We start from the raw sequence: 115343 nt of genomic DNA on the forward strand, positions 1-115343 counted from the left end.
GGCTGCTGACGGACCGTCCCAGCGGTGCGCCGGACCGGCACATCGAGGGGGGCGGGCGGATCCGGTACTTCGGGCACGCGTGTCTGGTGATGCAGACGCCCGAGGCGGCGATCGTGACGGACCCGTTCATCAGTGCGGACAGTTCCGCTGGTGACCGGTACACGCTGGATGATCTGCCTGATTTCATCGATCTGGTGCTGATCACGCACGGGCATCAGGACCACATCGTGCTGGAGACGCTGCTGCAGCTGCGCGGTCGGGTCGGTGCGATCGTGGTGCCGCGTTCTTCGCGCGGGAACCTGTCGGACCCGTCGATGGCCCTGATGCTGCGGCAGCAGGGTTTCCCGGTCGTCGAGGTCGATGATTTCGACGAGGTGGAGTTCCCGGGCGGGAAGGTCGCGGCGACGCCGTTCCTGGGTGAGCACTGTGATCTGGACATCCGGGCGAAGTCCACTTTCTGGGTGGAGCTCGCGGGTAAGAAGGTGTTCGTCGGGGCGGATTCCTCGGGTATCGACCCGATGCTGTACCGGCGGATCAAGGGTCATCTGGGGACGGCTGACATCGCGTTCCTGGGAATGGAGTGTGATGGTGCGCCGCTGACGTGGCTGTACCAGGCGCTGCTGACGATCCCGGTGTCGAAGAAGCTGAGCAATTCACGGAAGCTGTCGGGGTCGAACGCGGAACAGGCCGCGGCGATCATGACGGAACTCGGTGCGCACGAGGCGTATGTGTACGCGATGGGTGAAGAGCCCTGGCTGGGACACGTAATGGCGACGACTTACACCGAGGACACGTACCAGATCAAGCAGATCGAAGAATTCATGACCTGGTGCAAGGACCGGGACATCAAGGCCGGTCACCTCTACCGCCAGCAGGAATGGCGCTGGTAGTCCGGCCCAGGAAACCCGACAGGCCCCTGACCCCCTCTTCGTTCCCGTTCTCCAGGAGTTACCCATGGCTGTGCGAGACGTAGCGTATGTCGAGTTGTACACGAAGGATAAAATATCGACTGTCGATCATCTCGTATCGGCCATGGGCTTCACCCGGGTCGCCGACTCGGTCGAAGTGGACCGGAGTTCCGTGCTGCTTCGGCAGGGTGAGGTCCTCCTGGTCGTCACCTCCGGCTGGGGGACGTGGAAGTTCCTCGACGATCACGGAGACGGGATCGCCGACATCGCCGTGGCGTGCGAGGACGTGCCGACGACCCGAGACGCCGCGCTGAAGGCAGGCGCGAACGTGACGACGTCCCCGCAGGGGAACCCGGTCGTGCCCGCCTTCGGCGGGGTCCACCACACCCTGGTGCCGGTTCCCGCCCGAGCGGGCGACGCCCTGCCCGCGGGCCGCCGGTGGACCCCCACTCCCGGGGCGCCGGCCGTGCCGGGCGGGCGGGTGCGGCTGCTCGACCACATCGCGGTCCATCTCGCGCGGGACGGCTTCGCGGACTACGCCGCCTTCTGCCACGAGGTCTTCGGATTCTCACGATCCTCCCCCGAACGCCTCGGCCTCGGGGACCGGGTCATGGACTCGGTCATCGTCCGCGGTGCTTCCCGGAGCGCCGCCTTCGTACTGACGACGGTGGCCGACGGGCCCGGGTTCGGTGAACCGGACGTCTTCCTCGACAGGAACGACGGTCCCGGCGTCCAGCGCCTGGCGTTCCTCGTCGACGACGTCCTGTCCACCACCCGGGAGTTCGGGGAGCTGGGCGTGCGCTTCCTTCACGCCGGGAGCGCCGGGGATGCCCCCGCGGCCGGCCTGCCGGAGGATGAACTCGCCGCGCTGCGGGCCGCGGACGTGGCGGTCCACCACGACGGGCGGGGACTGCTCATGGAGTCCTTCAGCCGCTCACCCTTCGAGCGCGAGACGCTCTCCTTCCAACTCGTACAGCGCCTCGGCGCCCAGGGGTTCGGCGCGGCGGGTGTCCGGGCGCAGTACGATGCCCTGGACGAGGCGGTCAACCCCGCCCGCTGACCCCCATCGACCCCCGGTGACCTGCGCGCCTCCTGCCGCCTCAGCGGCCGGAGGCCACTGGTCCGCATCGCACGACGCATCTGTGAGTGGCGTGGCGGTGTGGTCCACAATATTGGACGTGATGAGTACGCAGGACGGTGGAGGGCTCTCGGCAGTGGGTCGTCGCGCGGACGCGGCGTTGCGCGCTGTCATCGTCGATGATCAGGCATTGGTGCGCACCGGGTTCCGCATGCTCTTGATGGCGGACGGGATCAAGGTGGTCGGCGAGGCGTCCACCGGCGGCGAAGCGGTCGCGGTGGTGCGTCGCACCCGGCCCAACGTGGTGCTGATGGACATCCGGATGCCGGAGATGGACGGCATTGAGGCGACCCGGCGGATCGTCGCCGACGCGGCGTGCGACACCCGCGTCATCATTCTGACCACCTACGACCTCGACGAGTACGTGTACGCCGCGCTGTCGGCCGGAGCGAGCGGCTTCCTGCTGAAGGACGTCACCCCCGAGCACCTGACGGCCGCGGTGCGTCTGGTCCAGGCGAGCGACGCCCTGCTGGCGCCGAACATCACGCGCCGCCTGATCGAGCGTTTCGCTCCGCGGACCTCGGTGAAGGTCGCGGTGCACCGGGACCTGTCCGAACTGACGCCGCGCGAACTGGAAGTGCTGCGCCTGCTGGCCACCGGCCTGAGCAACGCCGAGCTGGCGGACCACCTGACCCTCAGCGCCGCGACGGTGAAGACCCACGTCGCGCGGATCCTGTCCAAACTGGGGCTCCGTGACCGCGTCCAGGCGGTCGTGCTGGCCTACGAGACCGGCTTGATCTCCCCGGGTGAGCAGCCCGAACCCCGCTGACCGGGTCCGGGCCGGTCCGGCCTTCGAGGTCCCCCGCCCTTCCCGTCACCCCAGTTGAGGACACCGTATGATCCGCGTGCTGATCGCCGACGGCCAGAGGCTGGTCCGCCAGGGCTTCACGGTGCTGCTGAACTGCGAGCCAGACATCGAGGTCGTGGGCCAGGCGGTGGACGGCGACGACGCCGTCGCCAAGGTCGCCGAGCTGTCGCCCGACGTGGTGCTGATGGACATACGCATGCCCGGGATCAGCGCCATCGAGGCGACCCGGCGGATCACGGCGTCGCCCGAGGTCACCTCCAGGGTCCTCGTGCTGACGACCTTCGCCCTGGACGAGTACGTCTAAGAGGCTCCCCGGGCCGGCGCGTCCGGGTTCCTGCTCAAGGACGGCTCCGTCGAAGAACTCGCCCGTGGGGTACGGGTGGTGGCTGCGGGTGACACCCTGCTCGCGCCGGACGTCACCCGGCGTCTGATCACGGACTTCTCCCGCGTGACCGACGATCACCGCCCGATGGTGAAGGGCCGCTCCGGCAACCTGACGGAACGGGAGACCGAAGTACTGGGTCTCATCGCGCACGGTCTGACGAACACGGAGATCGCCGAACGTCTGGTGGTCGCGGAGCAGACCTTTCAAAACCCATGTGAGCAGGACCCTGGTCAAGCAGAACCTTCGCGACCGGACCCAGGCGGCGATCTACGCGTACGAAACGGGGCTGATGAGGCCGGGCGGCCGCTGAGGCTCCCCGGATCGTGCCCAGTGCGCCGGCTGTTGCCGTAGCTGTAGCGGTCGCCGGTGCTGTAGCGGGTTGCGGTTACGGCGGGCGGCCTCAGGCCCGGCCGAGAACGACGACCGCGTTGTGCCCGCCGAAGCCGAAGGAGTTGCTGACGGCGACCGGCACGGCCGCGTGCCGCGGAGCCGAGTGGACGATGTCGATGTCGGCGATGTCCGCGCCGGGCGCCCGGAAGTTGGCGGTGGGCGGGATCACCGAATCCCCGATCGACAGGGCGGTGAACGCGGCCTCGACCGCTCCAGCCGCCCCCAGCATGTGGCCGGTCACGCCCTTGGTGGAGGTGACCGCGGCGCCGCGGCCGAAGACCCGCTCGATCATGCGCGCCTCGACGGCGTCGCCCTGCGGGGTGCTCGTCGCGTGGGCGTTGACGAGGGACACGTCCGACGCGGCGACCCCAGCATCCTGGAGCGCCTGGCGCAGGGCCAGCTCCGCGTAACGGCCGTCGGGGTCGGGCGAGGTCAGGTGGTGGGCGTCCGAGGAGGCTCCGTAGCCGAGCAGTCCCGCATACGGGCGCCGACCCCGCGCTTCGGCGCTCTCCGCGCGCTCCAGGACCAGTACGGCCGCGCCTTCGCCCACGACGAAGCCGTCGCGGTGTTCGTCGAAGGGCCGGGAAGCGGCGGAGGGGTCCTCGCAGCGGCGCGACAGCGCCTTCAGCCGGTCGAAGGCCGTGGTCACCAGGGGGGTCACGGCGGCTTCGGTGCCACCGGCCAGCACTACGTCGCAGCGGCCCGACCGCAGCAGGTCCAGGGCGAAACCCAGGGCCGTGGTGCCCGCCGCGCACGCGGTGGAGAGGGTGAGGGAAGGCCCATGCAAGCCGAGGTCCATGGCCACCGAACCCGCCGCGATGTTGCTGATGGCCTTCGGGACGGTGAGCGGGTTCACGGTGCGCGGGCCCTTGTCCCGCAGCCGCTGTCCCTGCTTCTCCCACGTTCCCTGACCGCCGACCGCGGTGCCGAGGACGACACCGACCCTGGCCGGATCCCAGGAGCCGTCGGCCGGCGCCGCGTCGGCGACGGCAGCGCGGGCCGCGGCGACCGCGAACTGGGCGAAGGGGTCCATGCGGCGGGAGTCGCTGCCGAACACCTCCTGCGGATCGAAGCCGGTCACGGCGCTGCTGAACGTGACACCCAGGCCCGACAGGCGGGGATCGGCCGCGGCCGTGGGGCGCCCCGCGCGGGCGGTCTCCCAGGCCGTAGCGGTGTCCGCGCCCGCCGGGGTGACCATGCCGATGCCGCTGATCACGACATCGGGATGGCGGAATCCGTGACCCGTCATGCCGGGAGGACCGCCCCACTGGCCTCCAGCAACTCGGACAGTTCCCCCACGGTCGTATCGGCGCTCAGGTCCTCCTCGATGGTGACACCGAGTTCGTCCTCGAGCTGTGCGCTGAGTTCCGCCAGGGACAGCGAGTCCACCTCCAGTTCCTTGAAGGAACGGGTGGGCTGAATGTCACCGGACACTTTGTAAACGGCTCCGAGGACGTGTGAGAGGTAGTCGACGAACATAGCGGATTCCCTTCGTTCGGATCGCATGGACCTTTTGGATCCCATTGATCACGCTCCATTAAATTTCTGAACGCACGGCCGTCAGCTGCGGCCATGTCAATGCGACGGATCCCCAGGTCAATCCGCCGCCAAAAGCGGTGAGTACCGTCCGGGCCCCGGCCTGGAGCCGCCCGCCGGCCAGCGCGTCGGCCAGCGCGAGCGGAATGGAGGCGGCCGCCGTGTTGCCGGTGCGGGCCAGTTCGCACACCGCGGCGTGCGGCGGTACGCCGAGCCGGTCCGCGACCGCCTGGATGATGCGGGCGTTCGCCTGGTGCGGCACGAGAGCACCGACACTTTCCGGTGTCCAGGCACAGTCCTTCATGACCCGCAGCGCCGAATTCGTCATCTGCTCGACGGCCCGCAGGTACACTTTCCGGCCAGCCATGGTGAACCAGCGTTCCGCATCCGGCTGTTCGCGCGCTCCGGGTACGTGGATCAGGTCCTTGCCCGAGCCGTCGCTGCCGAGGTCGAACGCGAGCAGGGCGCCATGCTCCCGGGAAGAACCGCGGCGCAGCACTACTGCGCCCGCGCCGTCGCCGAAGATCACAGCCGTGTCCCGGTCCGTGGGATCGACGATACGGGAGTAGGTCTCGGCTGCGACCACCAGGACTCTGTCCGCGATACCGCTCGTGATCAGCCCCGCGGCGGTCGCCACGGAGTAGACGAAACCGCTGCACACGGCTGAGACGTCGAAGGCGGGGACCGTGTCGAGCCCCAGGCGGTGCGCGATCTCCGGGGCGGCGGCCGGCATCGGGCGGTCCGGTGTGGTGGTGGCCAGGATCAGGGCGTCCACCGTGTCCCGGCCGGCCGACCGCAGCGCGTTGGCCCCGGCCTCGCACGCGAGATCCCGTGTGGAGACGTCGGGTCCGACCCGGCGCCGTGCGGCGATGCCGGTGCGCGTAAGGATCCACTCGTCGCTGCTGTCGAGGTCCCGGGCCAGCGTGTCATTGTCGAATTCACCGGTCGGCAGACACGTGCCGAGACCTTCGACAACGGCAGCGGGGCGATTTTCCCATTTCTCCGGGGCCGCCGCTGTTAATTCTGATGTGTACATCGTTGACGGCCCCCTGAAGTTCTCATCATCCGCAGGCAACAGAACGCCCGTGTACTGTCACGGAGTTCGACGCGGAGTGACCTTACATGGGCCAGAAAGAACGGCACAATGAATGCGGGGCCAGGGGATTTCCCTGCGTTCAACTGCGGCACGGCCTCGGTTGGGCGCCACGCGCGTCATCCTCGCGAGGTAGCTACAAAGGATGGGTATCCCGGTCACCGGAGCCGATGTGCCCACCCGATACAGCGGTCACAATGTGCGGGTGAAGGCTGAAGCACGGGCGCCCGGGTGGCAGCAGTACGCGCGAGAATCGCTGCGCCCCGAGGCGAAGCCCGCTCCGTTGTCCCGGCGCGCGATCGTGGCCGACACGGTGCTCGCCGTCGTCCTGGCCGTCGTCGCGGTGCTCGCCAGCTGGAAGTTCCACGCCGGGGAGCAGTTCATCGGCATGCACCCGCCGACCACGGGCGGGCAGTCTTCCGTGCCGCTCTCCCCCGGCCCCTCCGAGGTGCTACAGGTACCGCGGGGCGGGCGGCCCCTGTACCCGCTCATCTTCCTGAATCCGCTGCCGCTCGCCTTCCGGCGCAGGTACCCCCTGTCGGCCTTCTGGGCAGTGCTGGTCACGGCACTGGTGCTGAGCGGCCAGGCGACGTGGATCACGATCGCCGTCTGCTGCGTGGCGGCGTACAGCGCGATCGCCCACAGCCGCCACCAGGTGCCAGCGGTGGCCGGTCTGGTCGTCGCCGCCACGGTGGCGGGCTTCGCCTTCCAGGATGCCGCCCCGGCACTGCCGGGCTGGTCGGCCGGGTTCGTGATACTGATGCTCGCCGCGATCGTCGGCGGCGCCGTACGGTACTGGCAGAACCAGCTCAAGACCAGCCAACTGCGCGTCGCGGCCCTGCAGCGGGAGCAGGAGGAGGCCACCCGCCGGGCGGTCGGGGAGGAACGGGCGCGCATCACCGCCGAGCTGCACGACGTCGTGACGCACAACGTGAGCGTGATGGTGATCCAGGCCGGTGCAGCCCGCAAGGTGATTGACGTGGCACCGGAGGAGTCCAAGCGGGCCCTGCTCGCGGTCGAGGCGGGCGGCCGGGCCGCCATGTCCGAACTGCGCGCCGTCATGAGCCTGTTGTCCCCGTCGGACGCCTCCGTGGACGGGCTCCAACCCCAGCCGGGACTCGCCCAGCTCGAGGCGCTGGTGGAGGGGGTGCGCGCGGCCGGAATGCCGGCAGACCTCACGGTGTCGCTGCCGGGGGCGCCGCTGCCCGCGGGCATGGAGCTGGCCGTCTACCGGGTGGTGCAGGAGGCGATGACCAACGCGCTCAAGCACGCCGCGGGCGCGAAGGCCTCGGTGCGCCTGCGACACGAGGGCGAGTGGCTGGAGATGGCGATCGACAACACGGGCGGTACGCCGAGTGCGCAGGCGGGCACCGGGAACGGCCGCGGCCTGCTCGGGCTCCGGGAACGGCTGGCCGTGTACGGCGGCTCCCTGGAGACGCACCACACGGCCGACGGCGGGTTCCAGGTGCGGGCCCTGATCCCGTGGCGGTCCGTCGAGTAGGGCCCATGACGGTCCGTCGAACAGGGCCGGAACCGTCCGGCACGCAGGGCCGTGGCGGCCCGTCACACGCGGCGGCAACGCCGCGTCCGGCCGGTCGCCCCTTCCCCGTTTGGCGCGTTCGTTCAACTGCGCCGACGCGCCACTTGAACGAACGGGACCGGCCGGGTGGTCAGCCGATCGGTATTGATCAGCGTTGTCCCACGGTGCCATCGTAAGGAGCGGCGGACCCGTGCGGTTCGAGGCAAGCCGGGCAGGGGTGGTGGCCTGGGCACACACCACGAAGTGAGCCGGCCGCATTCCAGGTCCCCGCAGAATTGAGGCTCACAGGTCATGCCCTTCGTGAAGAGCAACGGGATACAGCTGGCCTACCAGCGCTCCGGCAGCGGCGAACCGGTACTGATGATCATGGGCTCGGGGGCTTCGGGCCGGGCCTGGACCATGCACCAGACCCCGGCCCTGAACGCCGCCGGGTACGAGACGGTCACCTTCGAGAACCGGGGCATCGCGCCATCGGACGCCCCCGGGGGCAAGTACTCCCTCGACGACATGGTCGCCGACACCGTCGGGCTGATCGAGGCGCTGGACCTGGGCCCGTGCCGGATCGTGGGCACCTCCATGGGGGCGATGGTCGCGCAGGACCTGGCGCTCAACCGCCCGGACCTTGTGCGGTCCGCCGTGCTGCTGGCCACCCGGGCCCGGTCTGACGCCCTGCGCCGGGCGCAGTCGGCGGCGGACCGCGCGCTGCGCGAGAGCGGCGTGCGACTGCCCCCGTCGTACGAAGCGCTCAGGACCGTCCTCGAGATGATGTCCCCGGCGACCCTGAACGACGACGCCGCCGCTTCGGTCTGGCTGGAGATCTTCGAACTGTCCGGCGGCCGGGAGAACGCCGCCGAGGGCCAAGACTGGGTCACCGACACCGTCGCGGACCGCCGCGAGCCGCTCGGCGGGGTCACCGTGCCATGCCGGGCCATCGCCTTCACCGACGACCTCCTCTGCCCGCCGCACCTGGTCGCCGAGGTGGCGGACGCCATCCCGGACTGCGACCTCGTCGAGATCTCCGACTGCGGCCACCTCGGCTACCTGGAGCGGCCGCAAGAGGTCAACACGGCGATCATCGAGTTCCTCGACAAGAACTGATGCACCGTCAGAGTCGCGGGAAAGACACGAGAGCGAGGCAGGTTTCCTTGACCATGCTAGACGGCCCACCCCCACGCGGGATGGGGCTGCGGTTCGACGATGATTCGGTGACCAAGCAGAGGGTCAAGCCCGGCACGGTCCGGCGGATCATCCCGTACGCCCTGCGTTACCGCTGGCAGCTGGTCGTGCTCCTGCTGACCACGGTCGTCAACGCCCTCGTCACGGCCACCGGGCCGCTGATCCTCAAAATGATCATCGACGACGGCATCATGCCCAAGCGGATCGGCGTCGTGGTGGCGCTGTGTCTGACCGTGGCCGGGCTGGCCCTGGTTGACGCGCTCGCCATGTACGTACAGACCTGGTGTTCGGGCCGGATCGGCGAAGGCCTCGTCTTCGACCTGCGCACCAAGGTGTTCGCCCACGTGCAGCAGCAGCCGCTCGCGTTCTTCACGCGGGCTCAGACCGGCGCGCTGGTCAGCAGGCTCAACGCCGATGTCGTCGGGGCCCGGCAGGCGGTGACCACCCTGCTGTCGGATTCGGTAACCACCATCCTCACGCTGATCCTGATCCTCGGCGCGATGTTCTACCTCTCATGGCAGATCACCGTCGCGGCGCTGGTCATGATCCCGTTCTTCCTCCTCCCCGTCCGGCTCCTCGCTCGCAGGCTGCAGCGACTCACCCGGGAGACGATGCAGCTCGACGCGGAGATGAGCTCGATGATGAACGAGCGTTTCAACGTCTCCGGAGCCATGCTCGCCAAGCTCTACGGGCGTTCGGAGGATGAGGTGGGCGCTTTCTCCGCCCGCGCTGGACGGGTGCGCGACATAGCCGTCAGCGGCATGGTCTACGGGCGGCTGCTCTTCATCATCATCACCGTGCTCACCTCCCTCACCACGGCGTTGGTGTACGGACTCGGGGGCTACCTCACCATCGACGGCACGCTGGCGATCGGCACGCTGGTCGCCATGGTGACCTTGCTCCTGCGGCTGTACGGCCCGGTCAACCAGCTGTCGACCATGCAGGTCACAGCCATGACGGCCATCGTCAGTTTCGACCGCGTCTTCGAGGTCCTGGACCTCAAGCCACTCATCTCCGAGCGGCCCGACGCCCGGGTGCTCCCGGCCCCCGGACCGCAGGCCCCCGCACCGGACATCGAGTTCGACCGGGTGAGCTTCCGGTACCCCTCCGCCGACGAGGTCTCCCTCGCCTCGCTGGAGTCGATCGCGTTCCGCAAGCCCGAGCGGGGCGAGAACCCCCTGACCCTGCGGGAGTTGAGCTTCAGGGTGCCGTCGGGGAAGCTGACCGCCCTGGTCGGACCCTCGGGTGCCGGAAAGACCACGATCACCCACCTGGTGCCGCGGCTCTACGACCCCGTCTCGGGAGCCATCCGGATCGGTGGTCACGACGTGCGCGACCTGACCCTCCAGTCGCTGCGCGACACCGTCGGCGTGGTGACCCAGGACGCCCACATGTTCCACGACACCCTGCGGGCCAACCTGTCGTACGCCCGGCCCGGCGCCTGCGAGCAGGAGCTGATCGACGCGTGCGTGGCCGCGCGGGTGTGGGACACCATCAGCGCCCTGCCGGACGGCCTGGACACCGTGGTCGGCGATCGCGGCTATCGTCTCTCCGGCGGCGAGAAGCAGCGCATCTCGCTGGCCCGGCTGCTGCTCAAGGCCCCGCCGGTCGTCGTCCTGGACGAGGCGACCGCGCACCTGGACTCCGAGTCCGAGGCGGCGGTCCAGCGCGCGCTGAAGACCGCTCTGGCCTGCCGTACCTCACTGGTGATCGCGCACCGGCTGTCCACCATCCGTGAGGCCGATCAGATTCTGGTCGTCGAGGCCGGCAGCATCCGCGAGAGCGGTACGCACGAGGAGCTGCTGGCCGCCGACGGGCTGTACGCGACGCTGTACCACACCCAGTTCGCCCAGCAGGCCGAGAGCAGCGTGGACGTCGCTTCCGAACTCCACTGACCCGCCCCTCCCCCGGCTCCCCCCACACCAGCCGCCGGACGCCCCCAGCACCACGGGCGGCCGGCGGCCGCGTTGTCGGCTGCACGTCCCATCCCCCTACATCGCAAGGATGACCCCATGCTCGTATTACCTCCGTGGGCCGATGCCCCGACCCGCCCGCTCTTCATAGGTTCGTGCCATGACCAGTGAGAACAGCACAGGCCAGGTCGTCGTACGGCTGGACGGTGTGCGCAAGGAATACGGACAATCGGTCGCCCTGGACGGCGTGTCGTTGGAGATCCGGGCCGGTGAGGCCGTGGCGGTGATGGGGCCGTCCGGCTGCGGCAAGTCCACGCTGCTCAACATGATCGCCGGACTCGACCGGCCCACCTCCGGGACGATCAATGTGCACGGCGACGACGTGGGCAGTCTGGGCGAAACCGGCCTGGCGCTGTTCCGGCGTCACCGGATCGGCATGGTCTTCCAGTTCTTCAACCTGCTCGACGACCTGTCGGCGATCGACAACGTGGCGCTCGCCGCGCAGCTGACCGGCACCTCGGCCAGGGAGGCGCGCAAGCTCGCGCTGGAGCTCCTCGACAACCTCGGTGTCGCGGACCGGCGTAACAACTATCCGGCGACGCTGAGCGGCGGCCAGCGCCAGCGGGTCGCGGTGGCAAGGGCGTTGATGAACCGTCCGGCCCTGCTGCTGGCGGACGAGCCGACCGGCGCGCTCGACCGGCAGAGCGGTGAGCAGGTGATGAAGCTGCTGCTCGACCTCAACCAGATGGGCCAGACGCTGCTGATCGTCACCCACGACCCGCTCCTCGCCGAGCGGTGCGCCAGCCGTCTGATCGAGTTCGAAGACGGCCGGATCGCCCGTGAGAGCGCCATGGAGCGAGCCGTATGAGCGCCGTATGGCAGGCCGCTTGGGCGGCCGTGAAGCGGCGCAGACTCCAGACGGCCGTGATCAGCATCGTTGTCCTGCTGTCGACCGCCACGATGGTCATCGCGCTCGGGCTGCTGGACGCCGCCTCGAGTCCCTTCGAGCGCGCCTTCACCGAACAGCGCGGCGCGCACGCCGTCGCGGCGTTCGACACCGGCAAGGTCTCCGGAAGGCAGCTGGCCGACACCGCCCGGCAGCCGGGCGTGGAAGCCGCCGCCGGACCCTTCGGGCAGACCTCGGTGAGCCTGGCTCCGGGCAGCGTCTCCTTCCTGACGGGTCCGCTCACCGTGGTCGGCCGCGCCGACCCGGGCGGCCCGGTGGACAAGGTGAAGCTGTGGAGCGGCCACTGGGCCACCGCGCCCGGCGAGATCGTCGTGAACGCGACTCCCCCCTCGGTCGGCACCATGGCGCCGTTCCCCCTCGGCGAGAAGATCGTCACCCCTGACGGCACCCGGCTCTCCATCGTCGGCTACGCCTACACCCTGAGCCGGACCGCCGATGCCTGGGTCTCGCCCGCGCAGATGGAGGCCATGCATCCGACGGCCACCCAGATGCTGTACCGCTTCGCCTCCGCGGCGACGCAGGACGACGTCGACAGCAGCATGAGCGAGGTCACCGCCGGTCTGCCGAAGGACTCGCTGCTGGCCGCCCAGTCCTACCTCACGGTCAAGCAGGACATCGCCTCCGGTCCGGGGGTCTACGTTCCCTTCCTCATGGTGTTCGGCATCCTCGGCGTGCTCGTGGCCCTGCTGATCGTCGCCAACGTCATCAGCGGTGCGGTGGTCTCCGGGTTCCGGCACATCGGCGTCCTGAAGTCCCTGGGCTTCACTCCGCGCCAAGTGGTCTCCGTCTACCTGCTGATGGTGTCGCTGCCCACGGTGCTGGGCTGCGTCGTCGGCACCGTCGGCGGCGCACTGGCCACGAAGCCGCTGCTGACCAGCGCCTTCCAGGGCATGGGCATGGACCTGAACAGCGTGAGCCTCAACCTGTGGGTGTGCGCCGCCGCGATGGTCGCGATGACGGCCGTCGTCGTCCTCGCCGCGGCCGTTCCGGCGATGCGCGCCCATCGGCTCTCCGCCGCCGAGGCGATCAGCGCGGGCAGCGCCCCGCGTCCCGGGCGCGGACTGCGCATCCAGCGCCGGCTCAGCGGGAGCCGACTGCCCCGCTCGATCAGCCTCGGTCTGGGTCTGCCGTTCACCCGGCCCGGCCGCAGCGCGATGACGCTGGTGGCGGTCCTCCTCGGAGTGACCACGGCCACCTTCGCGACCGGCCTGGTCGGCACGGTCACCCAGTTCGGTAAGGCCACGACGCACGCGTCGGCCGCCCAGATCACCGTCCAGCCGGGCCAGCCGCAGTTCGGCGAGACCGCGCCGAAGCTCGACGACCCGCAGACCGAGGCGATGCTGCGCGGCATAGACGGCACGCGTCACGTGACCGTCGACGCGCACGTCCCGGTGTCCATCGTCGGCTCCGCGCAAGGGGTGGTCGCCGACTTCCTGCGGGGGGACTCCTCCACCCTGGGCTTCCAGGACCAGGTCGTCACCGGGCACTGGGTCGAGGGGCCCGGTGAGATCGCCGTGTCCTCCGCCTTCCTGCACAAGCGGGGGCTGGAGGTGGGCGACCGGCTCACCCTGGAGGTGGGCGGCAAGCAGATCCGGACCACGATCGTCGGCTCGCTCATGGGCCAGCAGGAGTCGCTCTACGCGGACTGGGGGACGCTGTCCCCCCTCGCTCTGGACGTCTCGCGCCTCAACTCCCGCTTTCAGTATCTCGTCCAGGTCGCCCCGGGTACCGACATCGGCCGCTTCAACTCCGCGGTGAGGTCGGCCGACGAGGGGCTCTACTCGCGCGGGAACGAGACCACAACCACCTTCACCGCCGCTGTCATCGGCCTGTCGTCGGTGCTCACCCTGATGCTCGCCGCGGTCGCGGCGATGGGGGTCTTCAACACCGTCGTCCTCAACACGCGCGAACGCCGTCGTGACCTGGGCATGCTCCAGTCGATCGGCATGACACCGCGGCAGGTGATCGCGATGACGGTGACCTCCATGGCGGCGATGGGAGCGATCGGCGGGCTGCTCGGCATCCCGGTGGGCGTCCTCGCCCACCGCGTGATCATGCCGATCGCGGGCAAGGCGGCCAACGTCGACCTCGCCCGGAGCACCATGGACGTGTGGCACGCTCCCGTCCTGATCCTGCTGGGCTTCGCGGGCATCGTGATCGCGGTCGTGGGAGCGTACATCCCGGCCCGTGCAACCACCCGCCTGACGATCGCGGAGGCACTGCACAACGAGTGACGCCCGGCCGGTCCACGACCGGCTGCCGTAACCTCCCGACGCGCGGACGCGACGACCTGATGGTCGTCGCGTCCGCGCGTTCACGCGTGCCGTCCAGACCTTCCGCGGCAAAAGCACGCGTGCCAGGATGACGAGATCTCTACCCCCGTCGAGGGGTTTACCGAAAGCCGTCGCTCCGGCATTTCCGCCGTTGCTCGAAAACGGCACACGGCATCGAATGCGTGGCACTCCACGGGGAATTCACGGCCGCCGCGGATTCACGTGGCCACGTACCCGCAGACAGCGGAACGAGCTGTCCGATCAGGAGGGAGACGGGCGCTGTGCGCGAGCCCGTAGGCAGCGTGGCTGCCACCGACACCAGGTCACCGAGGCTGGACCGCGGTGACATCGACGAAGCTGCGCGGTGGCTGACCGGCCGGGTGTGGAAGACCCCTGTCGTTCGCTCCGACCAGCTGGACGCGCTCTGCGGCGCGCGGCTGTGGCTCAAGACCGAGAACCTGCAGCGCGGCGGTTCCTTCAAGGTCCGGGGTGCCCTGCTGGCCGTAGAGCGGCTGGCCGCCTCGGGAAGCCGGGGCGTGATCGCGCAGAGCACCGGCAACCACGCCATCGCGGTCGCGCTCGCCGCCCGCGAGTACGCGCTGCCCACGGTCGTGGTGCTCCCCTCCGACGCCGCACCGGCCAAGATCCGCCGGATCCGGGAGGCCGGTGCCCATGTGGTGACGGCCGGGACGGTGCTCGCCGAGCGGGTCGCCGTGGTGGAGGAACTGCGCGAGCTGCACGGTTACGACGTCATCGATCCGTACGAGAACCCCCATGTGGTCGCGGGACAGGGAACCGCCACAGCCGAGCTGATCGGCCAGGTCACCGCGCAAGGCGGGAAGCTGGACGCCGTGATCGTGCCCATCGGCGGCGGCAGCGCCGTCGCCGGCGCCGCTCTGGCGGCCGCGGGGCAGGACGTCGCGGTGATCGGGGCGGAGCCGCGGGCCATACCCGCCTTCACCGAGGCCCTGCGCGCCGGTCGGCCGGTGACCGTGCCCGCCGGCCGGACCATCGCCGACGGGCTGCGCCCCGACCGGATCGGCGCTCTGCCCTTCGACCTCGCGCACCGGGCCGTCAGCGGCGTCGTGACAGTGTCGGAGACCGCCATCGCCGACGCGCTTCGCGCCTCGTTCCTGCACGCGCGGCTGGTCATCGAGCCGGCCGCGGCGACCGCGCTCGCCGCGGCCCTGGAGCACGCGTCCGGACACGGCACCGAGGTCGGGGTCCTGCTCACCGGCGGCAACGTCGAGCCGAGCCTGGTGACGTCACTGCTGGCCGACCACGAAGTCCCGGACCTGCACACCGCGGCGCGCTGAGGCCCGCGGCCCGTACACCAAGCGAACGAGGGCGGACCGAACGCCCCGACGAAATCCTCGTCGGGGCGTTCGGTCCGCCCTCGTTCGCTTGCCCGCAGGGCACGGCGACGCGGCGGGATCCGCCGAGCGGGTCCCGCCGCGTCGCCCCGGGCGGCTCACGCCGCCCGGGGAATCATCACCCTTCCACTCCCAGCCAGTCCGCCACGGCGGACCACACCTTGGCGAGGTTCTCCGGCTTGGCCATGTCGTAGTGCGTGCAGGAAATGCCGGCCTCGCGGATTTCCCCGCTGACATAAGGCTTCCACGCGTCGCCCGAGGTCGCGTCCTCCCGCTTTTCCCGCTCGGCCACGATCAGCAGGGCGTCACCGTCAAAGTCCCCGTGGGAGTGCCGTTTCTGGATCTCACGGTGATTCAGCAGGACCTTGGCGAGGCTCCTGAATTCCTCGTCCGTGGTGGCACCGAGCGCGTGGCCCGCCTGGACCCGCACGAACTCGGCCACGGCGTCCAGCTGGTCCTCCGGCACGGCGGCGAGGTCGCCGACGGGTCCGGCGTCCGGGTCCGGCGCCGCCGGGTTCTGGTCCATGAGGACGAGTGCCGCGACCTCCTCGCCCGCCGCCCGCAGTTGCACGGCGATCTCGTGGGCGGCGACCGCCCCGAAGGACCATCCCAGCAGGTGGTAGGGCCCGGAGGGCTGCACCCCGCGGATCAGCTCGACGTACTCCGCAGCCATCTCCCGTACGGAGCGGGCCGGTTCGGTGGTCCCGTCGAGTCCGCGGTCCTGGAGTCCGTACAACGGGATGTCGCCCGGCACGTACTGGGCGAGCGGCATGTAGCACCAGCTCAGGCCGCCGGCCGGGTGGATGCCGAAGAAGGGGGGCTTGCTGCCCCCGGTCCGGATCGGCAGGAGGCCGTCGAGCGCGTCGCGCACCGACGACAGGCTCATCCGCTTCATCAGCTCGCTGACGGTCGGGGCGGCGAACACGTCGCGGACCGCGACCGACACGCCCCGTTCCCGCAGCTGTTCGACCAGTCGGACCGCCATCAGGGAGTGGCCGCCCAGCGCGAAGAAGTCCTCGTCGACGCCGACCGTTTCCACACCGAGCACCTCGGCGAACGCCTCGCAGAGGCTCCCCTCGAAGGAGGTGACCGCCCGGTTGGCGGTACTGTCCGCGGCCGTGATCCCGGGGGCCGGGAGCGCCTTGCGGTCCAGCTTGCCGTTCGGCATCAGCGGCAGCCGGTCGATCGCCACCACCGCCGAGGGCACCATGTAGCCGGGCATGCGGTCCTGGGCGAGGGCGCGCACCGAGCGGCCCAGTTCCCCGTCGTCCTCCTGGCCGGTGGCCGCGGACGGCACCACGTAGGCCACGAGCCGCTTGTCCCCCGGGGTGTCCTCCCGCACCACGACCACGGCCTGGTCGACCTCGGCGTGGGTGGACAGGACGGCCTCGATCTCGCCGAGCTCGACCCGGAACCCGCGCACCTTGACCTGGTCGTCGGAGCGTCCGACGTACTGGAGGTCGCCGTCCGCCGTCCACCGGACGACGTCGCCGGTGCGGTACATCCGCTCACCGTCGGCGCCGAACGGGCAGGCCACGAAGCGCCCGGCCGTCAGTCCCGGCCGTCCCAGGTAGCCGCGGGCCATGCCCTTGCCGGCGATGTACAGCTCACCGGCCACGCCCGGAGCCACCGGGACGAGTCCCTCGTCGAGCACGTACACCTGGGTGTTGCCGATCGGCCCGCCGATGGACGAGACGTCGGCCGCGTCCGGCCGCAGCACCTTGGCCGTCGACCAGGTGGTGGTCTCCGTCGGCCCGTACAGGTTCGTCAGGGTCGGCGTCCGCTCCAGCAGGATGCGGGCCAGGTCGCTGGGCAGTGCCTCCGCACCGATCAGCGCGCGCACCCGCGTCCAGTCCACCGGGTCGTCGGCGTCGGCCACCAGGCCGCGCCACAGGCTCGGCGTGGCGTGCACCATCGTCGCGCCCGCGGAGCGGATCAGCTCCCGCAGCGCCCACGGGTCGAGCACCTGCTCCTGCGCGGCGAGCAGCAGCGTCGCGCCGCCCAGCAGCGGCAGGTAGAACTCGAAGCCCGCCATGTCACAGCCGTGCGTACTGACCGCCAGCAGCCGGTCCCGCGCGGTCAGCGGGAAGCTGGCCTGCATCGACTCCAGGAAGTTGACGATCGCCCGGTGTTCGACGAGCACGCCCTTGGGGCGTCCGGTGGATCCGGAGGTGTAGATCACCCACATCGGGTGGGCGGGCGACAGGGGGCGGGTGCGCTCGTCGTCGGTGAGCGGCCCGTCCGCGTAGCCGGTCAGCTCCTGGACCAGCGCGGGGTCGTCGAGCAGGACCACCGGGACTCCGGTGTCCGCCGCGGTGTGGACGTCGAACTCCTCCAGCCGGTCCCGCATGCCCTCGCCGGAGAGCACGCACACCGCGCCCGAGTCGGCGATCACGTAGGCGATGCGGTCGGCCGGGTAGTTCGGGTCGATCGGGAGGTAGGCGGCGCCCGCCTTGACCACGGCGAGCAGCGCCACGACCAGGTCGACGGTGCGCTCGAAGACGACCGCGACGACCGACTCGGGTCCCACTCCCTTCCCGGCCAGGTGGCGCGCGACCCGGTTGGCCCGCGCGTCCAGCTCGGCGTAGCTCAGTTCCACGTCGCCGAAGGTGAGGGCGGTGGCGTCGGGAGTACGCGCGACCTGGGCTTCGAACAGGGCGGCGACCGTCGTGTCCGGCACCTCGGCCGCGGTGTCGTTCCACTCGGTCAGCATGCGGCGGCGCTCATCCGCGTCCAGGACGTCCACGGCGCTGAGCCGGGAGTCCGGGGCGGCGGCCAGGGTGGCGAGGACGCGCGTCAGGCGCCGCGCGATCCGTACGACCGACTCGGGCTCGAACAGGTCCGTCGAGGCGATGACCGTACCGCGCAGGCCCGCGGGCGCTCCCTGGGCGTCGAGCGTTTCGACCATGCTCACGTCCAGGTCGAACTTGACCACGGACGTGCCGACGGTCGGTTCGGCCGGAGAACCGGGCGCGTCGGACGGCGCTTCGGACGGCGTACCGGAGTCGGTGCGCAGCCTGGGCATGTCCAGCACCGCCTCGGCGGTGTTCTCCAGCAGCAGCATCACCTGGAAGAGCGGGTGGCGGGACAGGGAACGGGCCGGGGCCAGTTCCTCCACGAGCCGCTCGAACGGAACGTCCGCGTGGGCGAACGCGCCGAGTCCGGACTCGCGTACCCGCCCCAGCACCTCACGGAAGGTCGGGTCCTGCGACAGGTCGGTGCGCAGCACGAAGGTGTTGACGAAGTACCCGACGAGGTCGTCCAGCGCCTCGTCGTTGCGTCCGGCGATGGCCGAGCCGATCGGGATGTCGGTGCCCGCTCCGAGCCGGGACAGCAGGACCGCCAGGGCCCCGTGCAGCACCATGAACATCGTCACGCCCTCGGCGCGGGCGATCTCCAGCAGTCGTGCGTGCACCTCGGCCGGGATCTCGACCGGGACGCGGTGGCCCTGGTGGCCGGCCACGGCCGGACGCCCCTTGTCGGTCGGCAGCGTCAGTTCCTCCGGGATACCGGCCAGCGCCTCGCGCCAGTAGGCGACCTGACGGGAGATCAGACTGTCGGGGTCCTCGCTGTCGCCGAGGACCTCGCGCTGCCAGAGCGCGTAGTCGGCGTACTGCACCGGCAGTTCGCGCCACTGCGGGGCGGCGCCGCCGGAGCGTGCGGCGTAGGCGACGGAGAGGTCGCGGGCCAGGGGCGCCCAGGACCAGCCGTCGGTGGCGATGTGGTGGATGACGACCACGAGCACGTGGTCGTGCGGGCCGGCGCTGAACAGCCACGCCTTCACCGGCACTTGGGCCGACAGGTCGAAGGTGTACCGCTGCGCGGCGGCGACCGCCTGCGGCAGGTCCTCCGGAGCGACCTCGGCCACGGTCAGTTCCCAGGCCAGGTCGGCCGCGTCCCACACCTGCTGGTACGGCTCGCCGTCGGCCACCGGGAAGACGGTGCGCAGCACCTCGTGGCGTTCGAGCACGTCCCGGAAGGCGGCGTTCAGTGCCTGCGCGTCCACCTCGCCGGACAGCCGGGCCGCGACGGGGATGTTGTAGGTGGCGCTGGGGCCCTCCAGCTTGTCGATGATCCACAGGCGGCGCTGCCCGTAGGACAGCGGCGGCCGCTCGGGCCGCGCCGCGGCTTCCAGCGGAGGCCGGGCCTCGCGCGCCCCGGCCAGGTGTTCGGCCAGGCCCGCGGCCGTGGGGGTGTCGAACAGGGCACGGATCTCGACCTCGACGCCGAGCGTGGTCCGGATCCGGCTGACCAGCCGGACCGCCAGCAGCGAGTGGCCGCCCAGCTCGAAGAAGTCGTCGTCCGGGCCGACCGCGGGCAGTCCGAGGACCTCCGCGAAGGCCATGCACAGGATCTCTTCCTGGAGGCTGGCCGCGCGGGTGCGGCCGCCGGTGAGCACGGAGCCGTAGTCCGGGGCGGGCAGGGCCCTGCGGTCCAGCTTCCCGTTGCCCGTCAGCGGCAGCCGGTCGAGGACCACGACGGCCGAGGGCACCATGTGCTCCGGCAGTCGCTGGCCGACGAACTTCCGTATGGCCGAGGACAGTTCGAGGTCGTCGGTGCTCTCCGGGTCATCGGTCACCACGTAGGCCACCAGGCGCTTGTCGCCCGCGGTGTCCTCCCGCGCGATGACCACCGACTGTTCGACCATCGGGTGCGTGGCCAGGACCGACTGGACCTCGCCCGGCTCGATCCGGAAGCCCCGGATCTTCACCTGCTCGTCGGCCCGCCCAGCGAACACCAGCAGGCCGTCCGCGGTCCAGCGCGCCAGGTCGCCGGTGCGGTACATCCGCTCGCCCGCCGCGCCGAAGGGGCCGGCGACGAACCGCTCGGCGGTCAGTCCGGGACGGCGCACGTAGCCGCGGGCCAGTCCCGCGCCGACGACGTATAGTTCGCCCGCCGCGCCGACCGGCACCGGCTGGAGCCGGTCGTCCAGGACGTAGAAGCGGGTGTTGGCGATGGGCGTGCCCATGGGCACCACGTCGCCGGTCACCGTGTCGGCGGACAGGGGCGTCGTGGCCACGCCGATGGTGGTCTCCGTCGGACCGTAGTGGTTGAAGACCCCGCGGCCCTCACCGGCCGCGAGCAGCTCGCCCACCCAGGCGGCGGAGGCCGCTTCGCCACCGAGGACCAGGGAGGTGGCCGGGATGACGGCGCCCAGGTCTCCGGCGGATCCGAGCGCGGCCAGGTGGGAGGGCACCGCCTTGAGGTAGTCGATGCGGTGTTCGGCGAGGTATCCGGCCACGGCGACCGGGTCGGTGACCGCCGTCTCGTCCAGGACGTGCAGTTCACCGCCGGTGGCCAGGCTCGCGAACACGACGGTGTTGCCGAGGTCGGTGGCCTGGGCCTGGAGCAGCGCGTACCGCCCGCCCGGGGTGCCGAATCCGACCCGGCCGGGCACCGAGGACACGTAGTTGGCCAGGGAACCGTGCGTGATCGCGACTCCCTTGGGCCGGCCCGTCGAACCCGAGGTGTAGATCACGTAGGCCAGGCCCTGCGGCGCCACCGGTACGCGCGGCGGCGTCGTGGGGGCGGCGGCGAGCTGCATCCGCGCCATGGCGCCGTCCAGCGCGACCAGGCGGGACTTGCCCGCCGGGAGTTCGTCCAGGATCTCCTCGGTGGTCAGCGCGAGCACGGCCCGGCTGTCGGTCAGGACGAAGGCGACCCGGTCCGTCGGCTGCTCGGGGTCGATCGGCAGGTACGCCGCACCGGCCTTCCACACGCCGAGGATCGCCGCGATCATCTCCACGCCGCGCCCGAGGCAGAGCCCCACGAGCGACTCCGCGCCGACGCCCTGCTCGATCAGGTAGTGCGCGAGCCGGTTGGCGCGGGCGTCGAGTTCCGCGTAGGTCAGCTCCTCGCCGTCGCAGACCACCGCGACCCCGTCCGGAGTGGACGCGACCTGCGCTTCGAAGAGTTCCGCCACCGAGCCCGCGGGGGTTTTTGCCGCCGTGTCGTTCCACTCCACCAGCACCTGCTGGAGTTCGTCCCGGCCTAGCACCTCGACCGTGTCCAGCGGCTGGTCCGGGCCTCCGGCCATGGCGGATTCCAGCGCGGCGACCAGGTTCTCCACCGCGGTACGCACCAGGCGTCCCACGGAGTCCGGGTCGTCCGGGGCGACCGAGTCCACGACGAGACCCATGCTGTCGGCGTTGTCGTCCACGGCGACGGTCAGCGGGTAGTTGTTGCGGGGGCGCATGAACAGCCTGCGGATTCCCTCGATGCCCTCGTCGCGCCCCGGCTCCGCGCCCTCGGCGGACGCCGCCGGGGTGTTGTGGCGGTAGTTGAGAAGGGAGGTGAACAGCGGTGTGTCGCTGGGCACTCCACTGGCGCGCTGTGCCACGGCCAGCGGCGCGTGCTCGTGTTCCAGCAGCGCCGCGAGCTGCGCGCGCATGGCGGCGACCGCGGTCATGACGCTGACTCCGCCCACCCGCACGCGGACCGGCAGGGTGTTCATGAACAGGCCCAGCGCCCGGTCGGAGCCCGCGCCGGAGTTCATCCGGCCGAAGAGCACGGTTCCGAAGACGACGTCGTCACGGCCGCTGACCGCGGCCAGCACCCGCGCCCACGCCACGTGCAGGAGCGTCGCGGGGCTGGTGCCGAGCTTGCGCGAGACCTCGCGCACCCGGGTGTCCAGCTGCTGCCCGAATCCCAGGTGCGCCTGGCTCAGGTCGGTGCCGTCACCGTGGACGTCCTTCATCCCGAACGGGGAGGTCGGCTCGGTGACGTCACCGAGCAGCTCGGCGAAGTGCGCTTCGTGGGCGGAGCGTTCGGCGCCGCCGCGCGTCTGCGCGACGAAGTCGCGGAACGGCAGCGGCTCGCGAAGTTCCGCGGCGCGTCCGCTGAGGAAGGCCTGCAGCTCGTCGAAGACGGCCGCCAGCGTGGTGTGGTCCTGGACCATGTGGTGCATGCGCAGCAGCGCCGCCCACCGGTCGCTGTTCGGAACGGCCGCCACGTGCAGGTCGACCAGCGGGGCGCGGCGCAGGTCCATGGACGTGCCGCCGATCGCCAGCAGCTGGTCCACGAGGTCCGCTCCGTGCGGATCCAGCGTGACCTCCTCGACCGGCAGTTCGGCGCGGCGCCACACGACCTGTACGGGTTCCCGCAGTCCTTCCCAGACCACAGCCGTGCGGTAGATGTCGTGCCGGTTCACGAGGTGCTGCATCGCGTTCACGAACGCGTCCAGCCGGGCCCGGGAGTCAAAGTCGAGCACGGTGGGGGCCGCGTAGGTGTCGCGTCCGCTGCCCGCCATCAGGTGGTGGAAGAGCAGGCCCTCCTGGAGCGGCGCGAGCGGGTAGACGTCGGCCACGTTGGCGGCGCCGCCCTCGACCGTCGCGACGATCCGCTCGATCTCACCGGCGTCCAGCTCCACGAGCGGCAGCATCTGCGGGGTGAGCGTGCGGGCGCCCTCGGGGATCAGGTTCGGCGGTACGGCCACCCGGTCAGCGGCGGCCGCCCTGGCGAGGCCCGCCACGGTCGGCGTCTCGAAGAGCGCCCGTACCGAGACGGAGACGCCGCGGACGCGCAGGCGTTCCACCAGCGACACGGCCAGCAGGGAGTGTCCGCCCAGCCGGAAGAAGTCGTCGTCGACGCCGACGCTCTCCAGGCCCAGGACCTCGGCGAACACCGCGCACAGGATCTCCTCCCGCGCGTTGGTCGGACCGCCGCCCGATCCCGCCGTGTACTCCGGCGCGGGCAGCGCCCGTCGGTCCAGCTTCCCGTTCACGGTCAGCGGCAGTTCGTCCAAGGTCACGACGGCGGCCGGCACCATGTGCGACGGCAGCTGCTCGGCGGCGTACGCGAGCAGGGACGCCGGCAGTCCGGCGGCCGTACCCGCGGCCGCGTCCTCGGCGGGCACGGCGTAGGCGACCAGGCGCTTGTCGCCGGGAGTGTCCTCGCGGACCACGACGGCCGCCTGGCGCACCGACGGGTGAGCGGACAGCAGGGCGGCGATCTCGCCCGGCTCGATGCGGAACCCGCGGATCTTCACCTGCTCGTCGGCGCGGCCCAGGTACTCCAGTTCGCCGTCCGCGCGCCACCGGGCGAGGTCCCCGCTGCGGTACAGGCGTTCGCCCGGCTCGAAGGGGGAGGCCACGAACCGCTCGGCGGTCACGCCCGGGCGGTTCACGTAGCCGCGGGCCAGTCCGGCACCGGCGATGTACAGCTCACCGGCGACGCCGGCCGGGGCGGGCGAGAGGCTCCCGTCGAGGACGTACAGGCGCGTGTTCGCGATCGGGCGCCCGATCGGCACCGATTCGCCGATCTCCTGGCCCGCCGTCACCTCGAAGACGCAGCATCCGACGACCGTTTCGGTCGGTCCGTACTCGTTGACCACGACCGACCGCGGCGCGTGCTCCAGCCAGGTGCGGACATCGGCGCCCGACAGTGCCTCGCCACCGACGATCCAGCGCCGGGCGGCGTTGCCCAGCTGTCCGTCGGACAGCTGGCGCGCGAGCAACGGCAGGTGTCCGGGCACGACCTTGACCAGGCCGAACTCCTCGGACCGCCGGACCACTTCGGCCAGTCCCTCGGCCCCGCCGTCCCGGCTGATCACGACCGGGGAACCGGACACCAGCGGCAGGAGCAGGCTGGTGACCGTCAGGTCGAAGGCAAGCGACGAGTGCAGCGGCGTGCCGCCCCCCTCGCCCATGCGGTAGGCCCGGGTCGCCCAGGTCACGTAGTTGGTCAGTCCGCCGTGGGTGACGGCGACGCCCTTGGGGCGGCCCGTCGACCCCGAGGTGTAGATCACGTACGCGGGGTGCGCGGACAGCACGGGGAGCACTCCGTCGGTCCCGGTCAGCGCGTCCGCGGCGAGGGCCGCGAGCCCGGCCGCCACCGCGGCGTCGTCCAGGACGACCACCGGAGCGCCGGAGCCGGCTTCGAATTCCGACAGCCGCTCGCGCGTCGCCCCGTCGGTGAGCACGCACGCCACCGTGGCGTCGTCCAGCATGAACGCGATCCGCTCCGCCGGGTACTCGGGGTCGACCGGCAGGTAGGCACCGCCGGCCTTCCAGACCGCCAGGACGGCCACGAGCACGTCCACGCCCCGCTCCAGGCACAGACCGACGACCGATTCGGGGCCGACGCCGAGGCCGGTCAGGTGGCGCGCCAGGCGGTTGGCCCGGGCGTCCAGCTCTCCGTACGTCAGCTCGACGGCGTCACCGACCACGGCGACCGCGTCGGGGGAGGCGCTCACCCGTGCCTGGAACAGCTCCACCACGGTCTGATCGGGGGTCTGCGCGGCGGTGTCGTTCCACTCACCGAGCACCCGGCGGCGCTCGGCCTCGTCCAGTACCTCGATGGCCCGCAGCGGCCGGTCCTGGCCGCCTTCCCGCACGTCCTCCAGCACCGCGACGAGGTTCTCCACGGCCGTGCGCAGCAGGGTGCCCACCGCCAGGGAGTCGATCGGTGCCACCGCGTCCACGGCCAGCCCGATGTCCTCGCCGTCGTCGTCGACGGAGACGGTCAGCGGATAGTTGTTGCGCTCCTGCGAGAAGACCGCCCTGATCCCGGCGGTCCCGGCGGTCCGGGTCTCGTCCGCGGCCTCCTCGGCCGGACGGACGGTGTTGTGGCGGTAGTTGAAGAGCGAGGTGAACAGCGGTGTGTCACCGGGTACGGCGCTGGCCTGATGGGCGAGCGCCAGCGGCGCGTGTTCGTGCGAGAGCAGCTCGGCGAGCTGACCGCGCATCGCGGCGACCGACGCCGCGGCATCGGACTCGGCGGTCTTCACGCGCACCGGCAGCGTGTTGATGTACGGGCCCAGGGTCCGGTCGGATCCGGTACCGGCGTTCATCCGCCCGAAGAGGACGGTGCCGAAGACCACGTCGTCGCGGCCGCTGACCGCGGCCAGCACCCGCGCCCACGCCACGTGCATCACGGTCGCCGGGCTCGCGCCGGACCGGCGCGAGACGTCGCGGATCCGCTGCGAGAGTTCGGGGGTGAACTGCACTCGGGTCCGCACGACCCCGGCTCCGTCGCCGTGCGCGTCCATCAGCCCGTACGGCGCGGTCGGCTCGGTCACGTCGCCCAGCAGTCCGGCGAAGTAGCGCTCGTGTTCCGCGCGCTCGACACCACCACGGGCCTGTGCGACGAAGTCGCGGAAGGGCAGCGGCTCGGGCAGCTCGTCACCGCGGCCGGCCAGGAACGCCTCGACCTCTTCGAGCAGCACCTCCAGGGCGGTGTGGTCCTGCACCATGTGGTGCACCCGCACCAGGGCCAGCCACGCGTCACCGCCCGGCTCCGCCGCCGCGTGTACGTGGATCAGCGGCGCGCGCCGCAGGTCCATGGACGTACCGGCCAGGGCCACCAGCTCGCTCACCGGGTCCGTACCGTCCGGGTCCAGCCGTACTTCCTCGACCGGCAGGACGGCGCGTCGCCACACCACCTGCACCGGCTCGCGCAGGCCCTCCCACACGATCGCGGTGCGCAGGATGTCGTGCCGGTCCGCCACCTGGCGCAGGGCCTCGGTGAACGCGTCCAGCCGCTCCCGCGCGTCGAACCTGACCACGGTCGGGAGGACGTAGGCGTCCTCGCCGCCGTCGGCGAACAGGTGGTGGAAGAGCAGACCCTCCTGGAGCGGGGCCAGCGGGTAGATGTCCGCGATGTTGGCGGCGCCGCCTTCGACGGTGGCGACGATCCGCGCCACCTCATCGGCGGTCAGGTCCACCAGCGGCAGCATCTCCGGGGTGATCTCCCGCGCACCCTCGGGGATGGCGTTCGGCGGTACGTCGACCTGCTCGGTCCCGGCCACCACGGCCAGGCCCGCCACGCTCGGGGTCTGGAACAGCGCCCGTACCGACACCGAGACCCCGCGCGTGCGCAGGACCTCCACCAGGCGCACCGCGAGCAGCGAGTGGCCGCCCAGCGCGAAGAAGTCGTCGTCGACGCCGACGCTCTCCAGGCCCAGGACCTCGGCGAACCCGGCGCACAGGATCTCCTCCCGCACGCTGGAGGGGCCACGGCCCGAACCCGTCACGTACTCGGGCGCGGGCAGGGCCTTGCGGTCCAGCTTGCCGTTGACCGACAGCGGCAGGGCCTCCAGCACCACCACCGCGGACGGGACCATGTACTGCGGCAGGCGCTCCGCCACCCGCGTGCGCACCGCCGTCGGCAGCTCCTCGTGGAGCACGCCCTCGGCGGGCACGACGTAGGCGACCAGGCGCTTGTCACCCGGGGTGTCCTCACGGGCGACCACGACGGCCTGGGCCACCGCGTCGTGTCCGGCGACGACCGACTGGACCTCGCCGAGCTCGATGCGGAAACCGCGCACCTTCACCTGCTCGTCGGCGCGGCCCAGGTACTCCACCTGGCCCCCGGTGTTCCAGCGCACCAGGTCACCAGTGCGGTAGAGGCGCTCGCCCGGGGCGCCGAAGGGGTCGGCCACGAACCGTTCGGCGGTCAGCCCGGGGCGGCGCAGGTAGCCGCGGGCCAGGCCCGCGCCCGCGATGTACAGCTCGCCCGCGACACCGGGGGCGACGGGCGCCATGCGTCCGTCCAGCACGTACACCCGGGCGTTCGAGATCGGCCGGCCGATGGGCACGGCCCCCTCGACGTCCTCGTCGGTGTACCAGGCCGTGGTGTACACGGTCGCCTCGGTCGGGCCGTAGATGTTCGCCAGCCGCACGCCCGGGAGCGCACGGCGGATGCTGCCCACCGCGTCGGCGGTGAGCGCCTCGCCCGCCAGGACCACGGTGCGCGGACGGGCGTCGGGGCCCGGTCCGCCCAGGATCTGGGCGAAGGCCGAGGGCACGCCGCTGACCAGGCTGACCTGCCAGGGGCCGCGTTCGCGGTCGGCGAGGGCGAGCAGGTCCGGTACGACCTCGACGGATCCGCCGGAAACCAGGGGGCCGAACAGCTCGAACACCGAGACGTCGAAGTTGAACGAGGTGGAGACCAGCACCCGGGCGAAGTCGGCGCCGCCGAACTCGGCGGCCGCCCACGTCAGCAGGGCCACCGCGGACCGGTGCTCGACCACCACGCCCTTGGGGCGTCCCGTGGAACCCGAGGTGTAGATCACGTAGGCCGGGTGGGCGGGCGTCAGCGGCGCCACGCGAGCGTGCTGCGTCGGCGCGTCCGACGGCAGGCCGGCCAGGACAGCCACGGTCTCGGGCGCGTCCAGCACCACGAGCGCCGGGCGTACGGGCGGCAGCGCGGCGGCAGTGGCCGTGGAGGCGAGCACGACCAGGGGCGCCGCGTCGTCCAGCATGTACGCGATGCGCTCGGCCGGGTACTCCGGGTCCACCGGCAGGTAGGCGCCGCCGGTCTTCAGCACCGCCATCAGCGCGGGCACGACGTCCGCGCCGCGCTGCAGGCACACCGCGACCATCGACTCGGGGCCGACTCCCCGGCCGATCAGGTGGTGGGCCAGCCGGTTGGCCCGCGCGTCCAGTTCGGCGTACGACAGCTCCAGGCCGTCGACCACCAGGGCGACGGCGTCGGGGGTACGGGCGACCTGCGCCTCGAAGAGGTCCGTGACCGTGTCCGACGGCAGCTCCAGGGCGGTGCTGTTCCAGTCGACGAGCACCTGGCGGCGCTCGCTCCCGGCCAGGACGTCGATCGTGTGCACCGGCGTCCGCGGCTCGGCGGCGACGGCCTCCAGGACGCGCGCGAGCCGCAGCGCCATGTGCTCGACCGATGCGAGTTCGAAGAGGTCCGCCGCCGCGATGATCTCACCGCGCAGCCCGGCGGGCCGCCCCTCGGCGTCGAACGCCTCGCCGACGCTGGTCTCGATGTCGAACTTGGCGGCGAGCCCGGCGGTCAGCGAGTCGGGCTGGGCACCCGGGGCGCCTCCGGCCCGCACACCCTGAAGGTCGAGTTCGGCCCCGGCGGTGTTCTGCATGGTGAGCATCACCTGGAACAGCGGGTGCCGGGACAGCGAACGCGCCGGGGCGAGCTCCTCGACCAGCCGCTCGAACGGCACGTCCTGGTGCGCGAAGGCGTTCCAGCCGGCCTCCCGCACCCGCGCGAGCACGTCGGCGAACGTCGGCTCGCCGGACAGGTCGGTGCGCATGACCAGGGTGTTGACGAAGAATCCGACCAGGTCGTCGAGGGCGACGTCGGTGCGGCCCGCGACCGTGGCGCCGATCGGGATGTCGGTGCCCGCGCCGAGCCGGGACAGCAGGACGGCCAGCGCGGCCTGCACCACCATGAACATGGTCACGTCGGACTCGCGCGCGACCTCCGTCAGGCGCGCGTGCACCTCCGCGGAGACGTTCAGCCCCACCGTGTGGCCCCGGTAACCGGCCACCGCGGGGCGGGCGTGGTCGAAGGGCAGTTCCAGTTCGTCGGGCACACCGGCCAGCGCCTCGCGCCAGTAGGAGATCTGCCGGGAGGCGACGCTGTTCGGGTCCTGGTCGTCGCCGAGCAGCTCGCGCTGCCACAGCGCGTAGTCCGCGTACTGCACGGGCAGCGGCTCCCACGCGGGGGCCTGCCCCTCGCACCGTGCCGCGTACGCCACGGACAGGTCCCGGGCCAGCGGCTTCGTGGACCAGCCGTCGGTGGCGATGTGGTGGACCGTCACGACGAGCACGTGCTCGTCCGCGCCGGCCGAGAACAGCCAGGCCCGGATCGGCACCTCGGCCGACAGGTCGAAGGCGTACGCCGAGGCCCGCGCCACCGCGCCTTCCAGCTCCCCCGGGCCCACCTCGGCCACGGACAGCTCCCAGGCCAGCTCCTCCAGCTTCAGGATGCGCTGGTACGGCTCGCCGTCGGCGACCGCGAAGACGGTGCGCAGCACTTCGTGGCGCCCGATCACGTCACGCAGCGCCGCTCCCAGCGCCTTCCCGTCCACCTCCCCGGACAGCCGCAGCACGATCGGGATGTTGTAGGTGGCGCTCGGCCCCTCCAACTGGTCGATAAACCACAACCGGCGCTGCGCGAATGACAACGGAATCATCAGGAATCCTCAATGGTTACGCATCGGCCGCAACGCCGGCCTAGCTGACTTTTGACTTCCAAGCTGTTGTGCAAGCACGGAGAAACGATGCTCAGCCAACACGAGAAGGTCCACGGCCGGACCGCCGTGGACCTCCAGCCGATTTATCGGACCAAATATTCGAGTATGACGAGAGAAACTACGCGCCGGGCAGCTCAGTTGGGAATGGTCTCCATCAGGCTCTTGGCCCGCATGTCAGTCCGGGAATGACGACGTTCGGCCGCCGGGCACGCAAAAAGGGGCCGGTCGGAACGGATTCCGGGCCCACCCACCGGATTCGCCGGCCCGAATACCAAGGCGGCCGTGCTCCGTTCAACCGATATCACAGGAAGAACGTCACCTCTCCGAGGCCGCTATGGCCCAGGATCCGGGCGGCGATCAAAGGTTCGTTCAACTGAGTCGTCGCGCCAGTTGAACGCGGGAAGCCGCGGCCAGGGGGGAACCGGCCGCGGCTTCGGGTGCTACAGGGCGATCCAGCGCCCCTCCGTCATCAGGAATCCTCGCGGGGACGCATCGGGCGCAGCGCGGGCCGGGCCGCCTGCTGCTTTCCGAGTTCCGCCGCGAGGCCGGCGACCGTCGGCGCGTTCAGCAGGACCTTCAGCGGGACCTCCACGCCCAGCCGCGCCCGGACCAGGCTGACCAGCCGGACCGCCAGCAGCGAGTGGCCGCCCAGCTCGAAGAAGTCGTCGTCCATGCCCACGGCGTCGACGCCCAGCACCTGCGCGAACAGCTCGCAGAGGGTCTCTTCCTGCGGGGTGGACGGCGCCCGCCCGGCGCCCGTCGCCCCGGCGTACTCCGGGGCGGGCAGCGCCTTGCGGTCCAGCTTGCCGTTCTGCGTCAGCGGCAGCCGCTCCAGCGTGACGACCGCCGCGGGAACCATGTGCTCGGGCAGCCGCTGGGCGACGAACTTCCGCAGGATTGCCGGGAGTTCGTGGTCGAACGGGCTGTCGCCCTCGGCGGGGACGACGTAGGCGACGAGACGGATATCACCGGGCGTGTCCTCGCGGGCCACGACCGCGGCCTGACCCACCGACGGGTGCACCGTGAAGGCGGCCTGGACCTCGCCCGGCTCGACCCGGAAGCCCCGGACCTTCACCTGCTCGTCGGACCTTCCCAGGTACTCCAGCTGTCCGTCAACGGTCCACCGGACCTGGTCACCGGTCCGGTACATCCGGCCGCCCTGCTCGAACGGGCAGGCCACGAAGCGCTCGCCCGTCAGCCCCGGCCGCCGGACGTAGCCCCGCGCGAGCTGGGCACCGGCGATGTACAGCTCGCCGATGACTCCGGGCGCCACTGGCTGCAGCGTCCCGTCCAGGACGTAGACCCGGGTGTTGGCGTTCGGCTTGCCGATCGGCACCGATTCGCCGATCTCCTGGCCCGCCGCGACCTCGAACACGGTGCATCCGACCACCGTCTCGGTCGGCCCGTACTCGTTGACCACCACCGAACGGGGCGCCCGCTCCAGCCACGAGCGGACCACGGCGCCGGTCAGCGCCTCACCACCGACGATCATCTTCCGCGCCGTAGTGGACACCTGCTCCGCCGTCAAGAGTTCGGTGAGCAGCGGCAGGTGGGCGGGGACCACCTTGGCCAGACCGAACCCGCCGCCCGCCGCCACCAGCGCCGCCAGTCCCTCGGCGCCGCCCTCCGGGCTCACCACGACCGCCGAGCCGGACACCAGGGGCACCAGCACGCTGGTCACCGTCAGGTCGAAGGCGAGGGACGAGTGCAGGGGCGCCCCTCCCCCGTCCTGCATGCCGTAGGCCCGGCTCGCCCAGACCACGTAGTTCGTCAGGCCGCCGTGGGTGACCGCGACGCCCTTCGGACGGCCGGTGGATCCCGACGTGTAGATCACGTAGGCCAGGCCCTCCGGCGCTGCGCCGACCCCGGGCGCGGTGTCCGGGCAGGCGCCGACCATGGCGACGACCATCGGCTCGTCCAGCGCCATGGCGCGCACCCGGCCGACGGGCAGCTCGTCGAGCACCTCCTCCTCGCTCAGCAGCAGCGCGACGCCGCCGTCCGACAGCATGAACGCGATGCGGTCCGCCGGGTACTCCGGGTCGATCGGCAGATACCCGGCCCCCGCCTTCCAGATGGCCAGGATCGCGACGGTCATCTCGACGCCCCGCCGCATGCACAGGGCCACGAGGGACTCCGGGCCCACGCCCTGGCCGACGAGGTGGTGGGCCAGCCGGTTGGCCCGCGCGTCCAGTTCCGCGTACGTCACCTCGACGCCGTCGCACACCACCGCGACCGCGTCCGGCGTACGGGCCACCTGAGCCTCGAACAGTTCCGGAACCGAAGCGTCCGGCATCTCGGTCTCGGTGTCGTTCCATTCGGTGAGCACCTCGTGCCGCTCGGCCTCGCCGAGCACCCGAAGGCCGCTCAGCGGCTGGTCCGAGCCACCGTCGAGCGCCCGCTCCAGCGCGTCCACCAGGTTCCCGGTGACCGAGCGCACGAGCCCGGCCACCATCCGCGGGTCGATCGGGGCGACCGCGTCGACGGCCAGTCCCAGCCGGTTGCCGTCGTCGTCGATGGCGACCGAGAGGGGGTAGTTGGTGCGGTCGACGACCTTCACCGTCCTGATCCCCTCCAGGCCCCGCGCCCCGGCCTCCTCCACGGCCCCGCCGGAGGCCTTGCCCGAACCCTGGGCGCCGTTGTGCCGGTAGTTGAACATGGAGGTGAACAGGGGTGTGTCTCCCTGCACGCCGCTGGCCCGCTGGGCCACCGCGAGGGGCGCGTGCTCGTGCTCCAGCAGGGCCGCGAGCTGACCGCGCATCGCGGTCACCGCCGCCAGCGCGCCGGTCGAGTCCAGCCGGGCCCGTACCGGAAGCATGTTCATGAACGGGCCGGCCACCCTGTCGGATCCGGCGCCCGCGTTCATCCGGCCGAAGAGGACGGTGCCGAAGACCACGTCGTCACGGCCGCTGACCGCGGCCAGCACCCGCGCCCACGCCACGTGCAGGACCGTCGCGGGGCTGGAACCGAGCCGCCGCGCGACCTCGCGCAGCCGGTCGTTCAGCTCCTCCGGGAACGCCATCCCGGCCCGCACCACGCCCGCGCCGTCGCCCCGCGCGTCAACGAGTCCGAACGGAGCGGTCGGCTCCGTCACGTCGCCCAGCAGCTCGGCGAAGAACGACTCGTGCTCCCCGCTGCCCAGCCCGGCACGGGCCTGGGCCACGAAGTTGCGGAACGGCAGCGGGTCGGGCAGCTCCGCACCGCGCCCGGCGAGGAACGCCTGGACCTCCTCCAGCAGCACCACCACAGCGGTGTGGTCTTGGACCATGTGGTGCGCCCGGAACAGCACCAGCCACCTGTCACTGCCCGGCTCCGCGGCCACGTGCAGCCCGACGAGCGGTGCCCGGCCCAGGTCCATGTGCGAACCGCCCAGGGCCACCAGCTCACCCACCGGGTCCGCGCCGTTCGGGTCCAGCTGTACTTCCTCGACCGGCAGGACGGCGTGTCGCCACACCGCCTGCACGGGCTCGCGCAGGCCTTCCCACACGATGCCGGTGCGCAGGACGTCGTGCCGGTTGACGACCTGCTGGAGTGCGTCGGTGAAGGCGTCCAGGCGGGCGCGGGAGTCGAACTCCATGACCGTCGGCATGACGTAGGCGTCCTCGCCGCCGTCGGCGAGGAGGTGGTGGAAGAGCAGGCCCTCCTGGAGCGGGGCCAGCGGGTAGATGTCCGCCACGTTCGCCGCTCCGCCTTCGACGGTGGCGACGATCCGCGCCACCTCATCGGCGGTCAGGTCCACCAGCGGCAGCATCTCCGGAGTGATCTCCAGCGCACCCGCCGGGATGGCGTTCGCCGGCACCACCATCTCCCCGGCCCCGGCCACCGCGGCCAGGCCCGCCACGCTCGGCGTCTGGAACAGCGCCCGTACGGACACGGACACGCCATGGCCGCGCAGGATCTCGACCAGCCGGATGGCCAGCAGGGAGTGACCGCCCAGCGCGAAGAAGTCGTCGTCGACGCCTACGTTCTCCAGGCCGAGGACTTCGGCGAAGGCGGCGCAGAGGATCTCCTCGCGGACGCTGGAGGGGCCACGGCCCGAACCCGTCGTGTACTCGGGGGCGGGCAGGGCCTTGCGGTCCAGCTTTCCGTTGACCGAAAGCGGCAGCGCCTCCAGCACCACCACCGCCGACGGCACCATGAACTCCGGCAGCCGCTGCCCGGCGAACCGGTGCAGATCCGCCGTGAACTCTGCTTCGTTGCACGGGAGTTCAGTGGTGACGACGTAGGCGACCAGGCGCTTGTCACCCGGAACGTCCTCACGGGCGACCACAGCGGCCTGCGCGACCAGCGGGTGTGTGGCCACGACGGCCTGGACCTCACCCGGCTCGATACGGAAACCACGGATCTTCACCTGCTCATCCGCACGGCCCAGGTACTCGACCTGGCCCTCGATGTCCCAGCGCGCAAGGTCACCGGTGCGGTACAGGCGCTCACCGGTCCCGAAGGGGGATGCGACGAAGCGCTCCGCCGTCAGACCCGCACGACCCGCATAGCCGCGGGCCAGCTGAACACCGGCGAGGTACAGCTCGCCACCGACACCCACCGGAACAGGGGAAAGGGAGCTGTCGAGAACGTACACCTGCGTGTTCGCGATCGGACCACCGATCGGAACCACAGTGACGTCCTCACCAGCCGGGCACTCCCAGGCGGTGACGTCGACCGACGCCTCCGTCGGCCCGTAGAGGTTGTGCAGCTCCACACCCGTGCCGAACACCTCGAAGAACCGGGCCACTGCGACCGGGGACAGCGCCTCGCCCGAGCAGATCACCCGGCGCAGACCCGTGCACTCGGCCGCAGCCGGATCCCGCAGGAACGCCTCCAGCATCGACGGCACGAAGTGCAGCGTCGACACACCCTCCTCACGGATCACCGACGCCACGTAAGCCGGGTCACGGTGACCACCAGGACGGGCAACGACCAGCGACGCACCCTCCAGCAACGGCCAGAAGAACTCCCACACCGACACGTCAAACCCGAACGGGGTCTTCTGCAACACCCGCTCACCCGCCACCAGACCATACCGGGACTGCATCCACCCGAGCCGGTTCACAATGCCCGCGTGGGACACCACCACACCCTTCGGGCGGCCCGTCGAACCCGACGTGAACAGGACATACGCCGGGTGCTGAGGCAGCACCTCACCCCGCTCCGCGTCCGAGAGCGCACCACCGGCAACTCCGGCCAGCGCTTTGGCGGTTGCCGGGCCATCGAGGACGATGGCAGCCGTGCCCTCAGGCAGTACACCCGCCAGCACACCCGACGTCACCACACAGTCCGCACCCGAGTCCGCGAGCATGAACCCCACGCGCTCCGACGGCAGATCAGGGTCAACCGGCACATACGCGCCACCCGCCTTCACCACCGCCAGCAGCGACGCCACCAGATCGACACTGCGCTCCAGGCACACCCCGACCACGGACTCCGCACCCACACCACGGCCGATCAGCACCCGGGCCAGACGGTTCGCACGCGCATCCAGCTCCGCATACGACACCTCCACACCCTCGAACACCACAGCAACCGCATCCGGAGTCCGGGCCACCTGAGCCTCGAACAGCCCACCCAGCGTCCCCACCGGCAGCTCGACCGCCGTGTCATTCCACCCCGACACCAGCTCGTGGCGCTCAGCGGCACTCAGCACGTCCACCGCACCCAGCCGGAGTTCCGGCTCCGCGGCCACCGCGCCGAGCACCCGCACCAGGCCCTCGATCAGACGCTCCACCGACGCCACGTCGAACAGATCCGCCGCCGCGACCACCGCGCCGTACAGTCCGGCCGGCACACCGCCGGGCCCGAAGGACTCCCCGACGCTGAATTCGAGGTCGAACTTGGCCACCGGCACGCCGGCCGATACTCCTCCCGCGTGGACCCCGGGCAGGTCCACGACCGCCTCGGCGTTGTTCTGCAGGGTGAGCATGACCTGGAACAGCGGGTGCCGGGACAGGGAGCGCGTCGGGGCGAGTTCCTCGACCAGCCGCTCGAACGGCACGTCCTGGTGCGCGAAGCCCGACAGACCGGCCTCCCGCACCCGCGACAGCAGTTCGCGGAACGTCGGGTCCCCCGACAGGTCCGCACGCAGCATCAGCGTGTTGATGAAGAAGCCGACGAGGTAGTCCAGTCCTTCGTCCGTACGTCCGGCGTTCGCCGACCCGATCGGGATGTCCGTTCCGGCACCGAACCGCGACAGCATGACCGCCAGCGCGGCCTGCAGCACCATGAAGACCGTCACGCCCTCGGCGCGCGCCAGCTCCACCAGCCGCGCGTGCACCTCCGCCGGGATCTCCAGGGAGACTCCGTGGCCACGGTGGCTGGCCGCCGACGGGCGCGCGTGGTCGAAGGGCAGGCCGAGTTCCTCGGGGATCCCGGCCAGCGCTTCGCGCCAGTAGGCCATCTGGCGGGAGACGAGGCTGTCCGGGTCCTGGTCGTCGCCGAGCAGTTCGCGCTGCCACATCGCGTAGTCGGCGTACTGGACCGGCAGCGGCTCCCACTCGGGCGCCCGCCCCTCCTGGCGCGCGGCGTACGCGGCGGAGACGTCCCGGCCCAGCGGTCCCGTGGACCAGGCGTCACCGGCGATGTGGTGCACGGTCACGACGAGCACGTGCTCGTCCGCGCCGGCCGAGAACAGCCAGGCCCGGATGGGCACTTCGGCCGAGAGGTCGAAGGCGTACCGCGCCGCCTCCGACACCGCGGTGTCCACGTCGGCCGCCGTGGTGGAGAGGTCCACGACGTCGAGCTTCCACGGCAGGTCCGCGAGGTCCAGCAACTGCTGGTACGGCTCACCGTCGGCCACCGCGAACACCGTGCGCAGCGCTTCGTGGCGGCCGATGACGTCCCGCAGGGCCGCGCCGAGCGCCTGGGCGTCGACCTGGCCCGCCAGGCGGAGCACCATCGGGATGTTGTAGGTCGCGCTCGGCCCCTCCAGCTGGCCGATGAACCACAGGCGGCGCTGCGCGAACGACAGCGGCACCCGCTCGGGGCGTTCCCGGGCGGCAAGCGCCAGGCGGGCCCGGTCGGCACCGTCGATCCGGGCCGCGAGCCGGGCCACCGTCGGCGCCTCGAACAGCGCACGGAGCGGCACTTCCACGTCGAGCACGGTCCGCACGCGGCTGACCAGGCGAACGGCGAGGAGGGAGTGGCCGCCGAGGGTGAAGAAGTCGTCGTCGACGCCGACGGTGTCCACGCCCAGCACCTGGGCGAAGACGCCGCTGAGGATCTCCTCGTGGAGCGTGGAGGGGGCCCGGCCCGGGCTCACCGCGTCGCCGTAGTCGGGCGCGGGCAGGGCCTTGCGGTCCAGCTTTCCGTTCACGGTCAGGGGCAGCTCGTCCAGCACCACGACCGCTGCCGGGACCATGTACTCCGGCAGACGCTCGGCCACGAGCCCGCGCACCGACGCCGGCAGTCCGGCGTCCGCGCCGTCGGCGGGCACGACGTAGGCGACGATGCGCTTGTCACCGGGCGTGTCCTCACGGGCGACGACCGCGGCCTGTGCCACGTCCGGGTGCCCGGCCGCCACGGCCTGCACCTCGCCCAGTTCGACGCGGAATCCGCGCAGTTTGACCTGCTCGTCGGCCCGCCCGGCGAACGTCAGCTGGCCGTCGGTCTCCCAGCGGGCGAGGTCACCGGTCCGGTACATCCGCGCCCCGGCCCCGGCGAAGGGGCAGGCGACGAAGCGTTCGGCGGTGAGCTCGGGGCGGCCGTGGTAGCCGCGGGTCAGCTGCGCGCCCGCCACGTACAGCTCGCCCACGACACCGGCCGCGACCGGCTGGAGCGATCCGTCGAGGACGTACAGCCTGGTGTTGGCCGTCGGTGAACCGAAGGGGACCGTCCCCTCGCGGCCGGGGTCGACCGATCCGGTGGCCACGATCACGGTGGCTTCGGTGGGTCCGTAGGTGTTGATCAGGTTCCGGCCCCGCGCCCACGCGGCTGCCAGGCCCGGTTCGATCGCCTCGGCGCCGACGACCAGCGAGCCGACGCCCGCCAGGTCCGCGGGCTCCAGCACACCGAGCAGCGACGGCACCACGCTCGCGGACCGCACACCGGCCGACTCGACCAGCGCACGCAGCAGCTTCGGCTCCGCCCGCTCCGCCGCACCCGCCACCACCAGCGAACCACCACTGCCCAGCGTCACCGCCACATCCAGCACCGACGCGTCGAAGCTGAACGAGGCGAACTGCAGCACCCCGACACCCGGCCCGACCTCCATCAGCGGACCGAACACCGACACCAGGTTCGCCAGCCCGTCATGGGTGGCCGCGACGCCCTTCGGGCGGCCGGTGGATCCCGAGGTGTAGATGACGTAGGCGAGAGCGGCCGCCGCCGCGGCCGCGTCGGGCGCGGTGTCCGGCAGTGCGGCCAGTTCGGCGCCCACCCGCGGGTCGTCGAGCCGGACCACCCGGTCCGCGCCGAGCCCGTCGGCCAGGTCTCCCGCGACGTCCTGGCGCAGGACGACCGCGCGGGCCCCGCTGTCGGCGAGCATGAACGCCAGCCGCTCGACCGGGTACTCCGGGTCCAGCGGGACGTAGGCGGCCCCGGCCTTCCAGGAGGCCAGGATCGCGACGACCATGTCCACGCCGCGCGGCAGGCACAGGCCCACCACCGACTCGGGACCCACACCCTGGCCGACGAGGTGGTGCGCCAGCCGGTTGGCCCGCGCGTTCAGGTCCCCGTACGACACCTCGGTGCCCTCGAAGACGACGGCGACCGCGTCCGGGGTGCGTGCCGCCCAGGTCTCGAACAGCTGCGGAACGGATGCCCGCGGCACCTCGGCCGCGGTGTCGTTCCATGCGGTGAGTACGCGCTGCCGCTCGGCCTCGTCGAGGACGGTGACCGTGGTCAGCGGCAGGTCGGGGCCGCCGTCCAGTGCCTGTTCGAGCGCCGCCACCAGGTTCCGCGTGGCGGCGGTCATCAGCGAGGCGACCGCCTCCGGGTCGATCGGGGCGACCGCGTCGATGGCCAGCCCCATCCCGTTGCCGCCGTCGTTGACCGCGACCGAGAGCGGGTAGTTGGTGCGCTCCCGCTGGAGCAGGGTCTGGATGCCCTGCATGTCCTCGTCGGCCTGTGCGATCAGGTCGGCGGAAGGGGCGGTGTTGTGCCGGTAGTTGAACAGCGAGGTGAACAGGGGGGTGTCACCGGAGACACCGCTGGCCTGCTGCGCCACCGCGAGCGGAGCGTGCTCGTGCTCCACCAGGCCGGCCAGCTGACCGCGCATCGCGGACACCGCCGCCAGCGCGCCCAGCTCGTTCACCCGCACCCGGACGGGCAGCGTGTTGATGAACGGCCCCGCCACGCGGTCGTTGCCGGATCCGGCGTTCATCCGGCCGAAGAGGACGGTGCCGAAGACCACGTCGTCGCGGCCGCTGACCGCGGCCAGCACCCGCGCCCACGCCACGTGCATCACCGTCGCCGGGCTGGCACCGAGCCGCCGGGCGACCTCGCGCAGCCGGTCGGCCAGCTCGTCGTCGAAACGGGAGCCCGCCCGTGCCACCTCGGCACCGACGTCCCGCACGTCCACCACGCCGTACGGGGCGGTGGGTTCGTCGACGTCGCCCAGCAGCTCGGCGAAGAAACCCTCGTGCTCGGACCGTTCGACCCCGGCACGCGCCTGGGCCACGAAGTTGCGGAACGGCAGCGGCTCGGGCAGCTCCGCACCGCGCCCGGCGAGGAACGCCTGGACCTCGCCGAGCAGCATCTCCAGACCCGTATGGTCCTGCACCATGTGGTGGACGCGGACCAGCAGCAGCCACCTGTCACTGCCCGGCTCCGCGGCCACGTGCAGCCCGACCAGCGGCGCCCGGCCCAGGTCCATGGACAGGCCACCGGCCGCCAGCAACTGGTCGATGGGATCAGCGCCGTTCGGGTCCAGCTGTACTTCCTCGACCGGCAGGACGGCGTGTCGCCACACCGCCTGCACGGGCTCGCGCAGGCCTTCCCACACGATGCCGGTGCGCAGGACGTCGTGCCGGTTCAGGACCTGCTGGAGTGCGTCGGTGAAGGCGTCCAGGCGGGCGCGGGAGTCGAACTCCATGACCGTCGGCATGACGTAGGCGTCCTCGCCGCCGTCGGCGAGGAGGTGGTGGAAGAGCAGGCCCTCCTGGAGCGGGGCCAGCGGGTAGATGTCCGCCACGTTCGCCGCTCCGCCTTCGACGGTGGCGACGATCCGCGCCACCTCATCGGCGGTCAGGTCCACCAGCGGCAGCATCTCCGGCGTGATGGTCGTGGTGCCCTCGGGGATCGCGTTCGCCGGCACCACCATCTCCTCGGCCCCGGCCACCGCGGCCAGGCCCGCCACGCTCGGCGTCTGGAACAGCGCCCGTACGGACACGGACACGCCATGGCCGCGCAGGATCTCGACCAGCCGGATGGCCAGCAGGGAGTGACCGCCCAGCGCGAAGAAGTCGTCGTCGACGCCTACGTTCTCCAGGCCGAGGACTTCGGCGAAGGCGGCGCAGAGGATCTCCTCGCGGACGCTGGAGGGGCCACGGCCCGAACCCGTCGTGTACTCGGGGGCGGGGAGCGCCTTGCGGTCCAGCTTTCCGTTGACCGAAAGCGGCAGCGCCTCCAGCACCACCACCGCCGACGGCACCATGAACTCCGGCAGCCGCTGCCCGGCGAACCGGTGCAGATCCGCCGTGAACTCTGCTTCGTTGCACGGGAGTTCAGTGGTGACGACGTAGGCGACCAGGCGCTTGTCACCCGGAACGTCCTCACGGGCGACCACAGCGGCCTGCGCGACCAGCGGGTGTGTGGCCACGACGGCCTGGACCTCACCCGGCTCGATACGGAAACCACGGATCTTCACCTGCTCATCCGCGCGGCCCAGGTACTCGACCTGGCCCTCGATGTCCCAGCGCGCAAGGTCACCGGTGCGGTACAGGCGCTCACCGGTCCCGAAGGGGGATGCGACGAAGCGCTCCGCCGTCAGACCCGCACGACCCGCATAGCCGCGGGCCAGCTGAACACCGGCGAGGTACAGCTCGCCACCGACACCCACCGGAACAGGGGAAAGGGAGCTGTCGAGAACGTACACCTGCGTGTTCGCGATCGGACCACCGATCGGAACCACAGTGACGTCCTCACCAGCCGGGCACTCCCAGGCGGTGACGTCGACCGACGCCTCCGTCGGCCCGTAGAGGTTGTGCAGCTCCACACCCGTGCCGAACACCTCGAAGAACCGGGCCACTGCGACCGGGGACAGCGCCTCGCCCGAGCAGATCACCCGGCGCAGACCCGTGCACTCGGCCGCAGCCGGATCCCGCAGGAACGCCTCCAGCATCGACGGCACGAAGTGCAGCGTCGACACACCCTCCTCACGGATCACCGACGCCACGTAAGCCGGGTCACGGTGACCACCAGGACGGGCAACGACCAGCGACGCACCCTCCAGCAGCGGCCAGAAGAACTCCCACACCGACACGTCAAACCCGAACGGGGTCTTCTGCAACACCCGCTCACCCGCCACCAGACCATACCGGGACTGCATCCACCCGAGCCGGTTCACAATGCCCGCGTGGGACACCACCACACCCTTCGGGCGGCCCGTCGAACCCGACGTGAACAGGACATACGCCGGGTGACCCGGAAGCAGAACACCCCGCTCACCAGCCGACAGCACCCCGTCATCCGTACAGGCCAGCACCGACACCGTGTCCGGATCATCGAGCACCACAACAGCGGTGCCCTCAGGCAGCGTGTCCGCCAGCACACCCGACGTCACCACACAGTCCGCACCCGAGTCCGCGAGCATGAACCCCACGCGCTCCGACGGCAGATCAGGGTCAACCGGCACATACGCGCCACCCGCCTTCACCACCGCCAGCAGCGACGCCACCAGATCGACACTGCGCTCCAGGCACACCCCGACCACGGACTCCGCACCCACACCACGGCCGATCAGCACCCGGGCCAGACGGTTCGCACGCGCATCCAGCTCCGCATACGACACCTCCACACCCTCGAACACCACAGCAACCGCATCCGGAGTCCGAGCCACCTGAGCCTCGAACAGCCCACCCAGCGTCCCCACCGGCAGCTCGACCGCCGTGTCATTCCACCCCGACACCAGCTCGTGGCGCTCAGCGGCACTCAGCACGTCCACCGCACCCAGCCGGAGTTCCGGCTCCGCGGCCACCGCGCCGAGCACCCGCACCAGGCCCTCGATCAGACGCTCCACCGACGCCACGTCGAACAGATCCGCCGCCGCGACCACCGCGCCGTACAGTCCGGCCGGCACACCGCCGGGCCCGAAGGACTCCCCGACGCTGAATTCGAGGTCGAACTTGGCGGCGTACTTACCCGCCGAGACCCTGCTCGTCGGCTCGGCACCCGACAGGTCCAGAGCCGCCTCCGCGTTGTTCTGGAGGGTGAGCATCACCTGGAACAGCGGGTGACGGACCAGGGAGCGCGTCGGGGCGAGTTCCTCGACCAGCCGCTCGAACGGCACGTCCTGATGGGCGAACGCGCTGATCCCCGACTTCCGTACGCGGGACAGCAGTTCACGGAACGTCGGGTCCCCCGACAGGTCCGTGCGCATGACCAGGGTGTTGACGAACAGCCCCACCATGTCGTCGAGGGCTTCGTCGGTGCGCCCCGCGACCGCGGCGCCGATGGGGATGTCCGTCCCCGCACCGAACCGCGACAGCAGCACCGCCAGGGCGGCCTGCAGGACCATGAAGGTCGTGGCTCCCTCGGCCCGGGCCAGCTCCGCGAGCCGGCCGTGGACCTCCGCCGGGATGTTCAGCGACACGGTGTGGCCCTGGTAGCTGGCGACCGTGGGGCGTGCGTGGTCGAAGGGCAGGCCGAGTTCCTCGGGGATCCCGGCCAGCGCTTCGCGCCAGTAGGCCATCTGCTGGGAGACGAGGCTGTCCGGGTCCTGGTCGTCGCCGAGCAGTTCGCGCTGCCACATCGCGTAGTCCGCGTACTGCACCGGCAGCGGCTCCCACTCGGGCGCCCGGCCCGCGCGGCGCGCCTCGTAGGCCGCGGAGACGTCCCGGGCCAGCGGTCCCATCGACCAGCCGTCGGCGGCGATGTGATGGACCACCACGAGGAGCACGTGGTCCTCGGGCGCCACCGTGAACAGCCAGGCCCGGATGGGCACTTCAGAGGACAGGTCGAAGGCGTGGCTCGCCGTCTCGGCCACCGCTGCGTGCACGTTGACCGGTCCCTGCGTCGTGGACAGGTCCACGACGTCGAGCTTCCAGATGAGGTCCGCGAGGTCCAGCACCTGCTGGTGCGGCTCACCGCCGGCCACGGTGAACACGGTGCGCAGGACCTCGTGCCGGTCCATCACGTCACGCAGGGCGGCGTTCAGCGCCCCGCTGTCCACCTGGCCGGACAGCCGCATGGCCATGGGGATGTTGTAGGTCGGGCTGGGGCCTTCGAGCTGCTCGACGAACCACAGACGGCGCTGGGCGAATGACAACGGAAACATCAGGAATCCCCCTGGGTACGCGTACGCATGGGCCGCAGCGCCGGCCGCTTTGCTGACTTCTTCTTTCCGAGCTGCTGTGCGAGACCCGCGACCGTCGGCGCTTCGAACAGCGTCCCGATCCCGACCTCCACGCCCAGCGCCACCCGGATCCGGCTCACCAGCCGTACGGCCAGGAGCGAGTGCCCTCCGAGGGCGAAGAAGTCGTCGTCCACACCGACCTTCTCCAGCCCCAGCACCTGGGCGAACGCTTCACACAGGGCCTCTTCCTCGGGGGTCGACGGACCCCGGCCGGATCCCGCCGTGACGGCGTATTCCGGTGTCGGCAGCGCCTTGCGGTCCAGCTTTCCGTTCACGGTCAACGGCAGTTCGTCCATGACCACGACGGCTGCCGGGACCATGTACCCGGGCAGTCGTTCGGTGGCGAACTGCCGGACCGTCCCGGCGACGCCGTCACCCGCGGTCGGCTCCGCAGCGTCCACGGGCACGACGTAGGCGACGAGCCGCTTGTCACCGGGTGTGTCCTCACGGACGACGACCGCGGCCTGGGCGAGCTGCGGGCAGGCGGCCAGTACGGCCTCGATCTCGCCGGTCTCGATCCGGAAGCCCCGGACCTTGACCTGGTCGTCGGCGCGGCCGACGAACTCCAGGTTCCCGTCCGCGTCCCACCGGACCACGTCGCCGGTGCGGTACATCCGCTCGCCCGCGTCGGCGTACGGGGAGGCCACGAACCGGTCCGCGCTCAGCCCGGGGCGGTTCAGGTAGCCCCGCGCCAGGCCGGCGCCGACCACGTACAGCTCACCTGGCACCCCGACCGGTACGGGCTTGAGCTTCCCGTCCAGGACGTACAGCCGCAGGTCGGGGATCTGCCGGCCGATGAGGCTCGGGGCTCCGTCGGTGGCCGCGGCCTCGTCGAGTGCCGCGTAGGTGACGTGCACGGTGGTCTCGGTGATCCCGTACATGTTCACCAGCACCGGCGCGTCCTGCGAGTGCCGGGAGTACCACTCCCGCAGCCGGGCCGGGTCCAGGGCCTCGCCACCGAACACCACCGTGCGCAGGGTCAGTTCCTGGCCCAGCTCCGGCTCCTGCGCCTCTGCCTGCATCAGCTGGTAGAAGGCGGACGGCGTCTGGTTGAGCACCGTCACCCGCTCGCGGACGAGCAGCCGCAGGAAGTCCTGCGGGGAGCGCGACACCTCGAACGGGACGACGACCAGGCGGCCGCCGTACAGCAGGGCGCCCCACAGTTCCCAGACCGAGAAGTCGAAGGCGAAGGAGTGGAACCAGGTCCACACGTCCTCGGCTCCGAACTCGAACCAGTTCCGTGTCGCACCGAACAGGCGCGCCACGTTGGCGTGCGTGACGACCGCGCCCTTGGGCTGTCCGGTCGACCCCGAGGTGTAGATCACGTACGCGGGGTGGGAGGCCAGCAGGCTGCCCGCCCGGTCCGCGTCCGTCAGCCGCGCGGCGTCCAGGCCGTCCAGCTCACCGGCCACGGCCGGGTCGTCCAGGGCGACCACCGCGAGCCCGCGCGCGTCCTCGGGGCCGAGCAGCCGGTCGCGGGTCTCGCGGTCCGTGACCATGGTCACGGGGGTCGCGTCGCCCAGGACGAAGGCGATGCGCTCGGCCGGGTAGCTCGGGTCGATCGGCAGGTAGGCGCCGCCCGCCTTCACCACGGCGAGGAGGGAGACCACGAGGTCCACCGACCGGTCGAGGCATACGGCGACCAGGGACTCCGGTGCGACGCCCCGGGAAACCAGCAGCCGCGCCAGCCGGTTCGACCGGGCGTCCAGCTCGGCGTACGTCAGCCGCGTGTCGCCGAACTGGACGGCCACCGCGTCCGGGGTCCGCTTCGCCTGCACGTCGAACAGCGCGGGCAGCGAGTCCACGGGCACCTGCTCGGCGCCGTCGTTCCAGTCCACCAGCATCCGGTGACGCTCGGCCTCGCCGAGTACGTCGACCGAGCTCAGCGGCTGGTCGGGGGCGCCGTCCAGTGCTTCCTCGATCGCCGTGACCAGGTTGTCCGTGGCCGTGGCGATCAGGGCCGCGACGGCCTTCGCGTCCACCGAGGCGACCGCGTCGATGGCCAGGCCGATCTCCGTGCCGTCGTCGTCGACCGACACCGACAGCGGGAAGTTGGTCCGCTCACGGGAGAAGACCGTCCGGATCCCCTCCAGAGCGGAACCGGTGCCCTCACCCTCCTCGGGACCGGAGTTGTGCCGGTAGTTGAAGAGCGAGGAGAACAGGGGGGTGTCCCCTTGTACGCCGCTGGCCTGCTGGGCCAGGGCGAGCGGAGCGTGCTCGTGATCCAGCAGACCGGCCAGCTGGTCACGCATCGCGGACACCGCCGCCAGCGCGCCCAGCTCGTCCATCCGCACCCGGACGGGCAGCGTGTTGATGAAGGGGCCCGCCACCCGGTCCGAGCCCGCACCGGCGTTCATCCGGCCGAACAGGACGGTGCCGAAGACCACGTCGTCGCGACCGCTGACCGCGGACAGCACCCGCGCCCACGCCACGTGCATCACCGTCGCGGGGCTCGAACCGAGCCGACGTGCGACCGTGCGCAGCCGCTCGGCCAGACCGTCTTCCAGCAGGGCCACCGCTCGCGCCACGTCCGAACCGACACCGCGCACGTCCACCAGCCCGTACGGGGCGGTCGGCTCGTCGACATCGCCCAGCAGCTCGGCGAAGAACCGTTCGTGCTCCCCGCTGTCCACGCCTGCCCGCGCCTGCGCCACGAAGTCGCGGAACGGCAGCGGCTCGGACAGCTCCGCACCACGTCCGGTGAGGAACGCCTGGACGTCGCCGAGGATCACCTCCATCGCGGTGTGGTCCTGGACCATGTGGTGCATGCGCAGCAGCGCCAGCCAGCGGCCGTCGGCCGCTGCTGCCAGGTGCATGTGGATCAGCGGCGCCCGCCTCAGGTCCATGGACAGGCCGACCCGGGCCACCAGTTCACCCGCGGGATCCGTGGCGAGGGGGTCCAGCTGGACCTCCTCGACCGGGAGGACGGCGTGTCGCCACACCACCTGCACCGGCTCGCGCAGGCCTTCCCACACGATCCCGGTGCGGTAGATGTCGTGCCGGTTCACGACCTGCTGCAGCGCCTCCGTGAAGGCGTCCAGCCGGTCGCGGGACGCGAACTCCACGACCCTCGGCGTGACGTAGGCGTCCTCGCCGCCGTCGGCGAGGAGGTGGTGGAAGAGCAGGCCCTCCTGGAGCGGCGCGAGCGGGTAGATGTCCGCCACGTTCGAGGCTCCGCCTTCGACGGTGGCGACGATCCGCGCCACCTCGTCGGCGGTCAGGTCCACCAGCGGCAGCATCTCCGGAGTGATCTCCAGCGCACCCGCCGGGATGGCGTTCGCCGGCACCACCATCTCCCCGGCCCCGGCCACCGCGGCCAGGCCCGCCACGCTCGGCGTCTGGAACAGCGCCCGTACGGACACGGACACGCCATGGCCGCGCAGCCACTCCACCAGCCGTACGGCGAGGAGCGAGTGGCCGCCCAGGGCGAAGAAGTCGTCGTCGACGCCTACGCTCTCCAGGCCCAGGACCTCGGCGAATCCGGCGCACAGGATCTCCTCCCGGACGCTGGAGGGACCACGGCCCGAACCGGCCGTGTACTCCGGCGCGGGCAGCGCCTTGACATCCAGCTTGCCGTTCACCGTCAACGGCAGCGCGTCCAGCACCACCACCACCGACGGAACCATGTACTCGGGCAGCTGCCTGGCGGCGTACTCCCTTACGGATGAGGGGAGTTCGGTGTCGGTGTCGGTGTCGTCCGTGGAGACGACGTAGGCGACGAGTCGCTTGTCCCCCGCCACGTCCTCACGCACGACCACCGCGGCCTGAGCCACCATCGGATGACCCACCACCACCGACCGGACCTCACCCGGCTCAATACGGAAACCACGCACCTTCACCTGATCATCCGCACGCCCCAGATACACCAGCTCACCCTCAGCAGTCCACCGGACACGGTCACCCGTCCGATACATCCGCTCACCACCGGACACACCAGCCAACGGGAACGGAGAAGCAACAAACCGCTCCGCCGTCAGACCCGCACGACCCGCATACCCACGCGCCAGACCAACACCAGCCACATACAACTCACCCACCACACCCACAGGCACCGGCCGCAACGAACCATCCAGCACAAACACCCGCGCATTGACCACCGGCCCACCAATAACCGGCACACCCCCAGGCGACAACGGACCCGACATCGTCGCGCACACCGTCGTCTCCGTCGGACCATACGCATTCACCAACCGACGACCCGGCGCCCACTTCCCCACCAACTCACCAGCCAGCACCTCACCCGCCGACACCAACGTCGACACCGACGGCAGATCACCCCCACCCAGCACACCCAAAACCGCCGGAGGCAACGTCACATGCGTCACCCCATGACGCGCCACCAACTCCACCAAACCCCCACCAGGCAACAACTCACCCGCAGGCGCCACCACCACACACGCACCCACCGACAACGCCACCAACACCTCAGCCGTCGCCGCATCAAAACCAACCGACGCGAACTGCAGCACCCGACTCGCACCATCCACCGCGAACCGCTCCACCTGCGCCGCAACCAACGACCCCACACCCGCATGCGACACCACCACACCCTTGGGCACACCCGTCGAACCAGACGTATAAATCACATACGCCGCCTGGCCCGACACCACCCCCACACCCAGCGCCGAACCATCCAACGCCGCGACCTCACCCGCAACCGACACCTCATCCACCACCACACGCGCCACACCCGCAGGCACAACCCCCACACACGAGGCCTGCGTCACCACACACACCGCACCCGCATCAGCCAGCACGAACCCCACACGCTCCACCGGATAACCCGGGTCAACCGGCAGATACGCACCACCCGCCTTCGACACCGCCAGCAAAGCCACCACAAACCCCACACCACGCTCCACACACACACCCACCACAGACTCAGCACCCACACCCCGAGCCCTCAAATACCGCGCCAAACGATTCGCACGCGCATCCAGCTCCGCATACGACACCTCAACCCCATCACCCACCACCGCAACCGCCCCCGGAGTCCGCGCCACCTGCGCCTCGAACAACCCCGCAACCGACACCTCACCCACAACCGCCGCAGTGTCGTTCCACCCCACCAACACCCGACGACGCTCCACCTCACCCAGAACATCAACCGAACTCAGCCGACGTCCCGGTTCACCGGCGACGGCCTCCAGCACGCGCGTCAGACGCTCGGCGAACTGTCCGACGGTGGCCGCGTCGAAGAGGTCCGCGGCCGCGATCAGCGCACCGCGCAGACCGGCCGGCGCGCCCTCCGCGTCGTAGGTCTCGCCCACGCTCACGTCGAGGTCGAACTTCGCCACCGCGGTCCCCGAGGTCTCCGCGACCCCGGTTCCCCCGGCGCGCAGACCGGTCAGGTCCAGGACCGCCTCGGCGTTGTTCTGCACCGCGAGCGCCACCTGGAACAGCGGGTGGCGGGACAGCGAGCGGGCCGGGGCGAGTTCCTCGACCAGCCGCTCGAACGGCACGTCCTGGTTCGCGAAGGCCGAGAGCCCCGTGTCCCGGACCCGGGACAGCAGCTCGCGGAACGTCGGGTCCCCCGAGAGGTCCGTTCGCAGCACCAGCGTGTTGACGAAGAAGCCGACGAGGTCGTCGAGCGCTTCATCGGTACGGCCGGCGTTCACCGCGCCGATCGGGATGTCGCTACCGGCGCCCAGCCGGGACAGCAGTACCGCCAGCGCGGCCTGCAGCACCATGGCCATGGTCACGCCCTCGGCCCGGGCGACGGCCCGCAGCTGCTCGTGGACCTGGGCCGGCACGTCCAGGGGCACGCGGTGCCCCTGGTATCCGGCGACCGCGGGACGCGGGCGGTCGAAGGGAAGCTCCAGCTCCTCCGGAGCGCCCGCGAGCGCCCGGCTCCAGTACTCCACCTGACCGGCGATGACGCTGTCGGGGTCCTGGTCGTCACCGAGCAGGTCCCGCTGCCACAGCGCGTAGTCCGCGTACTGCACCGGCAGCGGCTGCCACTCGGGCGCCCGGCCCGCGCAGCGCGCCGCGTAGGCCACGGACACGTCGCGGGCCAGCGGCCCGGTCGACCATCCGTCGCTCGCGATGTGGTGCATGGTCACCACGAGGACCTGGTCCTGCGGCCCGGCCTGGAACAGCCAGGCCCGGATCGGCACCTCGTTCGACAGGTCGAACGCGTAGCGCGTGGCCTCGCCGATCGCGTCGGCCAGGTCCGCCGGGGCCACCTCGGCCACCTTCAGGTCCCAGGCCAGGTCCGCCGGGTCGAGGACGCGCTGGTACGGCTCGCCGTCCGCCGTCTCGAACACGGTGCGCAGGACCTCGTGGCGGGCGATCACGTCGCGCAGCGCGGCGTTCAGCGCGGCGACGTCCACCGTGCCGGCGAGCCGGACGGTGACGGGGATGTTGTAGGTCGCGCTCGGGCCTTCCAGCTGCCCGATGAACCACAGGCGGCGCTGCGCGGACGACAGCGGCACGCGCTCAGGGCGCTCGGCCGCCGTCAGGGGCACCCTGGCCCGGTCGGCCTCGTGCAGCTGGGCGGCGAGCCCGGCCACCGTGGGCGCCTCGAACAGGACCCGGATCTCGACCTCGACCCCGAGCACCACCCGGATGCGGCTGACCAGTCGCACCGCGAGCAGGGAGTGGCCGCCCAGGTCGAAGAAGTCGTCGTCGACCCCCACCGTGGGCAGGCCGAGGACCTCGGCGAACGCCGCGCACAGGATTTCCTCCTGGGCGGTCGACGGACCCCGGCCGGTACCCGCCGCGGCCGCGTAGTCGGGCGTGGGCAGGGCCTTGCGGTCCAGCTTGCCGCTGCTCGTGAGCGGCAGCGCGTCCAGCGTGACGAAGGCCGAGGGCACCATGTGCTCCGGAAGTCGCTGAGACGCGAACTGCTTGACGGCCGCGGACAGTTCCGCCGGATCGTCGTCCTCGTCCACGGGCACGAGGTAGGCGATGAGGCGGGTGTCACCCGTCGCGTCCTCCCGGGCGACGACCGCCGCCCGGTCGACCTGCGGGTGCGCGGTCAAGGCGGCCTGCACCTCGCCCGGCTCGATGCGGAAGCCGCGGATCTTGACCTGGTCGTCGGCCCGGCCCAGGTACACGACCTGGCCGTCCGCCGTCCACCGGGCGCGGTCGCCGGTGCGGTACATGCGCTCGCCGATGCCCGAGAGCGGGGAGGCGACGAACCGCTCCGCGGTCAGGTCCGGTCGGCGCACGTAGCCGCGTGCGAGCTGGGCGCCCGCGATGTACAGCTCACCGATGACACCGGGGGCCACCGGCCGCAGCGAGGCGTCGAGCACGTACAGGCGGGTGTTGGCCACCGGCCTGCCGATGGGGACCACGCCGTCGGCCACCCGCTCCGCCGTCAGGCGGGTGGTGGCGACGCCGATGGTCGCCTCGGTCGGGCCGTAGTGGTTGAACACCCGGCGGTCACCGGCCGCCTCGACGAGCTCCTTCACCCATGCGGGCGAGGCGGATTCGCCGCCGAGCACCAGCGAACCGCTGGGCAGTACCTTCGCCAGGCCGTCGGCGCTTCCCAGCGCCGCGAGGTGGGACGGGACCACCTTGAGGTGGTCGATGCGGTGCTCCGCCAGGTAGTCGGCCACCGCCACCGGGTCGGTGACCGCGTCCTCTTCCAGGACGTACAGCGTGCCGCCCGACACGAGGCTGGCGAACACGACGGTGTTGCCGAGGTCGGTGGCCTGTGCCTGGAGCAGCGCGTAGCGACCGCCGGGTTCACCGAACCCGATCCGTTCCGGGACGTTGGCGACGTAGTTGGTCAGGGAGCCGTGCGTGATCGCGACGCCCTTCGGCCTGCCCGTGGAACCGGAGGTGTAGATGACGTAGGCCAGCTCGTCCGGCGCCGCGGTGACGTCCGGCGCGGTGTCCGGGGCCATCGCCAGCTGCATCGTGACCAGCGTTTCGTCCACCGCGACCGCGCGCACCTTGCCGGTGGGCAGCTCGTCGAGGATGTCCTCGGTGCTGAGCAGGAGGACGGCGCGGGTGTCGGTCAGCATGAACGCGACGCGTTCGGCGGGCTGCTCCGGATCGATCGGGAGGTAGCCCGCCCCGGCCTTCCACACCGCCAGGATCGCGGCGATGGTCTCCACGCCACGCGGCAGGCACAGACCCACCACCGACTCCGCGCCCACACCCTGGTCCACCAGGAAGTGCGCCAGCCGGTTCGCCCGCGCGTCCAGCTCCGCGTACGACACCTCGACTCCGTCGAACACGACGGCCAGGGCGTCCGGGGTCCGCGCCACCTGCGCCGCGAACAGAACCGCCACCGAACCACCGGCCGTCTCGGCCGCGGTGTCGTTCCACTCCACCAGCACCCGGCGACGCTCGTCCTCATCGAGGACGTCCACCGCACTCAGCCGCACCTGCGGTTCGGCGGTCAGCGTGTCGAGGACGCGTGCCCAGGCGGCGGCGATCCGGCCCGCCGCCTCGGCGTCGAAGAGGTCCGCGGCGACGGTGACCGTCCCCCGGAACCCGGCGAGTGCGCCGTCGGCGTCGAACTCCTCGGCGACGAGGACGTCCAGGTCGAACTTGGCCGAGGTGTGACCGGCCGACATGCGGCCGGCCTGCAGGTCACCGAGGTCCAGTACGGCCTCGATGGTGTTCTGCATCGTCAGGACGACCTGGAAGAGGGGGTGACGCGCCATGGAACGGGCCGGGGCCAGTTCCTCGACCAGCCGGTCGAACGGCACGTCCTGGTGCGCGACGCCCGACAGTCCGGCTTCCCGGACCCGGGCGAGCACCTCGGTGAACGTCGGGTCCCCGGACACGTCGGCCCGCAGGACCACCGTGTTGATGAAGAAGCCGACGAGGTCGTCCAGGGCGACGTCGGTGCGTCCGGCGTGCGCCGATCCGATCGGGATGTCGGTGCCCGCGCCCAGCCGGGACAGCAGGACCGCCAGCGCGGCCTGGAGCACCATGAAGGTGGTGACGCCCTCGGCCCGCGCCAGCTCCACCAGCCGTGCGTGCACCTCGGCCGGGATCTCCAGGGACGCGGTGTGCCCGCGGTGGGAGGCCACGGCCGGGCGGGGACGGTCGAAGGGCAGGGTCAGCTCTTCGGGGGCTCCGGCGAGCGTGCGGCGCCAGTAGTCCACCTGACGCGAGACGAGGCTCTGCGGGTCCTGGTCATCACCCAGCAGATCGCGCTGCCACAGCGCGTAGTCCGCGTACTGCACCGGCAACGGCTCCCACTCGGGAACCGAACCCGCGCTACGGGCCCCGTAGGCCACCGACAGGTCCCGCGCCAGCGGCCCCGTCGACCAGCCGTCACCCGCGATGTGGTGCACCACCACGACGAGCACGTGCTCGTCCGGACCCACCGCGAACAACCACGCCTGCACCGGCAGATCAACCGCCAGATCGAACGCGTAACCCGCCGCACCGGCGACCGCCGCGTCCACCTCGGCCGCGGCCACCTCGGCGACCCGCAGGTCCCACTCCAGCTCCTCGATGTCCAGGATGTGCTGGTAGGGCTCACCGTCGGCCACCGCGAACACGGTGCGCAGCACCTCGTGGCGGCCGATGACGTCCCGCAGCGCCGCGTTCAGCGCCGCCGTGTCCACGGCGCCCGTCAGGCGCAGGGCCATCGGGATGTTGTAGGTGGAGCTGGGGCCTTCGAGCTGTCCGATGAACCACAGGCGGCGCTGCGCGAACGACAGCGGCACCCGCTCGGGGCGCTCGCCCGCCGTCAGCGCCACCCGCGCCCGGTCCTCGCCGTCGAGACGCGCGGCGAGCCGCGCCACCGTCGGCGCCTCGAACAGCGCGCGCAGCGGAACCTCGACACCCAGCACCGCACGCACCCGGCTGATCAGCCGCGTCGCCAGCAGCGAGTGACCACCCAGCGCGAAGAAGTCGTCCTCCACACCGACCCGGTCCACACCGAGCACCTGCGCGAACACCCCGCACAGGATCTCATCCCGCAGGGTGACGGCCCTGCGGCCGCCGGTCGCGGCGCCGCCCTCGTAGTCAGGGGCGGGCAGGGCCCTGCGGTCGACCTTGCCGTTCGCCGTCAGCGGCAGCGCGTCCAGCACCACCACCGCGGACGGAACCATGTACTCCGGCAGCTGTCCGGTGACGTACTCGCGTACGGACGCGGGGAGTTCGGTGCCGTCGCGGTCGCCCGTGGACACCACGTAGGCGACGAGCCGCTTGTCCCCGGGAGCGTCCTGACGGACGATCACCGCGGCCTGCGCGACGTCGGGGTGCCCGGCCACCACGGCCTGCACCTCACCGGGCTCGACCCGGAAGCCGCGGACCTTGACCTGGTCGTCGGCGCGGCCGGCGAACACCAGTCGTCCTTCGGTGTCCCAGCTCGCCCGGTCCCCGGTGCGGTACATGCGCTCGCCCGGCTCGAAGGGGCAGGCGACGAACCGCTCCGCCGTGAGCCCGGCGCGGCCCGCGTATCCGCGGGCCAGGCCCGCGCCCGAGGTGTACAGCTCGCCCACCACACCGACCGGCACGGGGCTCAGCCACTCGTCCACCACGTACACGCGGGTGTCGGAGACCGGGGTGCCGATCGGCACGCCCGCCTTGCCCGCCAAGTCGGCGGCCCGCACCGCGTGCACGGCGGTGAAGGTGGTGTTCTCCGTCGGCCCGTAGCCGTTGAGCAGCCGGACGGAGGGCAGTCGGTCCAGCACGGCACGGCAGTGCGCGTTGGAGAGGACGTCGCCACCGGCCAGCAGCTGGTGGACACCGCGGAGCATGTCGGGGTCCTGGTCGACCACTTCGTGGAACAGACCGGCCGTCAGCCACAGGGTGGTGACGCGACGGGTGGTCAGGAACTCGCGGAGTTCGGCGACGGACAGCGCACCGGCGGGTGCGACGGCCAGGACCGCTCCGTTGAGCAGGGCGCCCCAGATCTCGAAGGTCGCCGCGTCGAAGGACGCCGAGGCCAGGTGCGCGACGACGTCGCCGGCGCCGAGTTCGACGTACCCGGAGTCGCGCACCAGGCGGTCGATCGCCCGGTGCGGCACGACCGTGCCCTTGGGCAGACCGGTGGAGCCGGAGGTGTAGATGACGTAGGCACCGCTGTCCGGGAGGACAGGGGCGGAGCGTTCGTCGTCCGTGAGCGCGGCGTCGGCCAGCCCGGCGAGCGCGGCGGCCGTCTCCGCGGCGTCCAGTACGAGGTACGGGACGGGCGCGGCTCCGGTGGCCGGTGCCTGGGGCGGGAGGACGGTCGCGCCGGTGGTCACCAGCAGCGCCGGTGCCGCGTCGGCCAGCATGAACGCGATGCGCTCCGCCGGGTACGAGGGGTCGACCGGAAGGTAGGCGGCGCCCGCCTTCGTGATCGCCAGGAGGGTGATGACGGCGTCGGCGCCGCGCGGCATGGCCACGGCGACCAGCGACTCCGCGCCGACCCCCCGGTCCAGGAGCAGCCGCGCCAGCCGGTTCGCCCGGGCGTCGAGCTGCGCGTACGTCAGCTCGGTGCCCGCGAAGGTCAGCGCCACCGCGTCGGGGGTGCGTGCCACCTGTGCCTCGAAGAGTTCGGGCACGGTCGACGCCGCGGTGCGGCGGCCGGTGTCGTTGAGGTCCACCAGGACGTGGTGGCGCTCGGTCTCGTCGAGTACGTCCACGGCGGACAGGGCGAGGCGCGGGCCGCCGTTCAGTTCGTCCTTCAGCGCGGCGACCAGGTTCTCCGCGGTGGTGCGCAGCAGCGCGGCGACCGCCTGGGGGTCGATCGTCTCCACCGCGTCGACGGCCAGGCCGATGCCGTCCCCGTCGTCGTCGACGGACACCGAGAGCGGGTAGTTGGTGACTTCCCGGCCGAACACCAGCCGGATGCCCTCGACTTCGGAGCCACCCGGCGTGGCGTCGTCGGCCTGCTCCTCCGGACGGGCGGTGTTGTGGCGGTAGTTGAACAGCGCGGTGAACAGCGGGGCGTCGCCCGGTACCCCGCTCGCCTGCTGCGCCAGGGCCAGCGGAGCGTGTTCGTGCTCCAGCAGTCCGGCGAGCTGGCCGCGCATCGCCACGACGGCGGCCCGCGCCGTCGTGCCGTCGATGCGCACGCGCATCGGGAGGGTGTTGATGAAGGGGCCCGCCACCCGGTCGGAGCCCGCCGAGGCGTTCATCCGGCCGAGCAGGACGGTGCCGAACACCACATCGTGCCGGCCGCTGAGCGCGGCGAGCAGACGGGCCCAGGCCACGTGCATGAGCGTCGCCGGGCTGGTGCCCAGGCGGCGTGCGGCCTCGCGGATCAGGCCGTCCAGTTCCGGTGCGAACCGGAGCCGGGCGCGGACCACGCCGGAGCCGTCGCCGAGCGCGTTCAGCTCCTGGTACGGGGCGGTCGTCTCCGTGACGTCGCCCAGCAGCTCGGAGAAGTAGCGGGTGTGGGCCTCCCGCTCGACGCCGTTGCGGGCCTGTGCGACGAAGTCGCGGAAGGGGAGCGGCTCCGGCAGGCTGTCGGCCCGGCCGGACAGGATCGTGACGACCTCGTCGAGGACGACCTCCATGCCCGTGTGGTCCTGCACCATGTGGTGCACGCGGAACAGCGCCAGCCACTTGCCGGTGCCCGGCTCGGGGGCCAGGTGCACGCGGATCAGCGGCGCGCGTCCCAGGTCCATGGCCGAGCCCGCCAGCGCCACCAGGTCGGCGACGGGATCGGTGCTCCCGGAGTCCAGTCGCACTTCCTCGACCGACAGCGCGGCTCGGCGCCACACCACCTGTACGGGCTCGCGCAGGCCTTCCCACACGATCGTGGTCCGGAGGATGTCGTGGCGGTCCACCACCTGCTGCAGTGCGAGCAGGTACCGGTCCAGGAGGTCCCGGGAGGCGAATTCGACCACCATCGGGGTCACGTAGGCGTCCTCGCCGTCCTCCGCCAGCAGGTGGTGGAAGAGCAGACCCTCCTGGAGCGGTGCGAGCGGGTAGACGTCGGCGACGTTGGCGGCGCCGCCGTCCACCGTGGCGACGATCCGCTCCACCTCGGCGGCCGTGAGGTCGACCAGGGGGAGCATGTCGGGAGTGATCGTCCGCGCGTCGTCCGGGATGCCGTTCGGCGGTGCGACGACGAGTTCCGCGTCGGAGGACGTCGCGAGGCCCGCGACGGTGGGCGTCTGGAACAGTGCCCGCACCGACACCGGTACGCCGTGTTCCCGCAGCCGCTCCACGAGCCGGACCGCGAGCAGCGAGTGGCCGCCCAGCCCGAAGAAGTCGTCGTCGACGCCGACGCTCTCAAGACCCAGTACGTCGGCGAACGCCGCGCACATGAGTTCTTCCCGCAGGTTCGACGGGCCGCGGCCCTCGCCCTTGGCGTACTCCGGCACGGGCAGGGCCTTGCGGTCCAGCTTGCCGTTCACCGACAGCGGCAGCGCGTCCAGCACCACGACCGCCGACGGGAGCATGTACTGCGGCAGTTGCTCGGCCACCCGGGCCCGCACCCCCGCCGACAGCTCCTCGTGGTCCGCGCCTTCGGCGGGCACGACGTAGGCGACCAGGCGGGGGTCACCGGCGATGTCCTCGCGGGCGATCACCGCGGCCTGCTCGACCGACGGGTGACCGGCCACCACGGCCTGCACCTCGCCGAGTTCGATGCGGAAGCCGCGGACCTTGACCTGCTCGTCGGCGCGGCCGACGAACACCAGGCGGCCGTCCGCGTCCCAGCGGGCCAGGTCACCGGTGCGGTACATCCGCTCGCCGGGCGCGCCGTGCGGGCACGCCACGAAGCGCTCCGCCGTCAGTCCGGGGCGGCCCGCGTAACCGCGTGCCAGTCCCGCTCCCGCCAGGTACAGCTCGCCCACGACACCGGGCGCCACGGGGGCCAGGAACGCGTCCACGACGAACGCCCGCGCGTTGCCGATGGGCGAACCGATCGGCACCTCGCGCACTCCGGGAGTGCAGCGCCACACCGTCGCGTCCACCGTGGTCTCGGTCGGACCGTAGGTGTTGAACATCAGCCGCCCGGCGGACCAGCGGTCCACCAGCTCCGGCGAGCACGCCTCGCCACCGACTTCGAGCACGACGCCCGGCGCGATCGACCCGGGCTCCAGCCCGGCCAGCACGGCCGGCGGCAGCGTCGCATGGGTGACCCCCTGCTCCGCGAAGAACACGGCGAGCTCCTGGCCCAGCCGCCGCTCGGCGGGGACCACGACCAGTGCCGCGCCCGACGTCAGGGCCAGCGACCATTCGAGGCAGAAGTTGTCGAAGCTCAGGGACGCGAACTGTGCGACCCGGGAATCCGGGCCCGCGCCGAACCGGGCCAGTGCCGCGACCGTGTTCGCGAATCCGGACTGGGTCACGACCACGCCCTTCGGGCGGCCCGTCGACCCGGACGTGTAGATCACGTAGGCCGGGTGCGCGAGCGCCCGCGGCCGGTCCCCGGCCGTCGACGGCCGGGCCGCCGCGTCGTCCAGGGCCCGGGCGAACTCCGCCGTGTCGACGACCACGAGCGGGGCCGAGGCGGGTACGGCCGCGACCATGCCCGCCGCGCCGAGCACCACGGCCGGCTTGGCGTCGTCCAGCATGTAGGCGACCCGCTCGGCGGGGTAGGTGGGGTCGATGGGCAGGTAGGCGGCACCGGCCTTCAGGATGCCGAGCAGCGCCACCATCAGATCGACGCCGCGTTCGAGCACGACCGCGACCAGCGACTCCGCGCCGACCCCCCGGTCCACCAGGTAGCGCGCCATCCGGTCGGCCCGGGCGTCGAGTTCCGCGTACGAGACCTCGGCGCCGTCGGCCACGACCGCGACGGCGTCGGGAGCCCGGGAGACCCGCTCCTCGAACAGCTCCACCACCGTGGCGCGCGGCACCTCGGCCGCGGTGTCGTTCCACTCCACCAGCACGCGGCGGCGCTCGTCCTCGTCGAGCACGTCGACGGCACCGATACGGGTACGCGGGTCGGCGGCCAGGGTCCGGAGCACCGTCCCGAGGCGTCGGCCGAGCTGCTCGACGGTGTCCGTGTCGAACAGGTCCGCCGCCGCGACCACCACGCCGCGCAGGCCCGCCGGACGGTTCTGGGCGTCGAACACCTCGCCGACGGTCACGTCCAGGTCGAACTTCGCGACCGGCGCTCCCGCGGGCATCGTCTCCGCCGCGAGACCGGACAGGTCCAGGACCGCGTCGGCCTTGTTCTGCACCGTGAGCGTCACCTGGAACAGCGGGTGGCGGGCGAGGGAGCGGGCCGGGGCCAGCTCCTCGACCAGCCGCTCGAACGGCAGGTCCTGGTGCGCGAAGGCCGCGAGAGCGGTCTCCCGCACCCGTGAGAACAGGTCGGTGAAGGTCGGGTTCCCGGACAGGTCCGTGCGCAGCACGAGGGTGTTGACGAAGAAGCCGACGAGGTCGTCGAGTGCTTCGTCGGTGCGTCCGGCGTTCGGCGCGCCGATGGGGATGTCGGTACCGGCTCCCAGCCGGGACAGCAGCACCGCCAGCGCGGTCTGCAGCAGCATGGACATGGTCACGCCCTCGGCGCGGGCCACGTCCACGAGGCGCGCGTGCACCTCGGCCGGGATCTCCAGCGGCACGCTGTGGCCGCGGTTGCCCAGCACCGCCGGGCGGTTGTGGTCGTAGGGCAGGGTCAGCTCTTCGGGGGCTCCGGCCAGGGTCCGGCGCCAGTAGTCCACCTGGCGCGAGACGACGCTCTCCGGGTCCTGGTCGTCGCCCAGCAGGTCGCGCTGCCACAGCGCGTAGTCGGCGTACTGCACCGGCAGCGGCTCCCACGCGGGAACCGATCCCGCGCTGCGGGCCCCGTACGCCACCGACAGGTCCCGCGCCAGCGGTCCCGTCGACCAGCCGTCACCCGCGATGTGGTGCACCACCACCACGAGCACGTGCTCGTCCGGGCTCACCGCGAACAGCCATGCCTGCACCGGCAGATCGACCACCAGGTCGAAGGCGTAACCCGCCGCCTCCGCGACCGCCGCCTCGACACGAGCAGCCGTCACCTCACCCACGCGCAGGTCCCAGTCCAGCTCCTCGACGTCGAGGATGTGCTGGTAGGGCTCGCCGTCGGCCATGGGGAACACGGTGCGCAGCACCTCGTGGCGGCCGATCACGTCGCGCAGGGCGGCGTCGAGCGCCGCCCGGTCGACCTGACCGGTGAGCCGCAGGGCCACCGGGATGTTGTAGGTCGCGCTCGGACCCTCCAGCTGCCCGATAAACCACAGGCGGCGCTGCGCGAACGACAACGGCACCCGCTCGGGACGCTCACCCGCCGTCAACGCCACCCGCGCCCGGTCAGCGCCATCCAGACGCGCCGCCAGCCGCGCCACCGTCGGCGCCTCAAACAGCGCACGCAGGGGTACTTCGACACCCAGCACCGCACGCACCCGGCTGATCAACCGCGTCGCGAGCAGCGAATGACCGCCCAGCGCGAAGAAGTCGTCGTCCACACCGACCCGGTCCACACCCAGGACTTCAGCGAATCCGGCGCACAGGATCTCCTCCCGCACACTGGACGGACCCCGGCCGGAACCAGCCGTGTACTCCGGCGCCGGCAGCGCCTTCACATCCAGCTTCCCATTCACCGTCAACGGCAGTACCTCCAGCACCACCACCACCGACGGAACCATGTACTCGGGCAGCTGCCTGGCCGCATGCTCCCGCACCGATTCCGGAAGCCCGGTGCCACTCTCACCGTCGCAAGTGGAGACCACATAGGCGACCAGCCGCCTGTCCCCGGGAACATCCTCACGCACGACCACCGCGGCCTGAGCCACCATCGGATGACCCACCACCACCGACCGGACCTCACCCGGCTCAATACGGAAACCACGCACCTTCACCTGATCATCCGCACGACCCAAATACACCAGCTCACCCTCAGCAGTCCACCGGACACGGTCACCCGTCCGATACATCCGCTCACCACCGGACACACCAGCCAACGGGAACGGAGAAGCAACAAACCGCTCAGCCGTCAGACCCGCACGCCCCACATACCCACGCGCCAGACCCACACCAGCCACATACAACTCACCCACCACACCCACAGGCACCGGCCGCAACGAACCATCCAGCACAAACACCCGCGCATTGACCACCGGCCCACCAATAACCGGCACACCCCCAGGCGACAACGGACCCGACATCGTCGCGCACACCGTCGTCTCCGTCGGACCATACGCATTCACCAACCGACGACCCGGCGCCCACTTCCCCACCAACTCACCAGCCAGCACCTCACCCGCCGACACCAACGTCGACACCGACGGCAGATCACCCCCACCCAGCACACCCAAAACCGCCGGAGGCAACGTCACATGCGTCACCCCATGACGCGCCACCAACTCCACCAAACCCCCACCAGGCAACAACTCACCCGCAGGCGCCACCACCACACACGCACCCACCGACAACGCCACCAACACCTCAGCCGTCGCCGCATCAAAACCAACCGACGCGAACTGCAGCACCCGACTCGCACCATCCACCGCGAACCGCTCCACCTGCGCCGCAACCAACGACCCCACACCCGCATGCGACACCACCACACCCTTGGGCACACCCGTCGAACCAGACGTATAAATCACATACGCCGCCTGGCCCGACACCACCCCCACACCCAGCGCCGAACCATCCAACGCCGCGACCTCACCCGCAACCGACACCTCATCCACCACCACACGCGCCACACCCGCAGGCACAACCCCCACACACGAGGCCTGCGTCACCACACACACCGCACCCGCATCAGCCAGCACGAACCCCACACGCTCCACCGGATAACCCGGGTCAACCGGCAGATACGCACCACCCGCCTTCGACACCGCCAGCAAAGCCACCACAAACCCCACACCACGCTCCACACACACACCCACCACAGACTCAGCACCCACACCCCGAGCCCTCAAATACCGCGCCAAACGATTCGCACGCGCATCCAGCTCCGCATACGACACCTCAACCCCATCACCCACCACCGCAACCGCCCCCGGAGTCCGCGCCACCTGCGCCTCGAACAACCCCGCAACCGACACCTCACCCACAACCGCCGCAGTGTCGTTCCACCCCACCAACACCCGACGACGCTCCACCTCACCCAGAACATCAACCGAGGTCAGGGGCTGGTCCGTGGCGCCGTCGAGCGCGCCCTCGAGCGCCGTGACCAGGTTGTCCGTGGCCGTGGCGACCAAGGCGGCGACGGCCTTCGCGTCCACCGAGGCGACCGCGTCGACAGCGAGGCCGATCTCCGTGCCGTCGTCGTCGACCGACACCGACAGCGGGAAGTTGGTCCGCTCACGGGAGAAGACCGTCCGGATCCCATCCAGAGCGGAACCGGCGCCCTCACCCTCCTCGGGACCGGAGTTGTGCCGGTAGTTGAAGAGCGAGGAGAAGAGAGGGGTGTCCCCTTGTACGCCGCTGGCCTGCTGCGCCAGCGCGAGCGGAGCGTGCTCGTGCTCCAGCAGACCGGCCAGCTGACCGCGCATCGCGGACACCGCCGCCAGCGCGCCCAGCTCGTCCACCCGCACCCGGACGGGCAGCGTGTTGATGAAGGGACCCGCCACCCGGTCCGAGCCCGCACCGGCGTTCATCCGGCCGAACAGGACGGTGCCGAAGACCACGTCGTCCCGGCCGCTGACCGCGGACAGCACCCGCGCCCACGCCACGTGCATCACCGTCGCCGGGCTCGAACCGAGCCGACGTGCGACCGTGCGCAGCCGCTCGGCCAGACCGTCTTCCAGCAGGGCCACCGCTCGCGCCACGTCCGAACCGACACCGCGCACGTCCACCAGCCCGTACGGGGCGGTCGGCTCGTCGACATCGCCCAGCAGCTCGGCGAAGAACCGCTCGTGCTCCCCGCTGTCCACGCCTGCCCGCGCCTGCGCCACGAAGTCACGGAACGGCAGCGGCTCGGACAGCTCCGCACCACGCCCGTCGAGCAGCGTCCGTACCTCGCCGAGCAGCAGCTCCATGCCGGTGTGGTCGCGGACCATGTGGTGCGCCCGCACCAGGGCCCACCAACGGCCCGAAGCCGGCTCGGCGGCGATGTGCAGGGCGATGAGCGGTGCCCGGCCCAGGTCCATGGACAGGCCACCGGCCGCGAGCAGTTGCTCGACCGGGTCGGCGCCGTTGGGGTGCAGCCGTACTTCCTCGACGGGGAGGACGGCGTGTCGCCACACCACCTGCACCGGCTCGCGCAGGCCTTCCCACACGATCCCGGTCCGGTAAATGTCGTGCCGGTTCACGACCTGCTGCAGCGCGTCGGTGAACGCGTCCAGGCGCTCGCGGAAGTCGAACTCCAGGACGGTGGGCGTGACGTAGGCGTCCTCGCCGCCGTCGGCGAAGAGGTGGTGGAAGAGCAGACCCTCCTGCAGCGGGGCCAGCGGGTAGATGTCTGCCACGTTCGCGGCGCCACCGTCGACGGTGGTGACGATCCGCGCCACCTCGTCGGCGGTCAGGTCGACCAGTGGCAGCATTTCCGGCGTGATCTCCAGCGCACCGGCCGGGATCGCGTTCTCGGGGACCACCGTCTCCTGGGCCCCGGCCATCGCGGCCAGGCCCGCCACGGTCGGCGTCTGGAACAGCGCCCGCACCGAGACCGACACGCCGCGGCCGCGCAGGATCTCCACCAACCGGATGGCCAGCAGGGAGTGACCGCCCAGCGTGAAGAAGCTGTCGTCCACGCCGACGCTCTCCAGACCGAGGACCTCGGCGAAGACCGCGCAGAGGATCTCCTCCCGGACACTGGAGGGGCCGCGGCCCGAACCGGTCGTGTACTCGGGAGCGGGCAGCGCCTTGCGGTCCAGCTTGCCGTTCGCCGTCAGCGGCAGCGCGTCCAGCACCACCACCGCCGACGGAACCATGTGCTCCGGCAGCCGCTCGGCCACGAACTGCCGCACCAGCGGCGCCAGTTCGGCCTCACCAGTACCGATGGCGGGTACGACGTAGGCAACCAGGCGGGTGTCGCCGGTCGCGTCCTCCCGGGCGACGACCGTCGCCTGCGCCACCGACGGGTGCGCGGCCACGACCGCCTGCACCTCGCCCGGCTCGATGCGGAAACCGCGGATCTTCACCTGCTCATCCGCGCGGCCCAGGTACTCCAGTTCGCCCTCGGCGTTCCAGCGAACACGGTCGCCGGTGCGGTACATGCGCTCGCCCGTGCCGGAGTACGGGGAGGCCACGAACCGCTCCGCCGTCAGGGCGGCGCGGCCCACGTACCCGCGGGCCAGGGCGGCGCCGGCGACGTACAGCTCGCCAACGGCTCCCGGCGCCACCGGGGACAGCCACTGGTCCAGCACGTACACGCGGACGTTGGGTACCGGGGAGCCGATCGGCACCACGCCGCCCACCCCCCGGTCCGGGGTCAGGCGCGTAGTGGTGACGCCGATCGTGGTCTCGGTGGGGCCGTAGTGGTTGAACACCCCGCACGGTCCGGATTCCGCCAGCAGCTCCCGCACCCACGCGGGAGAGGCGGCCTCACCGCCGAGCACCAGGGACTTGGCGGGCAGTACGGACGCCGCTCCGTCGGCGACGGCGAGCGCCGCCAGGTGCGAAGGCACCGCCTTCACGTGGTCGATGGCGTGCTCGGCCAGGTACCCGGTCACCGCTGCCGGGTCGGTGGCTGCGTCCGCGTCGAGGATGTGCAGCTGACCACCCGTGGTCAGGCTCGCGAACAGCACCGTGTTACCCAGGTCGGTGACCTGCGCCTGCAGCAGTGCGTACCGGTCCCCCGGGTTGCCGAGGCCGACGCGGCCGGGCACCGAGGCGACGTAGTTGGTCAGCGACCGGTGGGTGACGGCGACACCCTTCGGCGTGCCCGTCGAACCGGAGGTGTAGATCACGTAGGCGAGTGCGTCCGGGGACGGTTCCGTACGCGGCGCGGTGGCCGCGTGGGCGTCGATCGCGGCAGCGACCTCGGGGGCGTCCAGGGCGAGCGGGGCCGGGCCGTCGACGGACAGCTCGTCGAGCACGGCGCCGGTGCTCAGCAGCGTCACGGCGCCACTGTCGGTGAGCATGAACGCGATGCGTTCGGCGGGCTGTTCGGGGTCGATCGGGAGGTAGCCCGCCCCGGCCTTCCACACCGCCAGGATCGCGGCGATCGTCTCCACACCACGCGGCAGGCACAGACCCACCACCGACTCCGCGCCCACACCCTGGGCCACCAGGAAGCGCGCCAGCCGGTTCGCCCGCGCGTCCAGCTCCGCGTACGACACCTCGACTCCGTCGAACACGACGGCCAGGGCGTCCGGGGTCCGCGCCACCTGCGCCGCGAACAGAACCGCCACCGAACCACCGGCCGTCTCGGCCGCGGTGTCGTTCCACTCCACCAGCACCCGGCGACGCTCGTCCTCATCGAGGACGTCCACCGCACTCAGCCGCACCTGCGGCTCCGCGGTCACGGCCTCCAGGACCCGGGCGAGGCGCACGGCAAGCTGCCCCGCGGTGTCGGCTTCGAACAGGTCGGCCGCGGCGGTCAGCACACCCCGCAGGCCCGCCGGGGCGCCCTGGGCGTCGAAGGCTTCCTCGACGCTCACGTCGAGGTCGAACTTGGCCGCCGACGCGCCGGCGGCGAGTTCGTCCTCGACCTCGCTGACCCGGACACCGGGCAGTTCCAAGGACACCTCGGCGTTGTTCTGCAGGGTGAGCATCACCTGGAACAGCGGGTGCAGCGCGAGCGAGCGCGGCGGCGCCAGCTCCTCCACCAGCCGCTCGAAGGGCACCTCCTGGTGACCGAAGGCCGACAGGCCCGTCTCCCGGACCCGGGCGAGCACCTCGGTGAACTTCGGGTCGCCGGAGAGGTCCGTGCGCAGCACGAGGGTGTTGACGAAGAAGCCGACGAGGTCGTCGAGCGCCACGTCCGTACGTCCGGCGTTCGCCGACCCGATCGGAATGTCCGTGCCCGCACCCAGCCGGGACAGCAGTACCGCCAGCGCAGCCTGCAGCACCATGAAGGTGGTGACGCCCTCGGCCCGCGCCAGCTCCACCAGCCGTGCGTGCACCTCCGCCGGGATCTCCAGCGGAACGCAGTGGCCGCCGTAGCCGGCCACGGCCGGGCGCGGGTGGTCGTAGGACAGCTCCAGCTCTTCCGGAGCGCCGGCCAGCGCCTCGCGCCAGTAGGCGACCTGGCGGGAGATCACGCTGTCGGGGTCCTCGGCGTCACCGAGGAGATCACGCTGCCAGAGCGCGTAGTCGGCGTACTGGACCGGCAGGGGCTCCCACTCGGGCATGCGGTCCTCGCAGCGGGCCGTGTATGCGACCGCGAGGTCCCGGGCGAGGGGGCCGGACGACCAGCCGTCACTGGCGATGTGGTGGACCACCACGAGCAGGACGTACTCGTCGGGCGCCACCGAGAACAGCCAGGCGCGGATCGGCACCTCCGCCGACAGGTCGAACGGCTGCCCGGCGGCGCGGCTGACCACGTCGGTCAGGCCGGCCGCCGCGTCAGCGGACACGTCGACGCTCTGGAGGTTCCACTCCACGTCAGCGAGCTTCAGTACCTGCTGGTACGGCTCGCCCCCGGAGACCGTGAACACCGTGCGCAGCACCTCGTGCCGGCCGATGACGTCCCGCAGGGCCGCGTTCAGCGCCCCGCTGTCCAGTCGGCCCGACAGCCGCATGGCCATCGGGATGTTGTACGTCGGGCTCGGGCCCTCGAGCTGCTCGATGAACCACAGACGGCGCTGCGCGAATGACAACGGAAACATTTAGAAATCCCCCTGGTTACGCATCGGCCGCAACGCCGGCCTTGCTGACTTCTGCTTTCCAAGCTGCTGTGCGAGCCCTGCGACCGTCGGCGCGTCGAACAGCGCCCGGATCTCCACATCGACACCGAGAACAGCCCTGATCTGACTGACGAGCCGGACGCCCAGCAGTGAGTGGCCACCGAGTTCGAAGAAGTCGTCATCGACTCCGACCTCGGGCAGTCCCAGTACTTGGGCGAAGACGGTGCAGAGGAGTTCCTCCTGCGGCGTCGACGGCCGGCGTCCTCCTCCCGCTTTCCCCGACGCGTAGTCCGGAGCGGGCAATTTCTTGCGGTCCAGCTTCCCGTTCACCGTCAGGGGCAGTGCGTCCAGCACCACCACCGCTGCCGGGACCATGTGCGCGGGCAGTCTCTGAGCGACGAACTGCCGGACATCGGCGGGGAGTCCGGATTCGGCGGACTCCTCGGCACTGCCGTCGGCGGGCACGACGTAGGCGACCAGCCGCTTGTCGCCCGGGGCGTCCTCGCGGACAACCAGCGCGGCCTGGGAGAGGTCCGGGTGTGCGGCTGTCGCCGCCTGCACCTCGCCCAGTTCGATGCGGAACCCGCGCAGCTTGACCTGTTCGTCGGCGCGCCCGGCGAACATCAGCTGACCGTCCGCGGTCCAGCGCGCCAGGTCCCCGGTGCGATAGAGACGGGAGCCCGGGCCGCCGTACGGGTCGGCGACGAATCGCTCCGCCGTCAGCGCCGCCCGGCCCAGGTAGCCGCGGGCCAGGCCCGCGCCCGCCACGTACAGCTCGCCCACGACGCCCTGGGCCACCGGCCCGAGGCTGCTGTCGAGCACGAACATCCGCGTGTTGGCGATGGGCGAGCCGAACGGGACCGTTCCTTCGCGCTCCGGGTCCACTTGGCCGATCGCCGTGATCACGGTGGCCTCGGTGGGTCCGTAGGTGTTGACCAGCTTGCGGCCACGCGCCCACACACCCGCCGACTTCGGTTCGATCGCCTCCGCGCCGACCACCAGCGAGCCGACGCCCGCCAGATCGCCGGGCTCCAGCACACCCAGCAGGGACGGCACCACGCTCGCGGACCGCACCCCCGCCGACTCCACCAGCGCACGCAGCAACTTCGGCTCCGCCCGCTCGGCCGCACCGGCCACCACCAGCGAACCACCACTGCCCAGCGTCACCGCCACGTCCAGCACGGACGCGTCGAAACTGAACGAGGCGAACTGCAGCACCCCGACACCCGGCCCGACCTCCATCAGCGGACCGAACACCGACACCAGGTTCGCCAGCGAGCCGTGCGTGACGGCCACGCCCTTCGGCACACCGGTCGACCCGGAGGTGTAGATCACGTAGGCCAGTTGACCGAGAGCGAGGTCCGCCTTCGGCGCCGTGGCAGGCAGCTCGGACAGCTCCGCGGTGTTCCGCGGGTCGTCGAGCCACACCGCCGGGCACGTCGTGGGCAGGTCCTGCGCCGTGTCACGGCGGCCGACCACCACCCGGGCCCCGCTGTCCGTCAGCATGAACGCCAAGCGCTCCGCCGGGTACTCCGGGTCCAGCGGCACATAGGCGGCCCCGGCCTTCCACACCGCGAGGATCGCGACGACCATGTCCACGCCGCGCGGCAGGCACAGACCCACCACCGACTCGGCTTCGACTCCCTGGGAGACCAGGTGGTGCGCCAGCCGGTTGGCCCGCGCGTCCAGCTCTCCGTACGACACCTCGGCACCCTCGAAGACCACGGCCGTGGCGTCCGGGTTCCGCGTCGCGTGACCGTGGAACAGCTCCGGCAGCGATACGGGCGCCACCTCCACCGCGGTGTCGTTCCACTCGGTGAGAACCTGGTGGCGCTCGCCCTCGCCGAGGATCTCGACGGCGCTCAGCCGCGTCCGCGGGTTGGCGGTCAGCGCGTCCAGGACGCGGACCCATCGGTCCACGAACCGCTCGCCCGATTCCCGGTCGAACAGGTCCGCGGCCACGGTCAGCAGACCGCTCAGCCCGGCGGGCGCGCCGGTGGCGTCGAAGCCCTCGGCCACGCTCACGTCCAGGTCAAACTTGGCCACCGCGGCGCCCGCGGGCACCGCCTCGGCGCCTACGCCGGGCAGGTCGAGGACCGCTTCGGCGTTGTTCTGCAGCGTGAGCATCACCTGGAACAGCGGGTGACGGGCCAGGGAACGCGCCGGGGCGAGTTCCTCGACCAGCCGCTCGAACGGAACGTCCTGGTGCGCGAAGCCCGACAGACCGGCTTCCCGCACGCGCTTCAGCAGCTGCCGGAACGTCGGGTCCCCGGACAGGTCCGCGCGCAGCACCAGCGTGTTGACGAAGAACCCGACGAGATCGTCGAGGGCCTCGTCCGTACGTCCGGCGTTCGCCAGGCCCGCGGGAATGTCGGTACCGGCGCCGAGCCGCGACAGCAGTACCGCCATCGCGGCTTGCAGCACCATGAACACGGTCACGCCCTCGGCCCGCGCCACGTCCACCAGCCGCGCGTGCACCTCCGCCGAGACCTCCAGCGGCAGTTGGTGGCCCTGGTTCCCGGCCACCGCGGGGCGCGGACGGTCGAACGGCAGCGCCAGTTCCTCGGGTCCGCCTGCCAGCGCCTCGCGCCAGTAGGCGACCTGACGGGACATCACACTGTCCGGGTCGCGTTCGTCGCCGAGCAGTTCACGCTGCCACAGCGCGTAGTCCGCGTACTGCACCGGCAGCGGCTCCCACCGCGGGGCCCGGCCGTCGACGCGCGCCGCGTAAGCAACCGACACGTCGTGGGCCAGCGGCCCCATCGACCATCCGTCGCCGGCGATGTGGTGCACGACCAGGACCAGCAGGTACTCCTCCGCGCCGGCCGGGAACAGCCGGGCCCGGATCGGCACTTCGGACGACAGGTCGAACGCGTACCGGGCCGCCTGCGCCACCGCGCCGTCGGGGTCGGCCGGGTCGGCGTCACCGACCAGCAGCTCCCACTCCAGCTCCTCAATGTCGAGGATGTCCTGGTAGGGCTCGCCGTCGGCCACCGCGAACACGGTGCGCAGCACCTCGTGGCGGCCGATCACGTCCCGCATCGCCGCGTTCAGCGCGGCGACGTCCACCCGGCCCGACAGCCGCAGGGCAACCGGGATGTTGTAGGTGGGGCTCGGTCCGTCCAGCTGGCCCAGGAACCACAGGCGGCGCTGCGCGAACGACAGCGGCACCCGCTCGGGACGCTGCCGGGCGGCCAGGGCGACCCGGGCGGTGCCCTCTCCGGCCAGCCGGGCAGCCAGCCCGGCCACGGTGGGCGCGTCGAACAGTTCCCGGATCTCCAGGTCGACCCCGAGCACCGAGCGCACCTTGCTCGCCAGCCGCACCGCGAGCAGCGAGTGGCCGCCGAGGGCGAAGAAGTCGTCGTCGACACCGACGCTGTCCACGCCCAGCACCTGGGCGAAGACGGTGCACAGGAGTTCCTCGCGCAGGTTGCCCGCGCCGCGCCCAGTGGCCGCGGCCGCGGCCGTGAACTCCGGTGCGGGCAGCGCCTTGCGGTCCAGCTTCTTGTTCACCGTCAACGGCAGCTCGTCCAGGACGACCACCGCCGAGGGAACCATGTACTCGGGCAGGTGCTCGGCCGCCAGTGCGGTGACCGCCGCAGGGATCCGGTCCGCCACGGCTCCGTCGGCGGGCACCACGTAGGCGACCAGACGCGTGTCACCGGGGGTGTCCTCGCGGGCGATGACCGCGACCTGGGCCACCGAGGGGTGCGTGGCCACGGTGTTCTCGATCTCGCCCGGCTCGATCCTGAAGCCGCGGATCTTGACCTGGTCGTCGGAGCGCCCGGCGAAGACCAGCTCGCCGCCGGGGGTCCAGCGGGCCCGGTCACCGGTCCGGTAAAGGCGGGATCCGGCGGCACCGAACGGGTTGGCCACGAACCGCTCCGCGGTCAGCGCCGACCGTCCGAGGTAGCCCCGCGCCAGGCCGGCGCCGGAGACGTACATCTCGCCGTTCACTCCGACGGGGGCCGGTGCCAGGTGCTCGTCGAGCACGTACACCTGGGTGTTGACCACGGGTGCGCCGATGGCCACCTCGGGTGCCTCCGGGTCGCAGCGCCACAGCGTGGCGTCGACCGTGGTCTCCGTCGGGCCGTAGGAGTTGAACATCGCGCGGCCCCGTGCCCAGCGCGCCATCACCTCCGGCTGGCACGCCTCCCCGGCCACGACCAGCACGGTGTCCGCGCTGACCGACGTCTCGTCGAGGGTGGCCAGGACGGCGGGCGGCAGCGTCACGTGCGTCACCCGCTCGGCGGTGAGGAACGCGGGCAGCGCGTTCCCCAGACGCCGCTCGGGCGGGATCACCACCAAGGTGGCCCCGGACAGGAGTGCCATGAGCCATTCCCAGCCGAAGGTGTCGAAGCTCGCCGAGGCGAACTGCCCCACCCGGTGTCCGGACCCGACACCCAGGTACCGGATGTGGCCCGCCACCAGGCTCGCCACGCCCGCGTGGGAGACCAGCACGCCCTTCGGCCGGCCGGTGGATCCCGAGGTGTAGATCACGTACGCGGGGAGAGCCACCGACAGCGCGGCCCGCCGTTCCGTGTCGTCCAGCCCACCGGACGGCAGCGCGCTCAGCGCCTCGGCAACCTCGGCCGAGTCGAGCACCACCACGGTGGAGGCGGCCGACGGCGGCAACGTGGCCGCGATGGACCGGGCGGTGAGGACCACGACCGGAGCCGCGTCGTCATACATGTACGCGATCCGGTCGGCCGGGTACTCCGGGTCGATCGGCATGTACGTGCCCCCGGCCTTGAGGACACCGAGCAGCGACACCATCAGCTCGCTGCCGCGTGCCAGTGCCACGGCGACCACGGTCTCGGGTCCGACGCCCAGGCCGCCCAGGTAGCGCGCCAGCCGGTTGGCCCGGGCGTCCAGCTCGGCGTATGTCAGCTCCGCGCCGTCGGCGACGACGGCCACTGCGTCGGGCGTACGGGAGACGTGCGCTGCGAACAGCTCGGGCACGGTGCCGACCGGAACCTCGGCCTCCGTGTTGTTCCACGTCTCCAGCACCTGGTGGCGCTCGCCCTCGTCGAGCACGTCCAGCCCGCTGACCCGCAGCTGCGGGTCGGCGACCAGCAGCCCCACCACCCGGGTGAGGCGCGCGGCCAGCCGGGCCGCGGTGCCGGCGTCGAACAGGTCCGCCGCCGCGGTCACTGTGCCGCGCACACCGGCCGGTGCGCCCTCGGCGTCGAACACCTCGCCCACGATCACGTCGAGGTCGAACTTCGCCACCGACGCGCCTGCCGGAAGCATCTCGACATCGAGTCCGGGTAGGTCGAGGACCGCTCCGGCCGCGTTCTGGAGGGTGAGCATCACCTGGAAGAGCGCGTGGCGGGCCATGGAACGGCTCGGGGAGAGTTCCTCGACCAGCCGCTCGAACGGCACGTCCTGGTGCGCGAACGCCGACAGGCTGGTCTCCCGCACCCGGGACAGCACCTGACGGAACGTCGGGTCTCCCGACAGGTCCGTCCGGATCACCAGCGTGTTGATGAAGAAGCCGACCAGGTCGTCGAGCGCTTCGTCGGTGCGCCCGGCGACCGGCGATCCGATGGGTACGTCGGCACCCGCGCCCAGCCTGGACAGCAGCGCCGCGAGCGCGGCCTGCAGCACCATGAACACCGTGACGCCCTCGGCACGCGCCACCTCCACGAGGCGCGCGTGGACCTCGGCGGGAATCTCCACCGGGACGCGGTGACCGCGGTGGGTCGCCACGGCGGGCCGTGCGTGATCGGCCGGGAGGTCGAGTTCCTCGGGCGCGCCCGCCAAGGCGCCGCGCCAGTAGGCCACCTGCCGGGAGATCACGCTGTCCGGGTCCCGCTCGTCGCCGACCAGGTCCCGCTGCCACAGCGCGTAGTCCGCGTACTGCACCGGCAGCGGCTCCCACGTGGGGGCCAGACCTTCGCAGCGGGCCGCGAACGCTGTGGAGATGTCCCGAGCCAGCGGCGCCATCGACCAGGCATCACCGGCAATGTGGTGCACCGTCACCATCAGCACGTGCTCGTCCGGTCCGGTGACGAACAGCCACGCGCGTACCGGCGCCTCGTGCGAGAGGTCGAAGCCGTATCCGGCGGCCTCGGTGATCGCGGCGGTCAGGTCCGCCGGAGCCACCTCGGTCACGGACAGGTCCCATCCGAGGTCGTCGAGTTCCGCAACGTGCTGGTAGGGCTCGCCGTCGGCCACGGGGAACACGGTGCGCAGCACCTCGTGGCGGCCGATCACGTCGCGCAGGGCGGCGTCGAGCGCCGCCCGGTCGACCTGACCGGTGAGCCACAGGGCCACCGGGTCGTTGTAGGTCGCGCTCGGACCCTCCAGCTGCCCGATAAACCACAGGCGGCGCTGCGCGAACGACAACGGCACCCGCTCGGGACGCTCACCCGCCGTCAACGCCACCCGCGCCCGGTCAGCGCCATCCAGACGCGCCGCCAGCCGCGCCACCGTCGGCGCCTCAAACAGCGCACGCAGGGGTACTTCGACACCCAGCACCGCACGCACCCGGCTGATCAACCGCGTCGCGAGCAGCGAATGACCGCCCAGCGCGAAGAAGTCGTCGTCCACACCGACCCGGTCCACACCCAGCACCTGCGCGAACACCCCACACAGGATCTCCTCCTGCAGCGTGGACGGGCCCCGGTCACCGCGCGCCGCGGCCGTGTAGTCCGGAGCGGGCAGTGCCTTGCGGTCCAGCTTCCCGTTCGGTGTCAGCGGCAACACGTCCAGCAGCACCACCGCGGACGGAACCATGTACACGGGAAGGGATTCGGCGGCGACGTCCCGTACCGCTGCGCTGAGGTCAGCGGCGTCGGCGTCGGGGTCGGCCGGGACCACGTAGGCGACCAGACGCTTGTCACCCGGGGTGTCCTCACGCACGACGACCGCGACCCGGCCGACCGGGGTGAGCGAGGCGACGACCGCCTCGACCTCCCCCAGCTCGATCCGGAAGCCACGCACCTTCACCTGGTCGTCGGCGCGACCCACGAACTCCAGCGTGCCGTCCGGCGACCAGCGCACCGTGTCTCCGGTGCGGTACATCCTCTCGCCCGGCCCGCCGAACGGGCACGCCACGAAGCGTTCCGCCGACAGCCCCGGACGGCCCAGGTAGCCGCGAGCCAGGCCCGAACCCGCGATGTACAGGTCACCTGCCACCCCGGCGGGTGCCGGAGCGAGGGTGGTGTCCAGCACATAGACCTGCGTGTTCGCGATCGGAGCACCGATCGAGGACGCCCGGCCCAAGACCGTCGCCACCTCTGTGGCGGTCGACCAGATCGTCGTTTCGGTCGGGCCGTACAGGTTCGTCACCGAAGCCGTCCGGGCCCGCAAGACGCGCGCCAGCTCGGTCGGCAGCACCTCGCCACCGACCAGGGCTCGGACCCCGGCCAGTACGTCCCCCGCGCCGCCCTCTCCTTCTTCCCCGGGCTCGGACACCAGGGCGTGCCACAGACTCGGCGTGGCCTGGACCGTCGTAGCGCCCGAGGACCGGATCAGCGCGCGCAGCGCCCGCGGGTCCCGGACCACCTCAGGGGTGGCCAGCACGACGCGCGCACCGCCCAGCAGCGGGAGGTACAGCTCCAGTCCCGCGATGTCGAACCCGATCGTGGTCACCGCCAGCAACCGGACGTCCGCGTTCAGCGCGAAGCGCTGCTGCATGGAGGCCAGGAAGTTCACCAGCGACCGGTGCTCCACCACCACGCCCTTGGGGCGCCCGGTGGAACCCGAGGTGTAGATCACGTAGGCCGGGCTCGCCGGCGTCGGCGCCGCCACGAACTCGTCCGCCGTCAGCGGCCCGTCGTCCAGGGCCGCCTTCTCGGCGATCACCGCCTCGTCGTCCAGGGCGATCGCCGGAACACCCGCGACGCCTTCGAATCCGGCCAGCCGCTCGACCAGGTCCGCTCCGGTCAGCACACACCGCACCCCCGCGTCGGCCAGGGTGAACGCGATGCGCTCGGCCGGGTACTCGGGGTCGATCGGCAGGTACGCGGCGCCGGACTTGAGGACGCCCAGCAGCGCCACCACCAGATCGATGCCGCGTTCCATGCAGACCGCGACCACGGACTCGGCGCCGACTCCCCGGCCCACCAGCAGCCGCGCCAGCCGGTTGGCCCGCGCGTCAAGTTCCGCGTACGTCACCTCGGTGTCGTCGCACACCACGGCGACGGCGTGCGGGGTACGCGCGGACTGCGCCGCCAGCAGCTCGGGCAGCGGCGCCCAGGGCACCTCAAGCCTGGTCTCGTTCCACCGCGTGAGCATCCGCTCCCGGTCGGCCCCGTCGAGGACACCGATCGTGTTCAGCGCCGGATCCGAGCCGCCGTCCAGGGCCGTCTCCAGCGCGGCCACCAGACCGTCGGTGGCGGTACGCACCATCGCCGCGACCGTCGCCGGGTCCACCGGCGCCACCGCGTCCACGACCAGCGTCAGGCCCGCGCCGTCGTCGTCGACCGCGACGGCGAGGGGGTAGTTGGTGCGCTCGCGGTTGAAGACCAGGCGGGCGCCCTCCATCCCGGAGGCAGGCCCGTCGTTCACGTCGTCGCCGGTGTTGTGGCGGTAGTTGAGCATCGACGCGAACAGCGGGGTATCACCCTGCACGCCGCTGACCTGCTGGGCCACTGCGAGGGGCGCGTGCTCGTGCTCCAGCAGAGCCGCGAGCTGACCGCGCATCGCGGTCACCGCCGCCAGCGCACCCGTCGAGTCCAGCCGGGCCCGTACCGGAAGCATGTTCATGAACGGCCCCGCCACCCGGTCCGCGCCGGGTCCGGCGTTCATCCGGCCGAACAGGACGGTGCCAAAGACCACGTCGTCCCGGCCGCTGACCACGGCCAGCACCCGCGCCCACGCCACGTGCATCACCGTCGCCGCACTGGCTCCCAGCCGGCGTGCGACCTCACGCACCCGCCCGGACAGCTCCGGCGAGAACTCCAGGCGCGCCTCGACCGCGTCCATGCCGTCACCGCGCACGTCCACGAGACCGTACGGCGCCGTCGGCTCGTCGACGTCGCCCAGCAGCTCGGCGAAGAACCGCTCGTGCTTCCCGCTGTTCAGCCCGGCACGCGCCTGTACGACGAAGTTCCGGAACGGCAGCGGCTCGGGCAGCTCCGCACCACGGCCGCTCAGGACCGTCGCGACCTCGCCGAGCATCACCTCGAGCGCGGTGTGGTCCTGCACCATGTGGTGGACGCGGACCAGCAGCAGCCAACGACCGTCGGCGACCTCCGCCGCATGCAGCTTGACCAGCGGGGCCTGGCCCAGGTCCATCGACAGACCGACACCAGTCAGCAGCTCGTGCACCGGATCCGCCGCCTGCGGGTCCAGCGCCACCTCGGCGACCGACAGCGCCGCCCGCCGCCACACCACCTGCACGGGCTCGCTCAGCCTCCCCTCCCACATGATGGCCGTGCGGAGGATGTCGTGGCGGTTGACGACGTGCTGGAGTGCGTCGGTGAAGGCGTCCAGGCGGGCGCGGGAGTCGAACTCCATGACCGTCGGGGTCACATAGGTATCCTCGCCGCCGTCGGCGAGGAGGTGGTGGAAGAGCAGGCCCTCCTGGAGCGGGGCCAGCGGGTAGATGTCCGCCACGTTCGCCGCGCCGCCTTCGACGGTGGCGACGATCCGCGCCACCTCATCGGCGGTCAGGTCCACCAGCGGCAGCATCTCCGGCGTGATGGTCTGCGCACCCTCGGGGATCGCGTTCGCCGGCACCACGATGTGGTCGGCACCCGCCACCTCCGCAAGCCGCGCAACCGTCGGCGTCTGCAGCAGCGCACGCACCGAGACCGACACCCCACGGCCGCGCAGGATCTCCACCAGCCGGATAGCCAGCAGGGAGTGACCGCCCAGCGCGAAGAAGTCGTCGTCGACGCCCACGTTCTCCAGGCCGAGGACCTCGGCGAAGGCAGCGCAAAGGATCTCCTCGCGGACGCTGGAGGGGCCACGGCCCGAACCCGTCGTGTACTCGGGGGCCGGCAGGGCCTTACGGTCCAGCTTCCCGTTCACCGACAGCGGCAGGGCCTCCAGCACCACCACCGCCGACGGCACCATGAACTCCGGCAGGTGCTGCCCAGCGAACTGGCGTACCTCAGCGGTCAGTTCATCGGCATCCACGTCGTCGGCGGGGACGACGTAGGCGACCAGGCGCTTGTCACCCGGAACGTCCTCACGAGCGACCACAGCGGCCTGCGCGACCAGCGGGTGTGTGGCCACGACGGCCTGGACCTCACCCGGCTCGATACGGAAACCACGGATCTTCACCTGCTCATCCGCGCGGCCCAGGTACTCGACCTGGCCCTCGATGTCCCAGCGGGCCAGGTCACCGGTGCGGTACAGGCGCTCACCGGTCCCGAAGGGGGATGCGACGAAGCGCTCCGCCGTCAGACCCGCACGACCCGCATAGCCGCGGGCCAGCTGAACACCCGCGAGGTACAGCTCGCCACCGACACCCACCGGAACAGGGGAAAGGGAGCTGTCGAGAACGTACACCTGCGTGTTCGCGATCGGACCACCGATCGGAACCACAGTGACGTCCTCACCAGCCGGGCACTCCCAGGCGGTGACGTCGACCGACGCCTCCGTCGGCCCGTAGAGGTTGTGCAACTCCACACCCGTGCCGAACACCTCGAAGAACCGGGCCACTGCGACCGGGGACAGCGCCTCGCCCGAGCAGATCACCCGGCGCAGACCCGTGCACTCGACCGCAGCCGGATCCCGCAGGAACGCCTCCAGCATCGACGGCACGAAGTGCAGCGTCGACACACCCTCCTCACGGATCACCGACGCCACGTAAGCCGGGTCACGGTGACCACCAGGACGGGCAACGACCAGCGACGCACCCTCCAGCAACGGCCAGAAGAACTCCCACACCGACACGTCAAACCCGAACGGGGTCTTCTGCAACACCCGCTCACCCGCCACCAGACCATACCGGGACTGCATCCACCCGAGCCGGTTCACAATGCCCGCGTGGGACACCACCACACCCTTCGGGCGGCCCGTCGAACCCGACGTGAACAGGACATACGCCGGGTGCTGAGGCAGCACCTCACCCCGCTCCGCGTCCGAGAGCGCACCACCGGCAACTCCGGCCGGCGCTTCGGCGGTTGCCGGGCCATCGAGGACGATGGCAGCCGTGCCCTCAGGCAGCGTGTCCGCCAGCGCAGCCGAGGTCACCACACAGTCCGCACCCGAGTCCGCGAGCATGAACCCCACGCGCTCCGACGGCAGATCAGGGTCAACCGGCACATACGCGCCACCCGCCTTCACCACCGCCAGCAGCGACGCCACCAGATCGACACTGCGCTCCAGGCACACCCCGACCACGGACTCCGCACCCACACCACAGCCGATCAGCACCCGGGCCAGACGGTTCGCACGCGCATCCAGCTCCGCATACGACACCTCCACACCCTCGAACACCACAGCAACCGCATCCGGAGTCCGAGCCACCTGAGCCTCGAACAGCCCACCCAGCGTCCCCACCGGCAGCTCGACCGCCGTGTCATTCCACCCCGACACGACCCGCACACGCTCGGCCTCATCGAGCACCCCGACCCGGCTCAGCGGCAGGTCAGAGCCACCCTCCAGCGCCCCCTCCAGCAGCGAAACCAGGCTCTCCGCCGCCGTCACGACCAACGCCGCAACCGCCCGGGGATCAACCGGGGCAACCGCGTCAACGACCAGCCCCAGACGGTCCCCGTCGTCGTCGACGACCACGGCGAGCGGGTAGTTGGTGCGCTCCCTGAAGAACACCACCTCAATGCCGTCGAATATGGCGGCTACGCCTCGGCTGAAGCCGGTGTTGTGCCGGTAGTTGAACATCGACGTGAACAGCGGCGCATCACCCGCCACTCCGCTGGCACTCTGGGCCACGGCCAACGGTGCGTGCTCGTGCTCAAGGAGGGTCGCGAGCTGTCCGCGCATCGCGTTGACCGCGGCCACCACGGTGATCTCGTCGGTCCGCACCCGGACCGGCAGCATGTTCATGAACGGCCCGGGCACCCGGTCGGCCCCGGATCCGGCGTTCATCCGGCCGAAGAGGACGGTGCCGAAGACCACGTCGTCACGGCCGCTCACCGCGGACAGCACCCGCGCCCACGCCACGTGCATCACCGTCGCCGGGCTCGCGCCCAACTGCCGTGCGACCGTGCGCAGTCTGGCCTCCACGTCCGACGGAATGTCGAGCCGCGCCTCGGCCGCATCCATGCCGTCACCGCGCGCGTCCACGAGTCCGAACGGCGTGGTCGGCTCGTCGACGTCGCCCAGCAGCTCGGCGAAGAACCGCTCGTGCTCCGACCGTTCGACCCCGGCACGCGCCTGGGCCACGAAGTTGCGGAACGGCAGCGGCTCGGGCAGCTCCGCACCACGCCCGGCGAGGATCGTCTGCACTTCCTGGAGCAGAAGCTCCAGCGTCGTGTGGTCCTGCACCGTGTGGTGCATGCGCAGCAGAGCCAGCCAGCGACCGTCCGCCACCGAAGCCACGTGGAGTCCGAGCAGAGGCGCCCGGCCCAGGTCCATGGACAGGCCGACGTCCGAGAGCAACTGCTGTACCGGTTCAGTGCCGTTCAGGTCCAGCTGCACTTCCTCAACGGGGAGGGCGGCCTCGCGCCACACCACCTGGACCGGCTCCCGCAGCCCCTCCCACATGATGGCCGTGCGGAGGATGTCGTGGCGGTTGACGACGTGCTGGAGTGCGTCGGTGAAGGCGTCCAGGCGGGCGCGGGAGTCGAACTCCATGACCGTCGGGGTCACATAGGTGTCCTCACCGCCGTCGGCGAGGAGGTGGTGGAAGAGCAGACCCTCCTGGAGCGGGGCCAGCGGGTAGATGTCCGCGACGTTCGCCGCGCCGCCTTCGACGGTGGCGACGATCCGCGCCACCTCATCGGCGGTCAGGTCCACCAGCGGCAGCATCTCCGGCGTGATGGTCGTGGTGCCCTCGGGGATCGCGTTCGCCGGCACCACGATGTGGTCGGCACCCGCCACCTCCGCAAGCCGCGCCACGGTCGGCGTCTGCAGCAGCGCACGCACCGAGACCGACACCCCACGGCCGCGCAGGATCTCCACCAGCCGGATCGCGAGGAGGGAGTGACCGCCCAGCGCGAAGAAGTCGTCGTCGACGCCCACGTTCTCCAGGCCGAGGACTTCGGCGAAGGCAGCGCAAAGGATCTCCTCGCGGACGCTGGAGGGGCCACGGCCCGAACCCGTCACATACTCAGGAGCCGGCAGCGCCTTACGGTCCAGCTTCCCGTTCACCGACAGCGGCAGGGCCTCCAGCACCACCACCGCCGACGGCACCATGAACTCCGGCAGGTGCTGCCCAGCGAACCGGTGCACCTCAGCGGTCAGTTCATCGGCATCCACGTCGTCGGCGGGGACGACGTAGGCGACCAGGCGCTTGTCACCCGGAACGTCCTCACGAGCGACCACAGCCGCCTGCGCGACCAGCGGGTGTGTGGCCACGACGGCCTGGACCTCACCCGGCTCGATACGGAAACCACGGATCTTCACCTGCTCATCCGCACGACCCAGGTACTCGACCTGGCCCTCGATGTCCCAGCGCGCAAGGTCACCGGTGCGGTACAGGCGCTCACCGGTCCCGAAGGGGGATGCGACGAAGCGCTCCGCCGTCAGACCCGCACGACCCGCATAGCCGCGGGCCAGCTGAACACCGGCGAGGTACAGCTCGCCACCGACACCCACCGGAACAGGGGAAAGGGAGCTGTCGAGAACGTACACCTGCGTGTTCGCGATCGGACCACCGATCGGAACCACAGTGACGTCCTCACCAGCCGGGCACTCCCAGGCGGTGACGTCGACCGACGCCTCCGTCGGCCCGTAGAGGTTGTGCAACTCCACACCCGTGCCGAACACCTCGAAGAACCGGGCCACTGCGACCGGGGACAGCGCCTCGCCCGAGCAGATCACCCGGCGCAGACCCGTGCACTCGACCGCAGCCGGATCCCGCAGGAACGCCTCCAGCATCGACGGCACGAAGTGCAGCGTCGACACACCCTCCTCACGGATCACCGACGCCACGTAAGCCGGGTCACGGTGACCACCAGGACGGGCAACGACCAGCGACGCACCCTCCAGCAGCGGCCAGAAGAACTCCCACACCGACACGTCAAACCCGAACGGGGTCTTCTGCAACACCCGCTCACCCGCCACCAGACCATACCGGGACTGCATCCACCCGAGCCGGTTCACAATGCCCGCGTGCGAGACCACCACACCCTTCGGGCGGCCCGTCGAACCCGACGTGAACAGGACATACGCCGGGTGACCCGGAAGCAGAACACCCCGCTCACCAGCCGACAGCACCCCGTCATCCGTACAGGCCAGCACCGACACCGTGTCCGGATCATCGAGCACCACAACAGCCGCGCCCTCAGGCAGCGTGTCCGCCAGCGCAGCCGAGGTCACCACACAGTCCGCACCCGAGTCCGCGAGCATGAACCCCACGCGCTCCGACGGCAGATCAGGGTCAACCGGCACATACGCGCCACCCGCCTTCACCACCGCCAGCAGCGACGCCACCAGATCGACACTGCGCTCCAGGCACACCCCGACCACGGACTCCGCACCCACACCACGGCCGATCAGCACCCGGGCCAGACGGTTCGCACGCGCATCCAGCTCCGCATACGACACCTCCACACCCTCGAACACCACAGCAACCGCATCCGGAGTCCGAGCCACCTGAGCCTCGAACAGCCCACCCAGCGTCCCCACCGGCAGCTCGACCGCCGTGTCATTCCACCCCGACACGACCCGCACACGCTCGGCCTCATCGAGCACCCCGACCCGGCTCAGCGGCAGGTCAGAGCCACCCTCCAGCGCCCCCTCCAGCAGCGAAACCAGGCTCTCCGCCGCCGTCACGACCAACGCCGCAACCGCCCGGGGATCAACCGGGGCAACCGCGTCAACGACCAGGGCGATCCTGGTGCCGTCGTCATCAACAGCGACCGACAGCGGGTAGTTGGTGCGCTCGCGGAAGTACTCCAGCTCGACGCCGTCGAGAATCGTGGTGGTTTCCCGGTTGAGTCCGTTGTTGGGGCGGTAGTTCAGCATCGAGGTGAACAGCGGGCTGTCCCCCGAGACGCCGCTGACCTGCTGCGCCAGCGAGAGCGGCGCGTGCTCGTGCTCCAACAGGGCGGCGAGCTGACCGCGCATCGCGGTCACCGCCTCGACCACACCCAGTTCGTCGACGCGCACCCGGACCGGAAGCGTGTTGATGAACGGGCCGGGCACCCGGTCCGCGCCGGGTCCGGCGTTCATCCGGCCGAAGAGGACGGTGCCGAAGACCACGTCGTCACGGCCGCTCACCGCGGACAGCACCCGCGCCCACGCCACGTGCATCACCGTCGCCGCAGTGGCACCCAGGCGGCGGGCGACCTCGCGGACTCGTTCGGACAGTTCCGGTGCGAGACCCATCAGCGCTTCGACGGAGTCCATGCCGTCACCGCGTGCGTCCACGAGACCGTACGGCGCCGTCGGCTCGTCGACGTCGCCCAGCAGCTCGGCGAAGAACCGCTCGTGCTTCCCGCTGTTCAGCCCGGCACGCGCCTGTACGACGAAGTTCCGGAACGGCAGCGGCTCGGGCAGCTCCGCACCACGCCCGGCGAGGATCGACTCCACTTCACCGAGCAGGATCTCCAGCGCGGTGTGGTCCTCAACGATGTGGTGCAGGCGCAGCAGCGCCAGCCAACGGCCACTGCGCGGCTCAGCTGCGACGTGCAGCCGGGCGAGCGGGGCCTGCCGCAGGTCCATGGACAGCCCGACTTCAGCGAGCAACTGCCCGATCGGCTCAGTGCTGTTCGGGTCCAGCCGCACTTCCTCAACGGGGAGGGCGGCCTCGCGCCACACCACCTGGGCCGGCTCCCGCAGGCCCTCCCACACGATGGCCGTACGGAAGATGTCGTGCCTGTTCAGCACCTGCTGGAGTGCGTCGGTGAACGCGTCCAGCCTGTCCCGTGAATCGAACCCCAGCACGGTGGGCGTGACGTAGGCGTCCTCGCCGCCGTCGGCGAGGAGGTGGTGGAAGAGCAGACCCTCCTGGAGCGGCGTCAACGGGTAGATGTCCGCGACATTCGCGGCGCCGCCCTCGACGGTCGCGACGATCCGCGCCACCTCGTCAGCGGTCAGGTCCACCAGCGGCAGCATCTCCGGCGTGATCTCCAGCGCACCCGCCGGGATGGCATTCGCGGGGACCGAAACCTGCTCCGCGCCGGTTGCCACCGCCAGCTCCGCGACCGTAGGCGACTCGAACAGCGTCGGCACCGACACCCCGTACGAGCGCAGCCGCTCCACCATCTGGACCGCGAGGAGGGAGTGACCGCCGAGTGCGAAGAAGTTGTCGTCGACGCCCACGTTCTCCAGGCCGAGGACTTCGGCGAAGGCGGCGCAGAGGATCTCCTCGCGGACGCTGGAGGGGCCACGGCCCGAACCCGTCACATACTCAGGAGCCGGCAGGGCCTTGCGGTCCAGCTTTCCGTTGACCGAAAGCGGCAGGGCCTCCAGCACCACCACCGCCGACGGCACCATGAACTCCGGCAGGTGCTGCCCAGCGAACCGGTGCACCTCAGCGGTCAGTTCATCGGCATCCACGTCGTCGGCGGGGACGACGTAGGCGACCAGGCGCTTGTCACCCGGAACGTCCTCACGAGCGACCACAGCCGCCTGCGCGACCAGCGGGTGTGTGGCCACGACGGCCTGGACCTCACCCGGCTCGATACGGAAACCACGGATCTTCACCTGCTCATCCGCGCGGCCCAGGTACTCGACCTGGCCCTCGATGTCCCAGCGCGCAAGGTCACCGGTGCGGTACAGGCGCTCACCGGTCCCGAAGGGGGATGCGACGAAGCGCTCCGCCGTCAGACCCGCACGACCCGCATAGCCGCGGGCCAGCTGAACACCGGCGAGGTACAGCTCGCCACCGACACCCACCGGAACAGGGGAAAGGGAGCTGTCGAGAACGTACACCTGCGTGTTCGCGATCGGACCACCGATCGGAACCACAGTGACGTCCTCACCAGCCGGGCACTCCCAGGCGGTGACGTCGACCGACGCCTCCGTCGGCCCGTAGAGGTTGTGCAACTCCACACCCGTGCCGAACACCTCGAAGAACCGGGCCACTGCGACCGGGGACAGCGCCTCGCCCGAGCAGATCACCCGGCGCAGACCCGTGCACTCGACCGCAGCCGGATCCCGCAGGAACGCCTCCAGCATCGACGGCACGAAGTGCAGCGTCGACACACCCTCCTCACGGATCACCGACGCCACGTAAGCCGGGTCACGGTGACCACCAGGACGGGCAACGACCAGCGACGCACCCTCCAGCAGCGGCCAGAAGAACTCCCACACCGACACGTCAAACCCGAACGGGGTCTTCTGCAACACCCGCTCACCCGCCACCAGACCATACCGGGACTGCATCCACCCGAGCCGGTTCACAATGCCCGCGTGGGACACCACCACACCCTTCGGGCGGCCCGTCGAACCCGACGTGAACAGGACATACGCCGGGTGACCCGGAAGCAGAACACCCCGCTCACCAGCCGACAGCACCCCGTCATCCGTACAGGCCAGCACCGACACCGTGTCCGGATCATCGAGCACCACAACAGCGGTGCCCTCAGGCAGCGTGTCCGCCAGCACACCCGACGTCACCACACAGTCCGCACCCGAGTCCGCGAGCATGAACCCCACGCGCTCCGACGGCAGATCAGGGTCAACCGGCACATACGCGCCACCCGCCTTCACCACCGCCAGCAGCGACGCCACCAGATCGACACTGCGCTCCAGGCACACCCCGACCACGGACTCCGCACCCACACCACGGCCGATCAGCACCCGGGCCAGACGGTTCGCACGCGCATCCAGCTCCGCATACGACACCTCCACACCCTCGAACACCACAGCAACCGCATCCGGAGTCCGAGCCACCTGAGCCTCGAACAGCCCACCCAGCGTCCCCACCGGCAGCTCGACCGCCGTGTCATTCCACCCCGAGAGCACCTGGTGGCGCTCCGCCTCATCGAGGAGGTCGGCCCGGCCGACGAGTTCCTCGGGCGACGCCGTGCCGAGCCAATTCACCACGTGCAGGAAGCGTCGGAGTACATCGGAGACCGATGCCGGGTCGTGGACGTCCGGGTTCGCATCGACGTTGATCTGCAGGCCGGACCTGTCGTAGACGTCGATCCGGACGCCGTCGACGGGGCCGGTGGAGAGGTTGCGCGCGGTGGCGGGGGCATCGCCGAACTGCAGGTCGTAGTCGAACGACATGACGTTGATGTGCAGCCCGCACAGGACGCGGTCGACCATCTTCAGGTCGCGGAGGACTTCCTCGTGGCGGTACCGCTGGTGACGCAGACCCTCCCGGACCGCCCGCGACGTCTGGCGGACGGCGTCCGCGACCGTGGTCTGCGGGTCGATCGTCAGGCGGAGCGGGATGATGTTGGAGGTCATGCCGGGGATGCCGGCCTCCCGGTGTCCCGCCCGGCCGCGTACGGGGACGCCGATCACGACGTCCCGCGTGCCGTTGACACGGTGTTCGTACAGGGCCGCGGCGGTGATCAGCAGCCCTGCGAGGTTGGTCCTCAGGCGCCGCGCGGCCGTCTTGAGGGCGGCGGCCTTCTGGATGCCGATGCCGTCCGTGTGCCGGGTCGGGGCGCGCTTGGCTCGGCGAGCCCGGTCGGCGATACCGGTCAGGGTCTCCTGCGACAGGTCCGAGAGGACACCGTTCCAGTACTGCCGGTCCTCTTCGGTCTCGGCGGATGCCCGGTAGGCGTGTTCGGCGTCGATCAGTACGGACACGGGCTCCAGGGCGCCGTCCTCGAGACCGCGGCCTTCCAGGAGCGACCTGTAGATCTCGGCGCCGCGGGTGGCGAGCACCATGCCGCCCAGACCGTCCATGACCAGGTGGTGGACGCGGGTATACCAGAAGTGGAGATCGTTGCCAAGCTTGATGACCGCGTTGGCGGAGAGCGGGGCGCCCACGAGGTCCATCCGGCGGCGCAGGTCGGCGCGCATCCAGTCCTCGGCGGCCGTGCGCGGGTCGGCCTCGTCGCTCACGTCGACGACGTGCACGGGGTAGTCCCGTTCGTCGTGCACGTACTGCCAGGGGGTACCGTCAACCACCCGGATGCGCAGGCGCAGGCTCTCGGCCTCGCGTAGCCTGCGCCGCGCGGCGTCCACCAGCAGGTCGGGATTGGCCGCGCCCCTGATCTCCAGGTATTCGGCGATGCTGAAGCCCCGATTGTCCGGTGCGAGCTGCTGCGCGTACCAAACCGCAAGCTGTCCGGCCATCAGTTCCCGGAGCTCGCCCTCAGACGTAGCCATACCCGCACACTCCAATCGGTTCGAGTCATCGACTGGAACAGCAGGGCCCGCCGCTTCAGGGCATGCCGCATTACCGCCCAGGTCTCTGGATCAAAGCTGTGACCAGGTGGTTCACGCTTCTTGGGCGATCTGAGCCGATAGGGCCGGCAGATCACATATCGCCCGAGCAGCGATCGTCGCCGTGCTCAGGGCAGTTCATCCCGCAGCGGATACCCGGAGTCGGCCACTGCCGATCCCGGGTCCGCCGTGCTACAGGTACTACTTGGCCTGCATGGCCTCGATCAGGCTCTTGGGGCGCATGTCGGTCCAGTTCTGCTCGATGTGATCGAGGCACTCCTGGCGTCCGGCCTCCCCGAAAACCGTGTTCCATCCTTCCGGTACGTCGACGAACACCGGCCAGAGCGAGTGCTGACCCTCATCGTTAACCAGGACCAGGTAGTTGGCATCGGGGTCGTCGAACGGATTCGTCATCACGTTGTCCTCTCTGGGCAATGACATTGACGCGTTGTCAGTAGCTTTCACCAACGCATTTCCCGTCGGCTGCACATGGCGACATTAAGCCGAATCGGGTGGCCGGCTCGAAATCCTGCTGTCGGCACGCCCATCTCACGGGACATCGGAACTCTGCGGTGGTGGTTCACTATGACCCAGGGCGGCGCGGTTGCTCAATGCTCCGAGGCCCGGTTCCCGCCCGGCCGCCGCAAAGCCTCCGACCTGCGACTCCGTCCTCATTAGCAGGCAACTCAGCACGGCGGCGAGCGCAGTTCAACTGCGCTGTCGCCGCAGTTGGACACCCGCTCGACATGGTGTGGCCACCACCGTTGGAGCCTCCGGTAGGGCCACCGATTCACGGTGGCCATTTCACCCTGCCTGGTGTAGCGACTTCGCACGTATTGCACAATCTTGATGCCTTGGCAAGGCATGTGCCACCGTGAAACTCTCCTAGAGGAACGTCATCCGTTCCGCCCTTGAGAAGCACGAACGGGCTTGAAGCGGCATCCCTCCATCGACTCTGATGCGTCGTATATCCATCACATTCCCGCTCCTGGAATCCAGAAGACTCGTGAGGCATCCGCATGCGCTGTGAGACGGCCGATCAGCCACCGGAGATCAATCTGGTGGACCCCAAACTCTATTCGGATGGCGACCCGTTCGTGCAGTGGCGATGGCTGCGCGCCAACGAGCCCATGTACTGGCATCCGCCCACTGACCTCCCGGGATTCTGGGCGCTCACCAGGTACGACGACATCCGCGCGGCATACCGCGACTCCGAGACCTTCAGCTCGGCCCAGGGAATTCTCCTGCGGCCCGCGGATCACGGAGCCGATCCCGGTGGTGGCCGCACCCTGGCCCTCACCGACGCGCCTCGGCACGGGCAGCTCCGCGGCCTGGTCGACAAGTGGTTCGCGGTCCGGTCGGTACGCGCCATAGAGGCGGAGATGCATGACGTCGCCCGCGATGTGATCGACAAGGCCCTGGAGCTCGGGAGCTGCGATTTCGTGGCGGACATCGCCGCGCGCGTGCCCCTGTACGTGATCTGCAAGATGTTGGGCGTGCCGCGTTCCGACTGGGACCGCCTCTACACGCTGACGAGCCAGGCCTTCGGCGCCGGGGACGCGGCCACCCGCAGGTTCGCCCATCTCGACATCCTCGGGTACTTCGAGGAACTCCAGGAGGAGAAGGCGGACGATCCGGCCGACGACCTGGTGAGCGTGCTGGCGACGGCGAGCGTCGACGGGAAGCCCCTGGACGCCGATGACATCATCCTCAACTGCAACAACCTGCTCGTCGGGGGCACCGAGAACACACGGATCGCCGCGGCCGGCGGCATGCTCGCCCTCCTGGAGCACCCCGAGCAGTGGCAGCGCCTCTCGGAGGACCAGGCGCTGCTGCCCGGGGCCGTCGAGGAGATCCTCCGCTGGACCTCCACCGCCACGCACATCATGCGCACCGCGGTACGCCCGGCGGAGATCCATGGCCGCCGCGTGGAGGTCGGCGACCGGGTGACCTTCTGGCTGCCGTCGGCCAACCGCGACGAGACGATCTTCGACGAGCCCGACCGGTTCGACATCACCCGGCAGCCGAACCGTCACCTGTCATTGGGGTACGGCGAGCACTTCTGCCTCGGCAGCATGCTTGCGCGGGTCGAACTGCGGCTGCTTTACAAGGAGTTGCTGGCCCGCTCAATCCGTGTCGAACTCGACGGCGAGCCGAAGCTGCTGGATTCGATCGTCGTCAACGGCCCGGAACTCATGCCCGTCAAGCTGATCGCGTCATAGACACCGCGTACGCGACTGCCCCGGCTCCCGATGGGGAGCCGGGGCAGTCGCGTACCCGCGCGGCTACCGGGGCCGGTGGTCACCGGGCGTCGGCGCGGTTCGCGTCCTGGCGCATGGTCTCGAACTGCTTCTCCCAGGCCGAGTGCTTGTCCTTGGCGTCCTGGACGAACGGCGTACTGGCGATGTACTTGAGCGCCCAGCGGTTGAGGATCGCGTAAGGGAACTTCAGCGGGCGGACGATGTCCATGAACAGGACCACCCGGTCCTCGTCGGTCTCGTTCCAGGCCTCGTGCGGGAAGGTGTCGTCGAACACCATGCTCCGGCCCTCCTCCCAGTGGGCCGTCTCACCTCCCACGCGAATGCCGCAGCCGTTCTGCGGCTCGGGGATCTTCAGCGCCAGGTGGTAGCGCAGCACGCCCTTGTAGGGACCGCGGTGTTCGTGCAGCCGCTTGCCCGGGCCGAGGACGGAGAAAAAGGCCGTGGACAGGCCGTCGACGTGCTTCAGCAGCTCGATCGTCCGCGGGCACCGCTCACGATTGGTCTCGAAGTCGATGCCGTAACCAGCGAAGAAGTACGTCTTCCACTGGTCGTCCTGGGTGAGGCTGCGCTGGGCGACGGAGATGTCCTGGAAGTTGGGCAGCTCGTCCCGGTGCACCAGCAGCTCGTCCAGCTCCTGGCGGATGTCGCGCCAGTTCTCTTCGAGGATCGTGGCCCACGCGAAGGTGTCGTCGGGGAAGAACGGCTTGTCGCCGACGGGCGACGTCGCCGCCATCCGCCGCTCCAGCCAGGAAATCGATTTCCAGATGCGCCTGGTCGCGAACTGTCCGACGCGGGCACGAACGTTGGGCACGGTACCTCCATGATTCGGTCGTGGTCCCGACGGCGGGTTCGATGGAGCACCCGGGCGCCGTCGGGCTTCGGCCGGGCTCCGTATGCGCCGTCCGGTCCGCCGGGGTTAACCGCCGGAAGGCTTCGCGCCGACGGCACCCACGGCGACCGAGGCGGAAGGGCCTGCCGGTGCCGCGGAGAAGCGGCCGACCTTCTCGATCACGTCGGGGCTGTAGAGGCGCAGCGACTGCTGGAGCGCGAACTCGGCCATGTACGCGCGGAAGACGTCGGGGGATTCCTCGGCGAAGTTGAGCATCCGCCGGTTGGCGAGCACCGCAGAACCCTGCAGGCGCTCCACGGCGCCTTCGACGGCCGCGTCGAGGCCGACCTGGTCGTGGACCTCGTCGACCAGCATCCGGGCGTCCGGTTCGCTCGCGAAGATCCGTCGGCCTTCCAGGATGATCTGCCGGGCGACCCGGGGCCCTACGGACCGGGTCAGCCGGTAGTTCGAGGCGCCCGGAATAATCCCTTCCTGGGCGGCGGGAAGGCTGAGGTAGGCGTCCGCGGCTGCGATCACGTGGTCGAAGGCGAGCAGCAGCTGGCAGCCGCCGCCGATCGCGAAGGTGTCCACCACAGCGACCCACGGCTTCTCCACGGTGCGGGACCGCCAGGCCGTGGTGCCGTCGTCCGTCAGGACGCCCCTCACCAGTTTGTGGATGTAGCCGAGCTCGCGGCGCAGCAGGAAGTCGGTCAGGGAGATGCCGCCGCCATGCAGCGTCTTGAGGTTGATGCCGGCGCTGAAGACACGCTTGCCCCGGTAGCGCGGGTGGGTCATCTCCCCGCCGCGCACCAGGCCGACCTCCACCGCAGGGTCTAGGAGGACGAGGTCGACGGCGGTCTCCATGTCGTCGACCTGCTGATTGTCCTCCGCGTTCAGCGAGTCCTCGCGGCACAGGGTCAGCCGGGCCACGGCGCCGGTGCGTTCCAGCCTGACGGAGGCCAGATCGACCCTGCCCGTTTCCCGGAATTCCGGGAGCAGGGCGAGGGCGCGCGGTGTCGGGCGCAGCATCGCGTCGAGCAGGTGCGGGCCCGCCGTCGGCGAGCCCAGGACGTGCCGGAAGAAGATGCCCTGGTCGACTTCACGGCCCTCCTTGTGGGCCTGCGGCAGTGCACGCTCTGCGGTGAGCTGCTCTTCGGTCGGCACCAGCCCGGGGAAGGCCGCTGCCGCGGCCCGGGCCAGCTCGGCCACCCTCAGGTGACGGGTGCGGCCCCCTGTCAGCTCGTCGTAAACGGCTTCCGTGTGCACGTCCAGGAACGCTGAACGCAGCGCCCGGGTGGCGTTGAGCGCCGCCAGAGCGGTGGCACGCTGCTCGGGGGAGCGGTGTTCTGCGGCGGGCAGTGCTTCCAGCAGGTCGTCGGTGCGCTTCGCCGCATGGTTGACCGCCGTCCGGGCCCGGCCGAGATCCGCGCGCACGGTGCGCAGATCCTCGTCCGGCCCGGACGTCGTGTCCGCGGCCGTCATGCCGCTGCCGCGGAGGCGGCCCGTCGCAGCGTGCGGTCGCAGGCCGCCAGGTGGACCCCGAGCGCCTCCTCGAAACCGGTGGTGGTGGCGTCAAGCATCAGCTGACGTCGGATCGCCAGTTCGCTGCCCTGCACGGCGCCCGTCCGTTCGGCGGTCCGGGCCAGGGAGTCGGCCACGTCTTCGGTAACCTCGTCGACCAGGTGCATGCTGAGCGCGTCGGCGGCCTCGATCGGGGTGCCGAACAGCACTGCCCGGCGGATCGCCGCGGCGAACACCCCGTGGTTGGCGAGTCGGTACACGGCCATGCCCGGCCAGGTGGCGCCGTTGTCGACGGGCACCGTCAGGCGCACCGAGCCGGTGGCGATGCGGTAGTCGGTCGCCAGCAGCGCGTCCAGCGCGATCCCTCCGCAGTCGCCTTCGGCGATCGCGATGGTGGGCCGGGGCAGGCGCTCAAGGCGCCGCAGCGCACGTTCCCACTTGCTGACCAGCGACACCGTGAGGTCCTCGGTCCACGGCTCGGTCGGGGCACCGGAGACCTGGACGATCACCGGAACCTGGCCGGCGCGGTCCTCGGCGCTATCGCAGACGGCGGTCACGGCCGCGACCGCTTCGGCCGACAGGGGCTTGCTTCCGTCGATCCGGAGGACCAGGTCCTCTGCCGCGAGCTGCGCTTCGATCCCGAAGGGAGAGTTCATGACATCCTTCATCTGCTCGTTGCTCACCATTGCACCAGCGCTGTCTCGATGGTCGAGCCAGGGCCCATGGTCATCAGGACGCCGTAGTCGCCGGCCTTGGTGGCCGCTTCCTGAAGCAGTCGTTCATAGGAGAACAGGAACGATCCGCTCGACAGGTTCCCGTAGTCGCGCAGCACCCCTGTGGTGTGGCGGACGTCGTGCCGGGTCAGGCCGAGGTTCACGCGGACCGCGTCGATGACCTTCTTACCGCCGGAGTGCACCAGCCACTGGCTGATGTCACTGCGGCGCAGTCCGGCGTTGTTCAGCAGCCGGTCGACCACCTGTTCCGCGTGGGCGCCGACGACGTAGGGGACCTGCGGGTCCAGGTAGAAGCTGAACTTCCCCTGGTCGTTGTCCCAGTCGTAGCGCATCGCGTCGATGGCGTCGGTGATCAGGTGGCTGGCGAAGCCCAGGATCCGCGGTCCGCCTGGCGAGGCCGGTACGTCGGCCGCGGCGTAGGCGGTGTCAAGGGAGTCGGCGATCAGTACGATCGCTGCGGCGCCGTCGCCGAACAGGCTGTTCACGACAGCGGTGCGCATGCTCCCGTCGATCACGTAGGCGGCCGAGCACGCTTCCGCGCACAGCATGACGGCGACCTTGCCGGGGTTGGCCACGGCCCAGCTCGAAGTGGCGTTCAGCGCGTTCAGTCCGGCGTTGCAGCCCATGCCGACGACGTCCACCCGGCTGGTCTTCGCCGAGATGCCCATCTCGCGGATGAGGTGGGCGCTCAGACCCGGGGTGAGGAAGCCGGTGGTGGTGGTGCAGCACAGGTAGTCGATGTCCTCGATGTCGAGGCCGACGTCCTCCAGGGCGGCGCGCACTGCCCGGACGCCCATGTCGAGGGCGACCTGCTTGTGCTTGGCGAGGAGTTCGCCCTGGGCCTCGGTGAGGAGGGTGCCGTCCTCGGCCCGCGGAGGCAGGGTGAGGAAACGGCGCTCGATCGCGCTGTTCAGGAACACCGACCGGACCCTGGGGTCCGTGATCGCGCAAATGTCGAGGAGTTCCCGCTGGCTGTAGGAGGTTTCGGAGACGGCGGTGGCGACGCTCGTGATCCGGGCGGCGCCGAGGGTCTTCCTGCGGTCGGGCTCCGGTATGTCGAAGACGCCGCCGGCGGTCAGGCTGACGGTCATCGGAATTTCCATCCCCACGTACGAGGCTTGCTGCGGACAAGGGACTGTGGTGCCAACACGTCGATCGCTTTCCGTCGGGTGGTGGATGAGGGTTGGATGAGGGGTCGGCTCGCGGTGCGGCGCGCGGCTCAGCGCGCGCGCCGGGACTCCTCCCGGATGAAGCGCGCGAGCCGGGCGACTCCTTCGACGATTTCTTCGTTGCTCAGGTAGCTGACGGACAGTCGGAGACTGTGGTCGCCGCCGTCTCGGGGATAGAAGTAGGACATGGGCGTCCAGATGACCCCGTATTCCTCCGCCGAACGCACCAGCGCGGCGTTGTCCGCGCGGAACGGAACGTCGACGGTCAGGAAGAACCCGCCGTTCGGTTCGTTCCAGCGCACGCCGACGGCCGCCCTGTCGGGGGCAGGGAAGGCCGAGGCCAGCTCCTGGAGGATGGCCCGCACGCCGCTGCCGTAGTAGGCGGCTGTCTCGGTGTTGAGTTCCGAGGTCCGCCCGTCGGCGGCGAGCAGCATGCCCGCGACCGCGGCCTGGCCCAGCGGGGAGGTGTTCACCGTGATCATGCTCTTGATCTTGGTGATCTCGTCGGCCAGCAGGCCGGTGTTCCCCTCCTGGTCCACGACGGGCTGGTCGGCGACGGCGAACCCGACCCGGGCGCCTGGGAAGAGAGTCTTGGAGTAGGAGCCCAAGTGGACGACCCGCTGCGCCCGGTCGAGGGACTTGAGGGTCGGCTCCTGGGGCCCGGGGCTCACGAGGCGGTAGGGGCTGTCCTCCAGGATGAGGATGTCCTCCCGGGCCGCCAGTGCCAGCAGGGCGTGGCGCTCCTCGAGCGACATGGTGTTGCCGGAGGGATTGGCGTGGTCGGGGACCACGTAGAACGCGCGGGGCCGGCGGCCGCGTGCGCGTTCCGCCGCGAGCACCGTCTCGAGGTCGGCGCAGTGGAAGCCGTCGGGGCGTTCCTGGACGGGAGCCGGTTCGAAGCCGAGCACGCGGGCGGCGCCGGTGATCCCGACGTAGCAGGGGCTGGAGACGAGGAGTACGTCCTCGGGCGCCGAGAGGACCGCGCGCAGGGTGAGGAACATCGCCTCCTGGCAGCCCACCGTGACCACGATGGCCTCGGGTGCCACTTCGATGTTCTCGTCCTTGCGCAGCGAGTCGGCGATCAGCTCGCGGATCCGGCCGCTGGTCGGTCCGTACTGGAAGAGCGCGTCGCGGATATCGGCGGCCGAAGCGCCGTTCTCCTCGAGGTGGCTCAGATATCTGCGGATGTGCGTGAAGATCTGCTCGACGTCGAAAAATCCGTCGTAGGGACGGCCCGGCGCGAATGAGACCGCCTCGGGATAGCGGTGCGTGATCCCATTGAGGAAATTCATGGTGTCGAGCACCGGGTCGGAGACGCTGGCGTGCAGCTCCCCCTTCTTCAGCCGGGTCGCGGCCATGGGAGTGCCTCCCGGGAGGTGGACGACCGGTCCGGTCGTCCACCTCGGTCGTAGGGAATGGGTGTGGTGAGGCGACTACGCGAGTCGACTACCAGCGCCATTCCTGCTGGCGGTAGAGGTGACCGGCCTTGATGTCCCGGTCCTTGCACCAGGTCATGAATTCTTCGATCTGCTTGATCTGGTACGTGTCCTCGGTGTAAGTCGTCGCCATTACGTGTCCCAGCCAGGGCTCTTCACCCATCGCGTACACATACGCCTCGTGCGCACCGAGTTCCGTCATGATCGCCGCGGCCTGTTCCGCGTTCGACCCCGACAGCTTCCGTGAATTGCTCAGCTTCTTCGACACCGGGATCGTCAGCAGCGCCTGGTACAGCCACGTCAGCGGCGCACCATCACACTCCATTCCCAGGAACGCGATGTCAGCCGTCCCCAGATGACCCTTGATCCGCCGGTACAGCATCGGGTCGATACCCGAGGAATCCGCCCCGACGAACACCTTCTTACCCGCGAGCTCCACCCAGAAAGTGGACTTCGCCCGGATGTCCAGATCACAGTGCTCACCCAGGAACGGCGTCGCCGCGACCTTCCCGCCCGGGAACTCCACCTCGTCGAAATCATCGACCTCGACGACCGGGAAACCCTGCTGCCGCAGCATCAGGGCCATCGACGGGTCCGACAGGTTCCCGCGCGAAGAACGCGGCACCACGATCGCACCGACCCGACCGCGCAGCTGCAGCAGCGTCTCCAGCACGATGTGGTCCTGATGCCCGTGCGTGATCAGCACCAGATCGATGAAATCAGGCAGATCATCCAGCGTGTACCGGTCACCAGCGGAACTGTCCGCACTGATGAACGGGTCCGTCACGATCGCCGCCTCGGGCGTCTGCATCACCAGACACGCGTGCCCGAAGTACCGGATCCGCCCGCCCCCCTCGATGTGCCGGTCCGGCGCACCGCTGGGACGGTCCGTCAGCAGCCCCGACAACTGCTTGGCCTGCGCATCGTCCAGCCCCAGCGCCTCCCGCAGATGCGACAGCGTCGCCGGAATCACCCGCGCCTTGAACAGCTCCTCCAGACCCGCGTGACGGAACGGCACCGCCAGCTCCAGCACATCCGGCGACGGCAGCCGCGGCGTACTCAGAATGAACGGACGCTCATACCCCGGCTCCAACGACAGCTGCACCGACTGCCGCGCCTCGGAATACACACTGCCCTTGTAGACCAGCGGCTCCATGAACCGCATCTGCGCCTGGTTGTCCGTGTCGTACGCCAGCTCCACCAGACCGTGCAGCTCCGCCGGCATCTTCGGATACAACGGCGTCAGATCGAACCCCGTCGCGTTCGCCCGCAGGATCTCCTGACCCGCGGCGATCGCCTCCGCGAACCGCAGCATGTCCGCCCGGTCCCGCTTGATCCCCTCCAGAAGATCACGCACCTCATCGGCACGCTCCTCCGGAATGTTGATGAAATACCCACCCCGCAGCTCAGGATTGTTACTCGCCGCGACATGCACCTTCGGGGACTGCAGATACGACTCCAGCATCGGCACCTGCAAAAACGCCAGATTCATCGCCGCCTGCACCGGCGCCAGCGTATGCGGCCACGCGAAGAACCGGTCAACCAACGGCTCCACAATGGCCTTCGAACGCAGAAACAACGGCTCCTCAGCCATCTGCTCCCCACCCTCTCTTCGAGATCCAACGTCATATATCGTCCCGGGAGTGCGAATGCCAACTCGCCGCTGGCGGAACGCTGGACCACGGAGACGACAAAGGAAGTGCAGAGGTTGGACGGTCCCGCACACCTCACTCCATAGCGCACCCATGCGCTCGGTCAGCACTATGACGCGGGTTGCCACATTCGATCAATAGTCTCCGGGAGCCCGTGAACTGAACACTCCGGAGTGACTTCTATCGGCCGGGCGTCGCTCAACTGCGGCAGCGCATCAGTTGAACACAGAAGAGGCTGCCGGTATGAACTGACTTCACGTAAAAATCACTCGAAAAGTCGGGCGGATCTCGCCGCTTCACCAGAAATGAGGTATCGACCCGGTGATTGACACAGAAGAGTCCGGCGTGCGCTACGAGAAGAAGGGCCATATCGCCTACGTCACACTCGATCGGCCCGCGGTGCTCAACGCGATGAATCTGCGCATGCACGAGGAACTGGCCCGGGTCTGGGACGACGTCGAGGCGGACGACGACATACGGGTCGCCGTACTGACCGGTGCCGGCGACCGGTCCTTCTCCGTTGGACAGGACCTGCGCGAACGCTCCCGTCTCGACGGGCAGGGAGTCCCTCCGTCCACGTTCGGCAGTCGCGGTCAGCCGGGGTGGCCGCGGCTGACCGAGCGGTTCGGCCTGTCCAAACCGGTTGTCGCCCGGGTGAACGGCTACGCCCTCGGAGGGGGCTTCGAACTCGCCCTCGCCTGTGACCTCATCATCGCCTCCGACCAGTCGGTCTTCGCATTGCCCGAGGCGACCCTGGGGCTGGTGCCCGGTGCCGGAGGGGCCTTCAGGCTCGCACGGCAGGTACCTCTGAAGGTCGCCATGGGCTATCTGCTGACCGGCCGCTGGATGAGTGCGGACGTGGCGCTGCGCCTGGGGCTGGTCAATGAGGTCGTGCCTGCCGACGAATTGGATGACGCGGTCACCGCATGGACCGATGCGCTGCTCCGCAGCGCTCCCCTGGCCGTGCGTGCCATCAAGGAGGCCGTGATGCGCTCTGTCGACATGCCCTTGGAGGAAGCGTTCGTCACCCCCTTCCCATGGGAGCAGCAGCGCAGGCACAGCGCGGATGCCGTCGAGGGCCCGCGCGCCTTCGCGGAGGGGCGTGAACCCCTGTGGCGGGGGCGCTGACGGCAGGTACCCGACACCTCACGCGCTGACCGCGCCGCGGGACGGCCCCCGGGGACGGGCCACGGGTTCACCTCAGGAGCGCCGTGGGGTCGTCGCGGCGACGGGCAGCCCCCCATTGACGATCCTGCCGCGGCCCGCGGTCTTGGCCCGACGCTGCTCATGGCCGTGGAACGCGGCCCAGCAGAGAAGAGCACCCCGCTGAAGACGGGCAGCCACGCGATCCTGGCGACGCTACAGAGAGATGATCATAGCGGAGAGGTTCGGGGCTGCGCGACCTCACCCGGATCGCCGAGTCCTGAGCGCCAACGCGGTCGCGGACCTCCTGGAGGATCTGGGCGAGGACCTGGGCCGGATGGTCCAGGGCCTACGCTCCATCGCCTCGGCCGACGAGGCCAAGCGCGGAAGCGGCGCGTCCCGCATCGCTGCGGACGCAAGTCGGGAAGCATCCCAAAGGCGAAGGAGCTGCGGGGGAGTTGGTGCCGCGACGGGTACGAGATCAAGCTGGTCAACATCCCCGCCTGGCGCCTTCCCGTCCTCGAACCCGTCCCTGTCCCATCCCGGCTCACCCACCCGCACACCGTGGTCAGGGCCATGCAGAACCAGTCCCAGCCGCTCGGCCTGACCAGACTCGTCCAAGGGCGCACGCTCCGGCTCATCCAGGCACTGATCACCGCTGCCGAGACCCAAGGACACGCTTGTTCGGCCGGAGCGACTGGCGCCGCACCCTGGCCTCACCGCCGCCGCAGCGCACCCTGCCACTTCAGCATCACCGCGCAAGGACAGGCAGTGGGGTTCCCCATCCTCCAGGAACAGGACCGGAAAGAGCACGTCGCCACCTAGAAATCGCCGAGGCCATGAAGTACTCCTGGGTCAGCATCCCCCGGTTCGACTACACCCCGTCCGAGCGTCTTTGCATCGCGCTCAGCGGCGGCCAGCCGCACCGAGCCGGCGAATGGGCCGACACCCCCACCCCGCAGCACGGCCTCCGCGGAGTCGTCACAGAACGTCACCACCGGCGGAAAGCGGCTCCGCGGGTGAGCCGACGGGGCGGCGGCCCTGCCTTCCGCCCTTTCAGGAACGCCCGCCTCCACACGGAACGCTGCTCCGTCCGTAGGACGCCCCGCCAGAATCCGTGCCGGGCGGGCGTCAAACGCGCGTCACGAGCGTCGAAATATCGCCCGTAACGCAGGTAGAGCGCATAACGCGCACAGACCAAAACAGCAGGTCAGGCACCCTTCGTGGCAGGCTCCAGAATCGCCACGCACTCCACGTGATGCGTCATCGGAAACAGGTCGAACGCCCGCAGCGTCCGCGGCTTGTAGCCCGCGTCCCCGAAGTACGCCAGGTCCCGCGCCAGTGCCGCCGGGTCGCAGGCCACGTACGCGATGCGCCGGGCGCCCAGGCCCGCCAGGTGGTTCACCGTCTGCTTGCCCGCCCCCGCGCGCGGCGGGTCGAGGACGATCAGGTCCACCTCGGTGATCTTGGTGCGCGGCAGGACCTGGTCGACCTTGCCGTGTTCGATGCGTACGCGCTCGAAGTCCTGGAGGTTGTGGCGGGCGTCCTCGACGGCGCGCTTGGTCGACTCGATGCCGAGTACCGCGCCCTTCTCGCCCACCCGGTCGGCGATCGCGCCCGCGAACAGGCCCACGCCGCAGTACAGATCGAGCGCCATGTCGCCCTTGCGCGGCAACAGGCCCTGCATCACGGCCTTGACCAGAATGTCCGCGGCCTGCGGGTGGACCTGCCAGAAGCCGCCCATGCCGACGCGGTACGTCCGGTCGTCGGCCCGCTCCCTCACGAAGGCGCGGCCGTGCACCCGGTGCACTCCGCCGTCGTTCTCTTCGACCCGCAACACCGAGACGGGCTTGTCCAGTTCGACCAGCGGCAGCCGGCCGCCCGGGCGCGGGGTGAGGATGACCTGGCGGTCGTTCGAACCCGTCGCCGCGATCGCCTCGACCGTGGCCATCTGCGGCCAGTCCTGCTTCTCGATGCCGAGTTCCGTGACGCCGGGCGCGGCGATCATGCAGTGGTCGATCGGCTGAACGTCGTGCGAGCGGTGCTTGCGCAGACCCGCCCGGCCCTCCGTGTCGATGGCGTACTGCACGCGCGTGCGCCACGCGGGCACCTCGCCCGCGGGCAGCTTGTCCCCCGGCGCCGGCATGACCGTGCCGTCCCAGCCGGCCTCCTCGGGCGTGAGGCCCGCGAGCCGCTGCAGCTGCTCGGCGATCACCTCGCCCTTGAACCGCCGCTGTGCGCCCGGCTTGGCGTGCTGCCAGTCGCAGCCACCGCAGTTGCCCGGACCCGAGTAGGGACAGGGGGCCTCGACGCGGTCCTTGGACGCCTCGATGATCCGTACGGCGTCGGCCCGCAGGAAGCGGGAGTCCTCTTCGCCCTCGGTGATACGGGCGACGACCTTCTCGCCGGGCAGCGTGTGCCGTACGAACAGCACCCGCCCCTCCTCGGTGCGGGCGATGCAGTGGCCGCCGTGTGCGACGGGGCCGACCTCGACCTCGTACTCCTCCCCGACAAGCGACGACTCGGATGCGTTCTGCATGACGGGGTGACTCCAGGGATGTGAGGGGCCGCCGTCCGTGTGCGGACGGCAGCCCCCCAGTCTACGTGGGTGCGCGGACCCCTCAGCCCTTGCCGGTGGGCTCCTTGGGGCGCTGGTCCACGGGGCCGCGCCGCACCGAGCCGGGCGCGTTCCATTCCTGGCGCTTCCTCGCCCGCAGCTTCGCGGCCTCGGAGGACACCAGCTGGTACGGCACCGAGGTCACCATCACACCGGGCGTGAACAGCAACCGCCCCTTGAGCCGCAGGGCGCTCTGGTTGTGCAGCAGATGCTCGTACCAGTGCCCCACCACGTACTCGGGGATGATGACGCTGACCACGTCCCGAGGGCTTTCGCGCCGCAGCCCCTTGACGTACTCGATGACCGGCCGGGTGATCTCGCGGTACGGGGAGTCGAGGATCTTCAGCGGCACATTGATGCCACGCCGCTCCCACTCGTCCCTGAGCGCCTTGGTCTCGGCCGAGTCGACGCTGATGCTGAGCGCTTCGAGCCGGTCGGAGCGCATCAGCTTGGCGTACGCGAGGGCGCGCAGCGTCGGCTTGTGGATCTTGGAGACCAGCACGATGGAGTGCACGCGCGAGGGGCGCACATAGTCGTCGGGACGCTCCTCCTCGGCGGCGATCTCCTCGGCGACCCGGTCGTAGTGCTTACGGATCGCGGACATCGTTCCGTAGAAGATCACCATGCCGAGCAGCGCCACCCACGCGCCGTGCGTGAACTTGGTGGCGAGGACGACGACCAGCACCAGGCCCGTGAAGAAGGCACCGAAGGTGTTGATCGCCCTGGAGCGGATCATGTGCCGGCGCTTGGCGGGGTCCTTCTCGGTCCTCAGATGGCGGTTCCAGTGCCGCACCATGCCGGTCTGGCTGAGCGTGAAGGAGACGAACACGCCGACGATGTAGAGCTGGATCAGCTTCGTCGAGTCCGCCCCGTAGATCCACACCAGCAGGATGGCCGCACCTGCCAGCAGCACGATGCCGTTGGAGAAGGCGAGCCGGTCGCCTCGCGTGTGCAGCTGGCGGGGCAGATAGCGGTCCTGCGCGAGGATCGAGCCGAGCAGCGGGAAGCCGTTGTACGCGGTGTTGGCGGCCAGGAAGAGAACCAGTGCGGTGGCCGCGGCGAGCAGCACGAAGAAGAAGGTGCCGTCACCGAAGACGGCGGCCGCGACCTGGGAGATCACCGGGTTCTGGACGTAGTCGGGACCGACCGGCGTGCCGCCCTGCAAGAGGTCGTCGGCGGGCGTCTCGGCCATCTTCACGTCGGTGGCCATGGCCAGGCCGATGATGCCGCAGAACATGGTGACGGCCAGGCCGCCCATAAGGGCCAGGGTGGTCGCGGCGTTCTTGCTCTTGGGCTTGCGGAAGGCGGGGACGCCGTTGCTGATCGCCTCGACGCCGGTGAGCGCGGCACAGCCGGAGGAGAAGGCCCGCAGCAGCAGGAAGACCAGCGCGAAGCCGGCGAGTCCCTGCTCCTCGGGCTTGATCGTGAAGTCTGCGGTCGGGGCCTTCATGGTGTCGTCGAGGACGAAGCCCCTGAAGGCACCCCACGCGATCATGATGAAGACGCCTGCGACGAAGACGTACGTCGGGATGGCGAAGAGCTTGCCCGACTCCTTCACGCCCCGCAGATTCATCAGGGTGAGGAGGATGATTGTCGCGATGGCGCAGAGGACCTTGTTCTCGACCACGAAGGGGACCGCGGAGCCGAGGTTCTCCACGCCGGAGGCGATCGACACGGCCACGGTGAGGACGTAGTCGACGAGCAGGGCGCTGGCGACGGTGAGGCCGGCCCTGGGGCCGAGGTTGGTGTTGGCAACCTCGTAGTCACCGCCGCCGCTCGGGTAGGCGTGGACGTTCTGGCGGTAGGAGGCCACCACCGTGAACATCAGCACCACGACGGCCAGGGCGATCCACGGGCTGAAGTGATAGGCCGACACACCCGCGATGGAGAGCACCAGAAGAACTTCGCCCGGTGCGTACGCCACCGAGGACAGCGGGTCGGAGGCGAAGACGGGAAGTGCGATGCGCTTGGGCAGGAGCGTTTCTCCCAGCCGGTCGCTGCGCAGCGCCCTTCCGATCAGGATCCGTTTGGGGAGGTCGGTCAGTTTGGACACGCAGAGGATCGTAAGCGTTCGATATGCGCCAGGCCCACCCACCTCACCTCTCCCGCATCGGAATCTCCCGCTCCACCGCTCCAGGGGTCCCTGGGCGGACCGCGCGTGTGTAGCTTGGGCCGCGGTCTGAGACCCTGACCCTGTAGGTCTCAGCAACACCATGGACAGCCGGAAGGACGGTCGTGCACATCGTCATCATGGGATGCGGGCGAGTGGGATCCGCTCTCGCGCAGACCCTGGAGCAGCAGGGGCACACGGTCGCCGTCGTCGACCAGGACCCCACGGCCTTCCGCCGCTTGGGCTCCGGGTTCGGCGGCCGTCGCGTCACCGGAGTCGGTTTCGACCAGGACACCCTGCGTGAAGCGGGTATCGAGGAAGCCGGCGCCTTCGCAGCCGTCAGCAGCGGCGACAACTCCAACATCATCGCCGCGCGGGTCGCCCGCGAGATGTTCGGCATCGAGAACGTCGCGGCCCGTATCTACGACCCCCGGCGCGCCGAGGTCTACCAGCGGCTCGGCATCCCGACGGTCGCAACGGTCCGCTGGACGGCGGACCAGATGCTGCGGCGGCTGCTGCCGTCCGGCGCGGAGCCGCTGTGGCGTGACCCGAGCGGTGGTGTGCAGCTCGCCGAGGTGCACACGTCGACCTCCTGGGTCGGCCACAAGGTCAGCAGGCTGCAGGAAGAGACGGGCGTACGGGTCGCCTTCCTCACCCGGCTGGGCGAGGCGGTCCTGCCGACGTCACAGACGGTTCTGCAGGAGGGCGATCTGGTCCACGTGATGATGCGTACGGACGAGACCGAGAAGGTCGAGGCGGCCTTCGCCGAGGGCCCTGAGGAGGACGGTCACTGATGCGGGTCGCTATTGCGGGCGCCGGTGCGGTGGGCCGTTCCATCGCGGGTGAGCTGCTGGAGAACGGGCACGAAGTGCTCCTGATCGACAAGGCGCCGACCGCCATCTCGGTGGAGCGGGTGCCGCAGGCGGAGTGGCTGCTGGCCGACGCCTGCGAGATCACGTCGCTGGACGAGGCGGCGCTGCAGCGGTGCAACGTCGTGATCGCGGCGACCGGCGACGACAAGGTGAATCTCGTCGTCTCGCTGCTCGCGAAGACGGAGTACGGGGTGCCGAGGGTGGTCGCCCGCGTCAACAACCCCAAGAACGAGTGGCTCTTCAACGAGTCCTGGGGTGTCGATGTCGCGGTCTCCACGCCGCGTCTGATGTCAGCACTGGTGGAGGAGGCGGTGAGCGTCGGCGATCTCGTACGGCTGCTGCGCTTCAGCCACGGCGACGCGAACCTGGTCGAGCTGACCCTGCCGCCGGAGTCTGCGCTGGCCGGTACGCAGGTCAGCGATGTGGCCTGGCCCGAGGACACCTCGCTGGTCACGATCATCCGCGGCTCGCGGGTGCTCACGCCGGGCGCCGAGGAGACGCTGGAAGCGGGCGACGAGCTTTTGTTCGTGGCCGCGCAGGCGCGCGAGGAGCAGCTGGAAGATCTGCTGTCGGTACGACGCGCTTCGTGACCCTTCCGGGGCGCCGCCCCGGACCCCGGAACGCAGTCGCCGGGCGGGCTCGGAATTCCGAGCCCGCCCGGCGACTGCGTGCGAGGCCCGCGGATTACACCTCGGGCGCGGCCGCGGCGCGCTTGCGCTCCTTCTCGGCCTGCTCCTCCGCCTCCATCTCCGCGAAGACGTCGATGGGCGGCGGTGCCTTCGCCAGGAAGACCCAGGTCAGATACACGGCCAGCAGGAACGGCGGGATCTTCAGGGCGACCAGGACCCAGCCGAGCTGGGTGGTGTCGGCCCACCAGTAGAGCGGGAAGAGGATCGCGCACTTGGCCAGCAGGATCAGGCCCCACGCCCAGCTCGCCTTGGCGTACGCCTTCTTGCGGCCCGGGTTCCGCGTCCGCCAGGAGAGGTTCTCCTTGAAGACCGGGCCCAGGATCAGACCGATCAGCGGGACGCCCGCGATGGTCGTGACGATGTACGCCACGGCCAGGCCGAGGGTGTAGATCATGCCCGGCAGATAGAAGTCCTTGGCATTGCCGGTCATCATCGCGAAGACGACACCGAAGGCCACCCCGAAGACGCCGCTGAAGGCGTGCTTGACGGTGTCCCTGCGGATCAGCCGGACTGCGACGAGCACCAGCGAGAGGGCGAGCGCCGCGATCGCCGAGATGTGCAGGTTCTTGTTGACCGTGAAGATCGTGACGAACAGCAGTCCGGGCAGGACCGTCTCCACCATGCCGCGCACGCCGCCGAAGGCCTCGAACAGCGCCGCCTCCGTGATTGCTTTGGCGTCGCTGTCCTGCTGCTGGTCGTTCGTCTTGGTGGTCGGCTTGTCGAGAGACGTCACCGGCTACTCCTGTCCGAGTGGTCGGAGTTCATATTTGGGGTTGAACAGCACCCGGCGGCCGTGGCTCATGGAGATCCGGCCCGAGGCGATGAGCCTGCGGCCCGGTTCGATGCCCACGATGGACCTGCGGCCGAGCCAGACGACGTCCAGCGGGGCCGTACCGTCGAAGAGCTCCGCCTCCAGCGCGGGCACGCCGGCCCGCGGACGCAGGGTGACGGTGCGCAAGGTACCAGTCACCCGGACTATCTGGCGGTCGTGGCACTCCGCGATGCGGGTACACCCCGATGCCTGCGCATCCTCCTGAAGCTCCTCGGACTCGAGGTCCTGCTGGGAGCTGGACAGTCGGTCGAGCATGCGGCGGAAGCGGCCGGCCGGCTTCTCGGCCTTGTCGGAACGGGGTACGGCGCTCATGCGTCAAGCCTACCGGCCGTCACCGACACCGGATCAGCGCTCGAAGCGGTATCCCATACCCGGCTCGGTGACGAAGTGTTCGGGGTGCGAGGGGTCCTTCTCCAGCTTGCGCCGCAGCTGCGCCATGTAGACCCGGAGATAGTTCGTCTCGGTGCCGTAGGAGGGGCCCCAGACCTCCTGGAGCAGCTGCTTCTGGCTGACCAGCCGGCCGGTGTTGCGTACGAGCACCTCCAGCAGATGCCACTCGGTCGGGGTGAGCCGCACATCGCGCCCGTCCCGGTGGACCTTCTTCGCCGCGAGATCGACGGTGAAACCGTCCGTCTCGACGATCACCAGGTCGTCCTCCCCGCCGCCGACCGGCTCGGCCCTGCGGACCGCCGCCCGCATCCGGGCCAGCAGCTCGTCCATGCCGAACGGCTTGGTGACGTAGTCGTCGGCCCCGGCGTCCAGCGCCTCGACCTTCTCGTCGGAGGTGTGACGGGCCGAGAGAACCAGGATCGGGACGCGGGTCCAGCCGCGCAGGCCCTTGATCACCTCGACGCCGTCCATGTCGGGCAGCCCGAGGTCGAGTACGACGACATCGGGGTGGCGGGCCGCGGCCAGCTCAAGGGCTGTGGCACCGTCGGGAGCCGCGTCCACCTCGTACTTGCGCGCCTTCAGGTTGATCACGAGGGCGCGTACGATCTGCGGCTCGTCGTCGACCACGAGCACCCGGGTCATTCGGGCCTGCCTTTCCACACTGTTGCTGCCCCCGGTCATGAGGTGAGCCGGGCGGGAAGATCGGGGCCGACCGGCGCGAAGCCCGGCGCCGCCCGGAGGGTGAGGACCATCGTCATGCCGCCGCCGGGGGTGTCCTCGGCGGTGAGGGTGCCGCCCATGGACTCGACGAAGCCCCGGGCGACCGCGAGACCGAGGCCCACTCCGGCTCCGCGCGGTGCGTCACCGTAGCGCTGGAACGGTTCGAAAATCCGCTCCTTGGCGTCATCGGGAACGCCGGGGCCGCGGTCGGCGACGCGCACCTCGACCCGGTCGCCGAGGGCGCTCGCCGCCACCGTGACGGGCATGGCGTCGGGGCTGTACTTGACGGCGTTCTCGACGAGGTTGGCGACGGCGCGCTCCAGCAGTCCGCGGTCGACGGCCACCATCGGCAGCGTCTCGGGTATGTCCAGCTCCACGCTCTGAACCGGCACCCCGACGAGCGCCATCGGGACGACCTCGTCGAGATCGGTCACCCGGATCAGCGGGGTGACGGTGCCGGTCCTGAGGCGGGACATGTCGAGGAGATTGCCGACGAGATGGTCGAGCCGGTCGGCGCCGTCCTCGATGCTTTCGAGCAGCGCCGCCTCGTCCTCCTCGGACCAGGCGACGTCGTCGGACCTGAGCGAGGAGACGGCGGCCTTGATGGCGGCGAGCGGTGTGCGCAGATCGTGGCTGACGGCGGCGAGCAGGGCGGTGCGGATGCGGTTGCCCTCGGCCAGCCTGCGGGCCTCCTCCGCCTGTCCGACCAGGCGTTGGCGCTCCAGTACGACGGCGGCCTGGGCGGCGAACGCGGCGAGCACCCTGCGGTCCTCCGCGGGCAGCACCCGGCCCGAGAGCGCGAGCGCCATATGGTCGCCGACCGGCATGTCCACGTCCGCGTCCTCGGGGCGTACGACGGAGCTATTGCCGACGCTGCCCGCGCAGGTCCACGGGTCGACGTCGCTCTGCCGTTCCAGCAGGGCCACGGACTCCATGGAGAAGGTCTCGCGGACCCGTTCGAGCAGGGCGTCGAGCGTGGTCTCGCCCCGCAGCACACTCCCGGCGAGGAAGGAGAGGATCTCGGACTCGGCGCGCAGCCGGGCGGCCTGATGGGTGCGGCGGGCGGCCAGATCCACCACCGAGGCCACCGCGACGGCAACCGCGAAGAAGATCACTATGGCGACGATGTTCTTCGGGTCGCTGATCGTCAGGGTGTGGGTGGGCGGCGTGAAGTAGTAGTTCAGCAGCAGCGAGCCCACGGCGGCCGAGGCGAGCGCCGGAAGCAGTCCGCCGAGCAGCGCGGACACGACGGTCAGAAAGAGGAAGAGCAGGACGTCGTTGGCGAGCCCGACGTCGTCGAGGCTGGTGAGCAGCAGTGACAGCAGTACGGGACCGGCGACGCCGGTGATCCAGCCGGCGATGATCCGGGAGCGGCCGAGGCGGGCGCCGCGGGCCACCGGCAGCCCGCGGCCCTTGCCCGCCGCGTCGTGCGTGACGATGTGTACGTCGAGGTCGGGACCGGAGTCGCGGGCGACGGTGGCGCTGACGCCGGGGCCGAAGGCGTACTGCCACACCGGGCGGCGGCTGGCGCCGAGCACGATCTGGGTGGCGTTCACTCCGCGCGCGAACTCCAGCAGGGCGGAGGGGACATCGTCGCCGATGACGTGGTGGAAGGTGCCGCCGAGGTCTTCGACGAGGGTGCGCTGGACGGCGAGTTCCTTGGGCGACGCGGAGGTCAGTCCGTCGCTGCGGGCGATGTAGACCGCAAGCACCTCGCCTCCGGCGCCCTTCTCGGCGAGGCGGGCGGCGCGGCGGATCAGTGTGCGGCCCTCGGGTCCGCCGGTGAGGCCGACGACGATGCGCTCGCGGGCCTGCCATGTCGTGCGGATGTTGTGCTCGCCGCGGTACTGCTGGAGGTATTCGTCGACGCGGTCGGCGACCCAGAGCAGGGCCAGCTCGCGCAGCGCGGTCAGATTGCCGGGGCGGAAGTAGTTCGACAGGGCCGCGTCGACCTTGTCCGACGTGTAGATGTTGCCGTGAGCCATGCGACGGCGCAGCGCCTGGGGCGACATGTCGACGAGTTCGAGCTGGTCGGCACGGCGGACGACCTCGTCGGGGACGGTCTCACGCTGCCGTACGCCGGTTATCGACTCCACCACGTCGCCCAGCGACTCGAAGTGCTGGATGTTGACGGTCGATATGACGTCGATACCGGCCGCGAGCAGCTCCTCGACGTCCTGCCAGCGCTTGGCGTTGCGCGAGCCCGGCACATTGGTGTGCGCCAGTTCGTCCACCAGGGCGACGGCCGGGCGGCGCTCCAGCACCGCGTCGACGTCCATCTCGGTGAAGACCGTGCCGCGGTACTCGATCTCGCGGCGCTGGATCTGCTCGAGGCCGTGCAGCATCACTTCGGTGCGGGCGCGTCCGTGGTGCTCGACGAAGCCCACGACGCAGTCGGTGCCACGCTCCACGCGCCGGTGCGCCTCGGACAGCATCGCGTACGTCTTGCCGACGCCCGGCGCCGCGCCGAGGTAGATCCGTAGCTTGCCGCGTCCCATGGCCCCATTGTCTTTCAGTTTCAGCTGCGTACGCTGCGTCGACCCTAAGGCCAGAGATAGGGACATTCAGGGCATGGGGCTGCCCTCAGGTGCGTATTGACGCGATTCTGACGCCCGGGCAGCACAACGGCCCGCGGCGGTCCGGAAAGCCGGAACCACCGCGGGCCGCAGGCTGAATGCCGACGCGTCCCCGTAAAGGGTCAGCGCACCTCGGTGATCTCGGGGCCGCGCTGCAGCTGCCCCATGCCACCGGAGAAACGGGAGCTCTCCTGGTCCTCCTGCTGAACGCCCTCGGGCACCATCTGGGCATCGTCCGGCAGCTTGAGGACGATCGGGTCGCGCGGCGCCATCGGGCCCTCGCCCCGTACGACCACGGTGTCCCGGAAGATCTGCTCCAGCAGACCGGCGGCCTGGGGCTGCACCGCACCCTGTCCGGAGATCACTCCGCGCAGGAACCAGCGCGGACCGTCGACGCCGACGAAGCGCACCAGCTGCACACCGCCGGTGCCGTCCGGCAGCTGTACGGGCACCTGCGCCCGCAGCTCCCAGCCGAGGGGGCCCTCGACCTCGTCGATGATGCCGCCCTGCTGCGTGATGCCGGAGGCGATCTCCTCGCGGACCTCGCCCCAGATGCCTTCCTTCTTGGGCGCCGCGAAGGCCTGCAGCTGTACGGCGCTGTCGCGCAGTACAACGGTGGCGGCGACGATCGCGTCACCCGCGACCTCGACGCGCAGCTCCATTCCCTCGACTCCGGGCACGAAAAGACCGCCCAGATCGACCCGGCCCTCGCCGGGCTTGGATACCTCGGACTCGTCCCAGGGGCCGTCGGGCCGGGGCGCCGGCGGAAGGTTCACCCGGCGGGGCTTGCCTTCCTCGTCGGAGTACTCCGTGTCGCGCTCGTCGACGACCTGCTCGGCCTCGCCCGCTGCGTCCGCCGCGTCCCCGGCGGAACCACTCTTCTTGCGACGTCCGAACACGTCACTGTCCTTCCCGGTCGGATACGACCGAAGCGTATCGATTCCCACCCGTTGAGCCGTCCACGACGGCGTGACCGCCGGTGGACCCGAAGCCCCCCTCGGCCCGCGCCGAGCCGGGAAGCTCCGCCACCTCGTGGAAGCGCACCTTCTCGACCTGCTGGACAACCAATTGGGCAATCCGGTCGAACCGTTCGAACCGCACACTCTCGCGCGGGTCGAGGTTGACCACGATTACCTTGATCTCCCCACGGTACCCGGCATCCACCGTCCCCGGGGCATTCACGAGGGCCACTCCGCAGCGGGCGGCGAGGCCGGAGCGAGGGTGCACGAACGCGGCGTATCCGTCGGGCAGCGCGATGGACACTCCGGTGGGCAGAACGACCCGCTCGCCGGGGGCGATCTCGACGGCCTCGCAGGTCACCAGATCGGCGCCGGCGTCGCCCGGGTGCGCGTAGGACGGGAGCGGCACCTCGGGATCCACACGGCGGATCAGCACATCGACAGGGTTGCGCATCAGGGGTTCACCTCGAAGGCGCGGGCGCGCCTGATCTGGTCGGGGTCGGACATGGCTGCCTGGATCTCCTCCGGGCGGCCGTTGTCGATGAAGTGGTCGACCTTGACCTCGATGAAGAGGGCGTTGGCGCGCACGGCGACGGGCCCTTCGGGGCCGCCGATCCGGCCCACGGCACTGGAGTAGATCTTGCGCCTGGCGACGGCGGTCACCTCGGCCTGCAGATGCAGCACGGTGTCCACGGGCACGGGGCGTACGAAGTCGGTCTCGAGCCGGCCGGTGACCGCGATCGTCCGCAGCAGCCAGTTGAGCGAGCCGAGCGTCTCGTCCAGCGCCGTGGCCAGCACGCCGCCGTGCGCGAGGCCGGGTGCGCCCTGGTGGGCGGGCTTGACGGTGAACTCGGCCGTGATGCTCACGCCTTCACCGGCCCGCGCCTGCAGGTGCAGTCCGTGGGGCTGTCCGTCGCCGCAGCCGAAGCAGTGTTCGTAGTGCGCGCCGAGGAGCTCACCGGGGGCCGGGGCGTCGGGATGCCGCACCGGCGGTACGGCATCGGCCGGAGGGGTCAGAGCCGAGGCCCGGGCCGAGGGACCAGGGGTCGCCCCCCGGGATTTCGCAGTACTCACAGGCCCAGACCTTACCCGCGCGGCTACCCGCCGGTCGCACCGTGCCAAGCTTGGTTTCATGCAGCCTTCCGCCCCGCACTACGAAGAACGTCTGACCGCTCCCCGTTCGTGGTGGGTCATCACCGCCCTGGTGGGCATCGCGGGCGGCCTCGTCGTACTGCCGCTCGGTCCGCTGCCGATGCTCGGCGGGCTGATCGGCGCCGCTGCGGTGGCCGCCGTCGTGGTCAGTTCTTACGGCTCGGTCCGTATCCGGGTGGTGGCCGGCTCGCTGGTCGCGGGTGAGGCCCGGATCCCGCTGACGGCGCTCGGTGAGGCCGAGGTGCTGGCTGCGGAGGAGGCGCGCGCCTGGCGCTCGTACAAGGCCGACCCGCGGGCCTTCATGCTGCTGCGCAGCTATGTGCCGACGGCACTGCGGATCGAGGTCACGGACCCCGCCGATCCGACGCCGTACGTCTATCTGTCCACCCGGAATCCAAAGGCGCTGGCTGCCGCGCTGACGGCTGTGCGCGCGGCCTGAGAGGCCACCCCGGGTCAGGGGCCCGGTTCGCGCGGGGCCCGGAGCGCCTCCAGGGGGTCCTCGGGCTGTTCCAGCGGCGGGAGCGTGGGCAGCGCGTCCCAGGGGATCTGTCTGCTGCGCAGGTCCTTGCGGATGCGGTCCGCGACCTTCTTGGTGTCACGGCGGTTCATCACCGCGCCGACGGCCGCGCCGATCATGAACGGAATCAGGTTCGGCAGATTGCGGACCATGCGCTTCATGATCTGCTGCCGCAGCTCGCGCTTGAACCGGCCGCCCAGCGCGATGTCGATCGTCGCCGGTCTTGTGACGTCGATCCCGCGCTCCTCCGTCCAGGAGGTCAGATACCCGATGCTGCGCTCCCTGAGGGTGCCCTGCGGCCGCATGCCGTAGACCTCGTGGAGCTCGGCGATGAGCTTCAGCTCGATCGCGGCGACGGAGATGATCTCCGTGGCCAGTTCGGCCGGCATCGCCGGTGGGACGGGCAGCATCGCGGCCGCGCCGATACCCGCACCCACGGTTGAGGTGCCGTTCGCCGCGCCCGCGACCAGCTTGTCCGCGAGCTGTTCCGGACCGAGTCCGGGGAACTGTTTGCGCAGGGTCGCCAGATCACGCACCGGCACTCGTGGTGCGATCTCGATGATCCGGTCGGCCATGAACGCGAGCGCCACTCTGGCGCCCACGCGGCCCTTGTGGACCCCCTGCCGCACGGCGGTCAGGCGTGGTGCCCTTGTCGTGGGCCCCGCCTGACCGGCTGCTTCGAGCGAGGCTCCACGGCCCCGCCCGTCGTCGTCTGCTGCGCCGTGGGGCAGCAGGGCGGCCGAAAGCTCGGCAGACGCCTTGGCGTCCTGCGCCGGGCCCGTAACGCCCCGGTGCGCCTCCGGCGGTTTCTGACGCCGGAAACGCCGCTTCCCGGACGGTGTCTCGCCTGCCACGGCCGACCGGACCTCAGTCGCAGTCGCGGCAGATCGGCTGGCCGTTCTTCTCGCGGGCAAGCTGGCTCCTGTGGTGCACCAGGAAGCAGCTCATGCAGGTGAACTCGTCCGCCTGCCGGGGCAGCACGCGAACGGACAGTTCCTCGTTGGAAAGGTCCGCTCCGGGCAGCTCCAGGCCCTCGGCCTGCTCGAATTCGTCGACGTCGACGGACGACGTCGTCTTGTCGTTCCGACGGGCCTTCAGTTCCTCAAGGCTGTCCGAATCGACGTCGTCGTCGGTCTTGCGTGGGGTGTCGTAGTCCGTTGCCATGTCGCTCTCCCCCTCTGGGTGTCTGCGGTGTCTCCAGCGCACGTAACGCGTGAGAGGCCGGACTTGTGCCCGACCCGAGGCGGAGATTTTGCCTCACATCAAGGTCTGTTACTCAATCGACACCCAACCGGATCCCCCGAGAGTGATCGGACTGGATGGCGATCGGGACCGTACACGGTCCGAATGTCGCACTTCACGGGCGCCACCCCGTGTACTTCCCGTGATCTCGACCCCCGGAAACCCGGACTTTTCCCGGCTTTCCGGCAAGAGTCTTGATCACTGAGAGTAGATGGCCTGAAATTCGCCTTTGTGATCGATCCCACACGGCCCTCTCGGGTACGGGTCCCGAAAATTCCGCGTAAAGCGAACGAAGTGATTCGCGTCGGTCAGCATCTCAGACCGGGAAGGTGACTCGCATCACGAGGCCACCGCCGTCACGAGGCTCCGCGATGATACGGCCTCCGTGAGCCCGGGCCACCGACCGGGCGATCGAAAGCCCCAGGCCGACGCCCTTGTCGCTGCCTGTGCGCTCCTGACGCAGCCGTCTGAAGGGCTCGAAGAGGTTGTCGATCTCGTACGCGGGAACCACCGGCCCCGTGTTCGAGACCACCAGGACCGCCTGGCCGTGCTGGATCTCGGTCGTGACCTCCACCCAGCCCCCTTCCGGGACGTTGTAGCGCACGCCGTTCTGCACGAGGTTCAGCGCGATCCTCTCCAGCAGGACGCCATTGCCCTGGACGACGGCGGGCGAGCACTCCCCGCGGATCTCGACGCCCTTGGCGTCTGCCTCGGCGCGGACCTGGTCCACCGCGCGCGTGGCGACCTCGGCCAGGTCCACCGGCTTGCGCTCGACGATCTGGTTCTCGCTGCGGGCGAGCAGCAGCAGACCCTCCACGAGCTGCTCGCTGCGCTCGTTGGTGGCCAGCAGCGTCTTGCCGAGCTGTTGGAGCTCCGCGGGCACCCCTGGGTCCGAGAGGTGGACCTCCAGCAGCGTGCGGTTGATCGCGAGAGGGGTACGCAGCTCGTGCGAGGCGTTCGCCACGAACCGCTGCTGAGCGCTGAAGGCGCGCTCCAGGCGGTCCAGCATCTCGTCGAAGGTGTCGGCGAGCTCCTTGAGCTCGTCGTCCGGGCCGTCCAGCTCGATCCGCCGCGAGAGGTCGGAGCCGGCCACCTGACGGGCGGTGCGGGTGATCTTGCCGAGCGGCGAGAGGACCCTGCCCGCCATCGCGTAACCGAAGGCGAAGGCGATGACACTCAGACCGAGCAGCGCGAACAGCGAGCGGCGCAGGAGGTCGTCCAGGGCCATCTCGCGCTGGTGCTGGAGGCAGCTGGCGACGGCCTGGTTGAACTGCTCGCCGGTCCCCGTCTCGGGCAGCTGGCACCAGGAGGTGGTGGGCTGCACCCGGCCCGTCTCGATCCTGAACGGCAGGTCACCCACGCTGACCTGCAGCGCCTGAGCGGTGAGCAGATAGATGATCGAGAGCAGCAGGATGCCCGCGATCAGGAACATTCCGCCGTACAGCAGCGTGAGGCGTATCCGGATCGTTGGGCGCAGCAGGGGACGGACCGGGTCGCGCGGGTCCCAGGTCGGTTTCGGAGGCGCCTCGGGAGGCGCGGGGGTCGCGGTCACCGGGATCAGATCCGGTACCCGGAACCGGGCACGGTGACGATCACGGGAGGCTCGCCGAGCTTGCGGCGCAGGGTCATCACGGTCACCCGCACGACATTGGTGAAGGGGTCGGTGTTCTCGTCCCAGGCCTTCTCCAGCAGCTGCTCGGCCGAGACGACCGCGCCCTCGCTGCGCATCAGGACCTCCAGTACGGCGAACTCCTTGGGCGCGAGCTGGATCTCCTTGCCGTCGCGGAAGACCTCGCGGCGGTTGGGGTCGAGCTTGATCCCGGCGCGCTCCAGGACGGGCGGCAGCGGCACGGTGGTACGCCGGCCGAGGGCCCGCACGCGCGCGGTGAGCTCGCTGAAGGCGAAGGGCTTGGGGAGATAGTCGTCCGCGCCCAGTTCGAGGCCTTCGACCCGGTCGCTGACGTCGCCGGACGCGGTCAGCATCAGCACGCGGGTCGGCATGCCCAGCTCGACGATCTTGCGGCACACGTCGTCGCCGTGGACCAGCGGGAGGTCACGGTCCAGGACGACCACGTCGTAGTCGTTGACCCCGATGCGCTCCAGCGCCGCGGCGCCGTCGTACACGACGTCGACGGCCATGGCCTCCCGGCGCAGTCCGGTGGCCACCGCATCGGCGAGCAGCTGCTCGTCCTCGACGACGAGTACGCGCACGTCGTGATCCTTCCTCTGGTCCCGTCACCCATGATCGGGGCAGGTGTGTGAGCACTGGCTGTGCGCATCCATCCTGCCCGTTACGCGCGTAAACCGGCTGTAAGGCGGAACAGGTCACCCGGGGCCGACCTGGGCGGCAAGGAATTCACCGGATTCCCGGGCCAGTTGAGGTTTCCTTGAGGGATGGCCGGGGGAGGACGACTAAACACCCGCGATCACGCCCTGTATGTGGCACACCACGACCTGTTTCAGGGTTGATCACCCCGTCCTCTGCCTGCGGCAGGGGAAACCCCAGGCACACCCCCGTGCCACCGACCCACGACGAGGGGGCGCACATGGACGCATTCACCGCAGGACTGTTGCAGCGCATAAAGGCCGCCGAGACCGACCTGACCCTGGCCCGCGCGACGGGCGACGACTTCCTCGCGGATGTCGAGCAGGCTGAGCTTGACGACCTGCATCGGCTGGCCGCGGAGCACGGCGTGGAGGTCAGCGCCGCGTAGCGCCGGGCCGCACAGGTACCGGACATGAGAAGGGCCCGACGCCGCGGGACGGCGCCGGGCCCTTCTGTGTGTCCTCATCGCCGGACGGGCGTGCGCTGTTTGGGCGGGGCCCTGCGGGGCTGTTCCCCCACCCCGCCCCTTCCCGAACTGGGGGCAAGCCCCCAGACCCCCGTACGCGCTTCGCGCGTGTCCTCAAACGCCGGACGGGCTGAAATGTGCGGCCCAGCCGGACGCGGTCTAGTCGTGCCAGGCGCCGAACTCCTCCAGCAGCGACTGCAGCGGGCCGAATACGCCCGGGCTCGCCGCCACCGCCAGGTCGCCGTCCGGGGGCCCGCCGGGGCGGCCGCCCGTCAGGGCTCCCGCCTCGCGGGCGATCAAGTCGCCCGCCGCGAGGTCCCACGGGTTGAGCCCGCGCTCGTAGTAGCCGTCCAGGCGGCCCGCGGCGACGTCGCAGAGGTCCACCGCCGCGGAGCCGCTGCGGCGGATGTCGCGCAGGAGCGGGATCAGCCGCTGGGCCACGTCCGCCTGGTGGCTCCGTACGGCCGCGACGTAGTTGAAGCCGGTGGAGACCAGGGCCTGGTCCAGCGGCGGCGCAGGGCGGCAGCGCAGGGGCTTGTCACCGGCGTACGCGCCGCCGCCCAGAACCGCCCGGTACGTCTCGCGCCGCATCGGGGCCTCCACGACCCCCACGACCCTCTCTCCGTCCCGCTCAGCGGCGATGGAGACCGCCCAGGTCGGCAGGCCGTAGAGGTAGTTCACGGTGCCGTCGAGCGGGTCGATGACCCAGCGGACGCCGCTGGTGCCGGTCGTGGAGGCGCCCTCCTCGCCGAGGAAGCCGTCGTCGGGGCGGCGCTCGGCCAGGAAGCCGGTGATCAGCTTCTCCGCCGCGATGTCCATCTCGGTGACGACGTCGATCGGGCTGGACTTGGTCGCGGCGACGCCGAGGTCGGCGGGGCGGCCGTCGCGCAGCAGCTCCCCCGCCCGGCGGGCGGCCTCCAGGGCGAGGTCGAGCAGTTCGGACAGGAGACGGTCGCTCACAGGGCTTCCTTAGGGCGTACGGGAGGCGTACGGGCTGTCGGCACCGGCGGCCGCGGGCTTGGGCGCCCGGGCAGGACAGCAGCCGACCGGGCAGAGGTCGTGGGAGGCGCCGAGCGAGCCGAGCGCGCACCGCTCGGCGTTCACGCCCCGCTCGCTCGCGGCGCGCTCCAGGACGAGGTCCCGTACGGCCGCGGCGAACCGCGGATCGGCGCCCACCGTCGCCGAGCGCCGCACTTGCAGCCCGAGCTCGGCGGCCTTCGCCGTGGCCTCGGTGTCGAGGTCGTACAGCACTTCCATGTGGTCGGAGACGAAGCCGATGGGGACCATCACGGCCGCGGGCACCCCGGAGGCGTGCAGCTCCTCCAGGTGGTCGCAGATGTCCGGCTCCAGCCACGGGATGTGCGGGGCTCCGCTGCGTGACTGGTAGACGAGCTGCCAGGGGTGCGCGGTGCCCGTCTCGTCACGTACGGCGTCGGCGATCAGCCGGGCCACGTCCAGGTGCTCACGTACATAGGCGCCGCCCTCGCCGTGCTCGTCGGCCGGGCCAGACGTGTCGGCCGAGGAGGTCGGGATCGAGTGCGTGGTGAAGGCGAGATGGGCCCCCGCGCGCACGTCCTCGGGGAGGTCCGCCAGGGACTGCAGGACGCCGTCGATCATGGGGCGTACGAAACCGGGGTGGTTGAAGTAGTGCCGCAGTTTGTCCACGCGCGGCAGCCCAAGTCCCTCGGCCTCAAGGGTCGCCAGCGCGTCCGCGAGGTTCTCGCGGTACTGGCGGCAGCCGGAGTACGAGGCATACGCGCTGGTGGCGAGGACGGCGATCCGGCGGTGGCCGGCCGCGACCATCTCGCGCAGGGTGTCGGTCAGATAGGGCGCCCAGTTGCGGTTGCCCCAGCGAACGGGCAGGTCCAGACCGTGCTCGGCGAAGTCCTTGCGCAGGGCGTCCAGCAGGGCGCGGTTCTGGTCGTTGATCGGGCTGACCCCGCCGAACAGGAAGTAGTGCTGCCCCACCTCCTTGAGCCGTTCCTTGGGGATGCCGCGGCCGCGCGTCACGTTCTCCAGGAACGGGACCACGTCGTCCGGGCCTTCCGGGCCACCGAAGGAGAGCAGCAGCAGGGCGTCGTAGGGTGCTGGGTCACGCTGATCCGACATGGCAACGATCCTGCCACCAGCCTTGGACGGCGGGAAAACCGCGGTGCGCCGTACAGGCGCAGCGCGTAAGCTGCCAACGCCTTCACGTGCCTTACGTTGGCGCAACCCACGTCCACGACGGCCC

The 115343-nt window shown here is 70.6% G+C and carries 43 protein-coding genes and 2 pseudogenes (1 of these 45 only partly in view); 16 read left to right on the forward strand and 29 right to left on the reverse strand.

Features of this window, described 5'->3' with window-relative positions:
* From OHA61_RS08775 to OHA61_RS08790, 4 genes and pseudogenes are all read left to right on the forward strand, one after another.
* Positions 1-890: the 3' portion of an MBL fold metallo-hydrolase gene (locus OHA61_RS08775; RefSeq protein ID WP_406302564.1), read on the forward strand. Its footprint begins 694 nt before the window's first position; the window shows 890 of its 1584 coding nt (coding positions 695-1584); the start codon falls outside the window, past its left edge; it ends in the stop codon at positions 888-890.
* A gap of 64 nt (positions 891-954) precedes the next feature.
* Entirely contained in the window at positions 955-1968 is a 1014-nt protein-coding gene (locus tag OHA61_RS08780) for a 4-hydroxyphenylpyruvate dioxygenase (protein ID WP_406302565.1), read from the forward strand.
* A 121-nt stretch (positions 1969-2089) separates the two neighbouring features.
* Positions 2090-2815, forward strand: a complete 726-nt coding sequence (locus OHA61_RS08785; protein WP_406307304.1) for a response regulator — start codon at positions 2090-2092, stop codon at positions 2813-2815.
* A gap of 67 nt (positions 2816-2882) precedes the next feature.
* Positions 2883-3549, forward strand: a pseudogene (locus OHA61_RS08790) (response regulator).
* A 90-nt stretch (positions 3550-3639) separates the two neighbouring features.
* Here OHA61_RS08790 and OHA61_RS08795 read toward each other — a convergent pair.
* Genes OHA61_RS08795 through OHA61_RS08805 form a run of 3 tightly spaced genes read right to left on the reverse strand, consistent with a single transcriptional unit; the run spans position 3640 to position 6201 of the window.
* Positions 3640-4878 carry a beta-ketoacyl-[acyl-carrier-protein] synthase family protein gene (locus OHA61_RS08795; RefSeq protein WP_406302566.1) on the reverse strand — a complete coding sequence of 413 codons (1239 nt, stop codon included), beginning with the start codon at positions 4876-4878 and terminating at the stop codon, positions 3640-3642.
* Positions 4875-5108, reverse strand: a complete 234-nt coding sequence (locus OHA61_RS08800) for an acyl carrier protein (protein WP_406302567.1) — start codon at positions 5106-5108, stop codon at positions 4875-4877. The genes OHA61_RS08795 and OHA61_RS08800 overlap by 4 nt, the downstream gene beginning before the upstream one ends.
* Positions 5109-5166: 58 nt before the next feature.
* Positions 5167-6201 (reverse strand): beta-ketoacyl-ACP synthase III, encoded by a 1035-nt coding sequence (locus tag OHA61_RS08805; RefSeq protein ID WP_406302568.1) that lies wholly within the window; start codon positions 6199-6201, stop codon positions 5167-5169.
* A 262-nt stretch (positions 6202-6463) separates the two neighbouring features.
* Here OHA61_RS08805 and OHA61_RS08810 point away from each other — a divergent pair, with 262 nt between their 5' ends.
* The 6 genes from OHA61_RS08810 to OHA61_RS08835 all read left to right on the forward strand — a co-directional run bounded on the left by OHA61_RS08810 (position 6464) and on the right by OHA61_RS08835 (position 15443).
* Positions 6464-7759: a histidine kinase gene (locus OHA61_RS08810; RefSeq protein WP_406302569.1), complete on the forward strand. Its 1296-nt coding sequence runs from the start codon at positions 6464-6466 to the stop codon at positions 7757-7759.
* A 330-nt stretch (positions 7760-8089) separates the two neighbouring features.
* On the forward strand, positions 8090-8896 hold the full coding sequence (locus tag OHA61_RS08815) for an alpha/beta fold hydrolase (RefSeq protein WP_406302571.1): 807 nt from the start codon (positions 8090-8092) through the stop codon (positions 8894-8896).
* Between the two features lie 107 nt (positions 8897-9003).
* Positions 9004-10869, forward strand: a complete 1866-nt coding sequence (locus OHA61_RS08820) for an ABC transporter ATP-binding protein (protein ID WP_406302572.1) — start codon at positions 9004-9006, stop codon at positions 10867-10869.
* A 178-nt stretch (positions 10870-11047) separates the two neighbouring features.
* Positions 11048-11755 (forward strand): ABC transporter ATP-binding protein, encoded by a 708-nt coding sequence (locus OHA61_RS08825; protein WP_406302573.1) that lies wholly within the window; start codon positions 11048-11050, stop codon positions 11753-11755.
* On the forward strand, positions 11752-14088 hold the full coding sequence (locus OHA61_RS08830; RefSeq protein ID WP_406302574.1) for an FtsX-like permease family protein: 2337 nt from the start codon (positions 11752-11754) through the stop codon (positions 14086-14088). The genes OHA61_RS08825 and OHA61_RS08830 overlap by 4 nt, the downstream gene beginning before the upstream one ends.
* Before the next feature lie 320 nt (positions 14089-14408).
* Positions 14409-15443, forward strand: coding sequence for a threonine/serine dehydratase (locus tag OHA61_RS08835; protein ID WP_406302575.1), 1035 nt, complete (start codon positions 14409-14411; stop codon positions 15441-15443).
* Between the two features lie 175 nt (positions 15444-15618).
* On the opposite strand, the pseudogene OHA61_RS08840 reads toward OHA61_RS08835, so the two are convergent.
* The 5 genes and pseudogenes from OHA61_RS08840 to OHA61_RS08860 all read right to left on the reverse strand — a co-directional run.
* A pseudogene (locus OHA61_RS08840) lies at positions 15619-29388 on the reverse strand (amino acid adenylation domain-containing protein); the annotation flags it as partial.
* A 532-nt stretch (positions 29389-29920) separates the two neighbouring features.
* A complete protein-coding gene (locus OHA61_RS08845; protein ID WP_406302576.1) occupies positions 29921-42874 on the reverse strand; it encodes an amino acid adenylation domain-containing protein in 12954 nt (4317 codons plus the stop codon).
* Entirely contained in the window at positions 42874-65502 is a 22629-nt protein-coding gene (locus OHA61_RS08850; RefSeq protein ID WP_406302578.1) for a non-ribosomal peptide synthase/polyketide synthase, read from the reverse strand. The genes OHA61_RS08845 and OHA61_RS08850 overlap by 1 nt, the downstream gene beginning before the upstream one ends.
* The gene (locus OHA61_RS08855; RefSeq protein ID WP_406302579.1) at positions 65503-84840 is read right to left on the reverse strand and encodes a non-ribosomal peptide synthase/polyketide synthase; all 19338 of its coding nucleotides are present in this window, start codon (positions 84838-84840) and stop codon (positions 65503-65505) included.
* A 258-nt stretch (positions 84841-85098) separates the two neighbouring features.
* On the reverse strand, positions 85099-85311 hold the full coding sequence (locus tag OHA61_RS08860; RefSeq protein WP_406302580.1) for an MbtH family protein: 213 nt from the start codon (positions 85309-85311) through the stop codon (positions 85099-85101).
* Between the two features lie 605 nt (positions 85312-85916).
* Here OHA61_RS08860 and OHA61_RS08865 point away from each other — a divergent pair.
* Entirely contained in the window at positions 85917-87119 is a 1203-nt protein-coding gene (locus tag OHA61_RS08865; RefSeq protein ID WP_406302581.1) for a cytochrome P450, read from the forward strand.
* Between the two features lie 79 nt (positions 87120-87198).
* Here OHA61_RS08865 and OHA61_RS08870 read toward each other — a convergent pair whose 3' ends face one another.
* The 6 genes from OHA61_RS08870 to OHA61_RS08895 form a co-directional block, all read right to left on the reverse strand.
* The gene (locus tag OHA61_RS08870) at positions 87199-87969 is read right to left on the reverse strand and encodes an aspartyl/asparaginyl beta-hydroxylase domain-containing protein (RefSeq protein ID WP_406302582.1); all 771 of its coding nucleotides are present in this window, start codon (positions 87967-87969) and stop codon (positions 87199-87201) included.
* Positions 87970-88074: 105 nt separating this feature from the next.
* A complete protein-coding gene (gene dpgC, locus OHA61_RS08875; protein ID WP_406302583.1) occupies positions 88075-89469 on the reverse strand; it encodes a (3,5-dihydroxyphenyl)acetyl-CoA 1,2-dioxygenase DpgC in 1395 nt (464 codons plus the stop codon).
* Positions 89466-90164, reverse strand: a complete 699-nt coding sequence (dpgB, locus tag OHA61_RS08880; RefSeq protein WP_406302584.1) for an enoyl-CoA-hydratase DpgB — start codon at positions 90162-90164, stop codon at positions 89466-89468. The genes dpgC and dpgB overlap by 4 nt, the downstream gene beginning before the upstream one ends.
* 23 nt (positions 90165-90187) lie before the next feature.
* Positions 90188-91333, reverse strand: a complete 1146-nt coding sequence (gene dpgA / locus OHA61_RS08885) for a 3,5-dihydroxyphenylacetyl-CoA synthase DpgA (protein ID WP_406302585.1) — start codon at positions 91331-91333, stop codon at positions 90188-90190.
* Positions 91334-91461: 128 nt separating this feature from the next.
* On the reverse strand, positions 91462-92769 hold the full coding sequence (locus OHA61_RS08890) for a PLP-dependent aminotransferase family protein (protein WP_406302586.1): 1308 nt from the start codon (positions 92767-92769) through the stop codon (positions 91462-91464).
* An 88-nt stretch (positions 92770-92857) separates the two neighbouring features.
* Positions 92858-94441 carry an MBL fold metallo-hydrolase gene (locus OHA61_RS08895; protein WP_406302564.1) on the reverse strand — a complete coding sequence of 528 codons (1584 nt, stop codon included), beginning with the start codon at positions 94439-94441 and terminating at the stop codon, positions 92858-92860.
* A gap of 379 nt (positions 94442-94820) precedes the next feature.
* On the opposite strand from OHA61_RS08895, the gene dpgD reads away from it, so the two are divergent.
* Complete coding sequence (dpgD, locus tag OHA61_RS08900) at positions 94821-95627, forward strand: enoyl-CoA-hydratase DpgD (RefSeq protein ID WP_406302587.1); 807 nt, start codon at positions 94821-94823, stop codon at positions 95625-95627.
* A gap of 1225 nt (positions 95628-96852) precedes the next feature.
* Here the strand turns inward: dpgD and OHA61_RS08905 are convergent.
* Together OHA61_RS08905 and OHA61_RS08910 are read right to left on the reverse strand one after the other, a co-directional pair.
* Positions 96853-98181: a TRAM domain-containing protein gene (locus tag OHA61_RS08905; protein ID WP_361904887.1), complete on the reverse strand. Its 1329-nt coding sequence runs from the start codon at positions 98179-98181 to the stop codon at positions 96853-96855.
* 82 nt (positions 98182-98263) lie between these two features.
* Positions 98264-100312: an APC family permease gene (locus tag OHA61_RS08910; RefSeq protein ID WP_406302588.1), complete on the reverse strand. Its 2049-nt coding sequence runs from the start codon at positions 100310-100312 to the stop codon at positions 98264-98266.
* Positions 100313-100494: 182 nt separating this feature from the next.
* Between OHA61_RS08910 and OHA61_RS08915 the strand changes: the two genes are divergently transcribed.
* Positions 100495-101163 (forward strand): potassium channel family protein, encoded by a 669-nt coding sequence (locus tag OHA61_RS08915; RefSeq protein ID WP_406302589.1) that lies wholly within the window; start codon positions 100495-100497, stop codon positions 101161-101163.
* Entirely contained in the window at positions 101163-101831 is a 669-nt protein-coding gene (locus OHA61_RS08920; RefSeq protein ID WP_266481867.1) for a TrkA family potassium uptake protein, read from the forward strand. Before OHA61_RS08915 ends, OHA61_RS08920 begins: the two co-directional genes overlap by 1 nt.
* A 94-nt stretch (positions 101832-101925) precedes the next feature.
* Here OHA61_RS08920 and OHA61_RS08925 read toward each other — a convergent pair whose 3' ends face one another.
* From OHA61_RS08925 to OHA61_RS08955, 7 genes are all read right to left on the reverse strand, one after another.
* A complete protein-coding gene (locus OHA61_RS08925; protein WP_406302590.1) occupies positions 101926-102663 on the reverse strand; it encodes a DUF3159 domain-containing protein in 738 nt (245 codons plus the stop codon).
* Positions 102664-102666: 3 nt separating this feature from the next.
* A complete protein-coding gene (locus OHA61_RS08930) occupies positions 102667-103074 on the reverse strand; it encodes an OB-fold nucleic acid binding domain-containing protein (RefSeq protein ID WP_142213232.1) in 408 nt (135 codons plus the stop codon).
* 33 nt (positions 103075-103107) lie between these two features.
* Positions 103108-103794, reverse strand: a complete 687-nt coding sequence (locus tag OHA61_RS08935; protein WP_406302591.1) for a response regulator — start codon at positions 103792-103794, stop codon at positions 103108-103110.
* A gap of 35 nt (positions 103795-103829) precedes the next feature.
* Complete coding sequence (locus OHA61_RS08940) at positions 103830-106370, reverse strand: ATP-binding protein (protein WP_406302592.1); 2541 nt, start codon at positions 106368-106370, stop codon at positions 103830-103832.
* Between the two features lie 200 nt (positions 106371-106570).
* A complete protein-coding gene (locus OHA61_RS08945; protein WP_324977994.1) occupies positions 106571-107347 on the reverse strand; it encodes a DUF3710 domain-containing protein in 777 nt (258 codons plus the stop codon).
* 1 nt (position 107348) lies between these two features.
* The gene (dut, locus tag OHA61_RS08950) at positions 107349-107861 is read right to left on the reverse strand and encodes a dUTP diphosphatase (protein ID WP_266481855.1); all 513 of its coding nucleotides are present in this window, start codon (positions 107859-107861) and stop codon (positions 107349-107351) included.
* On the reverse strand, positions 107861-108481 hold the full coding sequence (locus tag OHA61_RS08955) for a PaaI family thioesterase (protein ID WP_324977989.1): 621 nt from the start codon (positions 108479-108481) through the stop codon (positions 107861-107863). The genes dut and OHA61_RS08955 overlap by 1 nt, the downstream gene beginning before the upstream one ends.
* 58 nt (positions 108482-108539) lie before the next feature.
* Between OHA61_RS08955 and OHA61_RS08960 the strand changes: the two genes are divergently transcribed.
* Positions 108540-108998: a DUF3093 domain-containing protein gene (locus OHA61_RS08960; protein WP_406302593.1), complete on the forward strand. Its 459-nt coding sequence runs from the start codon at positions 108540-108542 to the stop codon at positions 108996-108998.
* 14 nt (positions 108999-109012) lie between these two features.
* Here OHA61_RS08960 and OHA61_RS08965 read toward each other — a convergent pair whose 3' ends face one another.
* The 4 genes from OHA61_RS08965 to OHA61_RS08980 all read right to left on the reverse strand — a co-directional run bounded on the left by OHA61_RS08965 (position 109013) and on the right by OHA61_RS08980 (position 112529).
* A complete protein-coding gene (locus OHA61_RS08965; protein WP_406302594.1) occupies positions 109013-109930 on the reverse strand; it encodes a hypothetical protein in 918 nt (305 codons plus the stop codon).
* 13 nt (positions 109931-109943) lie between these two features.
* Positions 109944-110240 (reverse strand): DUF4193 domain-containing protein, encoded by a 297-nt coding sequence (locus OHA61_RS08970; protein ID WP_142213239.1) that lies wholly within the window; start codon positions 110238-110240, stop codon positions 109944-109946.
* Between the two features lie 394 nt (positions 110241-110634).
* The gene (locus tag OHA61_RS08975) at positions 110635-111870 is read right to left on the reverse strand and encodes a sensor histidine kinase (RefSeq protein WP_406302595.1); all 1236 of its coding nucleotides are present in this window, start codon (positions 111868-111870) and stop codon (positions 110635-110637) included.
* 5 nt (positions 111871-111875) lie between these two features.
* Positions 111876-112529, reverse strand: a complete 654-nt coding sequence (locus OHA61_RS08980; protein WP_142213241.1) for a response regulator transcription factor — start codon at positions 112527-112529, stop codon at positions 111876-111878.
* Positions 112530-112864: 335 nt separating this feature from the next.
* On the opposite strand from OHA61_RS08980, the gene OHA61_RS08985 reads away from it, so the two are divergent.
* A complete protein-coding gene (locus OHA61_RS08985; protein ID WP_324986301.1) occupies positions 112865-113032 on the forward strand; it encodes a hypothetical protein in 168 nt (55 codons plus the stop codon).
* Between the two features lie 237 nt (positions 113033-113269).
* Here the strand turns inward: OHA61_RS08985 and OHA61_RS08990 are convergent, their stop codons facing one another.
* Both OHA61_RS08990 and OHA61_RS08995 read right to left on the reverse strand, forming a co-directional pair.
* Positions 113270-114070, reverse strand: a complete 801-nt coding sequence (locus OHA61_RS08990; RefSeq protein WP_406302596.1) for an inositol monophosphatase family protein — start codon at positions 114068-114070, stop codon at positions 113270-113272.
* 9 nt (positions 114071-114079) lie between these two features.
* Positions 114080-115219 (reverse strand): ferrochelatase, encoded by a 1140-nt coding sequence (locus OHA61_RS08995; RefSeq protein ID WP_406302597.1) that lies wholly within the window; start codon positions 115217-115219, stop codon positions 114080-114082.
* Positions 115220-115343: the final 124 nt, after the last annotated feature.

Source organism: Streptomyces sp. NBC_00885 (assembly GCF_045207475.1).
Classification (GTDB): Bacteria; Actinomycetota; Actinomycetes; order Streptomycetales; family Streptomycetaceae; genus Streptomyces.

Coding starts and splice junctions, on each gene's coding strand:
- OHA61_RS08920 (WP_266481867.1), top strand. CDS start 101,163: ATGCGGGTCGCTATTGCGGGCGCCGGTGCGGTGGGCCGTTCCATCGCG.
- OHA61_RS08805 (WP_406302568.1), bottom strand. CDS start 6,201: ATGTACACATCAGAATTAACAGCGGCGGCCCCGGAGAAATGGGAAAAT.
- OHA61_RS08940 (WP_406302592.1), bottom strand. CDS start 106,370: ATGGGACGCGGCAAGCTACGGATCTACCTCGGCGCGGCGCCGGGCGTC.
- dut (WP_266481855.1), bottom strand. CDS start 107,861: ATGCGCAACCCTGTCGATGTGCTGATCCGCCGTGTGGATCCCGAGGTG.
- OHA61_RS08785 (WP_406307304.1), top strand. CDS start 2,090: ATGAGTACGCAGGACGGTGGAGGGCTCTCGGCAGTGGGTCGTCGCGCG.
- dpgB (WP_406302584.1), bottom strand. CDS start 90,164: ATGAACTCTCCCTTCGGGATCGAAGCGCAGCTCGCGGCAGAGGACCTG.
- OHA61_RS08815 (WP_406302571.1), top strand. CDS start 8,090: ATGCCCTTCGTGAAGAGCAACGGGATACAGCTGGCCTACCAGCGCTCC.
- dpgA (WP_406302585.1), bottom strand. CDS start 91,333: ATGACCGTCAGCCTGACCGCCGGCGGCGTCTTCGACATACCGGAGCCC.
- OHA61_RS08845 (WP_406302576.1), bottom strand. CDS start 42,874: ATGTTTCCGTTGTCATTCGCCCAGCGCCGTCTGTGGTTCGTCGAGCAG.
- OHA61_RS08795 (WP_406302566.1), bottom strand. CDS start 4,878: ATGACGGGTCACGGATTCCGCCATCCCGATGTCGTGATCAGCGGCATC.
- OHA61_RS08865 (WP_406302581.1), top strand. CDS start 85,917: ATGCGCTGTGAGACGGCCGATCAGCCACCGGAGATCAATCTGGTGGAC.
- OHA61_RS08850 (WP_406302578.1), bottom strand. CDS start 65,502: ATGTTTCCGTTGTCATTCGCGCAGCGCCGTCTGTGGTTCATCGAGCAG.
- OHA61_RS08830 (WP_406302574.1), top strand. CDS start 11,752: ATGAGCGCCGTATGGCAGGCCGCTTGGGCGGCCGTGAAGCGGCGCAGA.
- OHA61_RS08930 (WP_142213232.1), bottom strand. CDS start 103,074: ATGAGCGCCGTACCCCGTTCCGACAAGGCCGAGAAGCCGGCCGGCCGC.
- dpgC (WP_406302583.1), bottom strand. CDS start 89,469: ATGACGGCCGCGGACACGACGTCCGGGCCGGACGAGGATCTGCGCACC.
- OHA61_RS08995 (WP_406302597.1), bottom strand. CDS start 115,219: ATGTCGGATCAGCGTGACCCAGCACCCTACGACGCCCTGCTGCTGCTC.
- OHA61_RS08890 (WP_406302586.1), bottom strand. CDS start 92,769: ATGGCCGCGACCCGGCTGAAGAAGGGGGAGCTGCACGCCAGCGTCTCC.
- OHA61_RS08860 (WP_406302580.1), bottom strand. CDS start 85,311: ATGACGAATCCGTTCGACGACCCCGATGCCAACTACCTGGTCCTGGTT.
- OHA61_RS08825 (WP_406302573.1), top strand. CDS start 11,048: ATGACCAGTGAGAACAGCACAGGCCAGGTCGTCGTACGGCTGGACGGT.
- OHA61_RS08985 (WP_324986301.1), top strand. CDS start 112,865: ATGGACGCATTCACCGCAGGACTGTTGCAGCGCATAAAGGCCGCCGAG.
- OHA61_RS08780 (WP_406302565.1), top strand. CDS start 955: ATGGCTGTGCGAGACGTAGCGTATGTCGAGTTGTACACGAAGGATAAA.
- OHA61_RS08895 (WP_406302564.1), bottom strand. CDS start 94,441: ATGGCTGAGGAGCCGTTGTTTCTGCGTTCGAAGGCCATTGTGGAGCCG.
- OHA61_RS08960 (WP_406302593.1), top strand. CDS start 108,540: ATGCAGCCTTCCGCCCCGCACTACGAAGAACGTCTGACCGCTCCCCGT.
- OHA61_RS08800 (WP_406302567.1), bottom strand. CDS start 5,108: ATGTTCGTCGACTACCTCTCACACGTCCTCGGAGCCGTTTACAAAGTG.
- OHA61_RS08935 (WP_406302591.1), bottom strand. CDS start 103,794: ATGACCCGGGTGCTCGTGGTCGACGACGAGCCGCAGATCGTACGCGCC.
- OHA61_RS08855 (WP_406302579.1), bottom strand. CDS start 84,840: ATGGCTACGTCTGAGGGCGAGCTCCGGGAACTGATGGCCGGACAGCTT.
- OHA61_RS08905 (WP_361904887.1), bottom strand. CDS start 98,181: ATGCAGAACGCATCCGAGTCGTCGCTTGTCGGGGAGGAGTACGAGGTC.
- OHA61_RS08970 (WP_142213239.1), bottom strand. CDS start 110,240: ATGGCAACGGACTACGACACCCCACGCAAGACCGACGACGACGTCGAT.